The sequence below is a fragment of the Arenibacterium sp. CAU 1754 genome, from assembly GCF_054482635.1.
In genome coordinates, this window is record NZ_JBTLRG010000002.1 from 170,282 (window position 1) to 283,667 (window position 113,386).

General features: G+C 61.1%; 105 protein-coding genes and 2 tRNA genes (2 of these 107 cut by a window edge). 50 read left to right on the forward strand and 57 right to left on the reverse strand.

Annotated features, from left to right (window positions below; all coding sequences use genetic code 11):
- The 8 genes from ACXYMO_RS07465 to ACXYMO_RS07500 all read left to right on the forward strand — a co-directional run.
- Window positions 1–461, forward strand: the end of a protein-coding gene (locus ACXYMO_RS07465; protein WP_458879059.1) for an RsmB/NOP family class I SAM-dependent RNA methyltransferase. The gene continues 805 nt to the left of window position 1, outside the view; 461 of the gene's 1,266 nt are visible here — the last part of the coding sequence; its start codon lies beyond the left edge, outside the window; the stop codon is at window positions 459–461.
- A gap of 80 nt (window positions 462–541) precedes the next feature.
- Window positions 542–2,284 carry a heparinase II/III family protein gene (locus ACXYMO_RS07470; protein ID WP_458878067.1) on the forward strand — a complete coding sequence of 581 codons (1,743 nt, stop codon included), beginning with the start codon at window positions 542–544 and terminating at the stop codon, window positions 2,282–2,284.
- A gap of 82 nt (window positions 2,285–2,366) precedes the next feature.
- A complete protein-coding gene (locus ACXYMO_RS07475; protein ID WP_458878068.1) occupies window positions 2,367–3,479 on the forward strand; it encodes a saccharopine dehydrogenase family protein in 1,113 nt (370 codons plus the stop codon).
- A gap of 265 nt (window positions 3,480–3,744) precedes the next feature.
- On the forward strand, window positions 3,745–5,334 hold the full coding sequence (purH, locus tag ACXYMO_RS07480; RefSeq protein WP_458878069.1) for a bifunctional phosphoribosylaminoimidazolecarboxamide formyltransferase/IMP cyclohydrolase: 1,590 nt from the start codon (window positions 3,745–3,747) through the stop codon (window positions 5,332–5,334).
- Window positions 5,335–5,346: 12 nt separating this feature from the next.
- A complete protein-coding gene (gene lspA / locus ACXYMO_RS07485) occupies window positions 5,347–5,823 on the forward strand; it encodes a signal peptidase II (RefSeq protein WP_458879060.1) in 477 nt (158 codons plus the stop codon).
- Window positions 5,824–5,874: 51 nt separating this feature from the next.
- On the forward strand, window positions 5,875–6,390 hold the full coding sequence (locus ACXYMO_RS07490) for a DUF3035 domain-containing protein (protein WP_458878070.1): 516 nt from the start codon (window positions 5,875–5,877) through the stop codon (window positions 6,388–6,390).
- Window positions 6,391–6,474: 84 nt separating this feature from the next.
- Window positions 6,475–7,818 carry a M16 family metallopeptidase gene (locus ACXYMO_RS07495; protein WP_458878071.1) on the forward strand — a complete coding sequence of 448 codons (1,344 nt, stop codon included), beginning with the start codon at window positions 6,475–6,477 and terminating at the stop codon, window positions 7,816–7,818.
- Window positions 7,815–9,131 carry a M16 family metallopeptidase gene (locus ACXYMO_RS07500; RefSeq protein WP_458878072.1) on the forward strand — a complete coding sequence of 439 codons (1,317 nt, stop codon included), beginning with the start codon at window positions 7,815–7,817 and terminating at the stop codon, window positions 9,129–9,131. The genes ACXYMO_RS07495 and ACXYMO_RS07500 overlap by 4 nt, the downstream gene beginning before the upstream one ends.
- 40 nt (window positions 9,132–9,171) lie before the next feature.
- On the opposite strand, the gene ACXYMO_RS07505 is transcribed toward ACXYMO_RS07500, so the two are convergent.
- Both ACXYMO_RS07505 and deoC read right to left on the reverse strand, forming a co-directional pair.
- On the reverse strand, window positions 9,172–11,508 hold the full coding sequence (locus ACXYMO_RS07505; protein ID WP_458879061.1) for an aldehyde dehydrogenase family protein: 2,337 nt from the start codon (window positions 11,506–11,508) through the stop codon (window positions 9,172–9,174).
- A gap of 29 nt (window positions 11,509–11,537) precedes the next feature.
- Window positions 11,538–12,527, reverse strand: a complete 990-nt coding sequence (deoC, locus tag ACXYMO_RS07510) for a deoxyribose-phosphate aldolase (RefSeq protein ID WP_458878073.1) — start codon at window positions 12,525–12,527, stop codon at window positions 11,538–11,540.
- 195 nt (window positions 12,528–12,722) lie between these two features.
- Between deoC and ACXYMO_RS07515 the strand changes: the two genes are divergently transcribed.
- The 5 genes from ACXYMO_RS07515 (at window position 12,723) to ACXYMO_RS07535 (ending at window position 18,052) form a co-directional block, all read left to right on the forward strand.
- A complete protein-coding gene (locus ACXYMO_RS07515) occupies window positions 12,723–13,679 on the forward strand; it encodes a metal ABC transporter solute-binding protein, Zn/Mn family (RefSeq protein ID WP_458878074.1) in 957 nt (318 codons plus the stop codon).
- 3 nt (window positions 13,680–13,682) lie between these two features.
- On the forward strand, window positions 13,683–14,486 hold the full coding sequence (locus tag ACXYMO_RS07520; RefSeq protein ID WP_458878075.1) for a metal ABC transporter ATP-binding protein: 804 nt from the start codon (window positions 13,683–13,685) through the stop codon (window positions 14,484–14,486).
- A 4-nt stretch (window positions 14,487–14,490) separates the two neighbouring features.
- A complete protein-coding gene (locus tag ACXYMO_RS07525) occupies window positions 14,491–15,696 on the forward strand; it encodes a metal ABC transporter permease (RefSeq protein WP_458878076.1) in 1,206 nt (401 codons plus the stop codon).
- Window positions 15,693–16,622 (forward strand): metal ABC transporter permease, encoded by a 930-nt coding sequence (locus tag ACXYMO_RS07530; RefSeq protein ID WP_458878077.1) that lies wholly within the window; start codon window positions 15,693–15,695, stop codon window positions 16,620–16,622. Before ACXYMO_RS07525 ends, ACXYMO_RS07530 begins: the two co-directional genes overlap by 4 nt.
- Window positions 16,623–16,699: 77 nt before the next feature.
- Window positions 16,700–18,052 (forward strand): aminotransferase class III-fold pyridoxal phosphate-dependent enzyme, encoded by a 1,353-nt coding sequence (locus ACXYMO_RS07535; RefSeq protein ID WP_458878078.1) that lies wholly within the window; start codon window positions 16,700–16,702, stop codon window positions 18,050–18,052.
- Window positions 18,053–18,148: 96 nt separating this feature from the next.
- Here ACXYMO_RS07535 and ACXYMO_RS07540 read toward each other — a convergent pair whose 3' ends face one another.
- From ACXYMO_RS07540 to ACXYMO_RS07575, 8 genes are all read right to left on the reverse strand, one after another.
- Window positions 18,149–18,703: a T6SS immunity protein Tdi1 domain-containing protein gene (locus ACXYMO_RS07540; protein ID WP_458878079.1), complete on the reverse strand. Its 555-nt coding sequence runs from the start codon at window positions 18,701–18,703 to the stop codon at window positions 18,149–18,151.
- Window positions 18,682–18,909, reverse strand: a complete 228-nt coding sequence (locus tag ACXYMO_RS07545; protein WP_458878080.1) for a hydantoinase B/oxoprolinase family protein — start codon at window positions 18,907–18,909, stop codon at window positions 18,682–18,684. The genes ACXYMO_RS07540 and ACXYMO_RS07545 overlap by 22 nt, the downstream gene beginning before the upstream one ends.
- A gap of 200 nt (window positions 18,910–19,109) precedes the next feature.
- The gene (locus tag ACXYMO_RS07550) at window positions 19,110–20,486 is read right to left on the reverse strand and encodes a hypothetical protein (RefSeq protein WP_458878082.1); all 1,377 of its coding nucleotides are present in this window, start codon (window positions 20,484–20,486) and stop codon (window positions 19,110–19,112) included.
- Entirely contained in the window at window positions 20,486–21,838 is a 1,353-nt protein-coding gene (locus tag ACXYMO_RS07555) for an MFS transporter (RefSeq protein WP_458878083.1), read from the reverse strand. Before ACXYMO_RS07555 ends, ACXYMO_RS07550 begins: the two co-directional genes overlap by 1 nt.
- A complete protein-coding gene (locus ACXYMO_RS07560; protein ID WP_458878084.1) occupies window positions 21,835–23,652 on the reverse strand; it encodes a CocE/NonD family hydrolase in 1,818 nt (605 codons plus the stop codon). Before ACXYMO_RS07560 ends, ACXYMO_RS07555 begins: the two co-directional genes overlap by 4 nt.
- A gap of 39 nt (window positions 23,653–23,691) precedes the next feature.
- Window positions 23,692–24,330, reverse strand: a complete 639-nt coding sequence (locus ACXYMO_RS07565) for a GNAT family protein (protein ID WP_458878085.1) — start codon at window positions 24,328–24,330, stop codon at window positions 23,692–23,694.
- Window positions 24,331–24,479: 149 nt separating this feature from the next.
- Window positions 24,480–25,835 (reverse strand): DUF3326 domain-containing protein, encoded by a 1,356-nt coding sequence (locus tag ACXYMO_RS07570; RefSeq protein WP_458878086.1) that lies wholly within the window; start codon window positions 25,833–25,835, stop codon window positions 24,480–24,482.
- A gap of 4 nt (window positions 25,836–25,839) precedes the next feature.
- Window positions 25,840–26,070: a hypothetical protein gene (locus tag ACXYMO_RS07575; protein WP_458878087.1), complete on the reverse strand. Its 231-nt coding sequence runs from the start codon at window positions 26,068–26,070 to the stop codon at window positions 25,840–25,842.
- Between the two features lie 428 nt (window positions 26,071–26,498).
- Here ACXYMO_RS07575 and ACXYMO_RS07580 point away from each other — a divergent pair, with 428 nt between their 5' ends.
- Window positions 26,499–27,386: a diaminopimelate epimerase gene (locus ACXYMO_RS07580; RefSeq protein ID WP_458878088.1), complete on the forward strand. Its 888-nt coding sequence runs from the start codon at window positions 26,499–26,501 to the stop codon at window positions 27,384–27,386.
- A 247-nt stretch (window positions 27,387–27,633) separates the two neighbouring features.
- On the opposite strand, the gene ACXYMO_RS07585 is transcribed toward ACXYMO_RS07580, so the two are convergent.
- Window positions 27,634–31,218, reverse strand: a complete 3,585-nt coding sequence (locus tag ACXYMO_RS07585; protein ID WP_458878089.1) for a hydantoinase B/oxoprolinase family protein — start codon at window positions 31,216–31,218, stop codon at window positions 27,634–27,636.
- A gap of 100 nt (window positions 31,219–31,318) precedes the next feature.
- Between ACXYMO_RS07585 and mutL the strand changes: the two genes are divergently transcribed.
- Both mutL and ACXYMO_RS07595 read left to right on the forward strand, forming a co-directional pair.
- Window positions 31,319–33,166, forward strand: a complete 1,848-nt coding sequence (gene mutL, locus ACXYMO_RS07590; RefSeq protein ID WP_458878090.1) for a DNA mismatch repair endonuclease MutL — start codon at window positions 31,319–31,321, stop codon at window positions 33,164–33,166.
- Entirely contained in the window at window positions 33,163–34,401 is a 1,239-nt protein-coding gene (locus tag ACXYMO_RS07595) for a DNA recombination protein RmuC (protein WP_458878091.1), read from the forward strand. Before mutL ends, ACXYMO_RS07595 begins: the two co-directional genes overlap by 4 nt.
- Here ACXYMO_RS07595 and ACXYMO_RS07600 read toward each other — a convergent pair.
- The 3 genes from ACXYMO_RS07600 to ACXYMO_RS07610 form a co-directional block, all read right to left on the reverse strand.
- Window positions 34,398–35,468, reverse strand: coding sequence for a bifunctional transcriptional activator/DNA repair enzyme AdaA (locus ACXYMO_RS07600; RefSeq protein ID WP_458879062.1), 1,071 nt, complete (start codon window positions 35,466–35,468; stop codon window positions 34,398–34,400). The two genes, ACXYMO_RS07595 and ACXYMO_RS07600, sit on opposite strands and share 4 nt — an antisense overlap.
- An 81-nt stretch (window positions 35,469–35,549) precedes the next feature.
- Window positions 35,550–36,197, reverse strand: coding sequence for a ChrR family anti-sigma-E factor (locus ACXYMO_RS07605; protein WP_458878092.1), 648 nt, complete (start codon window positions 36,195–36,197; stop codon window positions 35,550–35,552).
- Between the two features lie 8 nt (window positions 36,198–36,205).
- Complete coding sequence (locus ACXYMO_RS07610; protein WP_458878093.1) at window positions 36,206–36,781, reverse strand: sigma-70 family RNA polymerase sigma factor; 576 nt, start codon at window positions 36,779–36,781, stop codon at window positions 36,206–36,208.
- A gap of 226 nt (window positions 36,782–37,007) precedes the next feature.
- On the opposite strand from ACXYMO_RS07610, the gene ACXYMO_RS07615 reads away from it, so the two are divergent.
- From ACXYMO_RS07615 to ACXYMO_RS07640, 6 genes are all read left to right on the forward strand, one after another.
- Window positions 37,008–38,306: an NAD(P)/FAD-dependent oxidoreductase gene (locus ACXYMO_RS07615; RefSeq protein ID WP_458878094.1), complete on the forward strand. Its 1,299-nt coding sequence runs from the start codon at window positions 37,008–37,010 to the stop codon at window positions 38,304–38,306.
- Window positions 38,303–39,064, forward strand: coding sequence for a DUF1365 domain-containing protein (locus ACXYMO_RS07620; protein WP_458878096.1), 762 nt, complete (start codon window positions 38,303–38,305; stop codon window positions 39,062–39,064). Before ACXYMO_RS07615 ends, ACXYMO_RS07620 begins: the two co-directional genes overlap by 4 nt.
- The gene (locus tag ACXYMO_RS07625; protein WP_458878097.1) at window positions 39,061–40,305 is read left to right on the forward strand and encodes an MFS transporter; all 1,245 of its coding nucleotides are present in this window, start codon (window positions 39,061–39,063) and stop codon (window positions 40,303–40,305) included. Before ACXYMO_RS07620 ends, ACXYMO_RS07625 begins: the two co-directional genes overlap by 4 nt.
- A 3-nt stretch (window positions 40,306–40,308) precedes the next feature.
- A complete protein-coding gene (locus ACXYMO_RS07630) occupies window positions 40,309–40,893 on the forward strand; it encodes a DUF3833 domain-containing protein (RefSeq protein WP_458878098.1) in 585 nt (194 codons plus the stop codon).
- Window positions 40,890–41,621: an SDR family NAD(P)-dependent oxidoreductase gene (locus tag ACXYMO_RS07635; protein WP_458878099.1), complete on the forward strand. Its 732-nt coding sequence runs from the start codon at window positions 40,890–40,892 to the stop codon at window positions 41,619–41,621. Before ACXYMO_RS07630 ends, ACXYMO_RS07635 begins: the two co-directional genes overlap by 4 nt.
- Before the next feature lie 67 nt (window positions 41,622–41,688).
- Complete coding sequence (locus tag ACXYMO_RS07640) at window positions 41,689–42,006, forward strand: DUF3775 domain-containing protein (protein WP_458878100.1); 318 nt, start codon at window positions 41,689–41,691, stop codon at window positions 42,004–42,006.
- A gap of 12 nt (window positions 42,007–42,018) precedes the next feature.
- Here the strand turns inward: ACXYMO_RS07640 and ACXYMO_RS07645 are convergent, their stop codons facing one another.
- From ACXYMO_RS07645 to ACXYMO_RS07660, 4 genes are read right to left on the reverse strand one after another with little or no spacing between them, the layout of a single operon-like run.
- A complete protein-coding gene (locus ACXYMO_RS07645; protein ID WP_458878101.1) occupies window positions 42,019–43,161 on the reverse strand; it encodes a saccharopine dehydrogenase family protein in 1,143 nt (380 codons plus the stop codon).
- A gap of 3 nt (window positions 43,162–43,164) precedes the next feature.
- Window positions 43,165–44,220, reverse strand: a complete 1,056-nt coding sequence (locus tag ACXYMO_RS07650) for a saccharopine dehydrogenase (protein ID WP_458878102.1) — start codon at window positions 44,218–44,220, stop codon at window positions 43,165–43,167.
- A 12-nt stretch (window positions 44,221–44,232) separates the two neighbouring features.
- Window positions 44,233–44,847, reverse strand: a complete 615-nt coding sequence (locus tag ACXYMO_RS07655; RefSeq protein ID WP_458878103.1) for a glutathione S-transferase family protein — start codon at window positions 44,845–44,847, stop codon at window positions 44,233–44,235.
- Window positions 44,848–44,861: 14 nt separating this feature from the next.
- Complete coding sequence (locus ACXYMO_RS07660) at window positions 44,862–45,515, reverse strand: histidine phosphatase family protein (protein WP_458878104.1); 654 nt, start codon at window positions 45,513–45,515, stop codon at window positions 44,862–44,864.
- A 213-nt stretch (window positions 45,516–45,728) separates the two neighbouring features.
- Here ACXYMO_RS07660 and fdhF point away from each other — a divergent pair, with 213 nt between their 5' ends.
- From fdhF to ACXYMO_RS07680, 4 genes are all read left to right on the forward strand, one after another.
- Entirely contained in the window at window positions 45,729–48,491 is a 2,763-nt protein-coding gene (gene fdhF / locus ACXYMO_RS07665) for a formate dehydrogenase subunit alpha (RefSeq protein ID WP_458878105.1), read from the forward strand.
- A 39-nt stretch (window positions 48,492–48,530) separates the two neighbouring features.
- Entirely contained in the window at window positions 48,531–49,451 is a 921-nt protein-coding gene (locus ACXYMO_RS07670) for an HNH endonuclease (protein ID WP_458878106.1), read from the forward strand.
- Between the two features lie 445 nt (window positions 49,452–49,896).
- A complete protein-coding gene (locus ACXYMO_RS07675) occupies window positions 49,897–51,093 on the forward strand; it encodes a DMP19 family protein (protein WP_458878107.1) in 1,197 nt (398 codons plus the stop codon).
- Window positions 51,094–51,354: 261 nt separating this feature from the next.
- Window positions 51,355–52,112 (forward strand): IS5 family transposase gene (locus tag ACXYMO_RS07680; protein WP_458878108.1). Its coding sequence is split into 2 segments (ribosomal slippage): window positions 51,355–51,691 and window positions 51,691–52,112, totalling 759 coding nucleotides; the frame shifts between segments, so codons are not numbered across the junction.
- 36 nt (window positions 52,113–52,148) lie between these two features.
- On the opposite strand, the gene ACXYMO_RS07685 is transcribed toward ACXYMO_RS07680, so the two are convergent.
- Together ACXYMO_RS07685 and ACXYMO_RS07690 are read right to left on the reverse strand one after the other, a co-directional pair.
- Window positions 52,149–52,850: a response regulator transcription factor gene (locus ACXYMO_RS07685; RefSeq protein WP_458878109.1), complete on the reverse strand. Its 702-nt coding sequence runs from the start codon at window positions 52,848–52,850 to the stop codon at window positions 52,149–52,151.
- Window positions 52,847–54,718: a PAS-domain containing protein gene (locus ACXYMO_RS07690; protein ID WP_458879063.1), complete on the reverse strand. Its 1,872-nt coding sequence runs from the start codon at window positions 54,716–54,718 to the stop codon at window positions 52,847–52,849. The genes ACXYMO_RS07685 and ACXYMO_RS07690 overlap by 4 nt, the downstream gene beginning before the upstream one ends.
- Window positions 54,719–55,008: 290 nt before the next feature.
- On the opposite strand from ACXYMO_RS07690, the gene ACXYMO_RS07695 reads away from it, so the two are divergent.
- The 8 genes from ACXYMO_RS07695 (at window position 55,009) to ACXYMO_RS07730 (ending at window position 62,934) form a co-directional block, all read left to right on the forward strand.
- A complete protein-coding gene (locus tag ACXYMO_RS07695; protein ID WP_458878110.1) occupies window positions 55,009–56,979 on the forward strand; it encodes an AMP-binding protein in 1,971 nt (656 codons plus the stop codon).
- Window positions 56,980–57,028: 49 nt separating this feature from the next.
- The gene (locus ACXYMO_RS07700; RefSeq protein WP_458878111.1) at window positions 57,029–57,838 is read left to right on the forward strand and encodes an ABC transporter ATP-binding protein; all 810 of its coding nucleotides are present in this window, start codon (window positions 57,029–57,031) and stop codon (window positions 57,836–57,838) included.
- 13 nt (window positions 57,839–57,851) lie between these two features.
- The gene (locus ACXYMO_RS07705) at window positions 57,852–58,853 is read left to right on the forward strand and encodes a branched-chain amino acid ABC transporter permease (RefSeq protein ID WP_458878112.1); all 1,002 of its coding nucleotides are present in this window, start codon (window positions 57,852–57,854) and stop codon (window positions 58,851–58,853) included.
- A gap of 2 nt (window positions 58,854–58,855) precedes the next feature.
- Window positions 58,856–59,092, forward strand: coding sequence for a hypothetical protein (locus ACXYMO_RS07710; protein WP_458878113.1), 237 nt, complete (start codon window positions 58,856–58,858; stop codon window positions 59,090–59,092).
- A 4-nt stretch (window positions 59,093–59,096) separates the two neighbouring features.
- Window positions 59,097–60,173, forward strand: a complete 1,077-nt coding sequence (locus ACXYMO_RS07715) for a branched-chain amino acid ABC transporter permease (protein WP_458878114.1) — start codon at window positions 59,097–59,099, stop codon at window positions 60,171–60,173.
- A 78-nt stretch (window positions 60,174–60,251) separates the two neighbouring features.
- A complete protein-coding gene (locus tag ACXYMO_RS07720; protein WP_458878115.1) occupies window positions 60,252–61,535 on the forward strand; it encodes an ABC transporter substrate-binding protein in 1,284 nt (427 codons plus the stop codon).
- A 71-nt stretch (window positions 61,536–61,606) separates the two neighbouring features.
- Window positions 61,607–62,443, forward strand: coding sequence for an ABC transporter ATP-binding protein (locus ACXYMO_RS07725; RefSeq protein ID WP_458878116.1), 837 nt, complete (start codon window positions 61,607–61,609; stop codon window positions 62,441–62,443).
- Window positions 62,444–62,460: 17 nt separating this feature from the next.
- Entirely contained in the window at window positions 62,461–62,934 is a 474-nt protein-coding gene (locus tag ACXYMO_RS07730; protein WP_458878118.1) for a transposase family protein, read from the forward strand.
- A gap of 53 nt (window positions 62,935–62,987) precedes the next feature.
- Here the strand turns inward: ACXYMO_RS07730 and ACXYMO_RS07735 are convergent, their stop codons facing one another.
- A complete protein-coding gene (locus tag ACXYMO_RS07735) occupies window positions 62,988–63,824 on the reverse strand; it encodes a hypothetical protein (protein ID WP_458878119.1) in 837 nt (278 codons plus the stop codon).
- 134 nt (window positions 63,825–63,958) lie between these two features.
- Here ACXYMO_RS07735 and ACXYMO_RS07740 point away from each other — a divergent pair, with 134 nt between their 5' ends.
- On the forward strand, window positions 63,959–65,179 hold the full coding sequence (locus ACXYMO_RS07740) for a phenylacetate--CoA ligase family protein (protein WP_458878120.1): 1,221 nt from the start codon (window positions 63,959–63,961) through the stop codon (window positions 65,177–65,179).
- Window positions 65,180–65,607: 428 nt separating this feature from the next.
- A complete protein-coding gene (locus ACXYMO_RS07745; RefSeq protein WP_458879064.1) occupies window positions 65,608–67,167 on the forward strand; it encodes an ABC transporter permease in 1,560 nt (519 codons plus the stop codon).
- Here the strand turns inward: ACXYMO_RS07745 and ACXYMO_RS07750 are convergent.
- The 4 genes from ACXYMO_RS07750 to ACXYMO_RS07765 all read right to left on the reverse strand — a co-directional run bounded on the left by ACXYMO_RS07750 (window position 67,164) and on the right by ACXYMO_RS07765 (window position 69,680).
- On the reverse strand, window positions 67,164–68,024 hold the full coding sequence (locus ACXYMO_RS07750) for a CobW family GTP-binding protein (RefSeq protein WP_458878121.1): 861 nt from the start codon (window positions 68,022–68,024) through the stop codon (window positions 67,164–67,166). The two genes, ACXYMO_RS07745 and ACXYMO_RS07750, sit on opposite strands and share 4 nt — an antisense overlap.
- 166 nt (window positions 68,025–68,190) lie before the next feature.
- Window positions 68,191–69,210 carry a Fe(3+) ABC transporter substrate-binding protein gene (locus ACXYMO_RS07755; protein ID WP_458878122.1) on the reverse strand — a complete coding sequence of 340 codons (1,020 nt, stop codon included), beginning with the start codon at window positions 69,208–69,210 and terminating at the stop codon, window positions 68,191–68,193.
- A 190-nt stretch (window positions 69,211–69,400) separates the two neighbouring features.
- Window positions 69,401–69,526, reverse strand: coding sequence for a type B 50S ribosomal protein L36 (gene ykgO, locus ACXYMO_RS07760; RefSeq protein ID WP_008562923.1), 126 nt, complete (start codon window positions 69,524–69,526; stop codon window positions 69,401–69,403).
- A 79-nt stretch (window positions 69,527–69,605) separates the two neighbouring features.
- Window positions 69,606–69,680: transfer RNA gene (locus ACXYMO_RS07765), tRNA-Val, on the reverse strand.
- 149 nt (window positions 69,681–69,829) lie between these two features.
- On the opposite strand from ACXYMO_RS07765, the gene ACXYMO_RS07770 reads away from it, so the two are divergent.
- Complete coding sequence (locus ACXYMO_RS07770) at window positions 69,830–70,690, forward strand: N-formylglutamate amidohydrolase (RefSeq protein ID WP_458878123.1); 861 nt, start codon at window positions 69,830–69,832, stop codon at window positions 70,688–70,690.
- A 2-nt stretch (window positions 70,691–70,692) separates the two neighbouring features.
- Here ACXYMO_RS07770 and ACXYMO_RS07775 read toward each other — a convergent pair whose 3' ends face one another.
- Complete coding sequence (locus tag ACXYMO_RS07775; protein ID WP_458878124.1) at window positions 70,693–71,946, reverse strand: DNA polymerase IV; 1,254 nt, start codon at window positions 71,944–71,946, stop codon at window positions 70,693–70,695.
- Window positions 71,947–72,052: 106 nt separating this feature from the next.
- Between ACXYMO_RS07775 and ACXYMO_RS07780 the strand changes: the two genes are divergently transcribed.
- Window positions 72,053–72,478, forward strand: coding sequence for an NUDIX hydrolase (locus ACXYMO_RS07780; protein WP_458878125.1), 426 nt, complete (start codon window positions 72,053–72,055; stop codon window positions 72,476–72,478).
- Window positions 72,479–72,756: 278 nt separating this feature from the next.
- Here ACXYMO_RS07780 and ACXYMO_RS07785 read toward each other — a convergent pair whose 3' ends face one another.
- Together ACXYMO_RS07785 and ACXYMO_RS07790 are read right to left on the reverse strand one after the other, a co-directional pair.
- Window positions 72,757–73,659, reverse strand: coding sequence for a CobW family GTP-binding protein (locus tag ACXYMO_RS07785; protein WP_458878126.1), 903 nt, complete (start codon window positions 73,657–73,659; stop codon window positions 72,757–72,759).
- On the reverse strand, window positions 73,656–75,299 hold the full coding sequence (locus tag ACXYMO_RS07790; protein WP_458878127.1) for an amidohydrolase: 1,644 nt from the start codon (window positions 75,297–75,299) through the stop codon (window positions 73,656–73,658). The genes ACXYMO_RS07785 and ACXYMO_RS07790 overlap by 4 nt, the downstream gene beginning before the upstream one ends.
- A 107-nt stretch (window positions 75,300–75,406) precedes the next feature.
- Between ACXYMO_RS07790 and ACXYMO_RS07795 the strand changes: the two genes are divergently transcribed.
- The 6 genes from ACXYMO_RS07795 (at window position 75,407) to ACXYMO_RS07820 (ending at window position 81,925) form a co-directional block, all read left to right on the forward strand.
- Window positions 75,407–76,360 carry a LysR substrate-binding domain-containing protein gene (locus ACXYMO_RS07795; protein WP_458878128.1) on the forward strand — a complete coding sequence of 318 codons (954 nt, stop codon included), beginning with the start codon at window positions 75,407–75,409 and terminating at the stop codon, window positions 76,358–76,360.
- 84 nt (window positions 76,361–76,444) lie between these two features.
- On the forward strand, window positions 76,445–78,022 hold the full coding sequence (locus tag ACXYMO_RS07800) for an ABC transporter substrate-binding protein (protein ID WP_458878129.1): 1,578 nt from the start codon (window positions 76,445–76,447) through the stop codon (window positions 78,020–78,022).
- Window positions 78,023–78,106: 84 nt separating this feature from the next.
- Window positions 78,107–79,060, forward strand: coding sequence for an ABC transporter permease (locus ACXYMO_RS07805; protein WP_458878130.1), 954 nt, complete (start codon window positions 78,107–78,109; stop codon window positions 79,058–79,060).
- Window positions 79,057–79,935 carry an ABC transporter permease gene (locus ACXYMO_RS07810; RefSeq protein ID WP_458878131.1) on the forward strand — a complete coding sequence of 293 codons (879 nt, stop codon included), beginning with the start codon at window positions 79,057–79,059 and terminating at the stop codon, window positions 79,933–79,935. The genes ACXYMO_RS07805 and ACXYMO_RS07810 overlap by 4 nt, the downstream gene beginning before the upstream one ends.
- Entirely contained in the window at window positions 79,935–80,921 is a 987-nt protein-coding gene (locus ACXYMO_RS07815; protein ID WP_458878132.1) for an ABC transporter ATP-binding protein, read from the forward strand. The genes ACXYMO_RS07810 and ACXYMO_RS07815 overlap by 1 nt, the downstream gene beginning before the upstream one ends.
- The gene (locus ACXYMO_RS07820; RefSeq protein WP_458878133.1) at window positions 80,921–81,925 is read left to right on the forward strand and encodes an ABC transporter ATP-binding protein; all 1,005 of its coding nucleotides are present in this window, start codon (window positions 80,921–80,923) and stop codon (window positions 81,923–81,925) included. The genes ACXYMO_RS07815 and ACXYMO_RS07820 overlap by 1 nt, the downstream gene beginning before the upstream one ends.
- 43 nt (window positions 81,926–81,968) lie before the next feature.
- On the opposite strand, the gene pyrF is transcribed toward ACXYMO_RS07820, so the two are convergent.
- A complete protein-coding gene (pyrF, locus tag ACXYMO_RS07825; protein ID WP_458878134.1) occupies window positions 81,969–82,664 on the reverse strand; it encodes an orotidine-5'-phosphate decarboxylase in 696 nt (231 codons plus the stop codon).
- Window positions 82,665–82,720: 56 nt separating this feature from the next.
- Window positions 82,721–82,993 (reverse strand): hypothetical protein, encoded by a 273-nt coding sequence (locus tag ACXYMO_RS07830; protein WP_458878135.1) that lies wholly within the window; start codon window positions 82,991–82,993, stop codon window positions 82,721–82,723.
- Window positions 82,994–83,291: 298 nt separating this feature from the next.
- Between ACXYMO_RS07830 and clpB the strand changes: the two genes are divergently transcribed.
- A complete protein-coding gene (clpB, locus tag ACXYMO_RS07835) occupies window positions 83,292–85,910 on the forward strand; it encodes an ATP-dependent chaperone ClpB (protein WP_458878136.1) in 2,619 nt (872 codons plus the stop codon).
- A 311-nt stretch (window positions 85,911–86,221) separates the two neighbouring features.
- Here the strand turns inward: clpB and ACXYMO_RS07840 are convergent, their stop codons facing one another.
- From ACXYMO_RS07840 to hemC, 3 genes are all read right to left on the reverse strand, one after another.
- Window positions 86,222–86,473 carry a PEP-CTERM sorting domain-containing protein gene (locus tag ACXYMO_RS07840; RefSeq protein WP_458878137.1) on the reverse strand — a complete coding sequence of 84 codons (252 nt, stop codon included), beginning with the start codon at window positions 86,471–86,473 and terminating at the stop codon, window positions 86,222–86,224.
- A 153-nt stretch (window positions 86,474–86,626) separates the two neighbouring features.
- Window positions 86,627–87,571, reverse strand: coding sequence for a fatty acid desaturase family protein (locus ACXYMO_RS07845; RefSeq protein WP_458878138.1), 945 nt, complete (start codon window positions 87,569–87,571; stop codon window positions 86,627–86,629).
- A gap of 81 nt (window positions 87,572–87,652) precedes the next feature.
- Window positions 87,653–88,603 (reverse strand): hydroxymethylbilane synthase, encoded by a 951-nt coding sequence (gene hemC / locus ACXYMO_RS07850; RefSeq protein WP_458878139.1) that lies wholly within the window; start codon window positions 88,601–88,603, stop codon window positions 87,653–87,655.
- 102 nt (window positions 88,604–88,705) lie between these two features.
- On the opposite strand from hemC, the gene hemE reads away from it, so the two are divergent.
- Window positions 88,706–89,740 carry a uroporphyrinogen decarboxylase gene (gene hemE, locus ACXYMO_RS07855; RefSeq protein WP_458879065.1) on the forward strand — a complete coding sequence of 345 codons (1,035 nt, stop codon included), beginning with the start codon at window positions 88,706–88,708 and terminating at the stop codon, window positions 89,738–89,740.
- 54 nt (window positions 89,741–89,794) lie between these two features.
- Window positions 89,795–89,871: transfer RNA gene (locus ACXYMO_RS07860), tRNA-Met, on the forward strand.
- 55 nt (window positions 89,872–89,926) lie between these two features.
- Here ACXYMO_RS07860 and ACXYMO_RS07865 read toward each other — a convergent pair.
- The 14 genes from ACXYMO_RS07865 to hmgA all read right to left on the reverse strand — a co-directional run bounded on the left by ACXYMO_RS07865 (window position 89,927) and on the right by hmgA (window position 103,826).
- A complete protein-coding gene (locus tag ACXYMO_RS07865) occupies window positions 89,927–91,072 on the reverse strand; it encodes a zinc-binding dehydrogenase (RefSeq protein ID WP_458878140.1) in 1,146 nt (381 codons plus the stop codon).
- A 328-nt stretch (window positions 91,073–91,400) separates the two neighbouring features.
- Complete coding sequence (locus ACXYMO_RS07870; protein ID WP_458878141.1) at window positions 91,401–91,982, reverse strand: VOC family protein; 582 nt, start codon at window positions 91,980–91,982, stop codon at window positions 91,401–91,403.
- 25 nt (window positions 91,983–92,007) lie between these two features.
- Window positions 92,008–92,340 carry a DOPA 4,5-dioxygenase family protein gene (locus ACXYMO_RS07875; RefSeq protein ID WP_458878142.1) on the reverse strand — a complete coding sequence of 111 codons (333 nt, stop codon included), beginning with the start codon at window positions 92,338–92,340 and terminating at the stop codon, window positions 92,008–92,010.
- Between the two features lie 86 nt (window positions 92,341–92,426).
- Entirely contained in the window at window positions 92,427–93,386 is a 960-nt protein-coding gene (speB, locus tag ACXYMO_RS07880) for an agmatinase (RefSeq protein ID WP_458878144.1), read from the reverse strand.
- Window positions 93,387–93,529: 143 nt separating this feature from the next.
- Window positions 93,530–95,191, reverse strand: a complete 1,662-nt coding sequence (locus tag ACXYMO_RS07885) for an ABC transporter substrate-binding protein (protein ID WP_458878145.1) — start codon at window positions 95,189–95,191, stop codon at window positions 93,530–93,532.
- 331 nt (window positions 95,192–95,522) lie between these two features.
- Window positions 95,523–96,215: a glutamine amidotransferase-related protein gene (locus tag ACXYMO_RS07890; RefSeq protein WP_458878146.1), complete on the reverse strand. Its 693-nt coding sequence runs from the start codon at window positions 96,213–96,215 to the stop codon at window positions 95,523–95,525.
- A gap of 162 nt (window positions 96,216–96,377) precedes the next feature.
- Window positions 96,378–97,148 (reverse strand): cyclase family protein, encoded by a 771-nt coding sequence (locus tag ACXYMO_RS07895; protein WP_458878147.1) that lies wholly within the window; start codon window positions 97,146–97,148, stop codon window positions 96,378–96,380.
- A gap of 344 nt (window positions 97,149–97,492) precedes the next feature.
- The gene (maiA, locus tag ACXYMO_RS07900) at window positions 97,493–98,128 is read right to left on the reverse strand and encodes a maleylacetoacetate isomerase (RefSeq protein ID WP_458878148.1); all 636 of its coding nucleotides are present in this window, start codon (window positions 98,126–98,128) and stop codon (window positions 97,493–97,495) included.
- Complete coding sequence (locus ACXYMO_RS07905) at window positions 98,121–98,318, reverse strand: DUF2783 domain-containing protein (protein WP_458878149.1); 198 nt, start codon at window positions 98,316–98,318, stop codon at window positions 98,121–98,123. The genes maiA and ACXYMO_RS07905 overlap by 8 nt, the downstream gene beginning before the upstream one ends.
- Window positions 98,315–99,931, reverse strand: a complete 1,617-nt coding sequence (locus tag ACXYMO_RS07910) for an FAD-dependent oxidoreductase (protein ID WP_458878150.1) — start codon at window positions 99,929–99,931, stop codon at window positions 98,315–98,317. Before ACXYMO_RS07910 ends, ACXYMO_RS07905 begins: the two co-directional genes overlap by 4 nt.
- Window positions 99,932–99,955: 24 nt before the next feature.
- The gene (locus ACXYMO_RS07915) at window positions 99,956–100,906 is read right to left on the reverse strand and encodes an MBL fold metallo-hydrolase (protein WP_458878151.1); all 951 of its coding nucleotides are present in this window, start codon (window positions 100,904–100,906) and stop codon (window positions 99,956–99,958) included.
- An 82-nt stretch (window positions 100,907–100,988) separates the two neighbouring features.
- Complete coding sequence (gene fahA, locus ACXYMO_RS07920; RefSeq protein WP_458878152.1) at window positions 100,989–102,245, reverse strand: fumarylacetoacetase; 1,257 nt, start codon at window positions 102,243–102,245, stop codon at window positions 100,989–100,991.
- A gap of 43 nt (window positions 102,246–102,288) precedes the next feature.
- Entirely contained in the window at window positions 102,289–102,468 is a 180-nt protein-coding gene (locus ACXYMO_RS07925) for a hypothetical protein (protein WP_458878153.1), read from the reverse strand.
- Window positions 102,465–103,826 carry a homogentisate 1,2-dioxygenase gene (gene hmgA / locus ACXYMO_RS07930; RefSeq protein WP_458878154.1) on the reverse strand — a complete coding sequence of 454 codons (1,362 nt, stop codon included), beginning with the start codon at window positions 103,824–103,826 and terminating at the stop codon, window positions 102,465–102,467. The genes ACXYMO_RS07925 and hmgA overlap by 4 nt, the downstream gene beginning before the upstream one ends.
- A gap of 73 nt (window positions 103,827–103,899) precedes the next feature.
- Between hmgA and ACXYMO_RS07935 the strand changes: the two genes are divergently transcribed.
- Entirely contained in the window at window positions 103,900–104,352 is a 453-nt protein-coding gene (locus tag ACXYMO_RS07935; protein ID WP_458878155.1) for a MarR family winged helix-turn-helix transcriptional regulator, read from the forward strand.
- Between the two features lie 63 nt (window positions 104,353–104,415).
- Here the strand turns inward: ACXYMO_RS07935 and ACXYMO_RS07940 are convergent, their stop codons facing one another.
- Entirely contained in the window at window positions 104,416–105,225 is an 810-nt protein-coding gene (locus tag ACXYMO_RS07940) for a division plane positioning ATPase MipZ (RefSeq protein WP_458878156.1), read from the reverse strand.
- 532 nt (window positions 105,226–105,757) lie between these two features.
- Here ACXYMO_RS07940 and ACXYMO_RS07945 point away from each other — a divergent pair.
- Window positions 105,758–106,567 carry a hypothetical protein gene (locus ACXYMO_RS07945; RefSeq protein WP_458878158.1) on the forward strand — a complete coding sequence of 270 codons (810 nt, stop codon included), beginning with the start codon at window positions 105,758–105,760 and terminating at the stop codon, window positions 106,565–106,567.
- A 144-nt stretch (window positions 106,568–106,711) separates the two neighbouring features.
- On the opposite strand, the gene rpmE is transcribed toward ACXYMO_RS07945, so the two are convergent.
- Together rpmE and rplS are read right to left on the reverse strand one after the other, a co-directional pair.
- Window positions 106,712–106,933 carry a 50S ribosomal protein L31 gene (rpmE, locus tag ACXYMO_RS07950; protein ID WP_458878159.1) on the reverse strand — a complete coding sequence of 74 codons (222 nt, stop codon included), beginning with the start codon at window positions 106,931–106,933 and terminating at the stop codon, window positions 106,712–106,714.
- An 11-nt stretch (window positions 106,934–106,944) separates the two neighbouring features.
- Entirely contained in the window at window positions 106,945–107,328 is a 384-nt protein-coding gene (rplS, locus tag ACXYMO_RS07955) for a 50S ribosomal protein L19 (RefSeq protein WP_458878160.1), read from the reverse strand.
- A 355-nt stretch (window positions 107,329–107,683) separates the two neighbouring features.
- Between rplS and ACXYMO_RS07960 the strand changes: the two genes are divergently transcribed.
- A complete protein-coding gene (locus ACXYMO_RS07960) occupies window positions 107,684–108,115 on the forward strand; it encodes a hypothetical protein (RefSeq protein WP_458878161.1) in 432 nt (143 codons plus the stop codon).
- A gap of 552 nt (window positions 108,116–108,667) precedes the next feature.
- Here ACXYMO_RS07960 and trmD read toward each other — a convergent pair.
- The 7 genes from trmD to ffh form a co-directional block, all read right to left on the reverse strand.
- Window positions 108,668–109,486 carry a tRNA (guanosine(37)-N1)-methyltransferase TrmD gene (gene trmD, locus ACXYMO_RS07965; protein WP_458878162.1) on the reverse strand — a complete coding sequence of 273 codons (819 nt, stop codon included), beginning with the start codon at window positions 109,484–109,486 and terminating at the stop codon, window positions 108,668–108,670.
- Window positions 109,486–109,992: a ribosome maturation factor RimM gene (gene rimM / locus ACXYMO_RS07970; protein ID WP_458878163.1), complete on the reverse strand. Its 507-nt coding sequence runs from the start codon at window positions 109,990–109,992 to the stop codon at window positions 109,486–109,488. The genes trmD and rimM overlap by 1 nt, the downstream gene beginning before the upstream one ends.
- Window positions 109,993–110,251: 259 nt before the next feature.
- On the reverse strand, window positions 110,252–110,671 hold the full coding sequence (rpsP, locus tag ACXYMO_RS07975; RefSeq protein ID WP_458878164.1) for a 30S ribosomal protein S16: 420 nt from the start codon (window positions 110,669–110,671) through the stop codon (window positions 110,252–110,254).
- A 40-nt stretch (window positions 110,672–110,711) separates the two neighbouring features.
- A complete protein-coding gene (locus ACXYMO_RS07980) occupies window positions 110,712–111,008 on the reverse strand; it encodes a chorismate mutase (protein WP_458878165.1) in 297 nt (98 codons plus the stop codon).
- On the reverse strand, window positions 111,001–111,603 hold the full coding sequence (locus tag ACXYMO_RS07985; RefSeq protein WP_458878166.1) for a GNAT family N-acetyltransferase: 603 nt from the start codon (window positions 111,601–111,603) through the stop codon (window positions 111,001–111,003). Before ACXYMO_RS07985 ends, ACXYMO_RS07980 begins: the two co-directional genes overlap by 8 nt.
- Complete coding sequence (locus ACXYMO_RS07990) at window positions 111,600–112,139, reverse strand: GNAT family N-acetyltransferase (RefSeq protein WP_458878167.1); 540 nt, start codon at window positions 112,137–112,139, stop codon at window positions 111,600–111,602. Before ACXYMO_RS07990 ends, ACXYMO_RS07985 begins: the two co-directional genes overlap by 4 nt.
- A gap of 145 nt (window positions 112,140–112,284) precedes the next feature.
- Window positions 112,285–113,386: the 3' portion of a signal recognition particle protein gene (ffh, locus tag ACXYMO_RS07995; protein WP_458878168.1), read on the reverse strand. The gene runs 395 nt beyond the window's last position; the window shows 1,102 of its 1,497 coding nt (coding positions 396–1,497); its start codon lies off the right edge, out of view; it ends in the stop codon at window positions 112,285–112,287.

Genomic DNA, 113,386 nt, shown 5'->3' on the forward strand with positions numbered 1-113,386 from the left:
GCGAGAACCTCGCGCGCACCAAGTTGAGCGCCGAGGTAGTCGTGCAGGACGCGCTGGAACATCAGGGCCGCTATGACGCAATCCTGCTGGATGCGCCCTGTTCTGCCACGGGCACCATCCGCCGCCATCCCGATCTGCCCCATGCCAAGGACGGGTCGGAGTTTGGCGAATTGATCGGATTGCAGGCCCGGATGCTGGCCCAAGCGTGGTCTCTGCTCAAGCCCGGCGGGCGGCTGGTCTTTTGTACCTGTTCCCTTCTCCCGGACGAGGGCGAGGTCCAGATCGAAGACGCGCTGGCCGATACGCCCGACATGTCGGTGGACCGCGAGGCCTTGGCCCTGCCGGGCGTTGATCCTGCTTGGATCACGTCGGAAGGGGGGCTGCGCCTGCGCCCGGATTACTGGCCCGATCAGGGCGGTATGGACGGGTTTTACATCGCCTGTCTGCGCAAAGCTGCCTGAGGGCGCGAAACTACGGTGACTTGCGGGACCATGCGCGGTATGATCGCGCCAAACGCCAAAGAGCGTATGAGGCAGAGCGCATGTCGATCCCAGATACCCTGGCCGGACGTCGTATCCGGTTCATGAACCATTTGTTCGCCCGGCTCAGCCAGCGGCAGAAATCCGCGACCGGGTTTGTGTTGCAGCCTGAACCGCGCACCATCGGCAGCTTTGCCAAGGGCCGACAGTTGATCGCGGGGAACATCCTTTTTGCCGGCTATCTGATTGAATCGCGCGATACCAATCTGTGGGACGTCGCCACGCCCAATGCGGCCTTTGACGATGAAAGGCATGGGTTTGCGTGGCTTGATGATCTGGCCGCCGTGGGGGACGCGCCCGCACGGGCCAAGGCGCAGCAATGGCTGTGGGCCTGGATCGACCTTTACGGCAACGGAAAGGGGCCGGGCTGGACGCCCGATCTGACCGGACGGCGGGTGATCCGCTGGATCAACCACGCGATTTTCCTGCTGCGGGGGCAGGACAGCGAACAAAGTCGGGCCTTTTTCCGCGCCCTGTCGGCGCAGACCTGGTTCCTGTCGCAACGCTGGACAAGCACCGCGCCGGGGGTGTCGCGATTTGAGGCGCTGACCGGGCTGATCTATGCGGGCCTGTCCCTGGAGGGCAAGGAAAGCCTCGCTGATCCGGCGGTGCGCGCACTGGGGCACGAATGTGAAAACCAGATCGACGATCAGGGCGGTCTGCCGACCCGAAACCCCGAAGAACTGCTTGAGGTTTTCACCCTGCTGACATGGGCTGCCGCCGCCCTGCATGAGGCCGGGCGCGGCACGCCGCCTGCCCATACTGCGGCGATTGAAAGGATCGCTCCCACTCTGCGCGCCCTGCGCCACGCCGATGGCGGCCTCGCGCGGTTTCACGGCGGGGGCCGGGGACTTGAGGGGCGGTTGGATCACGCGCTTGCGGCCAGCCATGTTAAACCCGGCCCGTCCAAGGGGCTGTCGATGGGCTATGCCCGGCTTAGCGCGCGGCGCACCAGTGTGATTATTGACGCCAGCCCGCCTCCCAGCGGCGCGGCGTCCTACAACGCGCATGCATCGACCCTTGCGTTTGAACTCACCTCCGGGCGGCGTCCGCTGATCGTGAATTGCGGGTCGGGCGCCTCTTTTGGCAAGGAGTGGCGCCGCGCCGGACGGGCGACGCCCTCGCATTCAACCTTATGTCTGGCGGGGTATTCAAGCGGACGGCTGACCCCGTCGCGGCACGGCGGAACGCAGGAAATTCTGGTGGACACCCCGACCCACGTGCCGGTGGAATTGTCCGAGATGGCGGATGGCATCCGGTTTCAGGGCGGCCATGACGGGTATGTCGCGAATTTCGGGCTGACCCATGCGCGCACGCTTGAGTTGGCCTTCGACGGGCGCGGCATGGCAGGAGAAGACATGCTGCTGGCCATGGATGATGCGGCCAAGCGGAAATTCGATCTGGCGATGGACGCGGTGAAACTGGCCGGGATCGCCTTTGATATCCGCCTGCATCTGCATTCGGACGTCGATGCCACGCTGGATCTGGGCGGGGCCGCGGTGTCGATGGCGCTCAAGAGCGGGGAAATCTGGGTGTTTCGTCATGACGGCAAGTTCGACCTGTCACTGGAACCCAGCGTTTACCTTGAACACGGCCGCCTGAAACCGCGCGCCACCCGGCAGATCGTGCTGTCGGGGCGCGCGATGGACTATGCCACCCGCGTGCGATGGACCCTGTCCAAGGCCCATGACACCGCCATTGCCGTGCGTGATCTCACCCGGGATGAGCCGGAGTTCGACAGTTGAGCCGAAGATCCGGGGCCAGTTTAGGCGCGGTTCGCTGTTGGAGCAAAGCAATCCCGTGGCAGGGGTCTGAAGGGCCGGTCGAGTGAGTAACCGGGTTCTGGTTCTGGGCGGGTATGGAGTGTTCGGTGCGCGTCTGTCGCGGGCGTTGATCGCGGACGGACGATACGACGTTGTCGTTGCCGGGCGGAACAGGGCGGCGGCACAGGAATTTTGCGCCAGCTACGGCGGTACGCCGATGGCGCTGGATCGGACCGAGACACAGCTTGTTGCACATCTGGCTGAACTGGCGCCGTTTATCGTCATCGATGCGGCCGGTCCGTTTCAGGATTATGGCCCGGACGGGTATGCACTGGCCCGCGCCGCGATTGCGTGCGGGGCACATTACGTCGACCTGTCGGATGATGCGGATTTTTCGGCCGGGATCAGCAGTCTCGATGACGCGGCACGGGCCGGGGGCGTGGCGGTGATTTCAGGCGCATCAAGCGTTCCGGGGCTGTCCTCGGCGGCGGTCGAGGCCCTGATCCCGGACATGCGCGACATTGATCTGATAGAGAGCGTTATTTTGCCGGGCAATCGCGCGCCCCGCGGGTTGTCGGTGGTGCGGGCCATCCTGGCCCAGGTCGCCCGCCCGATCCGTGTCTGGCGAGAGGGGCGGTGGAGCACAGTGCAGGGCTGGGGCGGGCTGCGCCGTGAAACCATCGAAATTCCGGGGGCCGCGCCGTTGACCGGACGGTGGTCGTCCTACATCGGGGCACCCGATCTGGCACTGTTTCCCGAACGATACGGCGCGCGCACGGTCTTGTTTCGCGCCGGGCTGGAACTGGCAATTCTGCACTGGGGTCTGTGGGCTTTGGGTCTGTTGGTGCGGTTGCGGCTGATGCGATCGCTCGCGCCGCTGGCGCGGCCGGTGCGCTGGATGGCGCAATGGTTCGAACCTTTCGGCAGTGATCGTGGCGGCATGGTCGTGCGGGTTATCGGGACGTTGGAAACAGGTGTCGTCACTGAACGCCGATGGCTTTTGCTGGCCGAGGCCGGGGACGGCCCCGAAATTCCGACGCTGGCTGCGCGTATCCTGTGTGACCGGCTGGTCCTAGGGCACACCCCACCGGGCGCGCGGGCCTGTCTGGGGGAGTTCACCCTGGACGAGGTCGAGGGCGCGGCGCGCAACCTTGCCGTCCGTTTCGAGCGTAATTGAACGGTTTGGTCCGCTGTCCTTTGAAATCGCATTGTCGGATAGCGACGCGGCGCTGATCCAACCGGTCACGCGCGCTTGGGGGGTGCCTTTGCCGCTGATCAGACGCGTCATTCGCTTTCGCGGGCGGTAGATGCCCGCGCTTTGACGCGATCGAAAGGCGCAAAAGCGCCCCAAAGGCGCAGGCGCGGCAAAACAGGTGGTTCTATCCCGGCCCCATATGGATTATGCCGCGCCCAACTGCTGACAACCACCCAAGGGATCTGCCATGACCAACCTTCACCCTGTCCGCCGCGCGTTGCTTTCGGTGTCCGATAAAACCGGCCTTGTTGATTTGGGCAAGGCGCTGGCCGAACGTGGGATCGAATTGCTCAGCACCGGAGGCACCGCCAGCACGCTGCGCGATGCCGGTCTGACCGTGCGCGACGTGGCCGAGGTGACAGGGTTTCCCGAAATGATGGACGGCCGGGTCAAGACGCTGCACCCGATGGTGCATGGCGGGTTGCTGGCCTTGCGGGACAATGACGATCATCTGGCGGCGATGAAGACCCACGGGATTGGCGAGATCGACCTGCTGGTGGTGAACCTTTACCCGTTCGAGGCAACAGTCGCGGCAGGCGCCGATTATGACACCTGCATCGAAAACATCGACATCGGCGGCCCGGCCATGATCCGCGCGGCAGCCAAGAACCATGCGTTCGTGAACGTGGTTGTCGACACAGAAGATTACGATGCGCTGCTGGGCGAACTGGCGGAAAATGATGGCGCGACGTCCTTTGCCTTTCGCCAGACACTGGCGCAGACGGCCTATGCCCGCACAGCGGCCTATGACGCGGCGGTGTCGACGTGGATGGCCGATGCGCTGGGCAATCCCGCCCCGCGCCGCCGCGCCGTGGCCGGCACATTGGCCCAGACCCTGCGCTATGGCGAGAACCCGCATCAGAAGGCGGCGTTTTATACCGATGGCTCCAACCGCCCCGGCGTCGCGACGGCGACCCAGCATCAGGGCAAGGAACTGTCCTACAACAACATCAACGACACCGACGCAGCGTTCGAACTGGTCAGTGAATTCGACCCCAAGGACGGCCCGGCCTGCGCGATCATCAAGCACGCCAACCCCTGTGGCGTGGCCCGGGGTGAAACGCTGACAGAGGCCTATTCCCGTGCATTCGATTGCGACCGGACCAGCGCGTTCGGCGGTATTATTGCGCTGAACCAGGCACTGGATGGCGCCACGGCCGAGGAGATCAGCGGTATCTTTACAGAGGTCGTGATCGCCCCGGATGCGGATGAGGACGCCAAAAAGGTATTCGCCGCCAAGAAGAACCTGCGCCTTTTGACCACCGGCAGTCTGGCCGATCCGATGGTCACGGCCATGACCGTGCGTCAGGTGTCGGGCGGGTTGCTGGTGCAGGATAAGGACACCGGGTTTATCGGTCTCGACGATCTAAAGGTCGTGACCAAGCTGGCCCCGACAGACGATCAGATGCGCGATCTGCTGTTCGCCTGGAAGGTTGCCAAGCACGTCAAATCCAACGCCATCGTCTATGTCAAAGACGGCGCCACTGTCGGTGTCGGCGCCGGCCAGATGAGCCGGCTGGATTCGGCCCTGATCGCCGCCAAGAAGGCCGAGCGCATGGCCGAGGCGATGGACCTGCCCCAGCCGCTGACCATCGGGTCTGCCGTGGCATCGGATGCGTTCTTCCCCTTTGCCGACGGGTTGCTTGAGGCCGCCGCCGCCGGGGCCACATGCGTGATCCAGCCGGGCGGGTCGATGCGCGATGATGAGGTGATCGCCGCCGCCGATGAGGCGGGCCTTGCCATGGTGTTTACCGGCATGCGCCACTTCCGCCACTGAGGAGAGCAGATGATGCGCCCCCTGATCTGGGCCGGTATAGCGGCCCTGTTTCTGGACCAGCTGAGCAAGTATCTGGTGGTGCACTGGATGGCGCTCAGCCGGGTGCGTTCGATCGATGTGTTCCCGCCTTTGCTGAACTTTCGCTATGGCGAAAACCGGGGCATCAATTTTGGCCTGCTGAACGGCCATTCCGAGGTGTCGCGCTGGCTTTTGATCGTATTTTCACTGGTCGTGGTGGTGGCCGTCGCCTATTGGGTGCGCCGCTGGCATCCGACCCTGCGCATGCAGCTGAGCGCCGGTTTTCTGATCGGCGGAGCGCTGGGCAATGTGGTGGACCGGTTGCTTTATGGTTATGTTCTGGATTTCCTGAACATGTCCTGCTGTGGCATCGACAACCCGTTCGTCTTCAACATCGCGGATGTGTTCATTTTCCTTGGTGCCGCAGGCCTGATCCTGTTCGACGTGGCGGACAAGAAAAACGCCCCGTGACCTGAGCGCGGGAATGCGGTAAAAGCACCCAAATCGTGCAGGAGAGTAAGCGTGCGTATTTCGCGTGTTGCGATCATTTTAGGGGCGGCATTGGCCGTCGCGGGCTGTTCAAGCAAGGGGTTGCGCGATCTGCGCACCAACAGCGAGGGCCCTGACGAATTCCTCATCCTGCCGAGCAAACCGCTGTCGGCACCCGAAAGCTATGCCGCTTTGCCGACGCCTACACCGGGCGGTGCTAATCTGGTGGATCAGAACCCCAAGGCTGACGCGGTTGTCGCGCTGGGCGGGCGGGCTGAGACCCTGAACCCGCAAGGCGTTCCGTCAACGGATGGCGCACTGGTGGCGCAGGCCAGCCGCCATGGTGTATCGCCGCAAATCCGCGAGACATTGGCCGAGGCCGATGCCAAGTTCCGCAAGCGCCAGTCGCGCGGGACACGCATCCGCCTGTTCCCGGTCGACCGGTACGTCCAAGCCTATCGCCGCAATGCGCTGGATCCGTTTGATGAAACCGAACGGTTCCGCCGCTCAGGCTTTGCCACGCCGTCCTCGCCCCCGGAAAAGCCCTGAGCCTGCTCACTTTTTTGCCATGACTCCTTGATCCCGGTCAGCGGCGCCGTAGGTTTAGTCCATGGGATTGATAAGGATATGTCTATGATCCGTTTTCTGGCGCCAATCGCGGCCATCTTGGGACTGTTTGCTCCTGCTTTTGCCAAAGGCACTGACGAGGCGGTCAGCAGCTTTGTTCTGGACAATGGCATGCAGGTCGTCGTGGTCGAAGATCACCGCGCCCCGGTCATTCAGCACATGGTGTGGTACAAGGCTGGATCGGCCGATGAGCCGCGCGGCGAATCCGGTGTGGCGCATTTTCTGGAACACCTGCTGTTCAAGGCGACCGACAATATGGAATCGGGCGAATTGTCGGCCACGGTTGCCGCCAACGGCGGGCGTGACAATGCCTTTACCAGTTACGATTACACCGCCTATTTCCAGCGCGTCGCCGCCGACCGGCTTGAGCTGATGATGAAGATGGAGTCGGACCGGATGGTCAACGTCCGGCTGACCGAACGCGATATCGTCACCGAACGCGACGTGATTTTGGAGGAACGCAATCAGCGCACCGACAACAACCCGCGCGCCCTGTTCGGAGAGCAGCTGAACGCGGTGCAATACCACAACCATCGCTACGGTGTGCCGGTGATCGGCTGGCGCCATGAAATGGAAGAACTGGACATGGCCGATGCCCTGTCTTTCTACGGGACCTATTATGCGCCCAACAATGCCATTCTGGTGGTATCGGGCGATGTCGATCCGGCCGAGGTCAATCGGCTGGCCGATATATATTATGGTGCGATACCTGCCAATCCGGACCTGCCCGAACGGATCCGAACGCAGGAACCGCCGCAAACCGCCGCACGGCGCCTGACGTTCAAGGACGCGCGCGTGGCCCAGCCCTATGTCAGCCGGTCCTATCTGGCCCCCGAACGCGACAGCGGGGCCCAGGAAAAGGCGGCGGCGCTGGTGTTGCTGTCCGAAATCCTGGGCGGCGGTACGACGTCGTTCCTGACCGAAAAGCTGCAGTTCGACCAAAAGATCGCGGTGTATTCCGGCGCGTTCTACAATGGCACCTCGCTGGATGATGCCACGTTCGATATTGTTGTCGTTCCCAGCGACGGCGTGACCCTTGAACAGGCCGAAGCGGCCATGGACGAGGCACTGATCGCCTTCATGGAAACCGGCGTCGATCTGGATCAGCTTGAACGCATCAAGATGCAATTGCGCGCCTCGCAGATTTACGCGCGCGACAATGTGGACGGGATCGCAAATCGCTATGGCCGGGCACTGGCCATTGGCCTCACGATCGAGGATGTGCAGGCGTGGCCCGATGTGCTTCAGGCGGTGACGCCTAAGCAGATCATGGCCGCCGCCCGTGACATCCTGCGCGAGGAAACATCCGTGACCGGGTGGCTGATGCGCGATCAGGAGGTAGGCCAATGAAGGCGCTGTTTTTTGCTCTGATCGCTCTGGTCTTTGCCCTGCCGGCCGCGGCCGAGGTCAAGATCCAAGAGATCAAGACGCCGGCAGGCATCACCGCATGGCTGGTCGAGGAGCACTCCATCCCGTTCACCGCGCTGGAAATCCGGTTTCGCGGGGGCACCTCGCTGGATGTGCCGGGCAAACGGGGCGCGACCTATCTGATGACTTCATTGCTGGAAGAGGGGGCCGGCGATATGGATGCGCGCAGCTATGCCCGCGCGCTTGAGTCGCTGGCAGCGTCCTTCCGATACGATGCGCGCGATGACGCGGTGTCGATCTCGGCACGGTTTTTGACCGAAAACCGGGACGAGGCGCTTGCCTTGCTGCGCGATACGATCCACCAGCCGCGGTTCGATCAGGAGGCAATCGACCGGGTCCGCGGGCAGGTGATTTCGGGCCTGATGTCGGATGCCAAGGACCCTAACGAGATTGCCTCGACCGCGCTGTCGCGTATGGCCTTTGGCGATCATCCCTATGGCAGCAATGGCCAGGGCACGGTTGAAAGCGTGTCGGCCCTGACACGGGACGATATCGTCGAGGCCCATCGCGGCGCCTTGGCGCGTGACCGCCTGTATGTGGGTGCGGTTGGCGATATCACCGCCGAGGAACTGGGTGTTCTGGTTGATGCCCTGCTTGCCGATCTGCCCGAGACCGGGCGGGAGATTCCGGGCCCGGCCGAAGTGACGATTTCAGGGGGTGAAACCGTCATCCCGTTCGACACGCCGCAATCCGTGGCCGTGTTCGCGCAGCGCGGGATCGACCGCGACGATGATGATTTCTTTGCCGCCTACGTGATGAACCAAATCCTGGGCGCAGGTGGCTTTGAAAGCCGTCTGATGACCGAAGTGCGCGAAAAGCGCGGGCTGACCTATGGGGTCTATTCCTATCTGGTGCCCAGGGATCTGGCCGCCGTGTACCTGGGCAATGTGTCGTCGTCCAACGACCGGATCGGCGAGGCGGTCGAGGTGATCCGAAACGAATGGCAGAGCATGGTCGAGAAAGGTGTGACGCTCAAGGAACTGAAGGATGCCAAGACCTATCTGACCGGGGCCTATCCGCTGCGGTTTGACGGGAATGCACAGATCGCCAGCATCATGGTCGCCATGCAGATGCAAGGTTTGCCGATCGACTATATCGCCACCCGGAACGACAAGGTCGAGGCGGTGACGCTGGACGATGTGAACCGTGTCGCGCGCGAATTGCTGGACCCGGAGAACCTGCATTTCGTCATTGTCGGCATGCCCGAAGGACTGAACGCCACGGCCGGGAACTGACCCGGCCGGGTGTCAAGATGCGTCGGGTCAGAACACCGGTTTATTCGCCGTAAGGCACCCAGATATTGCGCACTTCGGTCGCGGCGGACAGCCATTCGGCACTGTCGTTGCGGGTCCAGTCGCGGGCCATGGCGTTGTTCACCCATGTGCGTTTCAGGTTCTGGGCCGAGGCCCGTTCGATATCTGCCGACAGGGGACTTGAGGAAAAGCTCCAGACCGCATCGACATTCATATGCGCGGCCAGCGCCGGGGCGAGATCCCGGTGCGCGCCGGTCAGGATGTTGACCACCCCTGCAGGCACGTCCGAGGTTTCGAGAACCTGGTAGAAATCGGTCGCGGCCAGCGGATAAGGCTCGGAGGCGGCGAGCACCACGCGGTTGCCCATGGCGATGGCCGGGGCCATGACCGACACCAGCCCCAGCAGGGGGGACTCGTCGGCGCAGAGGGCGCCGATGATGCCAACCGGTTCCTTCATTGCGATGGCGACGCCGCGGATGGGCACGCCATGCACCTGCCCGTCATACTTGTCGGCCCAGGCGCCATAGGTGAACAGGCACTGGATGCTGGCCTCGATCTCTTTTGCACCCTGACGTCCGCCTTTCAGCGCGTCGATGCGATGGGCAAATTCATCGGCGCGGGCCGACAGGTTTTCAGCGATATAATAGAGGATCTGCGCGCGCAGATGGCCCGTGGTTTTGGCCCAGCCTGCCGCGGCCTGTGCTGCCTCGACCGCATTGCGCACGTCCTTGCGGCTGCCCTGACCCACATGACCCAGCAACCCGGCTGATTTGCCCCAGACGGGCCGGGAATAGCCGCTGTCGGGGCGGGTCTGTTTGCCACCGATGTACATTTTGGCGGTGCGGTCGATGGGATCGACGGGGCCATTCCCACCAACGACGGGTTCGATCCGGGCCAGCGGTTTGGGTTTGCCTGCGGGTTTGGTATAGGCGCTCAGCCCCTCCCATCCGCCTTCGCGGCCAAAGCCGCTTTCGCGGACGCCGCCGAACCCGGCAGCCGCGTCAAACAGGTTGGTGGCGTTGACCCAGACCACGCCAGCGGCCAGTTTCGGGGCCACGTCCAGCGCAAGGTTCACGTTTTCGCTCCACAGCGTGGCGGCAAGACCGTACCGGGTGTTGTTGGCCAGTTCGACCGCTTCAGACGGGGTGCGAAAGGTGGTTGCAACAAGAACCGGGCCAAAGATTTCCTCTTGCATCAGCGGGTCCGACGGTTCGAGCCCGGTAATCAGGGTCGGGGGGTAGAAACACCCGTTTTCGGGCCGGGCGCCAGCCGCGTGATGGGTGTGGCCGGCGGTGTTCGCCTCGACCATGTCGCGGATGCTGGCCAGTTGAACGGGATCGACGATGGCGCCCACGTCGATGCATTTGTCCAGTGGGTTCCCGATGCGCAGCTTGTCCATCCGGTCGCGCAGGCGGGCATAGAAATCTTCCGCGATGCTTTCCTGCACCAACAGGCGCGACCCGGCACAGCAGACCTGCCCCTGGTTGAACCAGATGGCATCGACCAGCCCTTCGATCGCGCTGTCGATATCGGCGTCGTCAAAAACGATATAGGGCGACTTGCCCCCCAGTTCGAGGGTCAGCGCCTTGCCCGAACCGGCGGTCGCCTCGCGGATGCGGCGGCCCACCTCGGTCGAGCCAGTGAAAGCGATCTTGTCGACCTCGGACTGCACGATCATTTCACCCACCGCGCCGTCGCCGGTGACGATGTTCACCACACCCTTGGGCAGGCCGGCCTGAATGCAGATGTCGGCAAACAGCATGGCGGTCAGCGATGTGTATTCTGCAGGTTTCAGAACGACCGTGTTGCCCATGGCCAGCGCTGGCGCGACCTTCCACGCCAGCATCAGCAGCGGAAAGTTCCAGGGGATGATCTGTCCGCAAACGCCAAGCGGGACGCGGCCGGTCTGCGTTTCCTCCATCAACTGGGCCATGCCCGCATAGTAATAGAAATGCCGCTGCGCCAATGGCACGTCGATATCGCGGCTTTCACGGATGGGCTTGCCGTTGTCCAGCGTTTCCAGCACGGCGAACAGGCGCGCGTGTTTCTGTAGTAACCGCGCCAGCGCATAAAGATACCGCGCCCGCCCCGTTCCGCCCAGCTTTTCCCATTTCGGCTGGGCCTTGCGGGCGGCGGCGACGGCGGCATCCACATCCTCTTGCGTGGCCTGGGTCAACGTGGCGAGCACCTCGCCAGTGGCGGGGTTGTGGCTTTCAAAGGCCTGGCCCGGTCTGGTCAGTTCCCCGTCGATGAAGTGGCCGAACCTGTCGCCCTGTTCGACCAGCCACACCAACGCTTCTTCGGCGCTTTCGGGGGCGGGTCCATAGTCCATTGATTGAAAGATTTCGCTGACTGTCATTTTGATCGTGTCCATCAATGGCGGGCGATTCAGCCCATGGCGTGGCGATACCCGGCGGAATAGGCGCCGGTCACGTGATGTTCGAGCTGGCGTTCGATGTCGCCCAACAGAGACGACGCGCCAAAGCGGAAGAGATCGGGTTGCAGCCACCTGTTGCCCAGTTCGTCCTTGATCAGGGACAGGTAGACAAGGGCGTCCTTGGCCTTGGAAATGCCGCCGGCGGGTTTGTATCCGACCCGGTACCCGGTCCGGTTGTAATACTCGCGGATCGCGCGGATCATCACCAGCGATACGGGCAGCGTGGCGTTCACGCTTTCCTTGCCGGTCGATGTCTTGATGAAATCGGCCCCCGCCATCATGCAGATGAGCGAGGCGCGCGCGACATTGCGCAGCGTGCCCAGTTCACCAGTGGCAAGGATCGCCTTGACGTGGGCATCGCCACAGGCCTCGCGGAAGGTGCGCATTTCGTCATAAAGCGCCTGCCAGTCGCCCGACAGGACATGGCGTCGCGAAATCACGATGTCGATCTCCTGTGCCCCTGCCTTGACGCTTTCGCCAATCTCGGCGACGCGCAGGTGAAATGGCGACAGCCCCGCGGGAAACCCTGTCGAAACCGCGGCAACCGGAATGCCGGACCCCTGCAACGCATCCACGGCGGTTTCGACCATTTCGTGATACACGCAGATCGCCCCGACGGTGATCGGATCCATGCCCAGGGCGTCCAGAATATCGGCGCGCACCGGCTGGCGCCCCTTGGCACACAGGCGACGGACCCGTTCGGCGGTGTCATCGCCCGACAGGGTCGTCAGATCAATGCAGGTGATCGCACGCAACAGCCACGCTGCCTGATAGTCCTTTTTCAGGCTGCGCCGACCGGGCAGGGTGGCGGCGCGCCGTTCGATGGCCGAGGTATTGGCCTGAACGCTGCGCACCCATTGCATGTCCAGGTCCATGCCCGGATTGCGCGGTTCGGTGACCTGCGGCAGATGCGTGGTACGTTCGGCGGTTACGGTATCCATCTCAAGCTCTCTCAACTTCAGACAGTCAAACTTGCACGGGTCCCGAAGCTTGGCAAGCAAACGCCGCTTTTTCAGGCAGCGGACAAGGAAATTTGCCAAACTGGCGATTCTTATTGCGAATAATTCGCAATCTCATTGACTTTTTGCGAATGACTCTCACATTCAATAGGTAACAATGGTGGGAACACAGTTTTCATGACGACCCGACGCAGCTTTCTACTTGGACTATCGGCGCTGACGCTGTCAGCGCCCGCGCTGCGCGCACAGGCGCCGCTCAGGGTTGTCGCCACCACCGGGATGATCGCCGATGCGGCGCGGCAGGTGGGCGGCGATCTAGTCGAGGTGCGCGCACTGATGGGGCCTGGGGTAGATCCGCATGCTTACCGGCAGACGCGCACGGATATCGTTGCAATGACGCGGGCCGATCTGGTCCTGCGGCACGGTCTGTACCTTGAAGCGCAGATGGAAGATTTCTTTCACGATCTGGGGCGCAAACGCAACGTGGTGGCCGTGGCCGAAACGCTGCGGCGCAGCGTGCTGCGCAGTCATGACAATTACGCCGACAAGTTCGACCCGCATGTGTGGATGACACCGATCTTGTGGAAACAGGTGGTCACGGCGGTGCTGACCGCGCTGAGCGCGACCCGCCCGGAGCACGCGGAAACCTTTGCCGCCAATGCCGCCCGTCATCTGGATGATCTGGACAGGTTGGCCGCCTATGCCGAAACCGCCATGGGCCAGATACCGCAGGATCGCCGCGTCCTGCTGACCGCACATGATGCGTTCGGTTACTTCGGCGCGGCCTATGGGCTTGAGGTTTTGGGGATTCAAGGCATTTCGACCGAATCCGAGGCCGGGCTGAACCGGATCAGCGAAATGGTCGATCTGCTGGTCGACCGCCGGATCAGCGCGGTGTTCGTCGAAAGCTCGGTCTCGGATCGCAACATTCGCGCCCTGATCGAGGGGGCCGCCGCCAAGGGGCATGAGGTGCGCATCGGGGGTGAGCTTTACAGCGACGCGATGGGGCCGGAAGGCACTTATGAAGGTACCTATGTCGGCATGATCGATCACAACGTCACGGTCATTGCGGCGGCGCTGGGGGCAGATGTTCCGGCGCGCGGCATGGACGAAAAATTGAAAGCGGGGTCATAAACCATGCTTGAACTGGCAGCATCCAACGGGCAGGTGCCCGACGACACAGGGATCGCGGACAGCCCGCTGGCCATTCGTGGCCTGACGGTGTCCTACGGTGAAAAACCGGCCGTTTTCTCGGTCGACATGACGGTCGAGCCGGGCAAGATGACCGCGATCATTGGTCCCAACGGTGCAGGTAAATCCACGCTGCTCAAGGCGGCGTTGGGCATCGTGAAACCACTGTCGGGACAGGTCCAGGCGTTTGGCCGCCCGCTGAAATCACAGCGTCAGCGCATCGCCTATGTGCCACAGCGCGCCAGCATCGACTGGGATTTTCCGACCCGCGTGATCGACGTGGTTCTGATGGGCCAGTATCGCAGGTTGGGCCTGCTGGGCCGGGTCCGTGCCGAGCACATGAAACAGGCGCGCGCCTGCCTTGATCGCGTCGGGATGGGCGATTTCGCGGACCGTCAGATCGGCCAGTTGTCGGGTGGCCAGCAACAACGCGTGTTCCTCGCCCGCGCGCTGGCCCAAGAGCCCGATCTCTATCTGCTAGACGAACCTTTTGCCGGGGTCGATGCGGCGACGGAAAAGGCGATAATCACTGTTCTGAAATCGCTGAAGGACGCGGGCAAAACCGTGGTCGCCGTGCATCACGATCTGGCCACGGTGCCGGATTATTTCGACAACGTGTTCCTGATTAACACGCGCAAGGTGGCCGAAGGCAGCGTGCGCGATGTGTTCAACGCCGAGACCCTGCAAGCGACCTATGGCGGGCGCCTGGCGATTGGTCAGGTCGACCAGTTGGCCCTGACCCCGGCGTAATCCCATGCTGGGCGATGCGCTGCTTTTGCAACTTGGATACAACGCCACGCTGGTTGCCGTCGGGGCCTCCCTTTTGGGCATTTCCGCCGGGGCAACGGGCACTTTCCTGTTTTTGCGCAAACGCGCGTTGGTCAGCGATGCGATTTCGCACGCCACTCTCCCGGGGGTCGGCCTTGCCTTCATTGTCATGGTCGCGCTGGGGGGCGATGGGCGCAGCCTGATCGGGCTGCTGGCCGGGTCGGCCCTGTCGGCCTGGGCCGGGCTGTTGTGCCTGAACTGGCTGACAAGGCGCACGCGGCTGGCCGAGGACGCGGCCATCGGGGCGGTTCTGTCGGTCTTCTTCGGGTTCGGCATCGTGCTGCTGACGGTGATCCAGACGATGGGATCGGGCCGTCAGGCCGGGTTGGAAGGGTTCCTGTTGGGATCGACCGCCGGGATGCTTTGGAGCGACGCGATGGTGATCGCGGTGGGCGGGGCGCTGACCTTGGCGTTGATCGTGCTGTTGCGCCGCCCGATGACCTTGGTGGCGTTTGATCGGGAATATGCCGCCGCGCAGGGTATGCCGGTGGATCGGATCGATCTGGCGATGATGGGGCTGGTGATGGCCGTGACTGTGGTGGGCCTGAAAATCGTCGGGCTGATCCTGATCGTGGCCCTGCTGATCATACCCCCTGTCGCCGCTCGGTTCTGGAGCGAACAATCGGACCGGGTTGTCCTACTGGCCGGGGCGATGGGCGGCGTGTCAGGTTATGTCGGCGCGGCGATTTCGGCCTCGGCGCCGAACCTGCCAACGGGGCCGATCATCGTGCTGGTCAGTTTCGCCCTGTTTGTCGTTTCGCTGCTTCTTGCCCCCAATCGCGGCGTTCTGGCCGCCGTGTTGCGGCACAACAGGTTTCAGCGACGGGTGCATCTGCGCCAGGGGTTGCTGGCCCTCGCCCAAGGTCAGCCGATTTACGAAAAGCTGACATTGCGCCTGTTGCGCCAGGCCGGTCTGGCCCGCGCCGACGGGGTGTCAACGGATGCGGGCCGCGCCCGTGCGGCCAAGGCCCTGCGCGACGAAAGACGTTGGGCAATCGTGCGCGCAGATCAGACGCAAGAGGCCGCTGCAGCGATGTACGATGGATTGCGCGATATCGAAACCGTTCTGACGCCGGACCAGATTGCGGAGATCGACCGTCAGATCGGTGGCCCACAAGGGGTGACGGTATGAGCGGCGCTGAATTCGTCCCCCTGTCCCTACCGCCGCTGCTGATCGGGATCTTTGCAGCCGTGGCCTGTGCGCTGCCAGGGAATTTCCTTGTTCTGCGGCGTCAGGCGCTGATTGGCGATGCGATCAGCCATGTTGTCCTGCCTGGGATCGTCGTTGCCTTTCTGCTGTCTGGCGTGATTGCCGCCTGGCCGATGATGCTGGGCGCGGCGGGGGCGGCGGTTCTGTCGGTGATCCTGATCGAGGCGATCCGCCGTCTGGGCAGGATCGAACCGGGGGCCGCCATGGGCGTGGTGTTCACCACCATGTTTGCCGGCGGGGTTCTGTTGCTGGAACAATCGGACACCTCAGCCGTGCATCTGGACGTGGAACATGCGTTGTTCGGCAACCTGGAAAGCCTGATCTGGCTGGACGCAACCGGATGGGCCTCGCTGTTTGATATCGAGGCGCTGCGGGGCCTGCCGGTCGAGCTGCCCCGGATGGCGCTGACGCTGGTCGCGGTTGCGGGTTTTGTCCTGCTGTTCTGGCGTCCCCTGAAACTTTCCACCTTTGACGAAGGGTTTGCCCAGACCCTCGGGATTCGCACCGGGGCACTGGGCCTTGCGCTGGTGATCGCAGCGGCGATTGCGGCCGTAGCGGCCTTTGATGCGGTTGGGTCGATCATCGTGATCGCGATGTTCATATGCCCGCCTGCGGCCGCGCGGCTGATGACCAACCGGCTGGAACATCAGGTGATGTGGAGCGTTCTGTTCGCCATTCTGGCAGCGGTCTCGGGCTATGTCCTGGCAGGCTATGGCCCGCTTTGGCTGGGCGGGCAGGATGCGGTCAGCGCGGCGGGCATGATCGCCACCATGTCGGGCGTTATCCTCGCGCTGGCCGCCATGTTCGGCCCCTGCCGGACCCGCGGCGGCGCACCGCAGGACGGCTGACATTCGCGACGGCAAGCCTTGCGGCAACCGGGGAATCATGTCCAAGTGGAGTCACCTGATATCGCTGGAGGTCCCCCATGAAAGACGACAATTTTCTGCGCGAGAATAACGCCCGTCACCTGTGGCACCCGATGGGGCACCCCGGTCAGGCACAGGCCCATGCGCCCAAGATCATCACCAAGGCCAGCGGATCCAGTATCGAGGATATCGACGGTCACACGACCATCGATGCGGTCGGTGGGCTGTGGTGCGTGAACCTGGGCTATTCCAACGACGTGGTGAAAGAGGCGATTGCCCGACAGTTGCAGGACCTGCCCTATTACTCGGCGTTTTTCGGCACCAGCAACCCCACCGCGATCGAGGCGTCCTATCTTGTGCGGGACTTCTTTGAACCCGACGGCATGGCGCGGGTGTTCTTTACCTCGGGCGGGTCGGACGCGGTTGAAACCTGCCTGCGTCTGGCGCGCCAGTATCACCGCCTGCGCGGCGAACCCACCCGCACCAAGTTCCTGAGCCTGAAAAAAGGCTATCACGGCACGCATTTCGGCGGCGCCTCGGTCAACGGGAACAACCGGTTCCGCACCGCGTATGAGCCGCTTTTGGCCGGGTGTTTCCACCTTCCCAGCCCCTATGCCTATCGCAACCCATATTGCGAAGATGATCCGGCGAAACTGGCCCAGAACATCGCCGCCGCGATGGAGGACGAGATCCAGTTTCAGGGGCCCAAAACGATCGCCGCCTTTATCATGGAGCCGATCCAGGGCGCGGGCGGCGTGATCGTCCCGCATGAAACCTTCATGCCGCTGATGCGCGAAATCTGTGACCGGCACGGCATTCTGATGATTTCGGACGAGGTGATCACCGGGTTTGGCCGCACGGGCGACTGGTCCGGCGCACGCCACTGGGGCGTTCAGCCCGACATGATGAGCACGGCCAAGGGGATCACGTCAGGATATTTCCCGGTCGGTGCGGCCCTGTTCAGTGAAAAAGTCGCCGAGGTGTTCGAGACTTCCGACCCCGACGACGGTGCGATCTATCACGGCTATACCTATTCGGCCCATCCGGTCGGGGCCGCGGCGGTTGTGGCCTGCCTGTCCGAAACCCTGCGTCTGGACACGAAAACCAACGCGGCCGAGCGTGGAGCACAATTGTTCGACGGGGTCGGGAAGCTGGCCGGAAAATACGACCTGATCGGCGATGTGCGGGGCGGGCACGGGTTGATGACGGGTGTCGAACTGGTGTCGGACAAATCCACCCGCACGCCGCTGGATGCCGAGTCGATGAAGCGGGTGCACAGCGCGATGTATCAATCCGGCACGATGGTCCGCCTGATCGGCAACAACATCGCCATGTCCCCCCCGCTGGTCATTACCGAGGCCGAGGTCGAAACGGTCCTGTCCTCGCTTGAGGCCGGGCTGAAGGCGGTCTGAGCGAGTGCGTGTGTGGGCGTATTGCCCATGCACTGCTAGGTTTGCTTGGGTGCTTGGATCAAACGACCGCTTTGAGCCCGAAGTGACTGTCGAATTTCAATCAATGACACGCAATTCAATTTGAGCCCCATCGGGCAAGTCCTTGATCGCTGATGCCCAGTCCCCAGAATGACCGACCAATTCTTCAAGTGGAACGGAACGTATATTGGTCTCATCATAGCGACCGCCAAAAATAGCCGGAACGACAAGGTAGTATACCCAGCCTTTTTTCAAACTACCCAAATGCTTGCGAGCGAGTTCGACTAGGTTGGTCATATTCCAATCTATCTGAAAGCCTTTAGTTTCAATAAGTTGAAGGTAGTCTGACTGATTTCCAGCTACGATTTCACAAGTCAACTCTTCAGGGCAAATTCGCCAGTAGGCCCGATCTTCGCCTAAAATTATGAAATTGCCGAATTCGTTACGCCCAACGATTTCGATGCCCTTTAGACCTGTCCAGCCCCAATGCTCGTTAATTCTGCCCAACAAATCCAAAGCGATATTCATCTCATCTGTGATGCAACGAATATCGCAGAGATCGCGTTTGGTCTCAAGGTCGGGTTTGTCCGCAAAGCGGACATGTTGGCAATTTAACCGGAACCTGAGCCCCATCCCCCGCCGCCCGGTGTGGCCAGCCCGAAAACCGCGCCTGCGGGCAGGTCGATTTCGTCGTTGCCTTGCAGATCTACCCGCGTCCCGTCGGGCAGTTCGGCCCAGTTCAGGCCCACCGCCCCCGGTGCGCCGCCGTCGACCCCAAAGGGCGGGACGCGTGGGTGTGAACACAGCGTCGTGACCGTGACCGGGGTCAGGAACCGCAACCGGCGCAGGGCGCCGTTGCCGCCATGCCACTGGCCCGCGCCACCGCCATGTTCAGGTCGGTAGATGCGATGGATATCAGCAAGGTCCCTGAAGACGTCAGCGTTCAGGTGGCCGATGGCATAAACCCGACGGGCGGTCCCCGGACGACAATTGTCGATGCGGTCTCGGCGTTTAGAGATTCATTGCTCCAATCACAGTCTCAATAGCGCACCATTCCCTCTACGCAATCGCTCCAGTTGACCGCGAAGTCGCCGTTGCTTGCGATGAACTTGATATTTGTCATCTTGCCGTCGACATAAAAGACGCTGAGCTTCATGCGCGCGCCATGCTGTGTCACGAGCTTGTCGCCGTCTCTGGTATTGAGTGCAGTGAAGCTGATGCGCGGCGACTCGATTATCTCTTGCAGGATAAAAGGTGATGCGGCGTAGTTCGCAAGCACGCCCTCCAGCGCGGCTTGCGCTGCCTTAGCGTCAAGCTCCGAAAGAATGCTGAGTGACTGCGCGCCAGACGATGTCGAGGAGGTGCCGCTCTCCTTCAGGACGAAGGCGCGTTCCTCGGCCGGCAAGGATCCGAGCTGTTCTATCGGTACCTTCCTGCCGGATTCCAGCTCGATGGCAGCGCCGGGTTCAGCGCGCCACGTACGCGGCAGCATCTCGCGCAGCAGTGTGTCGTGCGCTTCACCGAGTTCCTGCCTCCAGGTCGTACGGAGGTTCGGTTCCCAGAACAGGCACATCCACTCCTTTTCATCGAGAGACTGCTTGCAGGTATTGATCGATTCAACGGCGCCGGCGAGATAGGCATCGAGCAGCGGCGCCATGCCGGGATGCGTCAGCTCGGCAATTTCGTAGATGTCGATGAAACGGTCGAAGACGTGAATCTGTTTCTCATTGCCGTCGGATTGGCGCAGCAGTAGCCGCTCACCGTCGAAATGCAGGCTGGCAAGTTCCTCACCGCCGATCGCGAGGGCATCAATCCCCTCACGCTGCAAACGGGCTGCAATCGGTACGGCCTCGTCGATGATGTACCACCAGACGGGATGCGGCGCCGTCAGCAGCGCCAGCGTCTTTCCCGGCCATCGGCGTTTGAAGACCTCGGCATAGTTGCGGATCAGGCCGTTTTCACCGTCCAGGCCGTACTGCTCGGCCATGGCGGCGGTGTCATAGCGCGCGCAGACAGTGATCTCCAATTCGACGAATTTCGGATTCCAGTCACGGTCGAACACCACGTCAGGGCGCGGCATCAGCGGCAGTGCGTCGGGTTGAGCGCGGTTCAGCAAGGCATAGATTGGCGTGATACGCTTCTCGAGCCGACGCTGTATCCAGGGTTCGCGCAGGAACAGCCTGTTGGCCACCTCGAAAAATCGCTTCAACGCCGGTCCGGCCCTGCGCATCTTGTCGATAGCGCTGTCGGGCAACTCGAAAGGCTCCTCGGCGATCAGCCAGTCCACGCGCTCTTCGGGATTGTCGCGGGTGAGCGTGCGGTTGATCTCTTGCTTGACCTTCAACAACCGCCGGCGTTGGGGAGTATCTTCTTCCGAGACAGTGGTCTCGATCCGGCTGGATTCGCGCAGCTTCATCAGGTGCCTCCCTGGGGTTTCGTCCGCCCGACCATCAGGAATGGCAAGGCGCCAAGTCCGGCCAGCACGAACAGCAGGATTGCCAAGTCCGGAATCGGAAGGCCGAACAGTCCGGTCGGCAGATCGACGTGCGTCGAGACGCCGCCGGAGAATGCAGCGATCAGGTCGGGCGTCGCAGCCTGCAGTGCCTCGCTGCGGTCTCCAAGCACCAGTGCAAAGAGTCCGATCCCTGTCACCATTGCGACACCGCTCGCCTGGTTGACGATGGAGCCGATGGTGGCACGTTGCGAAGAGGGAATCATGTCATGCAATTGCGCATCGGCGACCGGATCCCAGACTGCGTCGAAAAAGACCAGGAAGAGAAACAGCAGCACGACAACCCAGAGCCCAGGCTGCAGGAAAAAGACCAGAACAGCGAGCGCCGGAATGATCAGGAACACGGCAAGCAAACGCGTGGCACCAAAACGCCGCGCGAGGACCACACCGATCAGAGGCGCGACCATGCCGATCAGGTCATCGAGAATGCCCAGCGGTGCCAGCGCACGCGCATCCAGGCCGCGCGTAATCAGCGCGATGTCGAATGCTTCGTCGGCAACGGACCCCGAGAAAGTCGCGATCACGATGGCGATCGCCAACATCAGCAGCGGGCGCTTTCGACCGATGCCGCGAAAACCGGCAATCGTCTGCTGCCAGACACCCGGCGGTTGCAGTTCATCGTCCGACTTCTGCGGCCGCGTTTCGGGGATGGTCGCGGCCAAGGCGATCGCCAGCAAGAGCCCGAACGCAGCCAGGTACCAGAGCCAGTCCAGCACGGCTTGCGTCACCTCGGTGCTGAAAAGAATCAGCAGCGCGATGCTGCCGGCCATGACCCCGCCGAGCGAGGCAAAGGAGCGCATACGTGCGAAAAAGCGGTCGACGAGATCGCGACGGCCCGCACTGGCCAGATTGTCGACGACCCAGGCCTGCTGGGCACCCGAGACCAGAGTCTGGCCGAAACCGCTGAGGAAAAAGCAAAGGCTGGTAAAGAGGAGTTGATCGCTCCCTGTTGCCGAGACCGCCAGCGGGATCAGACCCCAGCCGAGCGCCGACACCAGTCCGCCGCTGATGACCGACATTTTGCGTCCCCAGCGATCTGCCACGACACCTGTGGGGATCTCCATGACCAGTACCGTCGCCATCTCCACCATCAGGGGAATGACGGCCCACTCCGGCTGCTCCATGACCACAAAGAGATAAACGAAGCGGAACGGGAAGATGACATTCAGGATCTCGCTGATGCTCTCGGCCATGTAGAAACGGCCGAGCAGCTTGCGCTCCTGCGGATCGGGCCAGAGACTTTCGTTGAACGTCATGCCGGTGCCTCGTCAACCAACCGCGGATCGTCGCAGACAGGAAGCAACAGTTGCGAGGGATAGGCTTGTGAGTGATGCAGCCGGATTTTCGCTGGCTGCCTGTCGGTGTCACCGGCCAGATCGCGACCCGTGCAGGGGTTGATATCGATCCGGCCGAGCGCGCCCGAGGCGACCTCAACACGCAATGCATGGCCGGGGCGCATCACATGGCCCAGATGCCAAAGATCAATCCTGCAGGCATTTACCTGACCGGGCTCGACCGGTGTTGGCTTATCCCAGCCGTCGCGGAAACGCGCACGCAGCACGCCGTCGCACAGCACGATGGCGCGCCCGTCGGGATACCGGTCGAGCAGCTTCACGCAGAGATCGAAATCGGCGACGTCGGCCTCTGCATAAAGCAGGGCTGACACCTCGCCGACAAGCGCCAAAGGCGATTCCAGCGGGGCCGTCTCAAAAACGAGAATGTCGCTGCGCCCCTCGGCCAGTGCCGCATTGTCAAACGGGTAAGGCTCACCTCGATACGACCGCGGACCGAACGGCGTCGGGTCGGAGGGATCGAAACGGTAGACGCTCGAATCCTCCGCAGCGTGCGGCTCCTCAGGTCCAAGAGCGCTCTCGCCATGAAGATAAAAGGCCGCTTCACGCGTCTGGCTTGGCGGCCAGTCGTCGAAATCGAACCAGCGGTTCAGACCCGTGACAAAAAGTGTCGTCCGCGCCGATGTCGCCGGACCGGGAGGAAGATCGCGCAGATGGGTATCGAACCACGCAAATTCGTCGTTGAGTTCATCGCGTCCGGCTGCGCGTTCGATCGGCTGTGCATCGGCCTCGGGCAGACCGCTGCAATCCGGCGCCCGCAGCGCATGAGTCCAGGGCCCCATGAGTAGTCGCAACCTCTTTTGGCCGGCCTTGCGCAAGCCGTCAAAGAAAGCGGTCGCACCGCAGCCATTGCTGTCCCACCAGCCGGAGATGAAGAGCGCCGGAGCCTTGATACGGTCGATACGCTCACCGACCGAGCGTGCGCGCCAGTAGTCATCGAGCCGCCAATGGCGAATCCACTCGCGAAACTGCGGCTGGAAAATGCCAAGGCGGCGATCGATCTCCTCGAATGGCTGCGTCGTGCGTATTGCATCCAGGACCTGCCAGTCGTCGTCGGTGTCGTCTGCGGGTGTTGAAGTGGTATCGACTCCGTAGGGATCGACACAGCTGCTATCCGCGCCGAAACGCCTTACGCCGAACTCCTCCTCGGGTTGCTCGTCACGGCAGACACGCCCCGCCATCTCAAGCAGCGAGGTCAGGTCGCCGATATCGTAGGCACCGCCGACAAACGGGACATTCACGAAAGGATCACCTGGGGCCGCCGCGACGACCATCGCCTGCAACGCTTCGGGCGCGTCGATCGCCGCCAGCAGTTGGTTGTAACCGCTGTAGGAATGGCCACGCGTGCCCACGCGTCCGTTGGACAAGGGATGCTGGGCCAGCCACGCGATAGCCGCATGGCCATCCTCCTGATCATGCGCGAACGGTTCCCAATCGCCGGTCGAACGGTAGCGGCCGCGACAATCCAGTGCCAGGAAAAGATAGCCGCGTAGCGCGTAGATGCGTCCGAGCCCGGCAAGCGATCGGGCATTGTAAGGCGTGATCTGCAGAATGGCCGGAAACGGGGGCTTGCCGGCGGGAATATAGAGATCACCGACAAGTTCGGTGCCGTCGTCGGCAGTGACGACCTGGCTGGTCAGAAGATGATCGGAAGAAGATGGGACAGGCACGGTCATTTTTTTCTCGAAACTCCTGTCGCTTTGTACGTGAAAAGGCATTCGGGCAACCATCGGGTACTGACGGCGGCCAGTGTCAGATCAAGTATCCAGCGCATCCACAAGGTAATCCGTGTGCGGCAGCCGATCCGCGATCTGTTTCAGCGCCCTCGGCGTTAGCTCAATCGTAAGACCGATACCGACATCCCCTTCCCTGTTGACGGGCGCATCGACGAAGCCCAATTTCCGGTAAAAGTCCGCCAGTTTGCGCCCGCTCTTGTCCTGCTCTTCCGTCGTCAAACCGGCCACCTTGTAACCCAACAGGTGGATCAGGAAGAGCACTGGCAGCGAAAGTCGGCCGCCGATGCCCTTGGCCTCGTAAGCCAAGGAGATGACAGCCGAGTCGACAAAGTAGTCGCTGCCTTCCACGACCGGGTTGCCGGGCTCGTCGGCGTAGCCGAACAGATACCCCTCCACATTTCCATCGATGGTCAGCGCGAGCAGCAGCGCATCTTCCATTGCGAGACACTCCAGCAGGTCGCTCTCGGTGTAGACATTGTCCTCGATGCGGAAGATTTCCTCCTCGATTTCCTGCATGCGCGCAAGCAGGTTGTCATCGACCTCGCTGACCAGTTCCATGCGCGTCTCGACGCCAAGCAGCGCCGTGAGTTGCGCGCTGACGCGCTCGAGAATACCCATCGCCAGATTACGCTTATCGCCAAATCTTTCCGGACTGATCATTTTTGTGACTACCTTCTATTTCACGAAAGAGATGGATGCCGGTTCCGCACGGCTATGCCGCAGAGGCGCGAGCGGCAAACAGAACTGGCCGTCAGGCAGGAACTCCGAGCCGATGCGCACTGGGCGGCACATATCATGCACGACGCGCATTACTCTGCTTCAACCAGTTTCGACGGTGCGTTCTCGGCTTCCTCGCAGACCTGCCAGTCCGTACCTTTCAGGGGCCGGCGCGCGGACCGGGGATCAATTCCTTCTTTCAGGGCGGCCAAGACACCCACGGCTTCCCAGTAATTGTCGACGAGGAAGAACTGCCCCGGCGCCCAAGGCAGCCGGGTCAAGTCGTTGTCGAGGATGTTGCCGTTTTCGCGGACGGCGATCACCGGGATGCCCTGCTTGAGCGCCGCGAGCGTTGGAAGGCCAACGCATTTGTCCGGGATCACAAGGCACGAAAGATCTTCGGCGCTGATGCTGCCCGCTGGCCAGCCGTTCTCCGTCGGCTCGACGATCCGTGGGCTTCGTTGCAGCCCTTTGAGAACACATTGGAAAAACGTCAGCGATATGGCCTCGGCAGCCATCCGGGGGTCCACCTCGCCCAAGGGTATGAACGCCTCTTCTCTGCTTGCGGAGATCGGCGCATGCGCCGTGGGAACACCGAAAAGCCCCGAGATTGCGTGGGTAAAGATTGCCTCGGCGCCGCCCCAAGGGTTCACTATTTCACCATGGCTTGCGAAATACTCGCTTTCGAGCTGCAAGGGCAGCTGGATCACGGTGGCGAAGGCGATGGCGTCATAGCTGCCTTTTCGCTTTTCGAGTTGAGCCAGCATGTGATCCAGCTCACCCACCTGGCCCGAGGCGCGTCCGGATTCCGCATAGTTCGCGAAAAGCTCGATTGGCGGATCCAGGAGAATGGTTTCGTCGCCCGAGAGCCCGTAAACCGCCCGCGCAGAGTTCACCGTGTTGATCGTCTGATCGCGGAGCTCGCTATCAGTGTGATTGTCCATGACCGTCAAAACCCGGTTCGCGCGCACCAACTGCAAGCCCGCCGTGCCCATGAATAGCCGGGTCAATACACTGCCTTCGACATAAAGCGCGTTGTCGGGCATCTCGTTGACATCGGAAGCGTTCACAACGTTCGGATGCAGGATCACCCGGTCCGCGAGCGCGGCCACGAGACGCGCGGCCGGGGTCGCATCGCCGGCATGTCCGCCGATCTCGGACCCGATACCGGTTGGTACGAGGAAGGCCACGTTGAATTCGGCGGTGTTTTCAGGCCCGCGCTGGCGATAGTCGAAGATCGAGCCGAGCTTGTTTCGCTCCTGCGGCGTAGCCTCGTCGATCAGCCCGATCTCGCAATGGCAAGATGTTTCGTCGGACCGGTTGATTACAAAGCGGATCGGCAACTGCTCGGCCCCGAGCTCCCTTGATACCAGATCGGTTGCAGCGGCGAGGGGATCGGCGGAGTGGCAGATCGGGGGGATGGTCAGTTCCGCTTCATGAATCTTCATTTGCTCATACTCCACATCGGGCTTTGAAATCTTCGTGGCGGTGGATTTTGACCAGTTCGCGGAAGCCATCGACGATGCTGGAAAGCTTTTCCCGCGCGCGGCCGAACGCACAGGCCTTCATGGCATGGCAGAACCGCCCGCCAGACGGTGCAAGCACGCCGCGCGCCGTTTCGGCATCGGCCGTGTGGGTCTTTTCGTCGAACAGGAACGCGGGCGTCCCGGGAAGGGGCGCCACGTTCTCGCATGTTGTTGTTGTGTTTTCTGTCATCTACCGACCCGTAAGGCCTCATGGAATCGCCATGTTTCGGGGCCCACTCTGGGTCGCAGCGAACCGTAGGGCATTGATACAAATCAACCTTGGGGCGGGCCTGCGGTTCTAATCCGAGGGAAACGCCCTTCCGCTGTATCCCTGGCCCAAACCGCATGAACGCCGAGCAGAGGCTGTAGACCCGGTGCGACGAGGGCGCCCTTCATCGTGACATCCAACCCGGGATGCCCGCAGGCAAACATTTCGCTCGGAGGAAGAAAGCACTTGACCGTTCACGACGAATTCGGATCGCTTGGTGCAAAGCCGGTTCATCTGAATGCGCCAAGATAACGTTCATTCAGATGACGAAATTTCGTAAAGTCAACGGGGCAGATAGGGGTTCAGGGCGGTAGAAGATGCTTTCTTATGTTGGGGATGTGAACGGCAATCGCCTGCTTCTGCTTGATTTGCGAGGCGAAGAGCATGTGAGTTCCACGGATCTCGCGGAGGTCTCGGAAAAGCTCTGTGCAACTGGCTTAATAGACGATTTGCTTGCAATACAGCACTCGGAAGAAGCTTGCGCTTCCCTAAGGGTGATCGGGGCCGACAGGAGAGAGGCGGATTTCTGCGGCGACGGCTTCCTGTTTGTACTTAATGTCCTTTCCGATCAAATGCGCCGGACCGGACGCCAAGAGACGACCCTGTCAATCGAGACGCTGCACGGTATCAAATATGGCGCGCGCTCCGAAGAGGGTTATGTTTCGGCAATGATCGGCGCCGTCGAAATCCGGGACGCCGAACTGACCGCAGCGGCGCAACAGGCGATCGAGGCGTTTGGCGTGATATATGAGGGATACCGGATCGCCGGCGAGCCACACCTTGTCGTGTCGAGTCCGATTGGGTCGGATCTGCAGAACCTTGATCAGGTGCAGTTCGAGCAACTGGCGCGGCAACTGGCATCACTTATCAAGCATGAAGGTGGCGTCAACGTCACGATGATCCTGTCATCCGCGTCTCAGTATGCGAAGATTCGGACCTTCGAAAGAGGGGTGAAGCGCATGACCCAAGCGTGTGGTTCGGGTGCCGTCGCCGCGGCCTCGCTTGTCTTCGAGCGTGACCGTTCGAAGACGGATTTCAAGATCGAATCCCCAGGTGGCCTGCACCTGGTCTCGACCGACCCACACGGAAAGAACTGGCAGCTGGCCGCGGCAGAGATAAATGTCGCTGCGACGCAAGACTTCGAAATAGATGTCTTCGACCCCAAGCGCGACATCCAGAGGTTGCTGCAGTTCATTCTCGCATAGCCGGCGAGTCTATCCTGACCCGACGACCTGAGGCGCCCATGCCTGTGCATTGCTGTGCAGGCTACTGCCCGATGGACTCAAATATCCGGTTGTGGCCCAACGAGATGCGCTTGATCCTACCGAGCGCCCATCGCCTTGGCTTGATTGCTGCGCAATGAACGAACGGCAGGAATGCGAAAGCTGCAGCGCGGTTCCAATGGTGCTGGCAGATGGCAGCTTCGGGCCGCACAGCGGACATGTTCGAAATTTAACTAGAACCCGAACCCCATCCCCCGCCACCCGGCGTGGCCAGCCCGAAAACCGCGCCTGCGGGCAGGTCGATTTCGTCGTTGCCGTGCAGGTCCACCCGCGTCCCGTCGGGCAGTTCGGCCCAGTTCAGCCCCACGGCCCCGGGCGCGCCACCGTCGACCCCAAAGGGCGGCACGCGGCGGTGGGAACAGAGCGTCGTGACCGTGACCGGGGTCAGGAACCGCAACCGGCGCAGGGCGCCGTTGCCACCATGCCACTGGCCCGCGCCGCCCGATCCGGGGCGAATGCCGAACTCCTCCAGCCGGACAGGAAAGCGTTTTTCCAGTATCTCGGGGTCGGTCATGCGGGTGTTGGTCATGTGGCTTTGCACTGCGTCACAGCCGTTGAATCCGGGGCCAGCCCCCGTGCCCCCGGCGATGGTTTCGTAGTTCTGAAATTCCTCATTGCCCCAGACGAAATTGTTCATCGTGGCCTGTGATCCGGCGATGAATCCCAACGCTCCATACAATGCGTTGCACACGGCCTGAGACACCTCGGTATTCCCGGCGATCACGGCGGCGGGGTAGGTTGGGTTCAGCATTGTGCCCACAGGTGCGATGATTTTCAGCGGGTGCAGGCAGCCTTCGTTCAGCGGAATATTCGTGCCCACCAGGGTGCGGAACACATAGAGGACCACAGCCCGGCAGATGCTGAACGGCGCATTGTAATTGCCCGAATGCTGGGGCGCGGTGCCGGTGAAATCGATCACCGCCTCGCGGTTGTCCTGATCGACGGTGACGGACACGCGGATATGCGCGCCGTGGTCCATTTCGTAATCATACGAGCCGCCGGGCAGGGTGCCCAGAACGCGGCGCACGCTTTCCTCGGCATTGTCCTGAACATGGCCCATATAGGCGGTGACCACGTCCAGCTGGTAATGTTCGGCGACCTTCAGCAACCCTTGCCGCCCGGTTTCGTTCGCAGCGACCTGCGCCTTGAGATCGGCGAGGTTCTGCGGGATGTTTCGGCAGGGGTAGCGGCCCGATGACAGGACCTGTTCGGCGGTCTCCTGTTGGAACTGCCCGCGCGCCACAAGGCGGATGTTGTCAATCAGAACGCCTTCGTCCTCGATATGGGTGCTGTCAGGCGGGGCGCTGCCGGGGGTGCGCCCGCCGATGTCGGCATGGTGCCCGCGCGATCCCAGCCAGAACACTGGTTTACCATGTGCGAACACAGGCGTGACCACGGTCACATCGGGCAGGTGGGTGCCGCCGTTATAGGGCGAATTCAGCATGAAGGCGTCGCCGTCGTGAATGTCGCCCGCGTTTTCGCGCATCACGGTTTTGATGCTGTCGGACATTGACCCCAGATGCACCGGAACATGGGGCGCATTGGCCACCAGATCGCCTCGCGCGTCAAAGATGGCGCATGAGAAATCCAGCCGCTCCTTGATGTTCACCGACCATGACGTGTTGGCCAGTGTCGCCCCCATCTGATCGGCCACGGACATGAACAGGTTGCCCATGACCTCAAGCAGAACAGGGTCCGCATGGGTGCCTGCGGCACGTGCGTGCTGTTTCGCCTCGGTGCGTTCCAGGATCAGGTTGCCCATCGCGTCCAGATGCGCGGCCCACCCCGGTTCAACCACGTTTGTGCCGGTTGGTTCGGTGATGACGGCGGGGCCAGGGATACGGGCGGATTGGGGCAGGGCCGTGCGGTCAAACAGGGGCACATTGCCCCACGCGCCGCCGCAATACATCGGGATTTCGGCAATGGGGTCCGCATTCGGTCCGAACGGGGTGGCGATGGGCGCCTCGCCCGTGTCGCCAATCGCCTCGGCGGCGACCATGTCAAACAGGATATCCCGTTCGGGCGAGACAAAGCCAAAGCGCGTTTTATGCGCGTCCTCAAAACTGGCGCGCATCTGGTCGGTGTCGCCAAACGGCACCTCAAGCGCCTGATGCGATCCGTCATAGCGCAGGTGCGCGCGCTGTTCGGTGCGGATTTGCGCGGCGCCCTGATCGCGGACCTCGGTCTCGGCCTCGGATTGGATCGCGTCCAGCGCGGCGGCGGCGGTTTCGATGTCAGCCAGGGGCGCATCGACCTGAACCTCGCGCAGGGCACGGATTTCGGCCAGACCCATGCCATAGGCCGACAGCACCCCGGCGTGGGGGTGGATGAACACGCGCGACATGCCCAGGGCGTCGGCCACAAGACAGGCATGTTGCCCGCCCGCCCCGCCAAAGCATTGCAGGGTGTATCCGGTCACGTCATGGCCGCGCTGAACGCTGATCTTCTTGATGGCGTTTGCCATGTTGTCCACGGCGATCTGCAGGAACCCTGTGGCCATATCCTCGGGGCTGCGGGTTGGTTCGCCGGTGTCCTTGGCCACCTGTGTGGCAAGGACGGCAAACCCGTTGCGCACGGCTTCCAGGTCCAGCGGCTCATCGCCGCCGGGGCCGAATACATGGGGAAAGTGATCTGGGTTCAGCTTGCCCAGCATGACGTTGCAATCGGTGACGGTCAGCGGTCCGCCCCGGCGGTAACAGGCCGGCCCGGGATCTGCGCCCGCGCTTTCGGGGCCGACCTGAAACCGGCCCTGATCGAACCGGCAGATCGATCCGCCCCCGGCGGCAACCGTGTGAATGTCCATCATCGGGGCACGCATGCGCACGCCTGCGACCTCGGTTTCAAAGCTGCGTTCATAGGTGCCGGCATAGTGGCTGACGTCGGTCGATGTCCCGCCCATGTCAAACCCGATCAGCCGGTCGAACCCGGCGGTTTGCGCCGTTTTCACCATCCCGACAATCCCGCCCGCCGGACCGGACAGGATCGCATCCTTGCCCTGAAACAGCCGGGCGTCGGTCAGCCCGCCGCTGGATTGCATGAACAAAAGCCGATCACAGGCGCGGCCCATGTCCAGCGCCCCGGCAACCTGATCGACATAGCGGCGCAGGATCGGCGACAGGTACGCATCCACCACCGTCGTGTCGCCCCGCCCGACCAGCTTGGCCAGTTTCGAGACCGCATGGCTGGTGGAAATCTGGGTGAACCCGATGTCGCGCGCCATGTCGGCAACCGCCTGTTCGTGGGCCGGGTTCAGATAGGCGTGCAGCCCGGCAATGGCCACTGCGCGCAGCCCCGCGTCATAGGCCGATTGCAGCGCGCCGCGCGCGCCCTCTTGATCCAGCGGGCGTACGACATTGCCGTCGGCGTCCAGCCGTTCGTCCATCTCGGCAACGTCCGAATACAACAGGTCGGGCCGGCGTATGTGCAGATCGAACAGGGCCGGGCGCGTCTGGTATCCGATCAGCAAAAGATCGCGAAACCCCTTGGTGATCATCAGCAGGACCGGCTCGCCCTTGCGCTCAAGCAGGGCATTGGTGGCCACCGTTGTGCCCATCTTGACCGCGCCGATGGCCTTGTCGGGAAAGGCGCCCGAAACGCCCATCATCTCGCGGATGCCCTGCACGGCGGCGTCTTGGTATCGTTCAGGGTTTTCGGAGAGCAGTTTGTGGGTGCTCAGTGTCCCGTCGGGTTTGCGGGCCACCACGTCCGTAAACGTGCCGCCCCGGTCAATCCAGAACTCCCATTGTCCGCTCATCTCTGCCTCCGCCATCGCGTGATGTGACAATGCGGCCCCGCCCCGGATTGTCAACGCGAAGGCTGGAAGAATCAAACGCGAACATGCTAGGTATTGGGGCATGGCGCATGAGAACCCCAATATCAGCGATAAACGCCCCGTCATCCGTCAACTGGATGATGCTGCGATCAACCGGATCGCGGCCGGTGAGGTTGTCGAACGGCCCGGCTCGGCGGTCAAGGAGCTGGTCGAAAACGCGGTCGATGCGGGGGCGACGCGCATCACCGTGGACGTGGCCGACGGGGGCAAGACCCTGATCCGGGTCACAGACGACGGGTGCGGCATCGCGCCGGATGATCTGCCGCTGGCCCTGTCACGCCATGCGACGTCGAAAATCGACGGGTCGGACCTGCTGAACATCCATACCTTCGGGTTCCGGGGCGAGGCCTTGCCGTCGCTCGGCGCGGTGGGACGGCTGACCATCACCAGCCGTGCCCCGGGCGAGGATGCAGCGACCATCAGCGTCTCGGGCGGGGCCATGGGGCCCGTCAAACCGGCCGCCCTGCGCGGCGGCACGGTGGTGGAATTGCGCGATCTGTTTTACGCCACGCCTGCGCGTTTGAAATTCATGCGCACCGACCGGTCGGAATCCCAGGCGATCACCGACGTGATCAAACGTCTGGCCATGGCCGAACCGGCGATCTCGTTCGTGCTGAACGATGTTTCAGGAGGTGGTGAGGGGCGCACCGTGTTCCGGGCCGATGCGGAAACCGGCGATATGTTCGATGCCTTGCACGGGCGGTTGGCCCGCATTCTGGGGCGCGAATTTGCCGAAAACGCGCTCAGGATCGACGCCACCCGCGACGGGCTGCGCATGTTCGGCTATGCGGCCCTGCCAACCTATTCGCGCGGTGCGGCGGTCGCTCAATACCTGTTCGTCAACGGCCGTCCGGTGCGGGACAAGACCCTGTCGGGCGCATTACGCGCGGCCTATTTCGATTACCTCAGCCGTGACCGTCATCCGGCGGCGGCGCTTTTCATCGATTGCGACCCGACCCTTGTGGATGTGAACGTGCACCCCGCCAAATCCGAGGTCCGCTTTCGCGATCCGGGCATCGCCCGTGGGCTGATCGTGTCGGGGCTGCGTCATGCGCTGGCCGAGGCGGGGCATCGCGCCTCGACCACCGTGGCGACGGCGACACTGGGCGCGATGACGCCCGAACCTACGGGTGCACGGGTGTACCAGATGGATCGCCCCTTGCGCGGCGCGCGCACCGGGTCATATGCCGCTCAGGCGCCGGCACCCGGTTTTGCCGACCTGAGTGCGGCATACAGCGCCAGGGTGGTCGAACCCGCCCCGGTTGCTGCGGATGACACGCCGGCCGAGGCGCTGCCATTGGGCGCGGCACGCGGTCAGGTGCACGAAAATTACATTATCGCCCAGACCGAAACCGGCATGGTGATTGTCGATCAGCACGCCGCGCATGAACGGCTGGTCTATGAAAAACTGAAGGCGCAGATGGCAGAAAACGGGGTCGCGGCGCAGGCGCTTTTGATCCCGGAAATCATCGAGATGTCTGAAGGCGATTGCGCCCGTCTGTTGGAAATTGCCGACGAACTGTCGCAACTGGGGCTGAGCATCGAGGCGTTTGGCGGCGGCGCCATCGCGGTGCGTGAAACCCCCGCCGTTCTGGGCGAAGTCAACGCCGAGGCGATGGTCCGGGACATCCTGGACGAACTGGCCGATCTGGGCAGTTCGCAAACCGTTCAGGCCCGGATCGAGGCGATCCTGAGCCGGGTGGCCTGTCACGGCTCGGTCCGGTCTGGCCGCCGGATGCGCGCCGAGGAAATGAACGCGCTCTTGCGCGAGATGGAGGCAACCCCGCATTCCGGCCAGTGCAACCATGGGCGACCCACCTATGTTGAGCTGAAGCTGTCGGATATCGAGCGGTTGTTCGGGCGCACATGATCGAAATCGGCGGACAGGTATATGCATTTGACGACCCGCTGGTGATTGCCGCGCTGGCGGGCGGGGCAATCGTGCTGTTGGTGCTGGTCCTGCTGATCCTTGCTGTCCGCGCGGCAGGACGGTCGGCACGGCTGGCTGCCCCGCTGGCGCAGCAGATTTCGTCGCTGGGCAACAACGTGATGCAACTGGGCATGGGCCAGGAACAGTTGCGCGGCGGGTTGCAGACCGTGTCGGACACGCAGGCCAACGCCCAAACGCAGGTAATCCAGACGATGGAGGCGCGCCTTGGCGCCGTGCAACAGCAGATGAACGACCGGTTGGCGGACAACGCGATGAAATCGGCGCGCGCCCTGTCGGACATGCAGGAACGGATGAAGGAAACCCTGCATGGATCGTCCAAACAGACGGCGACCTCGCTGACGCAATTGCAGGAACGTCTGGCCACCATCGACAAGGCGCAGGACAACATTACCAAGCTGAGCGGCGATGTTCTGAGCCTTCAGGACATCCTGAGCAACAAGCAGACGCGCGGCGCGTTCGGCGAAATCCAGTTGCAGGATATTGTGTCCAAGGCCCTGCCGGCCGATGCCTATGCCTGGCAGGTCACCCTGTCGAACGGGAAACGGGCCGATTGCCTGATCCACCTGCCCAACCCGCCGGGCCCCATCGTGATCGATGCCAAGTTTCCGCTTGAGGCCTATGAGGCGCTGGTCGCCGCCGACACGAAAGAGACCGCAACCCGTGCGCTGGGCGGGCTCAAGGTGGCGGTGCGCGCGCATATCAAGGCGATTTCCGAGAAATACCTGATCGAGGGTGAAACGGCCGACGGGGCCCTGATGTTCCTTCCGTCCGAGGCGGTTTACGCGGAATTGCACGCGCGCCTGCCCGAGGTCGTGCGCGAAGGGTTCGCCGCGCGGGTCTGGATCGTGTCGCCGACCACCTGCATGGCCACGCTGAACACCATGCGCGCCATCCTGAAAGATGCGCGGATGCGCGAACAGGCGGGCGAAATCCGCAAGGCGCTGAAGCAACTTCACCGCGATGTCGAGATCATCGGTGAACGGGCGGGTAAGCTGGAAACCCATTTGCGGCAGGCCAATGACGACGTGTCGGGTATCCTTGTGGCCTCTGAACGGGCGGGCAAACGGGCGGACCGGCTCGACAATTTCGATTTTGAGGAACTGTCGCCGGACGTACCCGCCAACGTGGTGCCATTGGGCAAATCCGACCGTTAAGGCACGTGCGCTTCGCTGCGGGCGTATTGGGTTTCGATCTCGATCAGCTTTTGTTTGCGCCACAGCCCGCCGCCATACCCGGTCAGCGATCCGTCGGCGCCGATGACCCGGTGACAGGGGATCAGGATGGCGATCTGGTTGGCACCATTCGCGCGGGCGACGGCACGCACCGCGTCCGGGCGGCCGATCTGTTCGGCGATCTGACTGTAGCTGCGGGTCTGTCCCGCCGGGATGGTTTGCAGCGCGCGCCAGACGGATTGCGCAAAGGCGCTGCCGTGCAGGGCCAGAGGCACCGAAAACTCCCGCCGCGCGCCTGCGAAGAATTCCCTCAGCTGTTGCGCGGTCTGTTCTGTGGGGGCCGGGCGACCAAATCCGATATCGCCGCGCACCATCCGGTGCAGTTTGCGCAACTCGCCCGGCAGGGCCTTGCGATCCAGGAATTCAAGCAGGTGCAAATGGCGATCGTCGCTGACCGCGATCATCGCGCCCAAGGGCGTGTCGATCCAATCGGCGAGCAGCAGGCCCGATTTGGAAAACGCCCCGGGCGCTAGCCCCAGGTGGCGGGCAAAGGCGTCGCGGAACGCGCTGGGGGAGTCGAACCCGGCCTCAAGCTGGGCATCGATCACCCTCCCGCCGGACGACAGGGTGTCCAACCCCGCCTGCATGCGCAGACGGCGCGCCATGTCCAGAAAGGTGCACCCGAACTGCCGTTTGAAGGCGCGGCGCACGGTCGAGGGGTCATGCCCAAGGGCAGCAACATCCTGTTCGCGCCAGCGGCGAGACGGGTCTGCATGCAGCGCGGCCAACAGGGATTGCACGGATGGATCGGCCTGCGCCTGCGGTGTCATCGGATGGCACCGTTTGCAAGCGCGAAACCCGGCATCGAGGCAAGCCGCGACCGAGTCATAGAACCGGCAATTCTCGGGTTTGGGGTTTCGGGCCGGGCAGGTCAGGCGGCAGAATATCCCGGTCGAGGTGACGCCGACAAAGGCGCGCCCGTCCCAATCGGGATCGCGGCGCACCAATGCGTCATAAAGTGTTTCGTGGTCAGGCAGGGCAAACATCATCATGGCCCCAGCTTAACGTAAACGCACCCAGGCCTGTCGCCGGTTTTCGGGCGTCGATTCACGTTTTTCGCGTGTCGCGCGTCAGATGCGCAGCAAGGGCTGGACCAGACGCGGGATCAGGCTGTTGAATTTCAGCGGCGCGTCGGTGACTGCCAGACAGATGCAATCCTCACTGATGTCTGCCACCGGGGTGTGGTTCACATCCTCATCCGCGGTTTCCACGTCGCCGCGGGCAAAACTGTCGATTTCGTCAGAAAACGCGCCTTGCAGGACCATGGTCAACTCGGTCCCGCTGTGTCCATGATCGGGCACGGCCGCGCCGGCCGGAATGTAAAGCAACCGCGCGGTGGCACCTTTTGCCGTGGGCAGGATCGCCTGTTTCACCCCCATGCCAACAGGGCGCCATTTCACGGCGCTGAGGTCGCCACCGACGTAATCCTGCAATGGTGCCGGCAAGACACCACAACTGGCGCGGGGTTTTCGCGCCTCATCGGGATGGTCCGCAGCAATCGCTGCAAACGTGGCCTCAAGACTGTCTTCATCCAGCGCGACAGCGTCCTCTTCCAGCATTGCGCCGCCAACCGAGTCGAACGTTTCAAGCTGTGCACGGCAGGTATCGCAGAGCGAGATATGCGTGGCGACCATCAGGCTGAAGGCCTCGGGCAGGGTGCCTGCCGAATACGCCAGCAGGATGTCGTCGCCGAGGTGGTGTTTGATTTTATCCGTCATTATCATGTTCACTTCATTGCGTGGCGCAGGCGTTCCAGCGCCAGTCTGATCCGAGATTTGATTGTACCAAGCGGCAGGCCGGTTTCGGCGGCGATTTCGCTGTGGCTCAGATCTCCGAAATAGGCCCGTTCGATCAGCTTTCTCTGCGTGTCCGGCAGGTCGGCCAGGGCCTGTCTCAATTTGTTGCTTTCTTGTTGCAGTGTCAGGACGTCTTCCTGATCTGGTTCCGCCTCGGGGCCCCAGGTCAAATCCTCGGGTTCGGGGCGGCGTTGTTTGCGCAGCATGTCGATGCGGCGGTTTCGCGCGATGGTAAAGATCCACGTTGCGGCCGATGCGCGGGCCGGATCAAACAGATGCGCCTTGCGCCACAGCGTCGCCATCACGTCCTGTGCACATTCCTCGGCGAGGGCGGCATCGGCCCCCGATTTCATCAGGAACGCTTTGACCCGCGGGGCAAAGTGGCGAAACAGCTCCGCAAAGGCGGCTTTGTCCTGATGATCGCGGACGCGGGCGATCACATGGATCCATTGTGCTGCGTCCTCTGCGGATGAGGATGCTGTGCGCTTGTTATCCGTACTGCTCACCGCCGTTTGCCCCGTCGCATGCCTTTGCTGCGCTGCGGACAAGGCCGCAGCGATTGGTGCCCGGCTTACGACGCCTTCAGTCCTGGGATCAACCGCGATCAACATATTTCATTTACGTCGGGAAGGTCCGGGTGGATCACATGCCGCGTGAAAAAAACTTTTTTGCATCCGATCCCGGCCGGGCCGCGTAACCCATTTAAGACCAAATTCAGGAGTTCGACAGAATATGCCGTTTGAAAACAGCGCGGGCGCGCCGAAAAAGATTGCAGTTATTGGTGGCGGTATATCTGGAATGGGGGCGGCGCATATGCTGGCCGACACCCATAACGTGACGCTTTACGAAAACGAAAAACGACTGGGTGGCCATGCCCGCACCGTCATGGCCGGGAAAAATGGCGATCAGCCGGTTGATACCGGGTTTATCGTTTTCAACAAGGTAAATTACCCTAATCTGGTGGATCTGTTCGACGGTTTGAACGTCCCGGTCGTGCCCAGCGACATGAGCTTTGGCGCCTCGATCGACGGCGGATGGCTGGAATATTCCCTGCGCAGTCTGAACACGGTTTTTGCCCAACGTCGCAATGCCGTGCGCCCGGCGTTTTTGGGAATGGCGCGGGATGTCCTGCGCTTCAACGCCAATGCGCTGGAACTGTCGCAGGACCGGCGCATGACCGTGGGGCAGTTGCTGGACCAGCTGGGCACCGGGGACTGGTTTCGCGATTACTATCTGCTGCCGTTTTCCGGGGCGATCTGGTCGACGCCCAAGGACAAGATCATGGATTTTCCGGCCTATGCGATGGTGCGCTTCTTCGAAAACCACGCTTTGCTGAGCCATACGGGTCAGCATCAGTGGTACACAGTCCAGGGCGGATCGGTCGAATATGTGCGACGGCTCGAAACGGCGATGCAGCGCAAAGGGGTCGATCTGCGCCTTGGTTCACCGGTTCAGGCGGTGCGCCGGACCGTTGCGGGCGTTCAGGTCAAGGCCTGGGGCGGGGATTGGGAAACCTATGACGACGTGGTGTTCGCCACCCATTCGGATGACGCGATGCGCCTGCTTGAGGACGCGACACCGCGTGAAAAGGCCACCGTGGGGGCAATCACGTATCAGCCCAATGACATCGTTCTGCATGCCGACACGTCGGTCATGCCCAAGCGGCGCAGTTGCTGGTCCAGCTGGGTCTACACCGAGGACCGGCGCGCGCCGTCGGACAAGATCGACCTGACCTACTGGATGAACTCGCTTCAGCCTATCCCCGAAGAAGACCCGCATTTCGTGACCCTGAACACAAAACGGCAGATCCGCGAAGAGCTGATTTATGACACGGTAACCCTGCGCCATCCGGTGTATGACACCGCCGCGCTGGAGGCGCAGGAACGGGTGCGCGAATTCAACGGCACGCAATCCACCTGGTTCTGCGGTGCCTGGATGCGCAACGGGTTTCATGAGGACGGGCTGGCCAGCGCCCATGACGTGGTACACGCGATCAGCCGGGCCGACCGGGCGGTTCTGGCGGCAGAATGACATCGCGCGTCGATCATATTCGCGGCCACACCTTTCATGGCCGCAAGGGCGCGGTGAAAAACGCGTTCCGCTATGGCGTGGATTATGTTGTTGTGGACGCTGAAACGCCGGTGCGCGGCCCCACTCTGTTCGGCCGGAACCGGGGCAATCTGACATCTCTTCAGGATCGCGATCATGGGGGCGCGCCGGGCGCGGGATCCGGCGCCGCGTGGGTGCGCGATGTGCTGCGTGCGCATCAGCTGGAACAGCCGGCGCGCATCCTTCTGCTCGCTCAGCCGCGGGTGCTGGGACATGTGTTCAACCCCGTCAGTTTCTGGCTGTGTCAGAACGAACAGGGGGACCTGACCGCCGTGATTGCCGAGGTGACGAACACCTATGGCGACCGGCATTCCTATCTTTGCCATCACCCGGATCAGTCCGCGATTGCCCCGACGGACCGGCTGCAAGCGACCAAGATCATGTATGTTTCGCCGTTTCAGCCGGTCGAAGGCACCTATACGTTCCGGTTTGACGTTCGCGACGACCGGATCGGGATCTGGATCGACTATGCGCAGGAGAACGGCGGACTGGTTGCCACACTGACCGGCCAGCGCAAGGCACTGAGCAACCTGGGAATTCTGGGTATGATGCTGCGCCGGCCTTTCGGATCGCGCCGCGTGCTGGCGCTGATCCACTGGCAGGCGCTGAAACTGTGGTGGAAGGGCGCGATATTCCGCTCGCCTCCCGAGGCCCCGGCACAAGAGGTGTCGCGGGGATGAGCGTTGCTGTCGCGCATACTGTGCCGGCGCGTTTGCCGTCCTATGGCGTATTCGCGGCCCTTTTGGCGGCAGCGGGATTGCCGCTCTATATCCACGCGCCGAAATTCTATGTGGACGAATATGGTGTCAGCCTGATCTCGCTGGGCGCCGTTCTGTTCGGACTGCGCCTGTTGGACGTGGTGCAGGACCCATTGCTGGGGCGGCTGGCTGAATCCTTGCGCGCCCACCGGGCGCACGCGGTGGGTGCGGCCGTGGTCGTGATTGCCGGGGCGATGTTGGGCCTGTTTGCGGTTGCACCGCCGATGATGCCGCTGCTTTGGTTTGGCCTGATGCTGACGCTGGTGTTTTCGGCATTTTCTTTTCTGACCATCAATTTTTACGCCCAGGGGGTGGCCAAGGCGGACAGCCTGGGGCTCAACGGCCATCTGCGTCTCGCACGCTGGCGCGAGACGGGCGCCTTGCTGGGGGTTTGTGCCGCTGCGGTTGCCCCGGTTGGTCTGGGCCTGTGGATGGCGCAGCCCTTTGCCGGTTTCGCGCTAGGATTTGCCGTGCTGGCGATGGTCGCACTTCTGGCCATGCGCGACGAATGGGACACCACCACCATTGCCCGTTCGGATGGGTTTGGCCCGGTCCTGCGGGATCCGCTGGCACGCCGCTTGCTGGTGATCGCGTTTCTGAACGCGGCCCCTGTCGCGGTCAGCTCCACCCTGTTTCTGTTTTTCGTGGAAAGCCGTTTGGCCGCCCCGGGGATGGAGGGGCCTTTGCTGTTGCTGTTCTTCCTGTCAGCGGCGGCGGCGGCCCCGGTCTGGGGCGCATTGGCGGAACGTCACGGCGCCAAGCCGGTTCTGCTGGTCGCCATGGGGTTGGCCATTGTCGCCTTTGGCGGCGCCCTGCTGGTGGGAGCGGGCGACGTGGTTGGGTTTGCGATCATCTGTGCCGCCACGGGGGCGACGCTGGGGGCGGACCTGACCCTGCTCCCTGCGATCTTCGCGCGGCGGATGGCGGATATTGCGCCCTCGGCCGCCGAAGGCTTTGGGCTGTGGTCGTTCATGTCGAAATTCACGCTGGCGTTTGCGGCGGTTGCGATGCTTCCGACGCTTGAGGCGGCCGGTTTTCAGTCGGGGACCGAGAATTCACCAAGCGCGCTCTGGGTTCTGACGCTGCTCTATGCCGGGGTGCCTTGCGTGCTGAAACTGATCGCGATTGCCGTTCTGGCCAAAACCGATCTGAAGGAGAGCTGAGAGATGGAAAACCTGATGATGGTTGGCCTTGGGGCCCTGGCCGTTCTGGCTCTGACCTATGCGCGCACGCGGATGTGGTCCTTTGCGGCGCAGCGTCCGGAGGATTATGCCGATGCGCCGAACGCGTTTGATTTGCGTCGGCACCTGAACGGTCCGATCCTGTGCGAGGGGGTGATCTATGGCCCCCTGGGGCGTGTCACGTCGCGGTTCGTCGGCGAATTCGATGTGCGCTGGCAGGGCGATACCGGCGTGATGCGCGAACATTTCCGATATGACAGCGGCGCGACGCAGGACCGGGAATGGCGGCTGCGCCTGGGCGCGGATGGTACGGTCGAGGCGCGGGCCGACGATGTCGAAGGCATCGGCCAAGGCCGCCAGATGGGCCCCGCCTTGCAGTTGAAATACCGTCTTCGCCTGCCCGAGGACTCGGGAGGGCATGTTCTGAGCGTGAATGACTGGATGTATCTGACCCCCAACGGATCAATCGTGAATCGCAGCCAGTTCCGCAAATTCGGCATTCAGGTGGCCGAACTGGTGGCCACCATGCGCCCAGATGAAACGCGCGCCAGATTGCAGGATGCCGCATGAAACAGTGGAACGGAAAACGCTATTGGCTGATCGGCGCAAGCGAGGGACTGGGCGCCGCGCTGGCTCAGGTCATGAGCGAGGCGGGGGCCGAGGTGATCCTGTCGGCCCGGTCCGAGGACAAGTTGAACGCATTAGCCGACAGGTTGCCGGGCAAGACCCAGGTCCAGATCGTGGACGTCAGCGATGACGACAGCGTGCGCGCAGCGGCAAAAGATGTGGGTGATGTCGACGGCATCGTCTATCTCGCCGGGGTCTATTGGCCGATGAAAGCCTCTGAATGGGACGCGGATCAGGCCACCGCGATGGCCGATATCAACTTTACCGGTGTGATGCGCGTGATGGGCCAGGTGGTTCCGGCGATGGTAGCCCGCGACGCGGGGCATATCGTCATCACCGGATCCCTGTCCGGGTTTCGCGGGTTGCCCGGGGCAATCGGCTATGCCGCGTCCAAGGCAGGGGTGATGGCGCTGGCCGAAAGCATGCAGTGCGATCTGCGCGCCACAGGGGTCGAGGTTCAACTGGTCAATCCCGGCTTTATCCGTACGCGCCTGACCGACAAGAACGATTTCACCATGCCGTTTATCATGGAGCCCGAAGACGCCGCCGAGGCCGTTTTCAAGCATATGAACTCCTCGCGGTTCAGCCTGTCATTTCCACGGGTCTTTTCCTGGGTCTTCCGGGCCAGCGTGTTCTTACCGAACTGGCTGTATTTCCGTCTATTTGCGTAAGATCAAAGACGGCTTAACCTGTTCGCGGTTCTGATACCGTCAAACGCCGCGAACAGGAGATTGCAGGATGTTGGAGATTTCGCCGAGGAAAGTGGCGCAGGTCGCGCTGATGGGGCACGAGTTGAACCGCGCCGAACCAGAGTTGCGCGCCTTTATCGACCGGATGAGCGAGGACGAGCAGGCCGAACTGGTCGCCATCATGTGGATCGGGCGGGAAAGTTTCGAACCAGAGGATCTGGCCGAGGCGATCACCACCGCCAAGCAAGAGGCAACGACCCCCTGCGCCGATTACCTGATAGGCACACCGCATCTTTCGGACCATCTGGAAAACGGTCTGGACGCGCTGGGCATCTCCGCAGCCGACGCCGAAGACGAATTGATGTAATTCCCCGTTGGCTCAGGAGAGGTGGTCGATAACCTCAAGGTGCTGGGCCAGCGTGTCGATTTCCTTCATCCAGTCCTGCACAAGCCTGGGATCGCTGGGGGCCGCGTGCACCCCGGCGGGGATCGCGTGGTTTTCCGCCGCCTCGATCGCCAGTGAAACCGGGATCGACACCAGCCGCGCCATCGCCGTTCCGCGGGCGTCGCCCCAGGCATCCATCACGTATGTCTTGTGCCAGACGGTTTCGCCGTCCCGGTCTGCCCTGAGCGCAACGCACAGGACCACCCGGTCCGGTTCATCCGGGTCATAGGCGTTTTCGGCCCAGAACTGATCGGACATTTCCTGCAGGCGTTTGTCGCCCTCGGGGCCGGTCAGGGTTTCAACCTCGGCGAACACATCCGCCCAGGCCTCGGCCCAGCCGTTCAGGCGCAGCGTGCCGCGCACGAATTCGCGCACGGGCCAGTTTTCCTCGAACCCGTATTGCTGCATGAACGGCAGGCTGTCGCGGTTCGGGTAAACCTCGAAACTTTCGGGCGTGGGCAGTGGAGCATCATAGCTCGTAATCGCATCCCAGGGCCGGTCCACGCGCAATTCGCTGTAGTTGCGGATCGAACGCGAGGGCGAGCGCAGCGCCTTGAGCACGCCCAGGGGCGACCAGCTGAACTTGTACCGGAACGGGTTGGGGATTTTCGGAATGCCGCCGCAATACGAGATAAAGCTGAGGTGGTTATTCGCATCAAACGCGGGCGAGGCGCGGTAGTCGTCCATCAGGGCATGCGCCATCAGGTGGTCGATGCCCGGATCCAGCCCAACTTCGTTGATCAGGGCGACACCGGCCTCGCGCGCGGCATCGTCCAACGCGCGCATCTCGGGGGCGATATAGGAGGAGCTGACGAAATGCGCCTTGTGCGCGATGGCCAGCTCGGCCAGCGGCACGTGCCAGTCGCCCGGCAGCATCGAAACGACCACGTCACCGGGGGCCAGAACCGCGCCCAGTGCGTCAATTTCAAAGGCGCGGATATCGTCGGTCAGATCGCCCACCGCCGCGCGGGCCTTGTCGACGGTTCGGTTCCAGACGGTCACGTCCTTGCCCGCCTGGATCAGCCTGCGCAGGCCGGGAATGGCAGAAAGGCCTGTGCCGCACCAATGGATGGTCATTGTTCAGATATCCTTCATGTGATCGTCGAACGTCGCCTTGGCCCGGCCCCAGACGCCTTGGTCCAGATCGCCAAGGGTCAACAGCGACGGTAGCAATTGATCGGCGTAATCCGTCGAACTTTCAAGCGGAAGCATCGACGGCAGATTGTCGATCGCGGTCACGTCCAGCGGCGGGTTGGCATGGACGCGCAGCGCCGGTTCACCCCATGTGGTGGTGCGGTCATAGACCTTGATCGGGGAAAAATCGCTGTCCGGATCACAGGCGATGTCGCCGATTACCGTCAGTTTGCGCGGAGCGGTGACCGCATCGGCGGGCACGAAAACGGGCGTGCCGGGCCGCGCAAGGATGCAGTTGAGGAATATGTCGTGCTCCAGCACCTCGGGGAATGGCCCGCCGCTGGCGGTTTCGACCATGTCCCATCTGGTCACCGAAACGCCCAACGATGTGCACAGATCGCCCGCCCCGGTGCCGACGCGCCCCAGCGCGCCAATCACCAGCGCGGTGGGTCGGTCGCGTCCGGTGGCGTCCAGTTCCAGCGCCAGTTCATCGACCAGACGTTTCGAGTTGGGATAGGCTGACACGGCCCCGGCGATTTCGCCCCGCTGCTGCGCGGTCCAGCATTTCAGCGCGACCGCCGCACCGGCGAACCCGGCCCAATACCCAAATGCGGCCACGCGCCGCCCGTTTTCGTCCACAAGATATTCCAGATCATAGAGCGCGCCGCCCCCGGCCCGGAACCTGCGCAACAGAACCTGCCCGGCAGGCTGCCCCTTGAACGCATGGCCGAACATGATGTGGCGATGGGTCAGGGGCGTGCCATCCTCGGGCAGTTCCTTGAGCCCGAAAATGATCGCATCCGCAGGGGCCGTGGGCCAGCTGTTTTCCGGCGCGATATCGCACCCGGCCCGGCGATACCCGTCAATGTTGATGATCCGGCAGCTGCTTTCCTCGACGGTGACTTTCATCCCCGCCTCGATCAGCGTCTGCGCACCGGCAGGGGTCAGGCCGACCCGGTCTTCGTTGGCGCGCTGTTCGGCGCGAACCCAGAGATGTGTCATGGTCATTACCGCCTATAGCATGCCCAGCTTTCTGGCCGCCTGAACGGAACCGCGCCCGTTCATGGCCTCCATGAAAGCCGAGATTATCGGAAAATCGGAAACGGCCACGCCATCGCCCTCAAGCCATGTGCAAACCACGTAAAGATACGGATCCGCCATGCTGATCGCATCGCCCAGAACATAGGGTCCTGCCAGCGCGTTTTCTTCGATGAACCGGGCGCTGGCGGTCATGGTTTCGGGCACCTTGGCCTGCATGTCCTTGATCGAGGCCGCGTCGTTCACCCAGCGTTCGCCGCGCACCTTGTGGGCATGGTTCACATGCATGGTCGAGGCCAGGTAATACATCACCTCGCGCATGCGCGCCGCCTTGAGCGGATCGGACGGGACAAGCCCCGCCTCGGGCGCCAGGGTCGCGACATAATCCAGTAGAGCGCCGGTTTCTGTCAGGATGCCGTGATCGCCGACCAGTGCGGGTACGCGCCCCTTGGGGTTGATCGCATGATAGGGCGGCTTGGTCTGTTCGGCGGCTGCGAAATCAACACGGACCGGTTCAAATTCGATACCCGCCTCGAACAGGCCGATGGCGACGGCGATCGAAATGGTCTTGTCGGCATAATATAGCTGCATGGGTGTCCCCCGGGTCAAAGGTGCGTTTGCGCGAAATGGCGGTCTGGCGAGTCCAGATGCGGCACGGCGTTGAACAATACCGGGCTCAGCTGATCGCCGATCGGAAACAGGCGATGCATGGACGTGTTCATGATCGCCAGCGCCATCCGTGCCATCGACGCGGTATCAAGGTTCAGAAACCGCCGCATCGCCATCGAGATCAGTCCGCCAGACGTCACCACCAGCGCCGGGCCCTTGCCACCGGCGATTTCGTGCAGGGCATCGGATACCCGGGTTTCGAACTGCTCCCAGGTTTCCGGCGGGTTTTCGATTTCTCCGCGCTGCCAGGCGGTGAACACGAAGGGCAGATGCTGAATGAACCCTTCGCGGTCCTCGGGGATCGCCACGCCTTGTTGCTGTTCCAGCAATTGGGCAAGGTTGAAATATTCCAGTTCGTTCAGCCGCGCGTCGCGGGTGACATCCGCGCCCACCCCCATGCTCTGCGCCGTTTCCACATGGCGCACCAGTGTGCCGCAATAGACGCGCGTGTGATGGTTGGCCGACCGGCGCAGGTGATCGCCTAGCCACGCGGCCTGCTGATGGCCCAGCGGGCTCAGCTTGTCATAGCTTGCTTCGTCGCGCGCGCCGGTGTTGGCCTGACCATGGCGGATGAGGGTGATGTGGGACATGGATTGAACTGCTCCTGTTGCGCCTGTCTTAGAGCGCGAATCCTCAAGTGGCTAGTAACCGGACGCCCACGCGCGAAATTTTTCCCCATCCGTGAACGTCATGCGCCAATCGGAAACGCCAATTGGCGCGAACGCCGACCATGGTGTCGGGTTTGGCGGTCCCGGAAATGGTTTAGTTTGGTGTAAACTGCCGCGACGACACAGGAGGCACGCATGTCGGACAAGATCCGGTTCACTTTGGATGGGCAAGAGGTTGAGGCCGAAAAGGGCCTGACCATCTGGGAGGTTGCAAATGGCCGGGGTCTGGTCATTCCGCATCTGTGCCACAAGCCTGCACCGGGGTATCGCCCCGATGGCAATTGCCGCGCCTGCATGGTCGAGATCGAAGGCGAGCGCACGCTTGCCGCATCGTGCATCCGCGAACCGGCCGATGGCATGGTCGTGACGACCAATTCCGCCCGCGCCACGGGGGCCCGCAAGATGGTCGTTGAAATGCTTCTGGCCGATCAGCCCGATCAGGAACAGGCACATGACCGGTCTTCGCACCTGTGGGACATGGCCAACCTGAACGGCGTCAGTGAAAGCCGCTTTCCCAAGCTGGAAGAGAGGCGCATCCCGCTGCTGGATGACAGTCACGTGGCGATGCGGGTCAACTTGGATGCCTGCATCCAGTGCGGCCTGTGCGTGCGTGCCTGCCGCGAGGTTCAGGTCAATGACGTGATCGGCATGGCCGGGCGCGGGCATGACAGTTACCCGACCTTCGACATGGCCGACCCGATGGGCGACAGCACCTGTGTCGCCTGTGGCGAATGCGTTCAGGCCTGCCCGACCGGGGCGTTGATGCCCGCCACGGTTCTGGACGCCGACCAGACGGGTGACAGCGCCGATTTCGACAGCGAGGTCGAAAGCATCTGCCCCTTCTGTGGCGTCGGGTGCCAGATCAGCCTCAAGGTCAAGGATGGCCGCGTCAAATACGTCGAGGGGATCAACGGCCCCGCGAACGAAGGGCGCCTCTGCGTCAAGGGGCGGTTCGGGTTCGACTATATCCACCACGATCACCGCCTGACCAAACCGCTGATCCGGCGGAGCGATGCCCCGGCCAAGGGGCTGAACGTGAACCCCGATAACTGGCACGAGGTGTTTCGCGAGGCGACCTGGGACGAGGCATTGGATTTTGCCGCCAAGGGGCTGAAAGGGCGCGGGCGCGAAGTGGCGGGCTTTGGCAGTGCCAAATGCACCAACGAAGAGGCCTATCTGTTCCAGAAGATAATCCGCCAGGGGTTCGGCCACAACAACGTCGATCACTGTACACGGCTCTGCCATGCCTCATCCGTTGCGGCCCTGATGGAAAACGTGGGGTCGGGCGCAGTCACCGCTACGTTCAATGAAATCGAAAACGCCGATGTGGCGATTGTGATCGGGGCCAACCCGATTGAAAACCACCCCGTCGCTGCGACCTATTTCAAACAGTTCACCAAACGCGGTGGAAAGCTGATCGTGATGGACCCGCGCGGCGTGGGCCTGCGCCGGTTTGCGTCGCACATGCTGCAATTCCGGCCCGGCGCGGATGTGTCGATGCTGAACGCGATCATGCATGTGATCGTCGAGGAAGGTCTGTATGACCAGCAATATATTGAGGCCTATACCGAAAACTGGGAGGCCGAAAAGGAACACCTCAAGGATTTCAGCCCCGAGGCGATGAGCGACATTTGCGGCATAGCGCCGGACGTTCTGCGCGATGTGGCGCGCACCTTTGCGGGCGCGAAATCGGCGATGATCTTCTGGGGCATGGGCGTGTCACAGCATATCCACGGCACCGACAATTCGCGCTGCCTGATCTCGCTTGCGCTGATGACGGGGCAGGTGGGCCGGTCTGGCACCGGATTGCACCCGCTGCGGGGCCAAAACAACGTGCAGGGCGCGTCCGATGCAGGTCTGATCCCGATGTTCCTGCCCGACTATCAGGCCGTCACCGATGACGGCGTGCGCAGCGCATTTACCGAGGTTTGGAAATCCGAAGATTTCAGCGCGGAAAATGGCCTGACGGTGACCGAGATCATGGATGCAATTCACGCCGGCAACATCAAGGCGATGTATGTTCTGGGCGAAAACCCGGCGATGTCGGACCCGGATGTCGACCATGCCCGCGATGCGCTGGCCAAACTGGATCATCTGGTGGTGCAGGACATTTTCATCACCGAAACGGCAAACTATGCCGACGTGATCCTGCCTGCCAGCGCATTTGCCGAAAAATCGGGGACCGTGACCAACACCAACCGGCAGGTCCAGATGGGCCGCCCTGCCGTTGCGCCCCCGGGCGAGGCGAAACAGGATTGGTGGATCGAGGTGGAACTGGCCAAACGGCTTGGCCTGAACTGGGCCTACTCCGGCCCGGCCGAGGTTTTCGCCGAGATGAAGATCAACATGCCCAGCCTGAATAACATCACGTGGGACAGGCTGGACCGCGAAAACGTCGTAACATATCCGTCGCTCTCGCCCGAGGACCCCGGTCAGGCCATCGTGTTCGGCGACGGGTTCCCACGCGCAGGGGGGCGCGCGCGGTTTACCCCGGCCAGCGTGATCGCCCCGGACGAGGCGCCGGATGCCGATTATCCCATGGTGCTGACCACGGGGCGTCAGTTGGAACACTGGCATACCGGGTCGATGACCCGCCGGGCCACGGTGCTCGACGCGGTTGAACCCGAGGCGAACTGTTCCCTGCACCCGAAAACGCTGCGCAAACTGGGCGTTGCGCCGGGTGACATGCTGCGCCTGACCACCCGGCGCGGGAGTGTCGATGTCATGGCCCGCGCTGATCGCGCGGTGTCCGAGGATATGGTGTTTTTGCCGTTTGCCTATGTCGAAGCTGCGGCAAACATCCTGACCAACCCGGCCGTGGACCCCTATGGCAAAATCCCCGAGTTCAAGTTTTCGGCCGTGCGGGTTGAGCCGGTCCGGGCGGTTGCGGCGGAGTAAGGACTTGCTGAAAAGCAGATAGCCGTATTCTATCGCGACATGGCGCACGCGGTACTCATTCAAAACCCTGAGTCGGTCTTTAAAGATCGGCCAGGGATCGCTTACCATTTCCCGAAACGCTATCTAAAAACTCTTCAGAAATGCGTCGGTGATTGGGTGATTTTCTATGAAAGCCGCACTGGTGCGTTTGGTTACACAAGCGTGCAGAGGGTCCAAAGGATTGAACCTGATCCGAAATTGGACGATCATTTTTTCGCCTATTTGGATCGGGAAACTGAGTGGAGTTTTGAACGAGTTGTCAAACGATCCAGCGAAAGCGGTATTGCTTATGAAAAGTCACTTCGCGGAAAGGATGGCCGGCCGATTTCGGGAGGGGCTTCAGTTTCAGCAGTGCGGCTTTTGTCAGATGGCGAGTTTCAAACGATTTTGAAAGAAGGATTGCGGCCCCTAGAGGGCCCCAACGCAATTCCTCGTAGTGAATTCGAAGATTCCTTAGCATATGGCTTTGCAGAGCAAGCAGTCGAATTTGGTCCTGCGGAATTATCTGAATTTCGCAAGGACATATTGACATCACGCAAGGCTCGGGATGCGTCCTTTGCACGCCAAGTAAAGGCCGCATATGAAGGCAAATGCGCAATTTCGGGCTTGGATTTGCGAAACGGTGGCGGGCGGACCGAGGTGCAGGCCGCACATATTCTCCCGGTCGCTGACGGAGGGCCCGACACAGTCAGAAATGGACTGGCCCTTTCCGGAACCCTGCATTGGATGTTTGATCGAGGATTAGTTGCCGTAGCCAAGGATCATAAAATTCTGGTATCTCACAACAAAGTTTCTCCAGATATTGTTGGCCGCTTGATCGCCCCTGACATGAAACTGAAGTTGCCTCGTGAAAAGCGATTTCATCCGCATCCAGAATATCTTGAGTGGCATCGGATCAACAAATATGGGGCGGTCGCATAATTTTTATTTTCCTTCCGTCTCAATACGGAACAGTCAATCGATCGGCTTGACGACTGGCAGCACGTCAAAAGCCAAACCTTGTGGGACTTTTCTCACCCACCACGTCTAGGCTCTGGACCTATAAATGCGCAACGACTTCAACGGCAGCTTCCACCAATACCGGACGTTCGGCGAAAAATGGCGAGTGACCGAGTTGCGGACAAAGTGAACCTTGGCATTCGCTCAATCAATGGCGTCTTTTCCAATGCTTCGGAGCAAGTCGAAATTCACACATGGCAAAGAGGTCAAACCGTGGTGAAGTCTGCTCAAAACCTGTCGCGAGATGAACTGGAGGGCCGAAAAAGGCAGGGTGTGTGTTGTGTCGGAATGACCAAACTTTTGACAAAGTGGTCTGGCATGTCTCTCCGGAATACAAAAGATACAAAGATGCTACAGGCCAAAAAAGATGCTCTCTTTCTTCAATAAGAAAAAGAAAACCACGCCGGTTTTCGTTTCGCAAAGTGCAGTGGACGCTTCGGACCCTTACGAACTTGTCTACGAAGTTGCCGCATTTTGGGAACGGTTCGAAAATGAGGATTTCGTTCGTCCCGAAGACCTGCCCGATGGTATCTTTGATGTAAGCTGCGCTCTGGCTTACTACGGCGCTGTTCTGAATGGAGGGCATGCCCAATTCCTGCAAAACCGAGAGTTTTGCACAGCAGATTATGGCTCTATCGAACAGGTTCTACGGCGGTCGGGCAATCACCCCATGCTGGCAATCTTCAAGAAGTTCAGAGGTGTGTCGGGATCGGACCCCGACAGAGCCCTGCTAGAAAACAAGTCGATCCTCGAGCAACTCACCGAACTTGATGTGGAGGTCTACAGCTTACAAAAAGGAGAGTTCGATTTCTATCGTCTGACCCACGACTGGATAGGGAATGCCTTGGATATTGTGGTTAAACCCTCGGAAGATATAGAGCAATTTCAAAGGACCTTTGCATCGCGCTTGCCCGGCTTTCGTGATTACAAACTGGGTGCTTATCTGGCACCACATATCCGTGATTTGGGCGCGAGTGATCTGGGTTGCTTTCAGGCAGCGGCGTCGGGGATGCGGGTAGACAAGAAGCCGGTGTTGATTGATCGCGCAACCGAAGTTCCCCGCCCTGACGGTGCCCCAGCAGAGGTCGAGCGTTTTTTTGCTTTGAGAACGAGTATCGGCAGAATGCATGGCATCCAAACGGCTGAGAGATACGCGCTGTGTCAGCGTACCGGCACCGCCCCCGATTTTGATCAGAGCCTGACTGCCGGAACGGGCAGTATTTCGGAGATAAAAAAGCTGCTTGGGCATGCACAAAAACATGATCCGGTGCTGATCGCACATCTGCTTTTGGAGAGAGGCGACGCGCTCTCTGGACTCAAACGGATCACATTTTACTACCCTTGCCGCTTCGGGCCCACACAACTTCACCATTCAATGGCCTATTTAGTTATCGATCAGAAAAACAGGCTTTTCAGAATGGATGTCTGTGATTTGGGCAGCGGGCTTTGCGCCGACGGCGAAGATGACGCGCCTTTGGCTATGCTTCGAAAAGGTGAACTGCAGAAACGCATGCATGTGTTGGGCAAACAGCTTCAAGTGTATGATAATCGACAATCTGCATAAGAAATGCTCTGCAATTGGTGTTGGCATACGCTTGCGAGGCGGTGTTAGGCACCGTCGGCTTGCTAATCAAAGTTAGCGGACAGATATCTCACTTTGTCGTAACCAGACGTTCGCTTACGTCGCAGCATCGGTGCCTCTTGGGCTCTCTGCGGTCATCTGAGTATTTCTGTCAGATGACTGCTTTTCCGCGCTGAGCAGCCTTTGCGATGGTCGGTTCCATTCCTTGCTGCATCGTGATTCATGGCGACAGGAGGATTTTCCATGTCGCATCTGTTCTGGCTCGACCAAGAGCGTCTCAACCGCATCAAGCACATGTTTCCAAAGCCACGTGGGATTGCGCGTGTCGATGACCTCAAGGTTCTCAGCGGTATCATCCATGTCATTCGGAATGGTTTGCGCTGGCGGGATGCTCCGTCCGATTATGGGCCGCATAAGACGCTGTACAACCGATGGGCTCGATGGTCCCAAATGGGCGTCTTTGCACGCATCCTGACCGAATTGGCCGCTCAAGGGGATGTAACAGGCACGCTAATGATTGACGCAAACCACCTGAAGACCCACCGAACAGCCGCCAGCATGGGGCTCAAAAAAGGGGGCGTGGCCGTCTGATCGGGCGCACTAAGGGTGGGCTGAACTCCAAACTCCATGCCGTGACCGACGCGGTCGGGCGACCAATACAACTATTCCTGACAGCGGGGAACGTCAGCGATTACATCGGCGCAAGGGCACTATTGCCATCACTACCTGCTGCGAAATGGATGCTGGCGGATCGCGGCTATGACGCCGACTGGTTCCGCGAAGGCTTGAAAGAAAGAAGCATCGAACCCTGCATCCCATCGCGCAGCAACCGCAAAGACATCATCCCACATGACATCAGGATTTATCGAAGCCGTCACAAGATTGAGAACATGTTTGGACGGTTGAAGGACTGGCGCAGGGGCGCGACCCGTTACGACAGATGCCCTGTGATCTTCATGTCTGCCATCGCCCTCGCGGCAACGGTATTGTTTTGGTTATGAGTCCAGACCCTAGGAAGCCTGCGCGGAATTCGCGGCCTAGGCCCAGGCGACATCGCCCAGAAAGATGTACCCGGCGCCATAGATCGTCTTGATCAGGCGTGGGTTTTTCGGGTCTTCGCGCAGCTTTGTGCGCAAGCGTGAAATGCGCACGTCCATGGCCCGGTCAAAACTTTCGCCGGCCGCGCCGCCCAGCATCTCCTGCATCTGCGCGCGGCTGATCAGGCGTTTGGGGCTTTCCAGGAACAAGCGCAGCACCTCGCCCTCGGCATGGGAAAACGGGGTTTCCTCGCCTGTTTCATCCTCAAGGGCGTAGCGGTCGAAATGTGCGGTCCAGCCGTTGAACCGCGCCGTGTTGCCCGACTGCTGGGTTGCACGGTTGCTGCGCAGGCGGGCGCGGATGCGCGCCACGACCTCGGCGGGGTCAAAGGGTTTGGTGATGTAATCATCCGCCCCCAGTTCGAGCCCCGTCACACGGTCCTGAACCTGTGCGCGCCCTGAAATGATGATGACGGCGGCGCCCTGTTCCAGCGCCAGACGATGGACCAGCGTCAGACCGTCGGTGTCGGGCAGGGACAGGTCCACAAGGCAGACATCGGGGGTGACGTGATGTAGCGACGCCTCGAATTCGCGGGCCCGCGAATAGGATTGCGTGCGAAATCCGGCCTCTTCCAGCGCATCGGTCAGGATTTGGCGAATTTCGGATTCGTCATCCAGAATGGTCACAAGCGGGGCGTTCATTCAGCGGCCTTTGCGGTTAACAGCTCTGCCAGTTGACCGGCGGAAAAGGGTTTTTGCAGAACCGGAACACGGGCCAACGCGGCCTGATGCAACGCGTGATCGGCGGGCAGCGATGTCATCAGGATGCACGGCAGCCCGGTGCCCCGGAACCGGTCCAGCAGGTCCAGACCGGTGCCATTCCCTTGCAACAGAATATCGCTGAGGACCAGCGCAATATCGGGCAGGTCGGCGGCCAGCGCCGATGCTTCGTCGACCGATGTCGCCTCAATCACGGAATAGCCAAGGCCGATCAGCATGTCGCGGAACAGGGTGCGCAGATCCTCGCTATCCTCGACCAGCAGGGCCAGACCTCCTCCGGCCGCCGGGGCCTCGCGATAGGGCAGGCGCAGGATGACGCTGGCGCCCGACACCGTGTTGGCAAGGCGCAAATCGCCACCTGCCAGTTTGGTCATGTCATAGACCATCGGCAGGCCCAGACCCGACCCTTCGCCGCCCTTGGTGGTAAAGAACGGGTCCAATGCCTGGGTCAGAGCCTCTTTTGAAAAGCCGGGGCCGGTATCTGACACCGATATTTCGATCCATGTGGTTCCCACGATATGGGCGCTGACGGTGATCTGACCGGATGTGCCACAGGCATCGCGCGCGTTCAGCACAAGGTTCAGCAAGGCATCCTGCAACATGCCGGCATCCAGCATCAACGCGGTGTCGGGCGTATGATCCAGCACCGTCAGGCCCAGCGATTGCGGCAGGCTGGGCGTGGCCAGCACCTTGAGATCCTCGAACACCGCGTGCAGGTCGGTGGCCTGTGGGCGCAGCGCACGGTTGCCGGTCATGTCGGCGATGCGGTTCAACAGCCGCCCGCCGCGCCGCGCCGTGGTCTGGGTCGCGGCGACCAGTTCGGCGGCCTCGGGCGGCAGATCCATCTTTTCCAGCTTGCCCTGCATCCCCAGGATGATCGTCAGCAGGTTTGCAAAATCATGGGCCAGCCCGCTGGTCAGCTGGGCCGCGATGGCACGGCGGCGGGATTGCTGCAGGGCAACGCGGGCCTGGGTTTCCTCGGTCACGTCCGTGGACAGGATATAGACCCCGCCAGCCCCGTCGGGTGTCATCGCTGTTCGAACCCGGCGCGAACTGCGGTCTTCGGTGAATTCAAGAAGCGAGTTTTCGCCGCGATAGGCACGGGCCAGATGCGGTTCGATCCGGGCAAAGGCAGATGGGCCAAGCGCATCCGTGATGTGCAGCCCAACGATATCGCTGGGCCGTTCCGGCAGAATTTCCCCCAGCCGCCGGTTTGAATAGGTGTAATGCCCGGTTTCATCGACGTGGGCGATATGGGCGGGCATCATTTCCGTGGTCAGGCGGGTGCGCGATTCAATCTCGGTCAGCTGGCGCTTGGTTTCCTCAAGCGCGGTAACGGCGGCGGCCAGTTCGCGGTTGGTGGCCGACAGCTCCTCGGCATGGGCGAGCAGACGATCGCTCAGTTCCTCGGACCGGGCGCGCAGCAACCGCTCGCTCCGTTTGGTGCGGGTAATGTCGGTATAGACGGTGATCCAGCCGCCCTGGGGCAGGGGGGATCCTTCGACGGAAATGGTACGCCCGTTGGCGCGGGTGCGTTCCATGTAATGGGGTTTGAAGGCGCGCGCCTGTTCCACACGGACCTGCACGAAATCATCCACGTCATCGACGGGACCGTATTCACCGGTTTCAGCCAGATGGCGGATCGTATCCTCGAACCGCGCCCCTGGTGTCACCAGGTGCAGAGGCAGGTTGAACATGTTGCGAAACGGCAAATTGCACAGCGCCAGGCGCAGGTCGCTGTCATAGATCGACAAGGCCTGGGCGATCATGTTCAGCCCGGCGGTTGTCATTTCCTTGTTCTGCTGGTCGGTCACGTGCACCTGAGCGGCCTCCTGATGCCATGGCTAGCACCGGGTTTGCGCGGGCGCAAACCGTCCAATCCCTCTGTTTCGCTTGGTTCCATGAACGGGTCTGTGAGTCGCGCCGAAATGAATTTCGCGTTGTTACAATTCGTAAGGTTTGGGAAAATATCAGGAAAAAGTTGACGACCATGGTTCCAACAGCTTCTGTATGGGAACAGAATCGTTTTGAAGCGGTCGGAAGCCGGTGCCCTTAAAGACCGGTGTGGGAGGAGAATACATTGTCTCAGACGCAACCAGGCGTCGGAGGACTTCGGTCCGTTCCGGCGCTACTCCATCGCAATGCAACCGAATTCGGCAGCGCGCCTGCCTACCGGGAAAAGGAATTCGGAATTTGGCAAAGCTGGACGTGGGCCGAGGTTGAGGAAGAGGTCGAGGCGCTTGCGCTTGGGCTGATTAACCTAGGTGTGAACGAAGGCGATTTCATCGCGATCATCGGACGGAACCGGCCCTACCTTTACTGGTCCATGGTTGCTGCCCAGATGGTGGGTGCAGTTCCCGTACCGCTCTATCAGGACTCGGTCGCCGAAGAGATGGCCTATGTGCTGGGCCATTGTGGCGCCCGGTTTGTCATCGTCAGTGATCAGGAACAGGTCGACAAGGTGATCGAAGTGCAGGACCAGCTGCACCAGTTCGAACATCTGATCTATCTCGATCCTCGCGGCCTGCGCAAATACGATCATTCGCATCTGCATCAGTTCAGCCATGTGCAGGACCAGGGGCGCGCGGCGCATGATGAATTCATCGCCGACCTCAAGGCCCGCCGAGACAAGCTGGATTACGACAGCACCTGCGTGATGCTTTATACGTCGGGCACGACGGGCAAGCCCAAGGGCGTCGTCCTGTCCAGCCGCAACGTGATCGAAACGGCCAAGGCCTCCTGCGAATTTGACGGGCTGCGCCGGGATGACGACATTCTGGCCTATTTGCCGATGGCTTGGGTCGGCGATTTCATCTTTTCTGTGGGGCAGGCTTATTGGGTTGGCTTTTGCGTCAACTGCCCGGAAAACGAAGACACGATGGCGCAGGATTTGCGTGAAATCGGTCCGACCTATTACTTTGCGCCGCCGCGCGTGTTCGAAACCCAGCTGACCAATGTCATGATCCGGATGGAAGACGCCGGTAAGCTGAAAAAGCGCATGTTCGACAAATACATGGCCCATGCGCGCAAGGTTGGCCCCGACATTCTGGATGGCAAACCCGTCGGTTTCATGGACCGTCTAAAATACAAGATCGGCGATCTGCTGGTCTATGGTCCGTTGAAAAACACTATGGGCTTTACCCGTGTGCGGGTTGGCTATACCGCTGGTGAGGCGATCGGACCGGAAATCTTTGATTTCTACCGCTCTCTCGGGATCAACCTGAAACAGCTTTACGGTCAGACCGAGGCAACGGTGTTTATTACCGCCCAGCCTGACGGTCAGGTCCGCTCGGACACCGTCGGCGTTCCCAGCCCCGGTGTCGAGTTGAAGATCGGCGAAAACGGCGAGGTTTATTACCGTTCGCCCGGCGTGTTCGTGGAATATTACAAGAACCCGGAAAGCACCGCCGACACCAAGGATCCCGAGGGATGGGTTGCAACGGGCGATGCCGGGTTCATCGAAGAGGGCACCGGCCATCTGCGCATCATTGATCGCGCCAAGGATGTGGGCAAAATGGCCGATGGTAACCTGTTTGCGCCCAAGTATGTTGAAAACAAGCTGAAATTCTTTCCCAACGTGCTTGAGGCCGTGGTCTTTGGCAGCGGTCGTGAGGAATGCACAGCCTTCATCAACATCGACCTGACGGCGGTGGGCAACTGGGCCGAACGCAACAACATCGCCTATTCCTCGTATCAGGAACTGGCGGCGCATCCGCAGGTGATGGACACGATCCAGAGTCATGTGGAGGAGGTGAACCGTTCGGTCGCCGAAGACCCGATGCTGGCGGGCTGCCAGGTGCATCGCTTTGTGATCCTGCACAAGGAACTTGATGCCGATGACGGCGAACTGACCCGCACCCGCAAGGTGCGCCGCCGTATCATCGAAGAGAAATACGCCGATATCATTGCCGCGCTGTACGACGGGTCCAAAGAGGTCAGCACCAAGACCGAAGTGACCTATGAAGATGGCCGCAAGGGCAGCATCAGCGCGACGCTGGAAATTCGCAGTGCCGCCGTTGTGCCTGTCGCCAAGGCGATGGCTGCGGAATGAGCACGGGCAAGGCCAAGAGCCGGAAAAAGGGGCTGGTTGCGTGAAAGACATGAGCGAAGGCTACATCACCGAGGACGGTCGCAAGATCGGCGGGGTCGTGATGGAGATGAAGAACATCACTCTGCGATTTGGCGGCGTGGTGGCGATTCAGGACATCAGTTTCGATATCCGCGAGGGTGAAATCCGCGCGATCATCGGCCCGAACGGCGCGGGTAAGTCGTCGATGCTGAACGTGATTTCGGGCTTCTATGTCCCGCAAGAAGGCGAAGTGCGGTACAAGGGCGAAAAGCGTCCGTCTATGAAACCCTACGAGGTGGCGCGCCAGGGCATTGCCCGCACGTTCCAGAACATCGCCCTGTTCGAAGGCATGAGCGTTCTGGACAACGTGATGACCGGCCGCCTGACCCATATGAAGCCCAGCCTGCTGTCGCAGATGGTCTGGAAGGGCAAAGCCGAGCGCGAAGAAGTGGAAAACCGCGAGATCGCCGAAAAGGTCATCGACTTTCTGGAAATCCAGCACATCCGCAAGACCCCGGTGGCACGTCTGCCCTATGGTCTGAAGAAACGGGTCGAACTGGCCCGCGCGCTGGCGGCCGAGCCTACCATCCTGCTGCTTGACGAACCGATGGCCGGGATGAACGTCGAGGAAAAAGAAGACATGTCGCGCTTCATTCTGGATGTGAATGATGAATTCGGCACGACCATCGCCCTGATCGAACATGACATGGGCGTCGTAATGGACCTGTCCGACCGTGTTGTCGTGATGGATTACGGTAAAAAGATCGGGGACGGCACGCCCGACGACGTACGCAACAATCAGGATGTGATCGACGCCTATCTTGGCGTGGCGCACGATTGAGGGGGTAGGGGACATGTCGGATAATCTAATCTACGCGATAGAAGTCAGCTTGAACGGCCTGATGGCCGGGGTTCTTTACGCGCTTGTTGCGCTTGGCTTTGTTCTGATTTTCAAGGCCAGCGGAATTTTCAACTATGCGCAAGGGGTCATGGCGCTGTTTGCTGCGATGACACTGGTCGGGATTATGGACGGTCAGGTGCCGTTCAGTCACATTATCAATGCGACATTTGGCACTGATTTCCATCACTTTGGCTGGCATGTTCCGGCGCTGGCCGCGATCCTGATCACCGTTGTTGTGATGGTCATTTTGGCCTGGCTGGTACAACAACTGGTCATGCGGCATCTCGTAAACCAGGAACCGATCATCTTGTTCATGGCGACCATCGGTCTGGCCTATTTCCTTGAGGGTATGAGCGATTTGATGTGGGGTTCCGAGATCAAGACTTTGGATGTCGGTCTGCCGCAGGGTGCGAGCGCGTGGATCGAAGACAATACCCGCTGGTTGGGGTTCGGCAACGAAGGTTTCTACGGCTTCTTCATCGACAAGCTGGACATATTCGCCGCTGTGATCGCCGCTGTGCTCGTGATCGCCCTGATGGCATTCAATCAATACACCAAAGAAGGCCGCGCCCTGCGCGCTGTGGCAGATGATCACCAGGCGGCGCTGTCGGTGGGAATTTCGCTGAACTTCATCTGGGTTCTGGTGTGGTCGCTGGCCGGTTTTGTGGCGCTGGTCGCTGGTATCATGTGGGGCACCAAGTCGGGTGTTCAGTTCTCGCTCAGCCTGATCGCGCTCAAGGCGCTTCCGGTTCTGATGCTGGGCGGGTTCACGTCGATCCCGGGTGCCATCGTCGGTGGTATGATCATCGGTGTCGGTGAAAAACTGTTCGAATATTCACTGGGCCCGGCATTGGGCGGCGCGACGGAGAATTGGTTCGCTTACGTTCTGGCGCTGCTGTTCCTCGTGTTCCGGCCTCAGGGTCTGTTTGGTGAAAAGATCATCGAGAGGGTCTAGCCATGCAGAAACTGATTGCCATCGTGAACGTGATCGCCTGGTCCGGGTTCTGGGCCTTTGGATACCTGGCCTTGTCGGCCGACGTGTCCGACACCACCCAGATCGTGACCGCAACAATACTGGCCGCCGTCGGCGCCGGGCTGGGCCTGATCGCCTATTTCTGGCTGGTACGGCATTCCGAAGAGACCGGATACGCCAAACGCCCCAATCGGGCCGAACCGAGTTTCGAGGAGAACTGAGCAGATGCTATACCGTGAAGCCGGCGATTTCAGCAGCACCTATGTTGAGGACAGCCAGACCTTTCCGATCAAATTCGACCGCTACCGGTATTATGCCGTTCTGGCCTTTGCCTTTCTGGTCGTGCCCTTTGTCATCAACGACTACTGGGCCAACGCCATCCTGTTGCCGTTTCTGATCTATTCGATCGCGGCGATCGGCCTGAACATCCTGACCGGATATTGCGGGCAGGTGTCGCTGGGCACCGGCGGGTTCATGGCTGTGGGGGCCTATGCTTGTTACAAACTGATGACCGCATTTCCCGATGTGAACATCCTGTTCCACGTCATCCTTGCGGGCGGCGTGACGGCGGCTGTGGGCATTCTGTTCGGTCTGCCCAGTCTGCGGATCAAGGGGTTCTACCTTGCCGTGGCGACGCTGGCGGCACAGTTCTTCCTGCTTTGGTTGTTCAACCGCGTGCCGTGGTTCTACAACTACTCGGCTTCGGGTCAGATCAGCGCGCCGGAACGCACGCTGTTTGGTGTTCCGATCACGGGCGCCAACACTGATGCGTGGGCAACCTATCTGTTCTGCCTCGTGTTCTGCGTGGCCAGTGCAATCATCGCGCGCAACCTGACGCGGGGCACGCTGGGCCGGACATGGATGGCGATCCGCGATATGGATATCGCCGCCGAGATCATCGGGGTGAACCCGCTGCGCGCCAAGCTGAGCGCCTTTGCCGTCAGCTCCTTCTTCGTGGGCATTTCGGGCGCCCTGTTCTTTGCCGTCTACCTGGGCGCTGTCGAGGTCGGAGAGGCCTTCAGCATCCAGAAATCGTTCCTGGTTCTGTTCATGATCATCATTGGCGGTCTGGGCTCGATCTTTGGCTGCTTTGCCGGGGCCGCATTCCTGGTTCTGTTGCCCGTGGCGCTCAAGATTGTCGGCGTCGATGTTCTGGGGTGGCCCACAGATATCGTGGCACATTTCCAGCTGATCATCGTGGGGGCGCTGATCATCATGTTCCTGATCCTTGAACCGCACGGCCTTGCGCAGCTTTGGCGCGTGGCCAAGGAGAAACTCAGGCTCTGGCCTTTCCCGCACTGACGCGGGGCAGGCACAAACGACAAGCGGGGCCAAACCCCGTTCACCATCGGAAAGATACCAAAGGGAGGATTAAACCCGATGAAACTCAAACTGACCACTTTGGCGCTGGGCGCCATCATGGCAGCCGGCCCGGCACTGGCAGAACTGGTTCTGCCGTCGCTGAGCTATCGTACCGGCCCGTACGCGGCAAACGGCATTCCGTTTGCGGATGGCTACGCCGACTACCTGACGCTGCTGAACGAGCGTGATGGCGGTATCGGCGGCGAACCGGTGCGCCTGCTTGAGTGCGAGACAGGCTATAACACCGAAAAGGGTGTGGAATGCTATGAAAGCACCAAGGGCGAAGGCGCGCTGCTTTATCAACCGCTCTCGACCGGTATCACCTACCAGCTGATCCCAAAGGCAACCGCGGATGGCATTCCGGTCCACTCGATGGGCTATGGGCGGACCTCGGCCAAAAACGGCTCGGTCTTCCGTAGCATCTTCAACTATCCAGCCAACTACTGGGATGGCGCGTCGATCGGGATCAAGCATCTGCTGGACCTCAACAGCGGTGATCTGAACGGCAAGAAAGTGGCGCTGGTTTATCACAACTCTGCCTACGGCAAAGAGCCGATCCGCACGCTGGAAGAGCTGTCCAAAAAGCACGGCTATGACCTGACCCTGCTGCCCGTTGACCACCCCGGTCAGGAGCAGAAGTCGCAGTGGCTGCAAATCCGCCGCGAGCGTCCCGACTATGTCCTGATGTGGGGCTGGGGCGTGATGAACCAGGTTGCCATCCAGGAAGCTGCGAACATCCGGTTCCCGATGGAAAACTTCATCGGCATCTGGTGGTCCGGTTCGGAAAATGACGTGCGTCCGGCGGGTGCCGCGGCGAACGGTTACAAGGCGCTGACCTTCCACAACGTGGGCAGCGACTTCCCGGTCTTTGACGACATCCAGAAATATGTCGTGGATGCGGGCAAGGCCGCCGGCGCGGGCGATCAGATCGGCACAGCGCTTTACAACCGGGGCATGTATGCCGCGATGCTGGCTGCCGAGGCTGCCAAGACCGCACAGGAAATCCACGGCACAAAGGCTCTGACGCCAGCGCAGATGCGCGACGGCATGGAAGCCCTGAACATCACCGAAGAGAAGATGGCCGCGCTTGGCCTGCCGAACTTCGGTCCCGAGTTCCAGGTGTCCTGTGAAAACCACGGTGGTAACGGCTTTGGTGCCGTGGCGCAGTGGGATGCAGCCGCCGACAGCTGGAGCCTGATCACCGAATATGTGCAGTCCGATCAGGATGTTCTGGGTCCGCTGGTCGACGAAGATTCGTCCGCCTTTGCGGCTGAAAACGGCATCACGCCGGGCTGTAACTAAGTCTTGAAAACCGGTCGTCGCCTTTGGGCGGCGGCCGACCCCAAACCGAATTTCACGAAGGGTGACGCCCCATGCTGGACGCTGCAAACACCACGGACGCCCAAGTCGAGACGCTGCTTGAGGTCAACAACATCGAGGTGATCTACAACCACGTGATCCTGGTGTTGAAAGGCGTCAGCCTGAAGGTGCCAAAAGGCGGGATCACCGCGTTGCTGGGTGGCAACGGTGCCGGCAAGACCACCACGCTCAAGGCGATTTCGAACCTGCTGCATTCCGAACGCGGCGAGGTGACGAAAGGGTCGATCAAGTATCGCAACACGCCGGTTCATCACTCTGACCCTGCCGAACTGGTCCGCAAGGGCGTGATCCAGGTGATGGAAGGGCGCCACTGTTTCGAACACCTGACCGTCGAGGAAAACCTGCTGACCGGGTTTTATACCCGCAAGGGCAGCAAGGCGGACATGAACGCGGATCTGGAAAAGGTTTATACTTATTTCCCGCGTCTGAAAGAGCGCCGCAAAAGTCAGGCGGGCTATACCTCGGGCGGGGAACAGCAGATGTGCGCCATTGGCCGCGCAATGATGGCCAAGCCAGAGACCATTCTTCTGGACGAACCCAGCATGGGCCTGGCGCCACAGCTGGTCGAAGAGATTTTCGGGATTGTGAAGGATCTCAACGAAAAGGAAGGTGTGTCCTTCCTTCTGGCCGAGCAGAACACCAACGTGGCCCTGCGGTTTGCCCATTACGGCTATATCCTTGAATCCGGCCGTGTGGTGATGGATGGGCCCGCCGCAGAACTGCGCGAGAACCCGGATGTGAAGGAATTCTATCTGGGCATGTCGGACGAAGGGCGCAAATCCTTCCGCGACGTCCGTTCGTACCGTCGCCGCAAAAGATGGCTGAGCTGAGGGCTCACAGTCAGGACATGACGTACTGGGTCTCTCATACCTGTTCGACGTGCGGGCGCACTCAGAAGACGCCGCTTTCAAAGCGCGAAGTGGCTTTCTATGACGCGCTTGGCCCGTCGTTCAAGTGCGCGCATTGCGGGTCCCGAACAGCAAAAAACTCAAGCCGTCCGCTTCCGGACATTGATGCTGAGCTATTGGCGGAGTGGTCCGGAAACCGGCGACTGGCTTTTGCAGAACAAGACGAAGAAATGCTGATCGCAAGCGCACCGCTTGATGCACTGATTTCGGTGTTCGAGACCGCGCGGTCATCAAACCGAAAAGCTCAGGTCGCGATGGCGATCGCAATCAAATTCAGCGACGCGCAGTTTTTGGATGAAGCTGAAGAGGCGGCATGTTCCGATTGGCTCAAGGCACATCCCGACACGTGGCGCGTGTCACCGGGCCACGGTCACGTCACCAGCGCGGTGGCGAAGCGGTTGAATGTCGCATGACAAACTCGCGAAACCTCATTCCACAGCCGACGGGTGCGCGGCACTTGGCCGACTCAAGCGTGTCCGGCGTCCCGCTTCATCTCGGCGATCCGCTCAAGCGCCTCGTCGCGCGTGTTGCGGATGTTGGGCCGGAAGCCTTGCGTTTCCGCGCGCAACCTGATGTCGGCCTCGGTCTCGGACCCGGCGGCATACCGGACCGAGCCCAGCGAGGCGGCCTCGTTCAGCCGTTTTCCGCGATGGGCGTATTGCACCCAGGCCGCGGGAAGGATCTCGCAGCCATTGAGATCGACAAGGAAGTACCACTTGCGGTCCGTTTCGCGAATGCGGTCCTGGATATAGTCGTAAAAGTCGTTCACATCGCGCGAATGGTGAAAGACAAAGTGCGAGAAATCGACGTTCATGGTCTGCGCCGCCTCGTCAAAGCTCAGCCGTCGCATGAAATCCGCCGTCACATAGTTGGGGTCATGAATGATCCGCTTGCGGCGCTTGCTGGGAAGCTGGGCGATGCGATCAAGCGCAGAGTCGCGGTCGGAAAACAGGTTTGGATCGAATGCCTCGGTATTGGCCGCGCGGATAATTTGCTGGCGCGTCTCCTCGGACGCGTCGAATCGGACAGTACCCATGGAATGGGCAAGGTTCAGCGCCTTGCCGCGGCGCGAATAGGCCAGCCAGGCCGACGGGTCAATGCGGGTGCTGTTGAGGTTGACCAGAAAGAACCAAAGTTCCTCGCCCGACTGCGCGATGCGTTCTTCCAGCCGGTCATAGAAGAGGTTGACCGTTTTCGAGTTGTCGAAGTCAAACCCGGAAAAATCGGCCTCCATGATCTGAAGCTCTTCATAAAACGCGATCCGGCAGTCCAGATCTGCGGTAGAGGGAAGCGTGTCGATCACAGCGCGGTCCTTTCACTCAACTATAACAAGAATCGGTATGCAAATGCATACCATGTGTTGCCCCTAGGTAACCCAAATCACCATCAGGCAACCTGTCGCGCCTCGCGCGGCAAATCCGCGCAAAGGTTCGATCCATGACACAGCATTTCGACAGCCTCGAAACCCGATCGGCCGATGAACGCGCCGCTGACCTTGCCAAGGCGCTGCCCGAACAGATTACGCGCGCCAAGACCCTGCCGGGCTATGCCGCGTCCCTTGCGGATGTGGACGCCTCCGCCATTACCAGTGTCGAGGCGCTGGCCGGTCTGCCGGTGCTGCGTAAATCGGAATTGGGCAAGGCCCAGGCCGCCCATCCGCCGTTCGGCGGGTTCACGGTGAAACCGGCGTCGGGGTTCGGGCATATCTTTCAATCGCCCGGTCCGATCTATGAACCGGGTGGGATTGGCGGCGACTGGTGGCGGTTTGGCCGCGTTCTGCATGCGGCCGGGATCGGTCCCGGGGACATCGTCCAGAACTGTTTCGGTTATCACCTGACCCCCGCGGGGATGCTGTTTGAAAACGGCGCTCGTGCGGTCGGGGCGGCGGTTTTGCCCGCTGGCACCGGCCAGACCGAATTGCAGGTCACCGCCGCGCGCGACGTGGGGACCACCGCCTATGCCGGGACCCCCGATTACCTCAAGGTCATTCTGGACAAGGCCGATGAGATGGGCGTGGCCCTCGGCATCACCAAGGCCACTGTCGGGGGCGGGGCGTTGTTCCCGTCGCTGCGTCAGGCCTATGCCGATCGCGGAATCAGTTGCCTGCAGTCCTACGCAACTGCTGATCTGGGCAACATCGCCTATGAAAGCCCGGCGATGGAGGGGATGATTTCGGATGAACATGTGATCATCGAGATCGTTACCCCCGGCACCGGCACGCCCGTTGCGCCGGGCGAAGTCGGCGAAGTCATCGTGACCACGCTGAACCCAGACTATCCGCTGATCCGTTTTGCCACCGGCGATCTGAGCGCCGTGATGGAGGGTCAAAGCCCCTGTGGGCGGACCAACATGCGGATCAAGGGCTGGATGGGCCGCGCGGATCAGACCACCAAGATCAAGGGCATGTTCATCCGCCCCGAACAGGTTGCGGCGCTGGTTGCCAAACACCCCGAAATCGTCAAGGCGCGGGTCATCGCCAGCCGTCAGGGCGAAATGGACATGATGACCGTCAAGATCGAGGCGCCGGGTGACCACGGAGAGGCCTATGCCAAGACCGTGGCGGATGTGCTGAAACTGAAGGGTGCGGTTGAGGTCGTCACGCCCGGATCCCTGCCCAAGGACGGGTTGGTGATCGAAGATCAGCGCAGCTACGACTGACCGGCTGAGCCGAGGCGGGCTACTCGCCCTGGCCATTGGCTGCGCCCCAGGCGCGTCCGCAGTCGCCCCTTTTGCGTAAATCGGCCGATCTGCGGTTCGTCGCCTTTCAATGTGTGCCTTCGGCACCTTCCTTTCATTGCGTCGCCTTCGGCGCCGCGATGCCTCCGGCTGGAGTTTTTCCGGCAAGATGAAGGAGGGGGAGCTGCCGGCGGTCGAGGCGGCGGGAAAATACCGCTGGATATCTGACCAAATAACTTGGATAAAACCCTGCCTGCGGATCTGGCCGTGGGTATGATCAGACACAGGGCATCCGACGCGTGGCCGAGGTTCGACAATTTGCTGCCCATGGAAAGCGGCGCCGGGGTGCCGGCGGGGCAAGCGTGCTGGGCTGGGTGGCCTGGGCGGTGGCCGGAGCCTGTCTGTTGCCGATGCTGGCGGTGGCGCTGGCCGCACTGACGGGGGGGACCGACACGGTCGCCCACCTGATGGATACGGTTCTGGCCCGTTATGCGATGACAACGCTGGCCCTGGTTCTGATGGTGGCGGCGGGGACCTTTGCCATCGGGGTAGGTGCCGCGTGGCTGGTGACGATGACGCGGTTTCCCGGTGTGCGTCTGTTCGAGATCGCGCTGGTTTTGCCGCTGGCCTTTCCGGCCTATGTGCTGGCCTACGCCTATACGTTTGTTCTGGATCATCCCGGCATCGTGCAATCGACCCTGAGGGACGTGACCGGCTGGGGAGCGCGCGAGTACTGGTTTCCGGAAATCCGGTCTCTTGGCGGGGCAGCAGTGATGTTGATCCTTGTGCTTTACCCTTATGTGTACCTGCTGGCGCGGGCCGCGTTCCTGCAGCAAAGCGCGGCGGCGTTTCTGGCCGCGCGCACCCTGGGGCACAGTGCGTGGTCGGCGTTTCGTACCGTCAGCCTGCCGATGGCCCGCCCTGCCATCGCCGGCGGGGTCCTGTTGGCCGTGATGGAGACCATCGCCGATTTCGGGACGGTGGCCTATTTCAGCGTTCAAACCTTTGCGACCGGTATTTACACCAGTTGGTTTTCCATGGCCGACCGGGCAGCCGCGGCGCAGCTTGCCCTGTGCCTGTTGTCCTTTGCGCTGCTTTTGGCCGTGGTTGAGCGGACCCAGCGGGGCAAGGCCAAGTATCACCAGGCGGGCAAGGCGCATATGACAATGCCACCCTCAGACCTGACCGGATGGCGCGCGGCATTTGCCTTTCTTCTGTGTGCGGCGCCGGTCCTGTTCGGGTTCGTTCTGCCGACCGTGATCCTGTTCAACATGGGGCTGGGGTCAGAACAGGATTTGTTCAGCCGTCGCTATACGGGGTTCATCGGAAATTCACTGACGCTGGCGGGGACGGCAGCGGTGGTGACCGTACTTGCAGCCATCTCGGTCGGGTTCTACCAGCGGATGCGCCCGGGCCGGCGGTCGGCCATTGCCGCCTATGTTGCGCGCCTGGGTTACGCAGTGCCGGGCGGGGTGATCGCGGTGGGGCTGATGGTGCCCTTTGCTGCCTTTGACAATGCGCTGGATGCCTGGATGCGCGAAACGTTCGACATTTCCACAGGCCTGTTGATCACCGGGTCCATCTGGCTGCTGGTGGCCGCCTATATGGTGCGGTTCCTGGCGGCGGCATTGGGGGCTTACGAGGGTGGGCAAAGCACCGTGCATGCCAATATGGATGCGGCGGCGCGGTCGCTGGGGCAGACGCCGATGGGCACGTTGCGCCGCGTCCATCTGCCGATCCTGACGCCCAGCCTTTTGACGGCCTTGCTGATCGTGTTCGTGGACGTGATGAAAGAACTGCCAGCCACACTGATCATGCGGCCCTTCAACTATGACACGCTGGCGATCCAAGCCTATCGGCTGGCCAGCGACGAACGGCTGGAGGGGGCGGCGGTGCCCAGCCTGGTTATCGTGGCCGTGGGCCTTTTGCCGGTGATCCTGATCTGTCGGCAGGTCGGGCGGCGACGTTAAGACGCCCACCAAGCTTCGATATCTTCGGCCTTGATCCGGTCGGCAGGGCCGAGGCCCACCAATGTGGTCCGGTCGGTCGTGGCGCGTTTCGCCTCGACATATTGGCCGACCACGTGCACAGCGTACCCGCCGTCATCCGTTTTCACAAAACCTTTCAGCCGGTACAGGCCCTCTGGCCGGTTGGCCAGCTTGTCGCCCATTTCGGCGCGGTCCACCGCCTTGTCGCTGTCATGTTGCCAGCGCGTATAGGCGGGGTGTGGCGCTGGTGCGTGGCTGCGCGGAAGGGGTGTCAGCTCAAACAGCAGCGGTGCAAGGGGGCGGTCGCTCAGCGGTGCAGGATTGCGGGCGCCGATGCCGTGCAGGCGGTCCATCAGCGCAGAATCCGGCGCACCGGTTTTCGTCAGCAGCACCATGTCGGCGGATTTGATCTGTTGTTCGACCTGCGGGGCAAGAAGCGGATCGTCCAGCAGGCCGGGTGCGTTTAGCGCATCGACCAGCGTTATGATCCCGCCATAGCCGATTTCGCGTTCCGATATGGCGGCGGCGGCGATGGCCGCCGGGTCTGCGATGCCGCTGGATTCGATGATCAGGTGATCGGGGCGCGGCTGGCGGTCCAGCGCGGTATTGAGCGCCATGAACAGATCGGCGTCCATGGAGCAGCAAACACAGCCGTTGGTCAGCGCGATCATGTCGTCATCCGATTGATCGATCAGCGCGGCATCGATGTTGATGGCGCCAAAATCATTCACGATGACCATCAGGTTCTGACCATGATCTTCGGCCAGAAGCCTGTTGATTAGCGTCGTTTTCCCCGCGCCCAGATATCCGCTGATGATGGTAAGGGGGAGGGGGAGCATGTGGCGTAGTCCTGAACAGTGCTATGGTCACATGCTTATCGCCAGAATGGCCGGTGCTGGCAACTGCGACACCAGTCGGCCCTGCCGCGTTTTGCGCCGGACAGGACGCCATACCAAAAAGGCGCAGGAATGATCCTGCGCCTTTCGGGTGGTTGTGGGGGGAGGCTTATTTCCAGCCGACCTCGTTAAAGACTTTTTGCGCTTCGGGCAGGTTCTTGGCCACCGCCGACAGCTCGATATCGTCTGGTTTGAAAAATCCGAGATCCGCCACGGACGGGGACAGCGCAATGCCCGGAACGGCCGGGTATTCATCGTTGCCCGCCGAGAAATACTGCTGCGCCGATTGGCTGGTCAGGTATTCCAGAAACTTGATGGCGTTTTCCTTGTTCGGCGCATGCGCGGCCACGCCGCCGCCCGACAGGTTCATATGTGCGCCGGTAGTGTCCTGATCGGGAAAGACCCAGCCGATCATGTCACGCTCGGCGCTGACGCCCTTGACGTCGGTGCGGATCGAGCGGGCAAAGTAATAGGTATTGGAGACCGAAATCTCGCATTCCCCGGAGACGATACCGCGCAGCTGATCGGTATCTCCGCCCTGGGGGTCGCGTGCCATGTTGGCGACGACCCCTGCCGCCCAGTCGCGGGCTTTTTCGACACCGATGTGGGTGATGATCGCGGCCAGAAGCGTCTGGTTGTAGGTGTTCGAGGACGACCGGATGCAGACCAGCCCCTTATAGGCCGGATCCGCCAGATCCATGTAGGATTTCGGCGGATTGGTTACGTCGTTCTTGTCATAGAAAATGATCCGGGCGCGCTGCGAAAAGCCAAACCATTGGTTGTCGGAATCCTGCAGATAGGCGGGGACCCGCGATTCCAGCGTGGCACTGTCGATGGCTTGTAGAACACCAGCGTTCTTGGCGCGCTCCAGCCGCGATGTATCCACCGTCAGCAGGACATCGGCGGGGGAATTTGCACCTTCGGCCTGCATGCGGGCGATCAGTTCATCGGCCTTGCCTTCGATGCGGTTGATGGTGATGCCGGTTGCCTCTTCGAAATCGGAATAGAGCCGTTCATCGGTGTCATAGTGGCGCGAGGAATAGAGGTTGAGTTCACCTTCGGCGGCGGCTGCGGTGCCCAGAGCCGCGACGAGGGTCGCGGCAATCAGGGAAGAAGGGGGGCGTGTCATGATCACGAATATCCTTTGGCTGTCCCGGGTAATACCCGACTAAATCAATCAGTAAATAGATTCGTTTCTGATTGCCAGTGAAAAACCAACTGTTTTAGTCAGAAAGAGCCCGGATAGCATTCAAGGGGTGCAAAATGCAAAAAGGCCGCCCGATTTGGGCGGCCTTTTGTTAAAGCTGCTTTGCTGCGGCTCAGCCCTGGCGGGCTTTGAACCGGCGCTGCGTTTTGTTGATCACATAAACGCGGCCTTTGCGACGCACAACGCGGCAATCGCGGTGCCGGTTCTTAAGCGAGCGGAGCGAGTTCTTGACCTTCATGGTCTGTCTCCTGTTCCTGCGGCGCGGGCCAGCGCCTGGTGTTGCGGGTGCCCGAAATGCGTTTCGGACTGTGAATTCATGGTGGGCACTACAAGGTTCGAACTTGTGACCCCTTCGATGTCAACGAAGTGCTCTACCGCTGAGCTAAGCGCCCATGAATACCTTTGCGAGGCCAGCCCCATAACAAAATGGGGCGCGGAATCCCGCGCCGGTAGCGGGGTCTATAAAAGGAGTCGTCGGCGTGATCAAGGGCTTTTGATACGCTGCATTTCCGCGCTATGATTTCTGCAACAAGGAGAGCAAATGCCCAAGGTTGCTTATCAGCTCAGTCAGCCAGTGCAACGCCGGTCGGCGGTGGTGTTCGCATCACCCCACAGCAGCAGCGATTACCCCGGCTGGTTCGTCCGGCGCAGCCTGCTGGATGAAATTACGATCCGGTCCTCGGAAGATGCCTTTGTCGATCTCCTGTTTGATGCGGCGCCGGAATATGGCGCGCCGTTCCTCAAGGCGGGGGCGCCGCGGGCCTTTATCGACCTCAACCGCAGTTCCGAAGAGCTTGACCCGGCCTTGATCGAGGGCGTCAAACGTCAGGGTCACAATCCGCGCGTCGCCTCGGGGCTGGGCGTGGTGCCGCGCGTTGTTGCCAACGGGCGCGCCATCTACCGGGGCAAGCTGCCCCTGGCCGAAGCGCGGCGCCGGATCGACCTTTACTGGACGCCCTATCACAACGCGCTGCGCACTCTGCTTGACGAATCGCACGCGCAATTCGGGCAGGCCATTCTGGTCGATTGCCATTCCATGCCGCACGAGGCGATGGACGGCGTGGCCAAGGGGGCGATCCGGCGGCCCCAGGTTGTTCTGGGGGATCGCTTTGGCGCGGCCGCCTCGGGCGAAATCGTGGACCGGATCGAAGCGGCGTTTGCCAATGTTGGGTTGACCGTCACCCGGAACTCACCCTTTGCCGGGGCCTATGTGACACAGGCCTATGGCCGTCCGTCGCGTCGCCAGCACGCCATCCAGGTCGAGATCGATCGCTCTCTTTACATGGACGAGCGCAACATCCTGCCCAATGAAAATTTCGATGCGTTCCGCGCGATGCTGCGTCAGGTGATTTCCGACATCAGCATGATCGGCCAGAATGAGATGCCTTTGGCCGCCGAATAGGCCTAGCGCAGCGCGCGACCCTTGACGATGGCATCCGATCCGAAACGTTCGCGGATCTTGTCTGTCGCGCGTTCGGCCTCAGACCGGCGGGACGCGGTCGGATCCAGCAGATCGCCGGATTTGTCGGCCTCACTTTCGGGGCACAAATGGCTGATCCCGCATCCCAACAGGCGGAATGGCCCCTGATCCGCGACATGTTCGAACAGGCCGTGGGCCGTGCGATAGATGGTATCGGCCATCTGCGTGGCGTCCCTGAGAGACACCCGCCGGGTCAGCGTCGAGTGATCCGAACGTTTCAGTTTCAGGGTCACGACCCGCCCGGCAAGCTGCCTTGCCTTGGCCCGATCGGCCACCTTTTCCGCCATCCGCCAAAGATGCCCGTCCAGAATGTCGGGGTTTGCGGTGTCTTCGTTGAAAGTGGTCTCGTTCGAGATGGATTTGATCGGGTCGTCTGCCGACACACGGCGGTGGTCCTGACCGCGCGCCAGATGCCAGAGCCGGTCGCCCATCGACCCGAACCGCGCGGTCAGCGCCTCGCGGTCCCAGCGCAGCAGATCAGAAAAGGTGCGGATGCCCGCCTTGTCCAGCGAGGCCTGCGCCGCCGGCCCGATCCCCCAGATCATGCGCACGGGTTTGTCGCGCAGGAAATCGGCGGTCTCGGCCTTGCCGATCACCGAAAAGCCGCGCGGTTTGTCCAGGTCCGACGCCACTTTGGCCAGAAACTTGTTGTGCGACAGCCCGATCGACCCGGTCAGCCCCAGTTCATCTTTCATCCGTTTGATCAGCCGGGCCAGCATCACCGCGGGCGGCGCGCCATGCAGGCGCTCTGTTCCCGAGAGATCAAGAAACGCCTCATCCAGTGACAGCGGCTGAATGGCGGGTGTCAGTTCCTCCATCATTGCGCGAATGGCTCGCGACGCTTCGACATAGGCCTGCATCCGGGGTTTGATGATGACCGCCTCGGGGCAGAGTTTCAGCGCCTGGAACATCGGCATGGCCGAGCGGACGCCGCGAATGCGCGCCACGTAGCAGGCGGTTGAAACCACACCACGCCGCCCGCCACCGATGATCACCGGCTTGTCGGCCAAGTCTGGATTGTCCCGCTTTTCGACCGAGGCATAAAAGGCATCGCAATCCATATGCGCGATCGAAAGATCGAACAGTTCGGGATGCGCCAGAACCCGCGGGCTGCCGCATGTCTGGCACCGTCGCGCGGTTTCAAGCTGAGACAGGCAATCACGACACAGAGAAGGCATGATGGCGGGGTTCCGATTGATGGCGTATGGCCTATATACCTGTCATGGGGTTCGGCGACCATCCACAAGCCGGACAAGGTTCTTCAATGAGCGTCAGATCAATCGAATGACTTTCTCAGGTGCCAAACTGGCCTTGTTTCTGGGCTCGGATCTTGTGGTCATCCAGCGCGATGATCGTCCTGACATCCCGTATCCGGGGTTTTGGGACCTGCCGGGGGGCGGGCGCGAGGGCGCGGAAACACCGCATGATTGCGTGTTGCGTGAAACCCGCGAAGAGGTGGGGCTGCACCTGTCGCCGCACGATCTGATCTGGTCCAACAGCTATCAGCGTCCGCGCGGCACCGTCTGGTTCTTTGCCGCCCATCTGCCGATTGCACGGAAATCGCAAATCCGGTTCGGCGATGAAGGGCAGGGCTGGCGCCTGATGCCACCGCCGGAATATTGCGCCCATCCACTGGCCGTGCCGCATTTTGTAACGCAGCTGACCCATTACATGGCGCAGGATGTCTATCGGCGAAATCTGGGGGCCTGAACGAAAGGCCCCCCGCTGCTGAGGCGGGGGGAGGTAACGAACCACAGGAAGAAAGGTTCGTTGGGGGAGTGTCTCAAGAAGCAGGTTCGCCTAAAACGGGCAATTTTCAAAGTCTGGAATACCAGACCCTGATTTTCCAAAACCAAGCTGTGCCTTTGTGGTCACGCAGGCAGGCGCCACTAAATGTTGTGAATCTGGCGGGTTTCCACGCCCCTTTGCGATCTGTCGGATCGGGTTTTCCTTTTCAAACGCGCATTTACGGGTCGAAAAGTCACCGTTCAGGTCGGTTGTACCTCAACGGACGCCGTCAATTGCTGCAGGTCCGGCAGCGTCAGGCCACCCGCCCGCCCAATACAGACAATCGCGTGTTTCTTTCCCGGTGCGCTTTGCGACACCTGGACCCGGCGGCCCACGATCTGGATCAGAAAGGTGTCGCCGGAGTGGTCTTTGGCAAAGCCCTTGGCGCGCACGATCCCGAAATCCCCCGTGGCCAACCGGTTCGCAAGGGCGTGGACGTCAACGGGCTTGTCCAGGTCCAGAACCATGCTTTCAAACGCGGCGTCATGATGGGTTGCCGGCGCATATTCTCGCGGGGTGTCGGGCGGGCCAAGCAGAATGGCATTGGGGATGCGGCCATGTTGCGCCTCGATCAGTTTTGCCTCGCCTGCGTGGTCTGCCAGCCAGGCGCGGACATCGTCGGTCATAGCGGGGTCGGGCAGATCCGTTTTGGTCAAAATGACAAGGTCGGCACCCCGAAGTTGCCGCAGTATCGTGTCGCCCAGGTACTTGTCCTGCGCGTTGTCACGGACCGAGTCGGCATCGGCCAGAACGATCACACCGTTCAGCCGGAAACCGGAAACCAGGGTCAGGCTGGCCGCGATCGCGCCGGGGATCGCCACGCCAGAGGCCTCGATCACGACGTGATCCGGCGGCGGCGAAAGGGCCACCAGATCCATCATTGCCCCAACCAGATTGTCGCCAAACGCACAGCAAATGCATCCGCCAGCGATCGAGATGAGGTCGTCCCCCTCGGCCTCGATCAAATCCTCGTCAATGGCAAGTTCGCCGAATTCATTGACCAGAACCGCGATTCTGATGCCGTCTGCATGGCGCAGCATGTGGTTGATCAGCGTGGTTTTTCCCGCGCCGAGATAGCCGCCGATGACGGTGACCGGGATCACAGATCCGCAGCCGCGAAAACACGTCCGCCCTGAACCGTGCCCCATACCGGGACATCCCTCAGACGGGCCGGGTCAGCCTCGGTCGGGTCCGCCTCAAGAACGGCGAAATCCGCCCGCTTGCCTGTTTCGATCGATCCGACCTCACCATCCAGATGCAGCGTAAACGCCGCCCCCAGGGTGATGGCGTACAACGCTTCGTCCACGGTGATCCGTTCGTGCGCCCCCTGAACCCGCCCCGACGCAGTGATCCGGTTGACGGCGCACCAGGCGGTGAACAGCGGGGCCAGCGGGGTCACCGGCGCATCCGAATGGATGGCCATCGGCACACCGGTATCCAGAGCGGTCCGGCAGGCGTTCATCCGTTCGGCGCGTTCGGGCCCGACCGTCAACCGATAGTGTTCATCGCCCCAATAGAAATGGTGGTTGGCGAACAGGTTGACGCACATTCCCAGCTCTTTCATGCGCCGAAACTGTGCCGCATCCGCCAGTTGACAGTGTTGCAGGGTAAACCTGTGGTCGCGCACGGGATGCTTTGCCAGTGCCGGTCCCAACGTGTCCAGAACCAGTTCCGTCGCTTCGTCGCCATTGGTGTGTGTATGCACCAGAACCCCGGCCCCAAGCGCCCGTTCATAGATTTCGGCCATCTGGTCAGGCGCGACATACCACAGCCCATTGGGGGCGCCATTGTGATAGCCGGGCCACCGCAGGCGGGCGGAAAAGCCCTGGATCGATCCATCTGCAATCACCTTGATCCGCCCCAGCCGCAACTGGTCGGTCGAAAGTTTTCGCAATTCGCAGACCCGCTCTACAAGGTCCTTGGGTGTGTGACCCATAAAGAACTTGAGCGGGACAACCCGGGCCGGAAAGCTGTCTTCGCCCGTCACCCGCAGCATCATCTCGACGGCTTCGTCGTCCAGACGCGAGGCAAGGTCGGTCACGGTCGTCGTTCCAGTGCGCACGCACAGCTTGGCAAAGTCGCGCAGGCCGCCTTCGTCGGCATCGGTGGCGGATCGGTTCAGCCCGACATAGGGGCCGACAGGCGTATAGACCTCGGGGCTTTTCAGCACACCGTTGGGCAACCCGTCATCGCCAAGGACAACGCCCGGATGCGTATGGTCCGTGCGCATCATGCCGGACACTTGCAGCGCCTTGGTGTTGACGTTCATGATGTGCCCCGAGGCGTGCAAAACACCAATCGGACGGGTTGCAGACACCTTGTCGAGATCGTGGCGGGTCACGATGGTGTTGTCCATATAGATCGGGTCAAGCTGGAACCCGGCCAGGGGCGCGTCCGGGTCGGTCATTTTCGCCTCGGCTTCGCTCAAACGGTCAAGAACGGCCTCAAGCGTTTTGAGCCCGGACCATTTGTGCCCGTTGGGATCCATCCGGTCGAAATACCCGCAATAAACATTGCGCCAAAGCGTGCCTTCCATTGCATGGGCGTGCCCTTCGACAAAGCCCGGCATGAGGATTTTGTCGGCAAACCGATCATCCAGCGTGTAGTCGCCCCAAGGTTCCAGGTCATCCAGGGTCCCGGCCCCCAGGATGCGCCCGTCGCGCACCGCAACATGGGTCGCGCGGGGCTGGCTGGGGTTCATCGTGATGATTGATTTCGCCCGAAAGATCGTGATGTCCGCCATGATGGCCCCCCGTATAATGCGTTTCGGGCAGGTTAGGGCGCTTTCTTTCATTGGAAAAATAGATTTAACTGGCCAATAAGCCCGGATTTTTGGTGAAAGGGTGCATCGTGAATTTCACGCTGAAGCAATTGATCTACGTCGAAGCCGCTGGGCGGCTTGGTTCGATCGCCAACGCCGCGCGCGAGCTTTTGATTTCGCAATCCTCGATCACCGCCGCGATCGACGCGCTGGAATCATCCCTGGCCTATGACCTATTTGTGCGCGCCCCGGCAAAGGGGATTCAGACCACCCCCGCCGGGGAAGAGGCGCTGCATCTCATCCGCACGTTCATTCACCAGGCCAGACATTTCGAGACGGAATTGCAGTCGGTCGGCGGCGACACCTCGGGCCATGTCCGAATTGCCTGCTATTCCACTGCCGCGCCCGCGTTTCTTCCTCCAATCCTGCATAATATCACCGAAAACTTTCCCGGCATGTCTGTGCAGGTGCTTGAAGGAAACCTGTCCTCGGTTGTCGAGTTCCTGAAGGACGGAAAGGCGGATCTGGTCTTTACCTATCAGGACGGGTTACCCGAAAATCTCAAGTTTCAATCCCTGTTCAAGGCACCGCCATATGCGCTGATCGGTCTGGATGATCCCCTCGCGCAACAACGCTCGGTATCCTTTGCCGAACTTGCCGAACGCCCCATGGTGCTGCTCGATCTGCCGCGCACGCGCGACTATTTCATCGGCATGTTCCAGCGGCGTGAACTCAGGCCCAACATCGCCCACACGACCAGGTCGGCCGAGATCGCCCGCGCGCTGGTGGCGGGGGGATTTGGGTACTCGATCCTGAACATCCGGCCGCCCGAATATTACGAGGAAAAGATACGGTACCGCGCCGTGCCGATCAGCGATTCACCAAAGGCACAGAATTTCGGCATTGCGACGCTGGGCGGCACGCGTGAGCCCAGAATCGTGCGTGCCTTTATCGAAAGTTGTGAGAAACTGCAGCGCGACGGGGCATTCGATGCCCTGACCGTCTGTGCCGATGCGCCGGCTAAACACCAAAAAACCGGGTAATGAGGATTATAAATTCCATTTTCTGAAGGATCGATCCTGATCTAGTCTTTCTCAAAAACAATCAAAACAGCTGGGAGAATATGAATGAAACACTTTGTCAAAGGGTTGGTTGCGTCGGCCGCACTGGCCGCAGTGGTCATTGGCGGACAGGCCATGGCCGAAGAACCCGTTCGCGGCGGCACACTTGTCACCGTAATCGGGACAAACGTGCGGAACCTGAACTCCGCAGTTCAGTCGGGCATTGCCACCGGCTATCCCGGCGCACAGCTTTTCGCCTCGCCCCTGCGCTATGATGAAGACTGGACGCCGCAGCCCTATCTTGCCGAAAGCTGGGAAGTCAGCGAAGACGGGCTGACCGTCACTCTGAACCTGGTCAAGAACGCCAAGTTCCACGATGGCGTGCCGCTGACATCCAAGGACGTGGCGTTCTCGGTCGACGTGATCAAGGCCAACCATCCGTTCAAATCCATGTTTGCGCCGGTCGAAGCGGTGGAAACGCCGGACGACCACACCGCGATCCTCAAACTCAGCAAACCGCACCCGGCCCTGATGCTGGCGATGTCGGGTCAGCTGATGTCGATCATACCTCAGCACATCTATGGCGACGTGCCGATCAACGAGGTCAAGACACATCCGCGCAACAACGAAAACCCTGTCGGGTCGGGGCCGTTCAAGCTGGTGGAATACAAGTCCGGCGAACACGTGATCCTTGAGCGGTTCGACGATTTCTTTATCGACGGGCGTCCCTATCTCGACAAGGTCGTGATGCGCATCATCACCGACCCTGCCGCCCGTGCGATCGCCTATGAAAACGGCGAACTGCACATGGGCGCCTTTGAGTCGCTGCCGCGCATCATCAATCGCCTCAAGAAAGCCGACGGTCTGACCGTGACCGACGAAGGGTACGGTGGCATCGGTCCGCTCGACTGGCTGGCGATGAACACCCAGAAGGGTCCGTTGGCCGATGTGCGCGTACGCAAGGCCATTGCCTATGCAGTCGACAAGAACTTCATCCTCAATGCGCTGATGCAGGGCACCGCCTCGGACAGCCGTACCGGCATCCACCCGGACAGCCCGTTCTATAATGGCGATGTCGAGGCCTATGACCTCGATCTCGACAAGGCGAATGCGCTGCTGGACGATGCCGGATTCCCGATGAAGGATGGCAGCCGCTTTGGCCTGACCATCGATTTTGGCTGGCCCGGTGTCAAACCGCAAGTCGAATACGTCAAGGCGGCGCTCAAGAAGGTGGGCATCGATGTCGAAGTGCGCGCAAGCGCCGATTTTCCGACATGGGCCAAGCGTATGGGTGAAATGGACTTTGACATGAGCTGGGACACGGTCTTCAACTGGGGTGACCCGGTGATCGGCGTGCACCGGACCTATTCAAGTTCCAACATCGCCAAAGGCGTCTGGTCGAACACGCAAGGGTATTCCAATGCCCGGGTGGACGAACTGATGGCCATGGCGGCGGTTGAAACCGACCCGGCAAAGCGCACAGCGCTCTATGCGGAATTCCAGCAGATCATCGCGGATGAAGTGCCGGTCTATCACACCAACACGCTGCCGTATCACACTGTCTATTCGGACAAGGTGGGCAATCCGCCGCTGGGGATCTGGGGCACGTCGACACCGATCGACATGACCTATCTCAAGGAATAATCCGACACCAGCAGCTGTGGCGGGGATGGTCCCGCCGCAGCCTCAATTCGGGCAGATGTCGTGCAGTTTCTCCAAAAAACATTGATGCGTGTCTTTTATGCGGTGCTGCTGCTTATTGCGGTGCTCGTACTGAATTTCTCGCTGATGCATATGGCGCCGGGTGACGTCGCCGATACCATCAGCCAGTCGATGGGCGGGGCCGATCAGGAACTGCTGGATCAGATCCGGGCCGATTATGGGCTGGACCAGCCGTTTCTGGTGCAATTGGGCCGCTATATCGGCGGGGTGTTTCAGGGCAATCTGGGATATTCATTCTTTTACAATCAACCGGTCACAAAGCTGATCCTGGAACGGTTGCCGGCCACGTTGCTTCTGGTCATCACTGCGCAAATCCTTGCGCTGGTGGTCGGCGTGGTTCTGGGTGTCATCTCGGCGCGCAAGCCAAACGGTATTGCCAGCCATTTTGTGACCTTTCTGGCGCTCTTTGGGTATTCCGCCCCGGTCTTCTGGACCGGCATCCTGCTGCTGATCGCCTTTTCGCTCAAAATTCAGTGGTTCCCGGTTGCGGGCATGCAGGACGTCACGATTTCGGGGGGGGTCTGGGTGCATTTCTGGGACGTGGTCCGGCATCTGGTCTTGCCGATGGTAACGCTGTCGTCGATTTTCCTGGCGCTTTATTCGCGGCTCAGCCGGGCCACAATGATGGAGGTTCTGGGATCGGACTATGTGCGCACGGCCAAGGCCAAGGGGCTCAGCGAAAATCAGGTGGTTTACAAACATGCCCTGAAAAATTCACTGTCGCCGGTGATCACGCTGGCCGGGCTGCAACTGTCCGCGGTCGTGTCTGGCGCCGTTCTGGTGGAATCGGTGTTCAGCTGGCCGGGTCTTGGCACGTTGGCCTTTCAGTCGATCATCGCACGGGACACGCCGACGATCCTGGGCATCCTGTTTTTTTCGGCGCTGGTGGTGATTGTGGGTAACCTTCTTACGGACATGGCCCTGCGCGCCATTGATCCACGGATGAGGGGGCGCACATGAGCGACCAGCACACAGATGCGCCGGTTCAAAAGGCGCGATCCCCCTTCGCCGAGGCTTGGGACATGTTCCTGCGCAACCACGCGGCTGTTGTCGCGCTCGGCTTCCTGTTTCTGATCGTACTGGGCGCGATTTTTGGTCCGTTTCTCTACCCGACCGATCCGTTTGAAATGGTCTGGGCGCCCTTCTCGCCGCCGGGCGAACAGGGCTTTCTGCTGGGGACCGACTATCTCGGGCGCGACCTTCTGGCGATGATCATCAATGGCGCGCGCGTGTCCTTGCTGATCGGTCTGTCGGCGGCCCTGGTGTCGATCTTCATCGGCGTGACCATCGGCGCATTGGCCGGGTTTTACGGCGGCTGGGTCGAAGAGGTGCTGATGCGCTTTACCGAGTTTTTCCAGGTGCTGCCCACGCTGCTGTTTTCAATGGTCATCGTCGCGCTGTTCGGCGCCTCGCTGGCCATCATCACCTTTGCCATCGGCGTGGTCAGCTGGACTGCCGTTGCCCGGATCACCCGGTCCGAGTTTCTGCGCATCCGCGAACTGGAATACGTCACCGCCTCGCGTGCCAGTGGGGCCGGGGCGGGCAAGCTGATGTTCCGCGTGATCCTGCCCAATGCGATGCCCCCGATCATCGTGCAATCGGCCCTGATGGTCGGCAGCGCCATTCTGTTCGAGGCGGGGCTGTCCTTTCTCGGCCTGACCGATCCCAACGTTGTCAGCTGGGGGCAGATCATCGGCTCGAACCGGCAATATATCCTGGACGCCAGTTATACGGTCACCATTCCGGGCTTGGCGATCTTTGTCACCGTCCTGTGCATTTCGCTTGTGGGCGATGGGCTGAACGACGCGCTCAATCCGAAGTTGAGGCAACGCTGATGGAAAGCCTGCTGAAGGTCGAAAACCTCAGAATCGAACTCAAGACCCGCGCCGGTGTGGCGCCGGTGATCGACGATCTGACCTTTGAACTGGGCGCGGGCGAGGCGATCAGTTTCGTTGGTGAATCCGGGTGTGGCAAGTCGATGACCGCGCTGGGCATCATGGGCCTTCTGCCGCAGGGGATCGGGCGCATTGCCCGCGGATCGATCCAGTTGAACGGTGAAGAACTGACAACCGCCAGCGAAAAGCGGCTGCGCGCCATTCGCGGCAACGAGATTTCGATGATCTTTCAGGAGCCGATGACCTCTCTGAACCCGGTTTATACCGTGGGCGAACAGATCGCCGAGGTGCTGCGGGCGCATCAGGGCCTGTCGCGCAAGGCGGCCTGGGACACGGCGGTCGACCTGCTGGATGCGGTGCGCATCCCGAATGCCAAAGGCAGGGTTGCGGATTATCCGTTCCAGATGTCGGGGGGGCAAAGGCAGCGGGTGATGATCGCCATGGCGCTTGCCTGCAAACCGAAAATCCTGATTGCGGATGAACCCACCACCGCGCTGGACGTCACCGTGCAGGCGCAGATTTTCGATCTGTTGCGCGATCTGCGGCGCGACACCGGCACCTCGATCATCATGATCACCCATGACATGGGCGCCGTGGCGGAAATGGCCGACCGGGTGATCGTGATGTATGCCGGGCGCAAGGCCGAAATCGGACCGGTTGACCAGATCATCGACCATCCGCGCCACCCTTATACCAAGGGGCTCATTTCCTGCGTGCCGCATATCCACACGCCCCTGACGCAGGCGCGCGACGAACTGACCGAGGTGCCCGGCATGGTGCCAACGCTGCAGGAGTTTGGCGCGGATGCCTGCCTGTTTGCGTCACGCTGCGCGCAGCGGACGGAAAAATGCGAAACCGCGCGGCCTGCCCCCGTCACGTTCGACGGCGGTCAGATCGCCGATTGCTGGCACGCGGAGGAAATCTGATGGCTGACTCTCTGTTGACCGTCGAAAACCTGAGCGTTCATTTTGCTGTCCAGCGCAAAGGCATCTTTGGCCCCAAATCCTATCTGCGGGCTGTCGACGATGTGTCGTTCTCGGTCCGCAAAGGCGAAACGCTGGCCATTGTCGGGGAAAGCGGCTCGGGCAAGACGACCGCGGCCCTTGCCGTGGCGCGGCTGGTTCAGTCCGCGGGCGGTTCGGTCCGTTTGGGTGGGCAGGAGGTTCTCGGGCTTGAGGGCGAGGCCCTGCGCGAGGTCCGCAAGAAAGTGCAGTTCATCTTTCAGGACCCCTATTCCAGCCTGAACCCCCGCCGCCGGGCCGAAGACCTGGTGCGTGAACCGCTCGACAGCCTGACCGACAAGACCGCTGCGGAAAAGCAAACCATAGTGGACGGGTTGTTTGCCGCCGTTGGCCTGCACAAGGAACAGCAGCGGCTGTTTCCGCACCAGTTTTCAGGCGGTCAACGGCAACGGATCGGTATCGCGCGGGCGCTATCCACCCAGCCCGAGCTGATCATCTGTGATGAGCCGGTCTCGGCGCTGGATGTGGCGGTGCAGGCGCAAATCCTGAACCTTCTACGCAAGTTGCAGGCCGAGTTTGGCCTGACCTACCTGTTCATCAGTCACGATCTGGGCGTGGTGCAGCACATGAGCGACAAGATCGCGGTGATGTACATGGGGCGCGTGGTCGAAATCGCGGATCGGTTGAGCCTGTTCAACACGCCCCAACACCCCTACACCGTGGCCTTGCTGTCCGCGGTGCCCGTTGTGGATCGAAACGCCAGGGCCGCACAGAAACGCATCCTGATCCCCGGCGATCCACCAGATCCTGTCAACCTGCCCAAAGGCTGCCGGTTTGCATCGCGCTGCCCCGCCGCAATGGCGATCTGCAAATCCGAAGAACCAGGTCTCAGACGCGTCGGGCCCAACCACCAGACCGCGTGCCACCTGGTCGAAGACACGGCGCAGGCGGCGACCCCGGCCACCTAGGCGCGTCCATCATATCACATTCATCACCCAGCAGAGTTGCGGCTCAGATCGCGGCCAGTTCGTCCAAAATGGCCTGCGTCGCGGCCTGCGGAGAGGGCGCTTTGTGGATGGGGCGACCGACAACGATGTGGTCGGCGCCATCGGCAATGGCGCTTGCCGGCGTTGCAACCCGTTTCTGATCCCCCAGGTCGGCCCCCGCGGGGCGGACCCCCGGGGTGACGATCAGTCTGTTTTCCGCCTGTGGCAGCGCGCGGATTTTGGCGGCCTCTTGCGGTGAGGCGATTACCCCGTCGGCCCCGGCCTCGAACGCGCGCCCGGCCCGTTCCAGAACCAGATCGGCCACGTTGCCGGGTTTGATCAGGCTGGCGTCCAGATCTTTGCGGTCCAGCGAGGTCAGGATCGTCACCGCCAGAATTTTCAGATTGCTTCCCGCAGCGCCTTCCTTGGCGGCGCGCACAACGTGCGGATCGCCATGAACGGTCAGGAAATCCAGATCGAACCGTGCCAGCCCACGCACGGCGGTTTCGACCGTGGCGCCGATGTCGAATAGTTTCATGTCCAGGAATATACGCTTGCCGTGCTCTTGCTTCAGCTCATTGGCAAGGGCGAGACCACCACCGGTCAGCATCCCCAGCCCGATTTTGTAAAAACCGACGAGATCTCCCAATTGCTCGGCAAGGGCATGGCCTTGCAGGGCATCGGGAACATCCAGGGCTACAATCAGGCGGTCATCGGACACGGGCGCACTCCATTTTTCGGGTTTGCGCCTCAGTACCCTTCAAGTCAGGGCAAAGTCTATGCCGATATATGCGCCGGAACCGGTGTCAGGCTTTCGGCGAACTGCAGTTCCTGACGGCCCGAACGGACCTCGGGCATACGGCGCAGCTGACGGATGGCGTCATCCACAAAGGCAACGGCCCGGGACTGTCCGCATTCGTCCTCGGGCAGGTCAAGGCGGCACAACAGGGTCACAATCTGGTTCTTCAGGGTCACACAGACATTGGCGATATGACGCGCCGACTTCTGACAGTATTGGTAGTGGGTAATTTCGATGTCTGTAACCAGCATGAGCGGCCTCCGTTTCGCCCTCGATATCACCCCCAAAAAAGGAGGAAATGTGACCCACAGGCGGAGTTTTCGTGGTTGTCCCTTCCATGTTGCCCGATGCGTTGTGCCGCCCCTTTCAAAACGCTGAAACGGCGGGTCCGATACGGCGCATATCTTTGGTAGGGTCCCCAGCGGCAGGAAATCCGCCCCGGTGCCTTGAACGCGGCCGAAACGCTTCCCATTTCTTACAATGAGGTCCCGAACGGTCATGCCTCCAAGAGGGTGACCAAAAGGCGAACGCTTAGAACAGGAGAACGACATGGACTTGAACAAGTTCACCGAGCGTGCACGTGGTTTTGTGCAGGCCGCCCAGACAATTGCGATGCGCGAAGGTCACCAGCGACTGACGCCCGAGCATCTTCTCAAGGCATTGATGGACGACGAACAGGGGTTGGCAAGCAACCTGATCTCGCGCGCTGGCGGTACACCCGCCCGCGTCGTCGAATCCCTGGATGCCGCCCTGACCAAGATCCCGCAGGTGAGCGGTGACGCCGGTCAGGTCTATCTTGATTCCACCACAGGCAAGGTTATGGCCGAGGCCGAGAAACTGGCCAGCAAGGCCGGTGACAGCTTTGTGCCCGTCGAGCGGGTTCTAATGGCCCTGTGCATGGTCAAATCCAAGGCCAAGGATGCCTTGGACGCTGGCGATGTCACCGCCCAGAAGCTGAACGAGGCGATCAACGACATCCGCAAGGGCCGCACCGCCGACAGCGCCACAGCCGAAGAAGGCTATGATGCGCTCAAGAAATATGCCCGCGACCTGACCGAGGCCGCCCGTGAGGGCAAGATTGACCCGATCATCGGCCGGGACGAGGAAATTCGCCGCGCGATGCAGGTCCTGTCGCGCCGCACCAAGAACAACCCGGTCCTGATCGGGGAACCCGGCGTCGGTAAAACCGCCATCGCCGAAGGTCTGGCCCTGCGTATCGTCAATGGCGACGTGCCCGAATCCCTGCGTGACAAAAGCCTGATGGCGCTCGACATGGGCGCATTGATCGCGGGCGCGAAATATCGCGGCGAATTCGAGGAACGGCTCAAGGCGATCCTGACCGAGGTGACCGAAGCCGCAGGCGAAATCATCCTGTTCATTGACGAAATGCATACCCTTGTCGGGGCGGGCAAGACCGATGGCGCAATGGATGCCGCCAACCTGATCAAACCGGCTCTGGCCCGGGGCGAATTGCACTGCGTGGGGGCCACCACGCTTGATGAATACCGCAAGTACGTTGAAAAGGACGCGGCCCTGGCCCGTCGTTTCCAGCCGGTGATCGTCGAAGAGCCGACCGTCGAAGACACAATTTCGATCCTGCGCGGCATCAAGGAAAAATACGAGGTGCACCACGGCGTGCGCATTTCCGACAGCGCTCTGGTGGCCGCGGCAACGCTCAGCCACCGCTATATCACTGACCGGTTCCTGCCCGACAAGGCCATCGACTTGATGGACGAGGCCGCCTCGCGCCTGCGGATGGAGGTCGACTCCAAGCCCGAGGAACTGGATGCGCTGGATCGCCAGATCCTGCAGCTTCAGATTGAGGCCGAAGCCCTGCGCAAGGAAGATGATCGCGCCTCCAAGGACCGTTTGGAAACGCTGGAAAAGGATCTGTCCAACCTGCAGGAACGCAGTGCCGAGATGACCGCCCAGTGGCAGGCCGAACGGGACAAGCTCGCCGGGGCCCGCGATCTCAAGGAACAGCTGGATCACGCCCGTGCCGAACTCGACATCGCCAAACGTCAGGGTGATCTGGCCAAGGCCGGGGAGCTGTCCTATGGCGTCATCCCGCAGCTTGAAAAGCAACTGGGCGAGGCGGAAGAGCGCGAAGAAACCGGCATGATGGTCGAAGAGGCCGTGCGCCCTGAACAGATCGCCGCCGTTGTCGAACGCTGGACCGGTATCCCCACCGCCAAGATGCTGGAAGGCGAACGGGACAAGCTGCTGCGCATGGAAGAGGACCTGCACCGCCGCGTGATCGGCCAGAATGCGGCCGTGACCGCCGTCGCCAACGCCGTGCGCCGGGCGCGCGCCGGGCTGAACGACGAAAACCGCCCCCTGGGCAGCTTCCTGTTCCTCGGCCCGACCGGGGTGGGCAAGACCGAGCTGACCAAGGCCGTCGCCGAATTCCTGTTCGATGACGACAATGCGATGGTGCGTATCGACATGTCCGAATTCATGGAGAAACACTCCGTGGCCCGCCTAATCGGCGCGCCTCCGGGCTATGTCGGCTATGACGAAGGCGGGGTCCTCACCGAGGCCGTGCGCCGCCGCCCCTATCAGGTGGTCCTGTTTGACGAGGTCGAAAAGGCCCACCCGGACGTGTTCAACGTGCTGTTGCAAGTGCTCGATGACGGCGTGCTGACCGACGGTCAGGGCCGCACCGTGGACTTCAAACAGACGCTGATCATCCTGACGTCGAACCTTGGGGCACAGGCGCTCAGCCAGTTGCCCGAAGGCGCCGACAGCAGCGATGCCAAACGTGACGTGATGGATGCGGTGCGGGCCCATTTCCGCCCCGAATTCCTGAACCGTCTGGATGAAACCATCATCTTCGACCGTCTGGCCCGCGACGACATGGATGCGATCGTCGATATCCAGCTCCGCCTGCTGGGCAAGCGTCTTGCCTCGCGCAAAATCACGCTCGAACTGGACGAGGACGCGCACAAGTGGCTTGCCGATGAAGGCTATGACCCGGTGTTCGGGGCTCGCCCGCTCAAGCGTGTGATCCAACGCGCGCTGCAGAACCCGCTGGCGGAAATGCTGCTGGCCGGGGATGTGATGGACGGTTCGATCGTGCCGATCAGCGCTGGCGCCGATGGCCTGATCATCGGCGACCGCATCGCCGCCTCAAACCGCACCCCGCCTAACGACGCGGTCGTGCACTAAGCCAAACCAACTCCAAGGCCCGCCCTCACCCGGCGGGCCTTCTTCTTTTCCGCCTTTCATCTTGCCAGATAAACTCCGGGGGAGTCGCCCACCGGGCGACGGGGGCTGGCCCCCACCTTCAAATGAATTTCAGGGGGGCGGTCGGCACAAGGCTCTTATCCGGTGTCGTCGTGGCCTGATTGTTCGGAAATATTCAAACAGCCCCATGAGACGCTGGAACGGCCAAACGCAAACGGCTGCCCCGGAGGGCGGTCGTTAAAACTCTCACGCATTTGGCTTGCCTTGCAGCCAACAATGCCTGGTCTTCTTGTTCAGGCCGGACGGCGGCGCCGCAGACCAGCGACCAGTCCAAGACCAGAAAGCATGAGCAGAGCCGAGGCGGGCAGCGGAACGGCCGAGATGTTCCACGCAGTCTGATCGAATGTCCCGTCATCGGCAGTAACGATGCCCGACGGAATATCCGTAAATGCAAAATTCGGATCCGTGTCAAAGATCAACCCGTCACCAGGACAGCCGCCAGAATCATCAGCGCACAGCCCCATCGAGACGCCGCTGATGGTCACGAAAGGCGTGCCGCCACCGAAATTGGATACGAACAGCGAGCCGCCAAAGGCCGTACCGTTGTAAGTAACGCCGGTTTCAAATCAAGCGACAAGCGCTTTGGGAGTCTTCCTCATCGACAGCTGGCGAATGAACCGAGGCCGGCTGCGACGACGTCAGGTGCTGTGCCACCCCGCCTCGACCAGCGCGGCGCCATATCCGGGCGCGACCTTCATTTCTGGCCCCAGTCCTTTGTCGATCAGCGCCTTGTGCATCTTTTTCAACTGCCAGCAGGGCACATGCATGACCATGTGATGTTCCAGGTGGTAATTCACCCAATAGGGCGCCACGAACAGGCGTTCGATCGGGTTGGCAAGCGTCGTGCGCACATTCTGCAACGGGTTTTGCGACACTTCGGTGGCCCCGTGTTCGGCGATGTTGCGCACGCGCAGGACGAACTGGAACCAAGTCAGGAACGGCAACAGCCAGAACGCCAGCCCGTACCACCATTCGCCGATCACGCCGAAAAGAACGATTAGGCCGATGAATACCGGAAACGACTTCCACAAATCCCGCGCCTTGAACGCTTGGGCGAAATCCGAGGCCGCAGCCTCGACAGCCTCGTCATCGCCGGCCAGACGGATCGACATCATGATCTGTGCGGCCAGTTGCTTGTACCCGGTTTGCCCGGTCAGATCGCGGATGAATTTGCGGATCAGCGACGCGCGTGTTGTCGGGAATTTCGACGACAGCACCAGATCGGGGTCCTTGTCGGTCTGGGTGAACCGGTGATGGGTCAGGTGATAGTGGCGGTATGCCGACAGCTCGGCCAGAATGGGGCGTCCGCACAGCCATTCGCCGACAAATTCATTCAGGCGCCGGGTCTTGAACAGCGCGTTATGCGCCGCCTCGTGCATCAGGATCGCCAGGCCCAATTGCCGCGATCCGATGATCATCACCGCCAGTACGAAGGTCAGAACATTTGGAACATAGGCAAACAACCCCACGGCCAGCGCAATGGTGCCCCAGCAATGCACAACCAGCCAGGCGCCCATCAGGTCAGACCGCTCGGCCAGAGGGCGGATTTCTTCGGATGTGAGGTAGGCCTTGCCGGGTGTCATCTGTCGCGTCCTCCTGCACCAAATGGTTGATTCACATCGGCCATCTGTCAACAAAACCGCGACGTCATTTGCGTTCCGGGCTTAGCTTCGCCAGTCGAAAAACCCGTCTCCGGCCCGTTTCAACAGGTCCACGGCCATTTCCCGTCCCAGCATTGCACCATCCTCGATGGCGCAGGTGCGCGCGTCGCTGATCGCCTCGGATCCATCCGGGCGCAGCACCTCGCCGCGCAGGCGCAGCGTGCCGCCGTTCAATTCGGCCAGACCGGCAATCGGCGTTTCACAGGACCCGTCCAATGCCGCCAGAAAGGCGCGTTCGGCGGCCAGTCGCTGACCCGTCGGTTCATCATGAATGGCCGCCAGCATATCAGCCACGCGGGTATCATCCGCGCGCCGCTCGATCCCGATGGCGCCCTGTGCCACAGCAGGCAGCATATCGTCGGGCGAAATCGGTGTCGCGGGCACCATGGTCATGGACAAACGGTTCAGCCCGGCCATTGCCAGGAACGTGCATTCGGCCACGCCGTCGGCCAGCTTTTTCAGCCGGGTCTGTACATTGCCGCGAAATTCCACCACCCGAAGGTCCGGCCGCCGGTTCAACAGTTGCGATTTGCGGCGCAAACTTGAGGTGCCGACAACCGCGCCCTGTGCCAGATCGGCGATCACCGTCACGCCACCGGGGGCAACAAAGGCATCGCGCACATCCTCGCGCGGCAGATAGGTGTCCAGCAACAACCCCTCGGGCTGCAGCACGGGCATGTCCTTCATCGAATGCACCGCGATGTCGATCTTTCCGGTCAGCAGGTCCTGTTCGATCTCGCGGGTGAACAGGCCCTTTCCGCCGATCTCTTTCAGCGGGCGATCCTGAATTGCATCGCCGGTGGTCTTGATCACCACGATGCGAAACGCATCCTCGGGCAGGTTGAACGCCTTGCTCAGCCGGTCACGGGTTTCATGAGCCTGCGCAAGGGCCAGCGGGGAACCGCGTGTGCCGATGTTCAGCGGTGCGTCGGGTGAAGGTAGGGTATCAGTCATATATGTGTCTTTAGTCGCGTCACATTGCCCTGACAACCGGCGCAGTGCTTGACAATATGCCGCTGGCGCACGACCTGTCACGGAACGCTATTCGGGGGGCACATCACCATGCAGAAGAAATTGCTGAGATCGCTGGCAGGCGAGGTTCTGGATACGCCGCCCATCTGGATGATGCGTCAGGCCGGGCGCTATCTGCCCGAATACCGCGCGACGCGCGCGCAGGCGGGCGATTTCCTGTCGCTTTGCTATAATCCGGAGCTCGCCGCCGAGGTCACATTGCAGCCGATCCGCCGGTATGGGTTTGATGCCGCGATCCTGTTTGCCGATATCCTGTTGATTCCTCAGGCGCTGGGCGCCGATCTGTGGTTTGTCACGGGCGAGGGGCCGCGCCTGTCCACCGTGACCCAACAGGCCGATTTCGACGCGCTGAAACCGGTGGGCGATATCCATGACACGCTGTCCCCGATCTATGAAACCCTGCGCATCCTGACCCGAGAACTGCCGGAAGAGACCGCTCTGATCGGCTTTGCCGGGGCACCCTGGACCGTGGCCACTTACATGATCGCCGGGCGTGGCACGCCCGATCAGGCCCCCGCGCATCAGCTGCGCCAGGAAAACAACGCCCTGTTCGAATCGCTGCTCGATCTGATCACAGCGGCGACCATCGAATACCTGTCGATGCAGATCGACGCCGGGGCCGAGGTGGTGAAACTGTTCGACAGCTGGGCCGGATCGCTGTCGGGCGAGGCGTTCGACAAATACGCGCTGGCCCCGGCCAAGCGGATCATCACGGAACTGAAATCGCGTCACCCCGACACGCCCATCATCGCCTTTCCGCGGGAAGCAGGCGACAAATATATCGGGTTCGCCAAGGCGACAGGCGCGGATTGCGTTGCGCTCGACAACTCGGTCAGCCCCGAATGGGCCGCCAAACATGTGCAGGTCGATGGCTGTGTGCAGGGCAATCTGGCCTCGTCCCACATGGTGACGGGCGGTCAGGCGCTGGTCGACGAGACCCGTGCGATTGTTAGGGCGTTTTCCAAGGGGCCGCACATCTTCAACCTCGGCCATGGGATCACGCCGGATGCCGATCCCGAGAACGTGCAACTGATGATCGACACGGTGCGCAACGGATAAGCAGATTCACTCTTGACGATCACGCGGGGCTGGCTTACGTCCACCCTCGCTTGTGGCGGAGTAGCTCAGTTGGTTAGAGCAGCGGAATCATAATCCGCGTGTCGGGGGTTCAAGTCCCTCCTCCGCTACCATAATCCCTCAAGACATGTATGACACAGACGCTTTTGGGCGGCGCCCATCCGCGTGTCAGGGCATCCCGTGGGGAAGCAGCACCTGCCGCAGGGCCGTGCCGCCGGCCAGCAGGTCGAACCCTTCGTTGATCTCGTCGAATCCGACATATCGGTCGATCAGTTGGTCCACCGGCAATGCGCCGCTCTGGTACATGTTGATGAAGCGGGGAATGTCCCGCACCGGAACGCAGGACCCCATGTAGGACCCGCAGATCGACTTTTCGTCGCTGACCAGATCCCCGTGTTCAAAGGCGAATTTCGCGCCAATGGGTGACAGGCCCGCCGTCACCAGCTTGCCGCCGCGCGCCAGCATGGCATAGGCGCTTTCCATTGCCGGGATCGCTCCGGCGAGATCGACGGCAAATTCGATACCGCCGTCTGTCAGGTCCCGTACCTTTTCGACCAGCTCAGGGTCGCGTGCGTTGAACGTATGGGTTGCGCCCAGGTCGCGCGCTTTGGCCAGTTTGGCATCCTCAAGGTCAATGGCGACGATCATGTTGGCCCCGGCGGCCTTGGCCCCCATGACGCCGCACAGGCCGACGCCACCCAGACCGAAAATGGCAATCCGTTCCCCCGTCGCGATGCGGGCGGTGTTCACCACCGCGCCGACACCCGTCATGACCGCGCAGCCAAACAGCGCGGCATCGGCCAGCGGGATGGATTTGTCGATCACCACGACACTGCCCCGGTCCACCACCGCGTATTCCGCGAAACAGGAGACGCCCGTGTGGTGGCGGATATGTTCACCGGCCAGATCGCGGATGCGATATCCGCCTGCCATCAGCTCGCCCGTGGCGCGCGTTGCCCCGGCGGTTTCGCAAATCTGCGGACGGCCCGACTGGCAGGTCTTGCAGCGCCCGCAGGATGCACTGAACTGGAATACCACCGGATCGCCCACGCGCACGTCCGAGACACCGCTGCCCACCTCGACAACCTCGCCTGCGCCCTCATGGCCAAGGGCGATGGGCAAGGCGCGCCCGCGCGCGCCGTTGATCACGGACAGGTCCGAGTGGCACAGGCCCGCGCCGACCACCTTGACCACGACTTCGGACGGTTTGGGCGGATCCAGCGTGACCTCTTCCACCTGCAAGGGGCGGCTTTCGGCATAGGGGAGCGGCAAGCCAATTTCACGCAGAATGGTCGCTTTGCATTTGAGGCTCATGGGGCGGTCCTTTTCAATGACGCGGCGTGGAGACGGGGGCCTGGTTGCCGGGGGGGCGATGACGCGGCCCCGGGGCCAGACTGACCGACGGGGCCGCGACACGGGCTGCCGAAATGTTGCGATCCACTGTGGCAACCTCGTCGCGGGACGCGACGATTTCGATTGCTGCCGCAGGTCCCGTTTGGGATGCGGCTGCCGAATAAAAGCAGGCGGAGGCCCGAAAACTCATGCACCTCCCCTGCACATGTCTGCGATCCCGGATCAGAGTCGCACCATGTCTAACAGTGGAAACTCTGCAATGGCCAGTCGCGGGTTTGCCTTGCCGGGGTCAGTAGGGGTTTTTTGCCGACCTGTCATCCGACAAAGACCCCTGCCGCCGTTCCACGAGCATTTCGATGGCGTCGGCAAGGTGTTCTTCGTGAATGTTGTAATCGCCCCGTGCGACCCGGATTCTGTGCGCCTCGATCATCACATCGGCGTGGCTGCATCCGTACGGGGGTTCGAACCGATAAGAGGCCAGTTCGATCAGCAACCCCAGCGGGTCCTTGAAATAGATCGAATCCATGAACCCGCGGTCCTTTGGGCCGGAATGTTTGATGCCCCGTTCATCCAGCCGTTTGACCGTCTGGGCAAAGGTGGCATGGCTCACTGCAAAGGCCAGGTGATGCACGCATCCCGGATCGGTCGGGGTGCGGGCCGGGTCGAGTGCTCGGTCTTCGTTGGTGAACACGGTGATCAACCGGCCATCGCCCGGATCGAAATAGAGGTGCCCTTCTTTCGGGTTGTCCAGGTTGGGCTGGTCGAAAATAAACGGCATGCCCAACACGCCCTCCCAGAAATCGATGGATGTCTGGCGGTCGGCCCCGGTGAGGGTGATGTGATGCACACCCTGGGTCTGAAGTTTTCTCATCTGTTCCTCCTCGCGTCGGTGGTGACTATTCGAACATCGACAAATCCAGTTGCTGCATGCTGCCCATCCAGATCGCGTGGTCGCGATGATCGGCCAGTTCGTCACCTGTCTCTGGATGGGTAAACACCGTCAGGCCCTGTCGGTTCCGTGCCAGCCACATGACGACCTTGGCGAAATCGTCCGGGCCAAAGGCCAGCTGGCAGCTCCACATCGGGTGCGGACCAACCGGTTTTTCGTGCATCCGCCCCATCTGAACCGGAAGCTGCGCCTTGGCTGCCTGGCATACCGCGCGGGCCGTATCGATGGTCTTGGCGTCGTAATAGACATGCGCGTGAAAGCCTGTGATGTCCGTGTCCATGGGGTCAGCATCCTTTTCAATCCGACCTTATCATGAGGGCAGATGCGGCCCGGTTAAATACCGGCTTTCACACAGGTCCTGTGCATTCATAGCGACCTGTGGTGCAAAATCCGCCCGATGGCGTTCAGCAAAACCTGCGCCGCCAGGATCGAGGTGCTGCCGCTGGTATCGTAATCCGGCGCGACCTCAACCAGATCCATGCCGATGACCTCGCCCCGCCGGGCCAGCCCGTCGATCAGTTCCAGCACCTCGTAATAGAGAAACCCGCCGTGGCTCGGCGTTCCGGTGCCGGGCGCGATCGATGGATCAAAGGCATCAATGTCGATGGTCAGGTAATAATTCGCGCCCTCGGGAATACGGCGCAGCATGGCGTCGACCCCCATTTCGCGCAGATGACGGACAGACTGAATGTCCGAGCCCATGTCGCGGGCCGTCACATACCCCTCGCGCGCTGTGGACGATACGTTGCGTATGCCGATCTGGGTCAGCCCGGTGACATAGGGTTTTTCCGCCGCGCGCCGCATCGGGTTGCCGTGGCCGAACCGGACGCCATGGCGTTCATCGACGAAATCCAGATGCGCATCGATCTGGACGACGTGTATGGGGCCCTGATCGTCAAAGGCGTTGATGCAGGGGATGTTGACCGAATGATCGCCGCCCATCACCACGGGCAGGGCGCCAGCCTTCAGCATCTTGCGCACGCCCAGTTCGATGTTGGCATGGCTTTGTTCGGTATCGGTGTGGATGATATCGGCATCTCCGATGTCGACCACGCTTACCTTGGCCGGGTCCAGATAGGTGATGTCATCCTCGAAATCATAGGCCCCCGCATGGCCGAACGAAAACAGGGTCGATGCCTCGCGAATGGCGCGTGGCCCCATACGCGCGCCCGAGCGCCACTGCACCCCGCAATCGAACGGTGCGCCCATCACGGCGACGTCGGCGTCGATCGTGTCCCAGTCTTCGACATAGGGATATTTGCCAAAGGTGCAGATGCCCACAAAGGGCAGGTTCAACCGCCCGCCCTGATACCCGTGTTTCGCCATGTACCGTCCCCGTTTGTCCGTTTTGTGGTGTTGCGATCATGCGTCGGGATCGGGGGCTTGTCATCCTTCTGTTCGATGTCGCGCCCGGAATGCAAAAGGGGCCGCCAAATGGCGGCCCCTTCCAACAGGTCAGGAAATGTCGATCAGGTCCAGGCCAGACGCGCGGGCGAGATCACGAAGGAAATGTGATGTGCGCCGCCTTCCAGGTTTTCCTTGGTGTGGTTGTAGAGCGATCGCCAGTACGGCTGGATCGTCACACCTTCGTCTTGGATCATCTTTTCGCCTGTGGCCATCAGGGCGCGGCGCTTTTCAACGTCGGCTGTGGCCAGGGCCTCTTCCAGCAAGGCGTCAAATTCCGCGTTCGACCAGCCGAATTCGTTCCACGCCTCGCCCGACTTGTAAGCCAGCGCCCAGATCTGAACGCCCAGCGGGCGGTGGTTCCAGTTGGTCGAACTGAACGGATATTTCGCCCAGTCATTCCAGAAGGTCGAACCCGGCAGAACGGTCCGCTTGACCTTGATGCCCGCATCCCGCAGTTGGGCCGCCACCGCATCGGTGGTGTCCTTGCGCCATGCGTCGTCAATCGACAGCAGCTCGTGCTCGTAATCGGCCATGCCGGCCTCTTCCATCAGCGCCTTGGCGCCTGCAGGGTCCACTTTCAGCGGCTCCAGCTCGGCGTATTCCGGGTGCATCGGACCGACATGGTGGTTTTCGGCCGTAATACCGCGACCGCCATAGCCCAGTTCCAGAAGAACCGAGTTGTCGACAGCCATCTGCAGCGCCTGGCGCACGCGCTTGTCGGCGTAAGGCTTCTTGCCATCCACTTCGGCCAGCTGGTTGGGACGGATCACGATGGTTGCCGCAGTGACGATTTCGTGCTGCGACCAGCCATCCAGCGCGCCCAGAATGTCGATGTAATCGCCATCCACACTGTACATCATGTCGACTTCGTCGGCTTCAGCTGCAGCCACCCAGGCAGACGGGTCGGTGCCATAGTCGATGTATTCGACGCGGTCCATGTAAGCGCCGTTGCCGGCGTTCCACCATTCGTGGTTCTCGTTGCGCACCAGCACCGCCTTCACGCCCACTTCCAGGCTTTCGGGCAGGTATGGGCCGGTCCCGATCGGGTTGTCCAGCATCGTGTCGGCCGAGTATGAACTGTGAGTGATCGCCGCCGGGTAATCGGCCATGCCGGGGATCAGCGAAATATCCGGCTTGGGCAGGTTCAGCTTGACGGTGTGGCTGTCCACGACCTCGATCGCGCCGTCCACGGCCTTGCCGGTGGCTTCGTCGACCAGTGTCGCAAAGCGGCCCGCCATCGAGTTCGCCTCGACGCTCTTGTCACACCAGCCTGCGATGTTGCGAGCAACGTCTTCGGCGGTGAAATCGTCGCCGTTGTTCCACTTCACGCCTTTGCGGACGTTCAGAGTGTACTCGGTCGCGTTTTCGTTGATCTCCCAGCTTTCCAGAAGCTGAGGGGTAAAGGTGCCGTCGTTCTCGTAGAACACCAGATATTCCAGCCAGCCGTTGCTGAAGTTGGCGATCTGGCTCCAGTCATAGGTGCGCGGGTCCTTGAGGGCGCGCACTTCCTGCTGAATGCGGACGGTGCCGCCCATCTGCTTGTGCGCGGCAGCCCGCGCCGGAGCGGCCATGCCGATCATCGAATATGCGGTCGCCGCGGTCGCGCCGAACGCGCTGGCGAGGGCCAGGAACTCGCGGCGGTTTACCGGGTCGCTGCCGACCTTGCCGGCGGATTCCACAATCGATTTTGGCAACGGCTTACCGGTGCGTGTGTAAAAAGTCATATTCTTCCTCTCTGTTGATTTGGTCACAGGGTTTGCGCCCTGCTTGTTGTTGATTGTCCTTGGGAAAATGCGCCCTAAATCGCGCCGGAAAGGCTGCCGTGAGTCGTGGATCGTTTATGTCCTCCCGTCCGTCAGCGCCCTTGCGGTACTTAAGATGATCGCCAATTTCATCACAGATCGTACAAGCAAGATGTAACCCGATGCAATACGGGTGTCGGTCAGCAGACTAGTACGACTCCGACGTTTGAGTGTTGAGATAAGACATATTCCCGCCAAGTCACGTGATTTGGGCGTGCGTGCCTCCCTCGGCGGCGCCGATATTCATTGCCTGTCAGGGCGCAGTTCCCAGGAACCTGTCGAGAAACCCGTAAAACCAATCCGCCTGCGCCGCATCGTGGCGATACATCAGGGTGTTCTGTTCCTCGATGCTTTGCACGCCGGGTTTGCCGTAAGCGGCATGCGGCCAGCGTTGCCAGCGCCGAAAGCCTTCGATGGTTTGTTCCGGGTGAAACTGGAACCCGAACACGGTCTCGCCAACCTGAAATGCCTGTTGTTCGAACAGATCGCTTTCGGCCAGATGGATCGCCCCCGCAGGCAGATCGTAAGTATGGTAGTGCGCCTGAGTGAAATGCAGCGGGGCGGGCAGGAATTTGCGCCCCTGTGGTGTCGGGCGCACCTCGTAATAGCCAAACTCGTGCATGCCGTGATCGGGCGCACCGACCCGTGCGCCCATGTGGTGCGCAATCATCTGCGCCCCCTGGCACAGGCCGAGCACCGGTATGCCGGCGCGCATCGCCGCATCGATCCAGCGATATTCGTCCACCAGAAACGGATGCAGACCGGTGTCATAGGCGTTGTAACCGCCGCCATAAACCACCGTGGCAATGATATCGTCCTCGATGCCGCCGAGGGTGTCACCGGCAAAGGGGCGGCGAATATCCGGCGTCAGGCCCCGCTGAATTATATGTGAAACAACCCGGTCATCATCCGGGCCGGGGTTGTGGCGGACCAGCAAGACACGCATGATAAATCGCCCTGTTCAAAGGTTGCTGTTGCGTGGCCCTTGGAACTTGATCCGTGCCAGAGATGCATGCTCAGCGTTCCAAATTTCGCGTCACCGGGCAAGGGGCAAACGCAAAATGCGCCGCCCGGTCGGGGACGGCGCACTCCATTTGCGTCGTGTCGTTCAGTAGAGCGCGACGGGATTGATGATCATCTGGACCGTGCCGCGAATCCGAGCCTGACCCAGAACGAACATGAACTCGTTCACGCCATCACGCAGGACCGGTCCGGTGTTCATGGTTTCCAGGATGTAGATGCCGTTTTCCTTCAGCAGCACCACGTGGCCATAGAACGCGCCATCGCCCTCGGCTGGCGGAACGGGTTCGATCCCCCAGGTATCCGCGCCTACCGCCATCACGTTCAGCGACGCCAGATAGCGCGATCCGTTGACGTTGATGCCCGGCTCACCCGATACCCAGGCGGTCGGGTCGCTTTCCAGCATGTTTTCTGTCCAGCCGGTGTGGAACAGAACCACATCGCCTTCGCGGATTTCAACGCCCTGCGCCTCGGCGGCGGCCTTGATCTCGGCCTCGCCAAAGTGTTCACCAGCGGCCAGAACGTCCTTGCCGAAATGCTTGGCCATATCCAGGATCACGCCGCGCGCAACCAGCGGCGGAATGTCGTGAACACCCAGCTTAGTCAGACCGGTGATGGCGCTGATCTCTTTCTCGTCCAGACAGTTATAGTAATACCCTTTTTCACCCAGGTGCCCCAGACCATCGATCTGGCTTCCGATGCCAACCCAGGTTTGCAGGATGTCGTCGTTGTAGTTGCCGGGATAGCCGAACTGCGTCAGTTTCTGGCCGCCCTGCTGGTTGGGCTGTACCACCTGCAGGTTCAGCGACCGCGGCGCAAAGGCCGGTGTCTTGTCATCAATAACGATCCCGAGAGGCATGGATTTGCCCTGTTTGATGAGGCTTGCTGCGGCAAGAGTCCGCTCAGGCGACAACATGTTGGCAGAGCCAATCGTATCGTCCGCCCCCCACTTCGACTCAGTGCAATCTTGTGCTACAGCGATTGAGGCAGACAGGCCGATGGCGCAAGCCATGCTTGCTAAGTATTTGGTTTTCAATGTGATTTCCTCCCAGATATCGGGGAGAGCCTTGCGGAATATAATTCCGCAAAGCCTCCCGCACAGGAAATAAATACATCAAAAACCGCTTGGGCAGGATAACCAAAACGTTGGGGTTGCCTCGACTCGGCAAATCAGCTTACCGCGGCATCAACTTCGCGTTGGATCTACTGCGGGGTGTGGTTGTCGGGATGCGCGGCGGCAAAGGCAGGATGATCGGCGCAGGCCTGTGCGACTGCGGTTACACGGGGTAGGTCGTCGGTCTGTGTCTCCCATCGCGCGGCATTGTAAAGCTGCGGCATCAGGCAAATGTCGGCCAGACCGGGCGTGTCGCCCGCACAGAACGGGGCCTGTTCAAAGTCACCCAGCAGCTTTTCGAATGCCACCATGCCCGGACGGATGAACCGTTGCATCCATTGCTGGCGCACCTCTTCGCGGCCCGACACCTCGACCGCATAGGCCGCGACCGAGACGTTGCACACCGGGTGAATGTCCACCGCAATGGAATGGGCCAGCGCCTGTACCTTGGCGCGCCGGGCCGGGTCCGCGGGCAACAGGCCCAGGTCGCGGGTGTTATCCAGATAATCCAGAATGGCCAGCGACTGGGTCAGGTGCAGACCGTCAATGTCCAGAACCGGCACCAACCCCTGCGGGTTGCGGGCCATGTGCTCGGGCGTCTTGTGCTCTTTTCTGGTCAGGTCGACGGCAATCGCCTTGTAATTGATCCCTGCAAGGTTCAGCGCGATGCGCAGCCGGTAGCTGGCGGACGAGCGCCAGAAATCATAGAGCACCACGTCACTCATCGCTGTATCCCCGTGCGGTTGTCAGGATGTCGGTCAGCGCTTCAAGGTCGCCGATGCGATTGGCCATCATCAACACCAGCCGCGCGTTGAGCGCATGGCTGTCGGTCTCGGACAGGCCGGTATGGGCATCCATTAAGGCGTTATAGAAGTCATCCTGTTGCGGGCTGAGGCGGTCGGGGGCAATGCTCATGTCTGGGTCTCCGATGTCGCGCCCATGGCACGGGCCTTGGCGTCGCTTACGTCTTGTTCCGTCGGGGCGGTAAAGGTTGCACACACATGCCCGTCCGGGCGGAACAGATAAGCCCGTTCGCTGCCATACCGGCGCATGGCGTGGCCATTCTGGGCGGTGAAACAGGGGTAGTCGGCCCGCTGGTTCACGCCGATCCGCCGGATGTCAGGCAGATCGGGCAAGGTTACATCGCCAAATCCGACCAATGTGAACGCGCCCTGCACATGCTCGATCAGCCAGGTGTCGCCTGTGTCACTGCTCAGCGGCGCATCCACAAGGGCCGTTCCCGGTGCAATCGGCGCCGCGCCGGGGGTTTGCAGGGCCATACCCTCCAGCGAACAGGGTCGCGACAGGCGCCCCGAATTCAACAGCTTTTGCGCAAAGGGCTGATCATGCGCCAGCCGCAACGCTTCGGCCCGGAACAGGGCCTCGATCGGGGTCTTGGGCGTCATGAAATTGGTCGCACGCGACGAATTCAGGATGTTCTCATCCGCGCCATGGCCCCGTTCTTCGTCATAGGTCTGCAACATGGGTCCGGGGGCTGTGCCGTTCAGAACGGCGACGAGTTTCCAGCCCAGGTTGTCTACATCCTGAATGCCGCCATTGCCGCCGCGCGCGCCAAAGGGACTGACCACGTGGGCGCTATCCCCGGCGAAAATCACCCGGCCGTGCACGAACTGATCCAGACGGATACAGCGGAATTTGTAAACGCTCATCCAGTCCAACCGGAAAGGTTTGTTCCCCACAATCGCCTGAATGCGCGGCGTGACCTTTTCCTCGGTCGCCTCAGCCTTGCCATCGGCATCCACATCCAATTGCAGGTCGATCCGATAGATGTTGTCCGGCTGCATGTGCAACAGCGCCGATTTGCCCGGATGAAACGGCGGATCGAACCAGAACCACCGCTCGGGCACCCCATCGGGGCCAAAGGGGCTGTCCTCCATTTCGATGTCGGCGATCAGGAATTGCTCCTGAAAGGTCTGGCCGGTAAAATCCAGTCCCATCCGCTCGCGCGTGGGCGAACCGGCCCCGTCACAGGCGATGTAATACTCGGCCTCAAGTTTGTAAAAACCGTCAGGTGTGTCGATTTTCAGCTCGACAAAATCACCGAAATCCGTGTGGTCGACGACTTTGTTCTTGAACCGTAAATCGATCAGGTCGGGGAAGTCCCGGGCGCGTTCGACCAGGTATTCCTCGACGTAATATTGCTGCAGGTTGATGAAGGCGGGGTATTTGTGCCCGTCTTCTGGCAGCAGGTCAAAGTTATAGACCTCGTCCTCGCCATGAAACTGACGGCCAACCTTCCAGGTCACGCCCTTGTCCAGCATTCGTTCGCCCACGCCCAGACGGTCGAATATCTCAAGCGTGCGCTTGGACCAACAGATCGCGCGGCTGCCCACGGACACCACGTTGTTGTCATCCAATACGACCGACGGCACCCCGCGCAAAGCCAGATCAATGGCCAGCGCCAGGCCGATCGGTCCGGCCCCCACGATGGCAACCCGGTGGCGCGGCTCGGCCTCGGTCAGGCCCGGCGGGGCCACGTAGGGAAACGGAACATAATCGTAGGCCATTGGATTTCCTCCCTCGTTTAAGGCTCAGTCCTGAAGCTGCTCCCACATGTCCAGATCGCGCTGGGCGGTCCAGATGCGGGGCGTGTCGATGCCGCGGGCTTCGTCATAGGCGCGGGCAACGTTGAAGGGCAGGCAATGTTCATAGATCGCATAATCGGCGAATTTGGGATCGCATTCCTCGCGCACGGCATCCCATGCCTCTTTCAGCGTGCCGTTGCGCGCCGCCACGCGCGCGGCGGGGCGATAGGTGCTGGCCACGAAATCGCGGGTGTTTTCGATGGCGGCATTGACCATGTCCTTGCCGACCAGCGCGTCCCCGCGACCGGGCGCGATGGCGTCCACGTCGAAGGATTTGATATTGTCGAGCGTATCGCCCCAATCGGCGAAATGCCCGTCGCCGCAATAACAGGCGCTGTGATATTCCACGATATCACCCGTGAACATCACGTTCTGATCCGGCACGTGAATCACGATATCCCCGGCGGTGTGCGCGCGCCCGATCTGCATCAGGTTGACCTGACGGTTGCCCAGATAGACTGTCATCGATCCGTCAAACGTGGTCGTCGGATAGGTCAGGCCCGGAATGCTTTCGTGGCCTTCGAACAGGCGGGGAAAGCGTTGGAATTCGCTGTCCCAATCCTCTTGCCCGCGTTCGACCACCATGGCGCGGGCATCGCCCGACATCAAGATTTGCTGGGCGCCAAAGGCCGACGCACCAAGGACGCGCACCGCGTGGTAATGGGTCAGCGCGACATGGGTGATCGGCTTGTCGGTGACTTCGCGGACCTTTTCGATCACCTTGTTGGCCAGGCGCGGGGTGGCCTGGGCCTCGACGATCATGACGCTGTCGTCGCCGATGATGACGCCGCTGTTGGGGTCGCCCTCGGCGGTAAAGGCCCAGAGACCTTCGCCCACTTCGGTAAAGCTGATTTCCTTTTCGCTCATGTCCCCTTGGGATGCGAATGCCTTGGCCATTGTTGGTCTTCCTTGTCTGACGTCTGGTGCCCATTGCCGGTGACGGGAGCCTCCGGCGGGAGTTTATTTGGCAAGATGAAGTTTAGCGTCTGTACGGATCTTCGAGCGCGGGCAGGAGCGTGCCGGTGCAATCCCCGAACCCGATGGTGTAGCCATCACCCTTGGCCGCGCCGCGCAGGGAAAGCGTGTCGCCATCCTCGAGGAAGGTTCGGGTGTCACCGGTGTCGAGCGTGATCGGTTCCTTGCCGCCCCAGCTGAGTTCGAGAAGCGAGCCGCGTTCGTGTTTTTCCGCCCCCGAGATCGTGCCCGAGCCGAGCAGGTCGCCGACGTTCATCGGGCTGCCGGCGGTGGTGTGATGGGCCAGTTGCTGGGCCGAGGAATAATACATCTCGCGGTAATTGGTGCGCGCGATGGTGGTGGCGGGTTTTCCCTGGGGCGCGAGGGTGATTTCGAGGTCGATGTCATAGAGCATCGGGCCACAATCCTTGAGGTGGTCGAGCAGTTCGAATTCGCGTTCGGGCGTATCGGTGCGGAAAGGATCAAGCGCGGCCTTGGTCACGATCCAGGGCGAGATGCTGGTCGCGGTGGCCTTGGCCTGAAACGGGCCCAGGGGCTGGTACTCCCACGCCTGAATGTCGCGCGCGGACCAATCGTTGAGCAGGACGTAACCGAAGATGTTGTTGTCGGCCTCCTGCACCGTGATCGGTCCGTCGCTTTCGACGCCGACGATGGCGCCCATTTCCAGTTCCAGATCGAACCGGCGGCAGGGCAGGAAGGCGGGTTTGTCATGATCGGGTGACTTCAGCTGACCCCAGGGGCGGCGGATATCGGTGCCGCTGACATAGACCGAGGAGGCGCGCCCGTTATAGCCGATCGGCATGTGGAGCCAGTTGGGGGGCAGCGCGTTTTCGGGGCCGCGGAACATCGTGCCGACATTGGTGGCATGGTGTCGACCGGCGTAGAAATCGGTGTATTCGGAGACCACGAAAGGCATGTGCATCGTTGCATCCGCCATGGGCACCAGCAGCGGTTCCACCTTGTCGCGGTCGGGCGATCCTTCGGACAGCAGGGCGGTCAGACGCGCACGCAGGGCGGCCCAGACGGCGGGGCCCTGTTCCATCAGGTCGTTCCAGAAGGGCACATCGAACAGCGGATCATCCGCCAGGTCGATCAGCCCCTGTTCTTCGGCCGCCTGAATATCGAGAATCCTGTCGCCAATGGCCACGCCACAGCGCGGTTCCTCATCGCCGACCGAAAAAACGCCGTAAGGCAAGTTGTTGAGCGGAAATTCCGTGTCGGGGCTGTTCGCGCTGGCGACCCAGCTTTTCAATAGAGGCATGTGGCGTCCCTGTATTTGGCCGTCATTGGTGGCGTCATGGTTCTTAGTCGTTGTCTGGAGCGCCCGGTATGTCGCTGCCGGAAATGGAAGCAGAATTCCGGCGTCTTTTCATATGCGCGGGGTGGTCGTCCTTCGTGCGTTGCACCGCGCGCCAGAGGAGCCAGATCACGCCCCCTGCGACACCGGCAAGCACGGGCAAAGTCATCTCGCCGAACCAGTTCATTTCTTGCCCGGTGTCCCGTCGAATTTCTTTTCGATATCGGCCCAGCAGTCGATGTAATCGTCCTGGAGCGGCGCCTCGTTCGCGGCAAAACCGGTGAGGTGCTGGGGAAAGCGGGTTTCGAACATGAAGGACATGGTGTTGTCGAGCTTTTCGGGTTTCAGATCGGCATTCGATGCGCCCTCGAACGCGTTCTTGTCGGGCCCGTGGGGCAGCATCATGTTGTGGAGCGACATGCCGCCGGGGATGAACCCCTGCGGTTTGGCGTCATACTGGCCGTAAATATTGCCCATCAGTTCGGACATGATGTTCTTGTGATACCACGGCGGGCGGAACGTATCCTCGGCCACCATCCAGCGTTCGCGGAACAGGACAAAGTCGATATTCGCAGTGCCTGGCACGCCACTGGCGGCCGTCAGAACGGTAAAGATGGACGGGTCGGGATGGTCGAACAGGATCGACCCGACAGGGCAATAGGTGCGCAGGTCATATTTCACGGGCGCGTAGTTGCCGTGCCATGCCACCACGTCGAGCGGGCTGTGGCCGATGTGGGTTTCGTGGAACTGGCCGCACCATTTGATGATCACGGTCGATGGTGTTTCGCGGTCTTCATAGGCCGCCACCGGGGTTTTGAAATCGCGCCGGTTGGCCATGCAGTTGGCCCCGATCGGCCCGCGCCCAGGCAGTTCGAATTTCTGGCCGTAGTTTTCGCAGACAAAGCCGCGCGCGGGCCCTTCGAGAACTTCGACCCGGTAAAGCAATCCGCGCGGGATGATGGCGATTTCCTTGGGCTCAAGGTCGATGATCCCCAGTTCGGTGGCAAAGCGCAGCCGCCCTTCCTGCGGGACGATCAGCAATTCGCTGTCGGCGGAATAGAAATAGCTGTCGACCATCGATTCGGTGACCAGATAGATATGGCTGGCCATGCCAACCTGGGTGTTCACATCCCCGGCCGTGGTCATCGTGCGCATGCCGGTCAGCCAGGTCAGCGGCTGATCGGAATGGGGCACCGGATCCCATCGGTATTGGCCTAGGCTGATCACATCGGGGTCCACATGCGGGGCCGATTTCCAATAGGGCAGGTCGATCTTTTCATAGCGGTGCGAATGTTTGACCGACGGGCGAATGCGATAACACCAGGTGCGTTCGTTCTGGTGGCTGGGCGCGGTAAAGGCCGTGCCGCTGAGCTGTTCGCCGTAAAGGCCATAGTTGCACTTCTGCGGGCTGTTCATGCCCTGGGGCAGGGCGCCGGGCAAAGCCTCGGTTTCGAAATCATTCCCAAATCCGGGCATATAACCTTCGGTCGTGCCCGTCGGACTTGCGGCTTGCACCATCTTGTGCGGATCGCTGGGGCGGTTCATGGCTCACTCCTTCGAAATCTGCTTGCAGCCCTAATAGTTGTTTTTGTAACTAACAACAAGAAAGGGGACGCAAATGGAGCATAAAGATGAATTTGATTTGCGGGAATTCCTGCCCTACCTGCTGAATCAGGCCGCAGAGGAAAGCAGCCTTGCCTTTCAGCAGGTGTACAAGGGCCGCTATGGTATGTTGCGCAGTGAATGGCGGGTGCTGTTTCACTTGGGGATTTTCGGCCGTCTCACCGCGACCGAGATTGGGCAACGTGCGAAAATTCACAAGACCAAGGTCAGCCGCGCGGTGCAAAAGCTGGCGGACCGTCGTTTCATTGAACGCAGACGGGATGCGCGCGACCGCCGGGTCGAGCATCTGGAACTGACCCCGGCGGGGCGGGCGGCCTATCAGGATCTGAGAGAGGTCGCGCAGGAGTACGACAGCAAACTGACGTCTGTGTTCGACCGGAACGAAGTCGCAAAACTGCGCGCGATGTTGCAGTCCCTGTCGGGGACAAGCGGGTCCGACCGTCCGTGACGTGACCCGCAACGCCCCTGGTCCCTTATCGTTCAGGCGGTTTGCGGGTTTGGCGGACGGGGATCAGAAGGTGATGTCGACACCGGGCAATTTCAGTGCCTTCATCATGTCGCGCAATTCCTGCCGCGCGGCAACGTTCGAGATGTTGAGCTGTTTGACGCCAACGTCCTTGAGGTCCAGCAAGGTCAGGCCACGTGGGAACAGTTCGCGGAAAATCACCCGCTCGCTGAATCCGGGCGCGACGCGGAATCCGATGCGATCGGCCAGCATCTTGACCGCGCGTTCCATCTTTTCCTTGTTGACCATGCGCTGGGTGCCCACACGGTTGCGGATCACCACCCAGTCGATCGGCTTGAGCCCCGCCTGCGCGCGCAGCTGGCGCGCGTTCCAGACCATTTCGGAATAGACCGAAGGACCGAGGATCTTCTCGCCCTTGGAATCGATATGGGCCAGCAGGTCAAAATCGATGAAACTGTCGTTCAGCGGCGTGATCAGCGTATCGGCGAGCGAATGCGCGACCTGGCTGAGGCGGGTGTGCGACCCGGGGCAGTCGATCAGGATGAAATCGCTGTCCGGCTCAAGCTGGGCCACGGCAGCCGACAGGCGGTGGTCATAGATGTTTTCACCCGGGCGCAGCGATGCCGGGTCAATTTCGGGCAGGTCGTGGCAATCGGGGCTGGGCAGGTCCAGCCCGGCCTTGGCCAGAAACGCCTTACGGTTTTCGACATAGCGGCCCATGGTGCGCTGGCGCAGGTCGAGATCCAGGGCGCTGACCTTGTGGCCCAGTCGCGCCAGTGCGGTGGCCACGTGCATCGAGACCGTCGATTTGCCGGCCCCACCCTTTTCGTTTCCGACGACGATAATATGCGCCATGCCCGTTCCTTCTACTGCTGTTCATGCGCAGCATTGTGATTTTGGCCACTATATGTTGTGGGACTTACGTTGGGAAGCGGTTCTGCGCCCAATTTCCCCATATGGTGAGTGGAAGTTGCACCTCAAACCAATTTGCCGTGGGTTTTTCCCCTGAATCCTAAAAGAAAGGCGCCGGGATCAGGGTCATTGGACTTTGCTCATGGTCGCGCGAGTCATGAAATTGTCCCCGCCAAGGATTACCTCGCGAATCCTTACGATGCTGGCAGTGAAAACTGGCGCCACTTCTTTCTACGGCGTCAACAAGACTGCCGACCTAGATCATGTGCAAACAAAGATCAGGCTGGTACGTCATGGCTTTGCACAGTCATAAGGATCATGAAAAAGTCCTTGATTTTAATACTTTATTGGGTTTCGGGCCCACCTTTTTTGGCCAACTTTAGGCGTTTCATCATTAAAAATGGATTGAATGGGGCCACCCCGCCCGACCGGCAAAGTTTCGCATAAGGGTAGCAGTTCAATAAAATTTCAATTGATGGATGTGCGCTGGGCATGCAGTTTGAAATGGCAAGTATTTTTCAAAGCCGGTTTGGCGCCGATATTTTCAGTCGCCAGTTTATCTGCGCGGCGCCGCCGACTGCAAAGGAGTTTGAACATGACGACTCGCCGTAGACTCAATTTTTTTGCTCTGCTTTCTGTGTGGCTCTTGTTGTCGGCTTGTCCGCCTATTGAGGAGGTCGAAGATTGTTTTGGCGAGTGCTGTGTGGCTGGTCTGTGCCAGACAGGAATGACATGTGGTACGGGTGGAATTTGTGAATCCTTTGCCGGTTCGTGCCAGTGCTCGGCATACGGTACGGCAGTCGACGATTGGGGAACCGCCACAACCATGTCAGCTATGCAAAGTAGCGTGACAACGGGCGCAGGAATTGGGTCAATAAGCATTCCAATCGATCGCTTCTTTACCGTGGCCCTGCCGAAGACGGCTGCAAGCTGCGGTGCCGACAGCACGCTGGCGCGGCTGCCTGTCAAAGGTAAGATCACCGTCGACTACAAGCGAGATCGCAGTGGCCGGATCGCGTTCCGTATCATAGGCTCCGATCTGGTTTCCGAGGGTGCGGACCTGCCTTGTCTCGGGGCGACCGGGCCACTCTCTATCGAACTCGACGCTTTTGACGGACGTGCCAACCCCAAGCGAATGATGGTGGATGGCAAAGCGCGCGGCAAGGTGATGGCGAAGCAACTCGGTCAGACCTATCCGTTCAGCTTCGACTTTGAGGCGCAGTTGAACCCCGCAACCGGTCGTCCGCAGGCCTTCTATTCGAACCTCAAGTCGACCATGCAATAATCTGTTTGCGATTGGCGATTGGCTGCATGTTTCGGGTACTTCGCCCGTTTCGCTGGGTCACCATCATTGGCAACTGGCCTATGCCAAGAAAAAACGCCGCAGCAGATGCTACGGCGTTTGATCTTGGACGTCCGTTGGCTGGGATCAGAAGCCCAGACCTTCGTATTTCTTCTTGAACTTCGACACGCGGCCACCGGTGTCCATCAGGCGTGTGCCGCCACCGGTCCATGCGGGGTGTACCGTCGGGTCGATATCCAGCGACAGCTGGTCGCCTTCCTTGCCCCAGGTCGATTTCATCTGCAGGATCGTACCGTCGGTCATTTTGACGTCGATCATGTGGTATTCGGGATGGATGTCTTTTTTCATCTGTTCGGTCCTTACGCCTTGGCGTTCGCCAGGGGTTTATACGTTGTGTCCTCGGCGATACGTGCCGATTTACCGCGACGCGAGCGCAGGTAATACAGCTTGGCACGACGCACGCGGCCACGGCGGACAACGGTGATGCTTTCGATGTTGGTCGAATGCAGGGGGAACACACGTTCCACGCCTTCACCGAACGAAATCTTGCGAACCGTGAACGCACCGGCGATGCCGCTGCCGCCTTTGCGGGCGATGCAGACGCCTTCGTAGTTCTGAACACGGGTACGGGACCCTTCGGTCACCTTATAGCCGACGCGAATGGTGTCGCCGGCTTTGAAGTCGGGGATCTCTTTCCCCAGGGCGGAGATCTGTTCCGCCTCGATCTGTGCGATCAGGTCCATCTGATCATCTCCTAAACTGCTCGTGGTTTTTCCACGAAGATTTGCGCGTCCTCAGAGCTCTTGGTCTTCATCGGGTCCGCGTGCCACGCCCGCCAGAGATCAGGTCGTCATTCCTTGGGTCATCTGCATTTCGCCGATGCGGGATGCTGTCGAAGAAGGCCAGCCACATGCCTTGGCAAAAAACAAAAAGGCCCAGAGCCGAATAATCGATTCCAAGCTGCGCGGTGTATAGGGCTCTATAGAGATCGGTTCAACCCTCAAGATGCCCGGCAAAGGCCGAATGAGGGTGGGTTTACATACTGCCTCTTGAATGTATATCGATTTGTGAAATGCAATTTTTACGAGAGGTGCGCAAATGCGTGGATTGGTGATTGGTATGGCAATGGCAGGTATCCTGACGGGATGTATGAACACAACGTCTGGCGATGTGCAGACAGCCGCGCCCAAAGCGTCATCAGCGACGTCCTCCAGCAAATCGGCCAGCACCTCGGGCGCGGACGAAATTGAAGCCGCATGGGCAAACCGCGAGGCCGTGACGTATAACGGTCATCCTTTCGAGGTGGCAAAAAACCCGAACCGACCGATCGCCTACGTGCAGGCAAAGGGCAAGAATTTCAGCTATACGCCGAAAGATGTCGAAGCGATTGCGCGCAACAAAACGGGTTGCAAAGGCAAGCTGCAGCCGGGCGTTTTGGCTTTCGTCGGTGGATATAACGAGAATGTCGATCTGAAAATCGTCTCCTACAAGAACAAGCCTTTCCGTTGGTCAGTTAACCTCACATGCTGATGCGGCGTTTGCGGGGTGGTGTGACCCTTGCGGCCGCACTTGTGTTGACGGCCTGTGCCGAGGCCCCAACGCCAAAAGCCAGTGCCGCACAGGCGGTTTCCGAAGTTGCCGCACGTGAAAACAGGTTCACTGACTACCCCAAGGCCGGGCAGACCTACCTGTCTTTCAACCGTGCGCACGGATTTCAGGTCACCTATCTGGCGAACGGTGGAAAATCATGGCTATGGTATCCGGGAAACACCTCGGTTGTTCCCGAAGAATGGAAGGTGGACACCGTAGCGGGGCAAAGGGCCATATGTTGGCGGCACCCGGCAAACAGCTATAACCCGGTGACAAGGAAATCGGGCGGTGCGTTTGCCTGCCAATCGCTGAGCCTGTCTCAGAAAGGTATCGTCGCCAGTTTGAACGGGAACCCTTTCAACCTGGGGCCGGGTTCAGTTCCTTACAGGCTTGACCGATGCAATGCACCAGAGGCGTTCGTCTTCGACCGGAACAGGTTTGCTTGCAGATAAGCTGAATACGCGGTGCAGAAATCTGCGAAAGGCAGGGTGACTAGGTCTCGCTACCCTTGCTTTTGCGGCAATACGCCTCCCAAAGATCAGGCCGCCTTTTTCGTGTGATCTCTTCGGATTGTTCCCGCCGCCACTGGGCGATCTTGCCATGATGGCCGGACATCAGAACATCCGGAATTGCATGGCCCTTCCATTCGGCGGGCCGGGTGTATTGCGGATGCTCCAGCAGGCCCGAAGAAAAGCTTTCTTCTTCGGTCGAGGCGGCGTTGCCCAGAACGTTCGGCAACAGGCGCACGGTGGCGTCGATCAGCGCCTGCGCCGCGATTTCGCCGCCGGTCATCACGAAATCACCCAGGCTGACCTCCTGAATTCCGTAATGTTCCAAAACGCGTTCATCGACGCCTTCGAACCGGCCACAGAGCAGGGTCACGCCGTCCGCACGTGCGAGGTTCTGCATCAGCGATTGGGTCATCGGCCTGCCACGCGGCGACAGATAGATCAGGGGCCAGTTGCCGCTGGTATTTGTCTGCGCGGCTTCGATCGACTCGCCCAGAACATCGGGGCGCAGGACCATGCCCGCTCCGCCGCCAGCGGGCGTGTCATCGACATTGCGGTGCTTGCCGACGCCAAACCGGCGCAGGTCGATGGTTTCAAGCTGCCACAGCCCGTCCTGCAGGGCCTTGCCGGTCAGGCTTTCGCCCAGAACACCGGGAAAGGCCGACGGGAACAGGGTGATGACCTTGGCCTTCCACGCCCCGTGCAAATCGGGGGTGGGGGTGATCAACTCACGCGGTTTCAGCGTGGGGCGAATGGTTTTGCGTCCCAGCGACCGGGGTTTCTTTTCGCCCTCATCGCCCATCAGTCGAACAGGCCTTCGGGCGGGTCCGCCACGATCTTGCCTGCGGCCAGATCGACCGTCGGGACGTTTTCCATCGTGAACGGCAGCAGAACGGTTTCCGAGGTGCCTGCGGGGCGCACCTCCAACAGGTCGCCGGCGCCGTGGTTCTGGACCGAAACAACCTCGCCCAGAACCGCGCCGCCGGTGTCGGACACGGTCAGTCCGATCAGATCGGCGTGATAGTATTCGTCATCGGGAAGCGACGGCAGCCGGTCGCGCGGCGCAAACAGACGCGTGCCGCGCAGGGCGTCAGCCTGTTCCTTGGTCTCCACACCGCTCAGCCGGGCGGCAAAGCCGTTCTTGATGCTGGCGGTCAGGATGATGGTGAAACTCTTGCTGCCGTCCTCGGTCACGAGGGGCGAATAGGTTTCGATGTCTTCGGGAGTGGCGCAAAAACTTTTGATGCGGGCCTCGCCCCGCACGCCAAAGGCGCCGCCAATGGCCCCGACACAAACCAGATCACTCATTTGGTATATCCGATCCCACGCAAACCCCCGCGTGCCAGTTTCCGTCTGCGGCGGCACACAGGCCCCGCGCGCGGCTTTTTTCATAAACGATGCCGGTCGCAAAGGCGATCATGACAAATACTGCCAATCGGATCAGGCGAAACATGTGCCCCCGCACGGTGACGAAGTCGTGGTTGACGCCCGCCACCAGGGGCGGCGGATGTCAAAGCCGGGCGGCGCAGAACAGATGCGGCCGCCCGAAGCCGGTCGTGAGACCGACTTATTCTTCTGCCGCTGCTTCTTCCGCAGGGGCCTCTTCGGCTGCAGGCTCTTCCGCGGGTGCGGCGGCTGCTTCTGCGGCTGCGGCTGCCTTGGCGGCTTTTTCTTCTGCGCGTTCCTGGGCTTTCTTGCCCGGGGTGCCCCTGTTGGGGTTGCTGCGCTCGGTCTTTTCTTTCACGCCGGCCGCTTCAAGCATGCGGGCGATCCGGTCGGTCGGCTGTGCGCCTTCACCCAGCCAGTACTGGACGCGCTCGACGTTCATTTTCACGCGCTCTTCGCTGTCTTTGGGCAGCAGCGGGTTATAGGTGCCCAGTTTCTCGATGAAACGGCCGTCGCGGGGCATGCGGCTGTCGGCCGCGACGATGCGATAGAAGGGGCGTTTCTTGCTGCCGCCGCGGGCGAGACGAATTTTCATAGCCATGGTGTTTTCTCCTTAGATGGCGTGAACAGACAGGGGCCTGTTATCTCTGGTGTTTCTTGTGGTGCTGAATGACTTCAGCGATGATGAAGTTCAGAAAGTTCTTGGCAAATTCCGGGTCCAGATCGGCCTTGCTTGCCAAGTCTTCAAGCCGCGCGATCTGGGCCGCTTCGCGGCTTGGATCGGACGGGGGAAGGTCGTGTTCGGCTTTGAGTTTCCCCACAGCCTGTGTGTGTTTGAACCGCTCGCCCAGCGTGTAGACAAGGATGGCATCAAGCCGGTCAATGCTGGCGCGGTGTTCCTTCAGCAGCTCGGCGGCGCGGGTTACGGCATCAGTCAATGGCCCAGCCTTTCGGTTTGAACATCGGATCAGCATAGTGGCTGATTTCCATTTCGATCCCATGCGCCAGCTGGGTACCGTTCAGCTGGGCGGGCGAGGGATGGCGATAGACGGAATCATTACCGTCGATGGTCGCGGCATCGGTATCCTTTTTCGCGCCCAGGCGTTCGGCCAGGCGGATGCTGTCGAGGTTCTTGGGGTCGATATAGCTGACGGCGGTGTCCCATCCGTGGGCATAATAATGGGTGCGCACGGCGTGTGTCGCCTCAAGCGCATAACCGTGCCCACCCTTGTCCGGCCAGATGATCCAGGCGATCTCGCGCTCGGGCCATTTTGCAGGCTGCCAACCGCCAGCCATGCCATAGGTTTCGTCGGTGGCCTTGTCGTGGATCATCCACATGCCAAAGCCGCGGATTTCCCAATGACCGATTTCAGCGGCGTAGAGCATCCATGCCTCATAGGCGTTCAGCGGGCCGCCCATGAAACGTGACCTGTAGGAACTGAATGTCGCGCGGAAATCCGGATAATCCTCAGGCTCGGGGCCGCGCAGGACAAGGCGTTTGGTTTCCAAAACGGGGATGTCGAGATGGCTCATGCGTAGGCCTCCAGTCCGCCTTCGGCCAGATCGGCGGGGGCAGGGTGGCGATAGACGATCAATGCGCCGTGGCGCTCATGATCGAACATGCCGTCGCGACAAGCCCCCATGCGTTCTGCGACAGCGGCCGAGGCGGTGTTGGCGGGTTTGACGAGGCTGATGGCAGTGTTCCAGCCCAGCACGTCATAGGCATAGGTGCGCGCGGCCAGCGCGGCCTCGGTCGCGTATCCCTTGCCTTCGTACCCGTCGAACAGGTCCCAGCCGATTTCGGGTTCGGGCCAGCCGTGCGGAGCGAAGAGGCCCACGAGACCAACACAGGACGGGCCATCGGTCACATCGACGATCCAGCGGCCGAACCCGGCCAGCGTCCAGTGCCCGATTTCCATTGCCAGCATGCGCCAGCTGCCTTCTTTGGTCAGCGGGCCGCCGACGAATTTCGACCGGTCGGACGCGTAGAATGCGGCGAAGGTTTCAAAATCCTCGGTCCCGGGGGCGCGCAGAGTGAGCCGCGCGGTATGAAGCGTTGGAATTTGCATCAGGCCGCCGCAATCCAGATGCCGCGCTGCCGCGCGATTTCAACTCTGCCAGGGGCGCGGCGATACGCAGCTGACCCCTGCGGTGCGGGCTGCACCTGCGGGAGCCTCCGGCGGGAGTTTATCTGGCAAGATGAAGGGGCGCGGGTCATTTCTTTTTCCCGAGTCCGGACAGGCCGGGGGGCAGGGCCATGCCGCCGCCGCCCAGACCGGGCAGCTTGCCGCCCATTTGTTTTGCCGCCGCTTCAAGCGCCTTTGGGTCCATGCCGGCGGCCATATCAGCGGGCATGCCGCCTTTGCCGAACATGCCCTTCATGGCCTGTTTGAGCATGCCGCCTTTGCCCATCTTGCCCATCTTCTTCATCATGTCGCCCATCTGGCGGTGCATCTTGAGCAGCTTGTTGAGGTCGCTGACCTCCATCCCCGCACCCGCCGCGATGCGTTTTTTGCGGCTGGCCTGCAAAAGCGCGGGGTTGGCGCGTTCGCGTTTTGTCATCGACTGGATCAAGGCGATCTGGCGTTTTAGGATCTTGTCGTCAAACCCGGCCTGTTCGACCTGTTTGGCCATCTTCCCCATGCCGGGCATCATCGACATCATGCCCTCCATGCCGCCCATCTTGAGCATCTGTTCCAGCTGCATGCGCAGGTCGTTCATGTTGAACTGACCTTTCATCATGCGCTTCATCATCTTTTCGGCCTGTTCGGCCTCGATCGTTTCCTGCGCCTTTTCGACCAGGCTGACGATGTCGCCCATGCCCAGGATGCGGCCGGCGATACGGTCGGGTTCGAAGGTTTCGAGCGCATCCATCTTTTCGCCCAGGCCGACGAAGCGAATGGGTTTGCCGGTGACAGCGCGCATGGACAGGGCCGCGCCGCCGCGCCCGTCGCCGTCCATCCGGGTCAGGACCACGCCGGTCACACCGATCTTGTCGTCGAATTCGGTGGCCACGTTCACCGCGTCCTGACCAGTCAGGCCATCGACCACCAGAAGGGTTTCGCGCGGGTTGGCCACGTCGCGCACGGCCGCGGCCTGTGCGATCAGCTCCTGGTCGATGTGCAGCCGTCCGGCCGTGTCAAGCATGTAGACGTCATAGCCGCCCAGCCCGGCCTGTGTCTTGGCGCGCTTGGCGATGGCGACGGGGTCTTCGCCTTTGACGATGGGCAGGGTGTCGACGCCGATCTGGTTGCCCAGGATGGCCAGCTGTTCCATCGCCGCCGGGCGGTTGGTGTCGAGCGAGGCCATGAGAACC

What these genes read in the sequence shown, in the direction of transcription:
- ACXYMO_RS07705 (WP_458878112.1), top strand. Translation starts at nt 57,852, where the DNA reads ATGTCGGATAATCTAATCTACGCGATAGAAGTCAGCTTGAACGGCCTG.
- ACXYMO_RS07540 (WP_458878079.1), bottom strand. Translation starts at nt 18,703, where the DNA reads ATGGGGCTCAGGTTCCGGTTAAATTGCCAACATGTCCGCTTTGCGGAC.
- ACXYMO_RS07745 (WP_458879064.1), top strand. Translation starts at nt 65,608, where the DNA reads ATGCTGGCGGTGGCGCTGGCCGCACTGACGGGGGGGACCGACACGGTC.
- hmgA (WP_458878154.1), bottom strand. Translation starts at nt 103,826, where the DNA reads ATGAACCGCCCCAGCGATCCGCACAAGATGGTGCAAGCCGCAAGTCCG.
- ACXYMO_RS07985 (WP_458878166.1), bottom strand. Translation starts at nt 111,603, where the DNA reads ATGAGCCATCTCGACATCCCCGTTTTGGAAACCAAACGCCTTGTCCTG.
- ACXYMO_RS07620 (WP_458878096.1), top strand. Translation starts at nt 38,303, where the DNA reads ATGACATCGCGCGTCGATCATATTCGCGGCCACACCTTTCATGGCCGC.
- maiA (WP_458878148.1), bottom strand. Translation starts at nt 98,128, where the DNA reads ATGAGTGACGTGGTGCTCTATGATTTCTGGCGCTCGTCCGCCAGCTAC.
- ACXYMO_RS07605 (WP_458878092.1), bottom strand. Translation starts at nt 36,197, where the DNA reads ATGACGGATAAAATCAAACACCACCTCGGCGACGACATCCTGCTGGCG.
- ACXYMO_RS07940 (WP_458878156.1), bottom strand. Translation starts at nt 105,225, where the DNA reads ATGGCGCATATTATCGTCGTCGGAAACGAAAAGGGTGGGGCCGGCAAA.
- ACXYMO_RS07915 (WP_458878151.1), bottom strand. Translation starts at nt 100,906, where the DNA reads ATGGCCAAGGCATTCGCATCCCAAGGGGACATGAGCGAAAAGGAAATC.
- ACXYMO_RS07780 (WP_458878125.1), top strand. Translation starts at nt 72,053, where the DNA reads ATGACTTTCTCAGGTGCCAAACTGGCCTTGTTTCTGGGCTCGGATCTT.
- ACXYMO_RS07800 (WP_458878129.1), top strand. Translation starts at nt 76,445, where the DNA reads ATGAAACACTTTGTCAAAGGGTTGGTTGCGTCGGCCGCACTGGCCGCA.
- ACXYMO_RS07500 (WP_458878072.1), top strand. Translation starts at nt 7,815, where the DNA reads ATGAAGGCGCTGTTTTTTGCTCTGATCGCTCTGGTCTTTGCCCTGCCG.
- mutL (WP_458878090.1), top strand. Translation starts at nt 31,319, where the DNA reads ATGGCGCATGAGAACCCCAATATCAGCGATAAACGCCCCGTCATCCGT.
- ACXYMO_RS07755 (WP_458878122.1), bottom strand. Translation starts at nt 69,210, where the DNA reads ATGACACGCCCCCCTTCTTCCCTGATTGCCGCGACCCTCGTCGCGGCT.
- ykgO (WP_008562923.1), bottom strand. Translation starts at nt 69,526, where the DNA reads ATGAAGGTCAAGAACTCGCTCCGCTCGCTTAAGAACCGGCACCGCGAT.
- ACXYMO_RS07910 (WP_458878150.1), bottom strand. Translation starts at nt 99,931, where the DNA reads ATGGCCTACGATTATGTTCCGTTTCCCTACGTGGCCCCGCCGGGCCTG.
- ACXYMO_RS07565 (WP_458878085.1), bottom strand. Translation starts at nt 24,330, where the DNA reads ATGATCAGTCCGGAAAGATTTGGCGATAAGCGTAATCTGGCGATGGGT.
- ACXYMO_RS07495 (WP_458878071.1), top strand. Translation starts at nt 6,475, where the DNA reads ATGATCCGTTTTCTGGCGCCAATCGCGGCCATCTTGGGACTGTTTGCT.
- ACXYMO_RS07650 (WP_458878102.1), bottom strand. Translation starts at nt 44,220, where the DNA reads ATGACACATCTCTGGGTTCGCGCCGAACAGCGCGCCAACGAAGACCGG.
- lspA (WP_458879060.1), top strand. Translation starts at nt 5,347, where the DNA reads ATGCGCCCCCTGATCTGGGCCGGTATAGCGGCCCTGTTTCTGGACCAG.
- ACXYMO_RS07890 (WP_458878146.1), bottom strand. Translation starts at nt 96,215, where the DNA reads ATGCGTGTCTTGCTGGTCCGCCACAACCCCGGCCCGGATGATGACCGG.
- ACXYMO_RS07830 (WP_458878135.1), bottom strand. Translation starts at nt 82,993, where the DNA reads ATGCTGGTTACAGACATCGAAATTACCCACTACCAATACTGTCAGAAG.
- ACXYMO_RS07990 (WP_458878167.1), bottom strand. Translation starts at nt 112,139, where the DNA reads ATGCAAATTCCAACGCTTCATACCGCGCGGCTCACTCTGCGCGCCCCC.
- rpmE (WP_458878159.1), bottom strand. Translation starts at nt 106,933, where the DNA reads ATGAAAAAAGACATCCATCCCGAATACCACATGATCGACGTCAAAATG.
- ACXYMO_RS07845 (WP_458878138.1), bottom strand. Translation starts at nt 87,571, where the DNA reads ATGACACCCGGCAAGGCCTACCTCACATCCGAAGAAATCCGCCCTCTG.
- ACXYMO_RS07750 (WP_458878121.1), bottom strand. Translation starts at nt 68,024, where the DNA reads ATGCTCCCCCTCCCCCTTACCATCATCAGCGGATATCTGGGCGCGGGG.
- rimM (WP_458878163.1), bottom strand. Translation starts at nt 109,992, where the DNA reads ATGAGTGATCTGGTTTGTGTCGGGGCCATTGGCGGCGCCTTTGGCGTG.
- ACXYMO_RS07525 (WP_458878076.1), top strand. Translation starts at nt 14,491, where the DNA reads ATGCTGGGCGATGCGCTGCTTTTGCAACTTGGATACAACGCCACGCTG.
- ACXYMO_RS07660 (WP_458878104.1), bottom strand. Translation starts at nt 45,515, where the DNA reads ATGTCCCACATCACCCTCATCCGCCATGGTCAGGCCAACACCGGCGCG.
- ACXYMO_RS07600 (WP_458879062.1), bottom strand. Translation starts at nt 35,468, where the DNA reads ATGATGTTTGCCCTGCCTGACCACGAAACACTTTATGACGCATTGGTG.
- rpsP (WP_458878164.1), bottom strand. Translation starts at nt 110,671, where the DNA reads ATGGCTATGAAAATTCGTCTCGCCCGCGGCGGCAGCAAGAAACGCCCC.
- purH (WP_458878069.1), top strand. Translation starts at nt 3,745, where the DNA reads ATGACCAACCTTCACCCTGTCCGCCGCGCGTTGCTTTCGGTGTCCGAT.
- ACXYMO_RS07585 (WP_458878089.1), bottom strand. Translation starts at nt 31,218, where the DNA reads ATGAGCGGACAATGGGAGTTCTGGATTGACCGGGGCGGCACGTTTACG.
- ACXYMO_RS07790 (WP_458878127.1), bottom strand. Translation starts at nt 75,299, where the DNA reads ATGGCGGACATCACGATCTTTCGGGCGAAATCAATCATCACGATGAAC.
- ACXYMO_RS07775 (WP_458878124.1), bottom strand. Translation starts at nt 71,946, where the DNA reads ATGCCTTCTCTGTGTCGTGATTGCCTGTCTCAGCTTGAAACCGCGCGA.
- ACXYMO_RS07640 (WP_458878100.1), top strand. Translation starts at nt 41,689, where the DNA reads ATGTTGGAGATTTCGCCGAGGAAAGTGGCGCAGGTCGCGCTGATGGGG.
- ACXYMO_RS07725 (WP_458878116.1), top strand. Translation starts at nt 61,607, where the DNA reads ATGCTGGACGCTGCAAACACCACGGACGCCCAAGTCGAGACGCTGCTT.
- ACXYMO_RS07805 (WP_458878130.1), top strand. Translation starts at nt 78,107, where the DNA reads ATGCGTGTCTTTTATGCGGTGCTGCTGCTTATTGCGGTGCTCGTACTG.
- ACXYMO_RS07820 (WP_458878133.1), top strand. Translation starts at nt 80,921, where the DNA reads ATGGCTGACTCTCTGTTGACCGTCGAAAACCTGAGCGTTCATTTTGCT.
- ACXYMO_RS07645 (WP_458878101.1), bottom strand. Translation starts at nt 43,161, where the DNA reads ATGACCATCCATTGGTGCGGCACAGGCCTTTCTGCCATTCCCGGCCTG.
- ACXYMO_RS07555 (WP_458878083.1), bottom strand. Translation starts at nt 21,838, where the DNA reads ATGACGTTCAACGAAAGTCTCTGGCCCGATCCGCAGGAGCGCAAGCTG.
- ACXYMO_RS07635 (WP_458878099.1), top strand. Translation starts at nt 40,890, where the DNA reads ATGAAACAGTGGAACGGAAAACGCTATTGGCTGATCGGCGCAAGCGAG.
- ACXYMO_RS07615 (WP_458878094.1), top strand. Translation starts at nt 37,008, where the DNA reads ATGCCGTTTGAAAACAGCGCGGGCGCGCCGAAAAAGATTGCAGTTATT.
- ACXYMO_RS07885 (WP_458878145.1), bottom strand. Translation starts at nt 95,191, where the DNA reads ATGACTTTTTACACACGCACCGGTAAGCCGTTGCCAAAATCGATTGTG.
- ACXYMO_RS07945 (WP_458878158.1), top strand. Translation starts at nt 105,758, where the DNA reads ATGGATGTGCGCTGGGCATGCAGTTTGAAATGGCAAGTATTTTTCAAA.
- deoC (WP_458878073.1), bottom strand. Translation starts at nt 12,527, where the DNA reads ATGGATACCGTAACCGCCGAACGTACCACGCATCTGCCGCAGGTCACC.
- ACXYMO_RS07870 (WP_458878141.1), bottom strand. Translation starts at nt 91,982, where the DNA reads ATGAGAAAACTTCAGACCCAGGGTGTGCATCACATCACCCTCACCGGG.
- ACXYMO_RS07905 (WP_458878149.1), bottom strand. Translation starts at nt 98,318, where the DNA reads ATGAGCATTGCCCCCGACCGCCTCAGCCCGCAACAGGATGACTTCTAT.
- ACXYMO_RS07685 (WP_458878109.1), bottom strand. Translation starts at nt 52,850, where the DNA reads ATGAACGCCCCGCTTGTGACCATTCTGGATGACGAATCCGAAATTCGC.
- ACXYMO_RS07875 (WP_458878142.1), bottom strand. Translation starts at nt 92,340, where the DNA reads ATGGACACGGACATCACAGGCTTTCACGCGCATGTCTATTACGACGCC.
- ACXYMO_RS07535 (WP_458878078.1), top strand. Translation starts at nt 16,700, where the DNA reads ATGAAAGACGACAATTTTCTGCGCGAGAATAACGCCCGTCACCTGTGG.
- ACXYMO_RS07690 (WP_458879063.1), bottom strand. Translation starts at nt 54,718, where the DNA reads ATGACAACCGCCGGGCTGAACATGATCGCCCAGGCCTTGTCGATCTAT.
- ACXYMO_RS07630 (WP_458878098.1), top strand. Translation starts at nt 40,309, where the DNA reads ATGGAAAACCTGATGATGGTTGGCCTTGGGGCCCTGGCCGTTCTGGCT.
- ACXYMO_RS07655 (WP_458878103.1), bottom strand. Translation starts at nt 44,847, where the DNA reads ATGCAGCTATATTATGCCGACAAGACCATTTCGATCGCCGTCGCCATC.
- rplS (WP_458878160.1), bottom strand. Translation starts at nt 107,328, where the DNA reads ATGGACCTGATCGCACAGATCGAGGCGGAACAGATCTCCGCCCTGGGG.
- ACXYMO_RS07515 (WP_458878074.1), top strand. Translation starts at nt 12,723, where the DNA reads ATGACGACCCGACGCAGCTTTCTACTTGGACTATCGGCGCTGACGCTG.
- ACXYMO_RS07595 (WP_458878091.1), top strand. Translation starts at nt 33,163, where the DNA reads ATGATCGAAATCGGCGGACAGGTATATGCATTTGACGACCCGCTGGTG.
- ACXYMO_RS07625 (WP_458878097.1), top strand. Translation starts at nt 39,061, where the DNA reads ATGAGCGTTGCTGTCGCGCATACTGTGCCGGCGCGTTTGCCGTCCTAT.
- hemC (WP_458878139.1), bottom strand. Translation starts at nt 88,603, where the DNA reads ATGACTGATACCCTACCTTCACCCGACGCACCGCTGAACATCGGCACA.
- ACXYMO_RS07740 (WP_458878120.1), top strand. Translation starts at nt 63,959, where the DNA reads ATGACACAGCATTTCGACAGCCTCGAAACCCGATCGGCCGATGAACGC.
- ACXYMO_RS07520 (WP_458878075.1), top strand. Translation starts at nt 13,683, where the DNA reads ATGCTTGAACTGGCAGCATCCAACGGGCAGGTGCCCGACGACACAGGG.
- ACXYMO_RS07670 (WP_458878106.1), top strand. Translation starts at nt 48,531, where the DNA reads ATGGCGCACGCGGTACTCATTCAAAACCCTGAGTCGGTCTTTAAAGAT.
- ACXYMO_RS07925 (WP_458878153.1), bottom strand. Translation starts at nt 102,468, where the DNA reads ATGAACTGGTTCGGCGAGATGACTTTGCCCGTGCTTGCCGGTGTCGCA.
- ACXYMO_RS07895 (WP_458878147.1), bottom strand. Translation starts at nt 97,148, where the DNA reads ATGCCTCTCGGGATCGTTATTGATGACAAGACACCGGCCTTTGCGCCG.
- ACXYMO_RS07580 (WP_458878088.1), top strand. Translation starts at nt 26,499, where the DNA reads ATGCTTTCTTATGTTGGGGATGTGAACGGCAATCGCCTGCTTCTGCTT.
- ACXYMO_RS07675 (WP_458878107.1), top strand. Translation starts at nt 49,897, where the DNA reads ATGCTCTCTTTCTTCAATAAGAAAAAGAAAACCACGCCGGTTTTCGTT.
- ACXYMO_RS07770 (WP_458878123.1), top strand. Translation starts at nt 69,830, where the DNA reads ATGCCCAAGGTTGCTTATCAGCTCAGTCAGCCAGTGCAACGCCGGTCG.
- ACXYMO_RS07720 (WP_458878115.1), top strand. Translation starts at nt 60,252, where the DNA reads ATGAAACTCAAACTGACCACTTTGGCGCTGGGCGCCATCATGGCAGCC.
- speB (WP_458878144.1), bottom strand. Translation starts at nt 93,386, where the DNA reads ATGGCGAAACACGGGTATCAGGGCGGGCGGTTGAACCTGCCCTTTGTG.
- ACXYMO_RS07560 (WP_458878084.1), bottom strand. Translation starts at nt 23,652, where the DNA reads ATGCCTTTTCACGTACAAAGCGACAGGAGTTTCGAGAAAAAAATGACC.
- ACXYMO_RS07700 (WP_458878111.1), top strand. Translation starts at nt 57,029, where the DNA reads ATGAGCGAAGGCTACATCACCGAGGACGGTCGCAAGATCGGCGGGGTC.
- ACXYMO_RS07550 (WP_458878082.1), bottom strand. Translation starts at nt 20,486, where the DNA reads ATGAAGCTGCGCGAATCCAGCCGGATCGAGACCACTGTCTCGGAAGAA.
- ACXYMO_RS07570 (WP_458878086.1), bottom strand. Translation starts at nt 25,835, where the DNA reads ATGAAGATTCATGAAGCGGAACTGACCATCCCCCCGATCTGCCACTCC.
- clpB (WP_458878136.1), top strand. Translation starts at nt 83,292, where the DNA reads ATGGACTTGAACAAGTTCACCGAGCGTGCACGTGGTTTTGTGCAGGCC.
- trmD (WP_458878162.1), bottom strand. Translation starts at nt 109,486, where the DNA reads ATGGGCGATGAGGGCGAAAAGAAACCCCGGTCGCTGGGACGCAAAACC.
- ACXYMO_RS07710 (WP_458878113.1), top strand. Translation starts at nt 58,856, where the DNA reads ATGCAGAAACTGATTGCCATCGTGAACGTGATCGCCTGGTCCGGGTTC.
- ACXYMO_RS07530 (WP_458878077.1), top strand. Translation starts at nt 15,693, where the DNA reads ATGAGCGGCGCTGAATTCGTCCCCCTGTCCCTACCGCCGCTGCTGATC.
- ACXYMO_RS07960 (WP_458878161.1), top strand. Translation starts at nt 107,684, where the DNA reads ATGCGTGGATTGGTGATTGGTATGGCAATGGCAGGTATCCTGACGGGA.
- ACXYMO_RS07815 (WP_458878132.1), top strand. Translation starts at nt 79,935, where the DNA reads ATGGAAAGCCTGCTGAAGGTCGAAAACCTCAGAATCGAACTCAAGACC.
- fahA (WP_458878152.1), bottom strand. Translation starts at nt 102,245, where the DNA reads ATGCCTCTATTGAAAAGCTGGGTCGCCAGCGCGAACAGCCCCGACACG.
- ACXYMO_RS07470 (WP_458878067.1), top strand. Translation starts at nt 542, where the DNA reads ATGTCGATCCCAGATACCCTGGCCGGACGTCGTATCCGGTTCATGAAC.
- ACXYMO_RS07730 (WP_458878118.1), top strand. Translation starts at nt 62,461, where the DNA reads ATGACGTACTGGGTCTCTCATACCTGTTCGACGTGCGGGCGCACTCAG.
- ACXYMO_RS07935 (WP_458878155.1), top strand. Translation starts at nt 103,900, where the DNA reads ATGGAGCATAAAGATGAATTTGATTTGCGGGAATTCCTGCCCTACCTG.
- ACXYMO_RS07715 (WP_458878114.1), top strand. Translation starts at nt 59,097, where the DNA reads ATGCTATACCGTGAAGCCGGCGATTTCAGCAGCACCTATGTTGAGGAC.
- ACXYMO_RS07810 (WP_458878131.1), top strand. Translation starts at nt 79,057, where the DNA reads ATGAGCGACCAGCACACAGATGCGCCGGTTCAAAAGGCGCGATCCCCC.
- fdhF (WP_458878105.1), top strand. Translation starts at nt 45,729, where the DNA reads ATGTCGGACAAGATCCGGTTCACTTTGGATGGGCAAGAGGTTGAGGCC.
- ACXYMO_RS07865 (WP_458878140.1), bottom strand. Translation starts at nt 91,072, where the DNA reads ATGAGCCTCAAATGCAAAGCGACCATTCTGCGTGAAATTGGCTTGCCG.
- ACXYMO_RS07505 (WP_458879061.1), bottom strand. Translation starts at nt 11,508, where the DNA reads ATGACAGTCAGCGAAATCTTTCAATCAATGGACTATGGACCCGCCCCC.